General features: G+C 68.9%; 113 protein-coding genes and 4 tRNA genes (2 of these 117 only partly in view). 65 read left to right on the forward strand and 52 right to left on the reverse strand.

Annotation, left to right across the window (positions count from 1 at the left end; translation table 11 throughout):
* A protein-coding gene (locus tag KBO27_RS01305; protein WP_210968162.1) for an adenylosuccinate synthase crosses the window boundary here: on the forward strand, positions 1–9 show its 3' end. 1,278 nt of this gene lie to the left of the window's left edge; only the last 9 of its 1,287 coding nucleotides appear in the window; the start codon falls outside the window, past its left edge; the stop codon is at positions 7–9.
* A gap of 3 nt (positions 10–12) precedes the next feature.
* Here the strand turns inward: KBO27_RS01305 and KBO27_RS01310 are convergent, their stop codons facing one another.
* Together KBO27_RS01310 and KBO27_RS01315 are read right to left on the reverse strand one after the other, a co-directional pair.
* On the reverse strand, positions 13–1,626 hold the full coding sequence (locus KBO27_RS01310) for a Na+/H+ antiporter (RefSeq protein ID WP_210968163.1): 1,614 nt from the start codon (positions 1,624–1,626) through the stop codon (positions 13–15).
* A 187-nt stretch (positions 1,627–1,813) separates the two neighbouring features.
* A complete protein-coding gene (locus tag KBO27_RS01315) occupies positions 1,814–2,914 on the reverse strand; it encodes a glycerophosphodiester phosphodiesterase (protein WP_210968164.1) in 1,101 nt (366 codons plus the stop codon).
* A gap of 185 nt (positions 2,915–3,099) precedes the next feature.
* Here KBO27_RS01315 and purD point away from each other — a divergent pair, with 185 nt between their 5' ends.
* The 3 genes from purD to KBO27_RS01330 all read left to right on the forward strand — a co-directional run bounded on the left by purD (position 3,100) and on the right by KBO27_RS01330 (position 5,870).
* Positions 3,100–4,362 (forward strand): phosphoribosylamine--glycine ligase, encoded by a 1,263-nt coding sequence (purD, locus tag KBO27_RS01320; protein WP_210968165.1) that lies wholly within the window; start codon positions 3,100–3,102, stop codon positions 4,360–4,362.
* Between the two features lie 56 nt (positions 4,363–4,418).
* Positions 4,419–5,582, forward strand: coding sequence for a pyridoxal phosphate-dependent aminotransferase (locus KBO27_RS01325; RefSeq protein WP_210968166.1), 1,164 nt, complete (start codon positions 4,419–4,421; stop codon positions 5,580–5,582).
* Positions 5,583–5,705: 123 nt separating this feature from the next.
* On the forward strand, positions 5,706–5,870 hold the full coding sequence (locus KBO27_RS01330) for a hypothetical protein (protein ID WP_210968167.1): 165 nt from the start codon (positions 5,706–5,708) through the stop codon (positions 5,868–5,870).
* A 241-nt stretch (positions 5,871–6,111) separates the two neighbouring features.
* Here the strand turns inward: KBO27_RS01330 and KBO27_RS01335 are convergent, their stop codons facing one another.
* Both KBO27_RS01335 and KBO27_RS01340 read right to left on the reverse strand, forming a co-directional pair.
* The gene (locus KBO27_RS01335; RefSeq protein WP_210968606.1) at positions 6,112–6,705 is read right to left on the reverse strand and encodes an HAD family hydrolase; all 594 of its coding nucleotides are present in this window, start codon (positions 6,703–6,705) and stop codon (positions 6,112–6,114) included.
* A gap of 17 nt (positions 6,706–6,722) precedes the next feature.
* The gene (locus KBO27_RS01340; RefSeq protein ID WP_210968168.1) at positions 6,723–7,745 is read right to left on the reverse strand and encodes a threonine aldolase family protein; all 1,023 of its coding nucleotides are present in this window, start codon (positions 7,743–7,745) and stop codon (positions 6,723–6,725) included.
* Between the two features lie 167 nt (positions 7,746–7,912).
* On the opposite strand from KBO27_RS01340, the gene KBO27_RS01345 reads away from it, so the two are divergent.
* From KBO27_RS01345 to purB, 6 genes are all read left to right on the forward strand, one after another.
* Positions 7,913–8,428, forward strand: a complete 516-nt coding sequence (locus tag KBO27_RS01345) for a SigE family RNA polymerase sigma factor (protein WP_132671969.1) — start codon at positions 7,913–7,915, stop codon at positions 8,426–8,428.
* Positions 8,429–8,479: 51 nt separating this feature from the next.
* Positions 8,480–9,097 carry a hypothetical protein gene (locus KBO27_RS01350; RefSeq protein ID WP_307870188.1) on the forward strand — a complete coding sequence of 206 codons (618 nt, stop codon included), beginning with the start codon at positions 8,480–8,482 and terminating at the stop codon, positions 9,095–9,097.
* Between the two features lie 90 nt (positions 9,098–9,187).
* On the forward strand, positions 9,188–9,772 hold the full coding sequence (locus KBO27_RS01355; RefSeq protein ID WP_132671967.1) for a TetR/AcrR family transcriptional regulator: 585 nt from the start codon (positions 9,188–9,190) through the stop codon (positions 9,770–9,772).
* A gap of 247 nt (positions 9,773–10,019) precedes the next feature.
* Positions 10,020–10,160, forward strand: a complete 141-nt coding sequence (locus KBO27_RS01360) for a hypothetical protein (RefSeq protein WP_210968170.1) — start codon at positions 10,020–10,022, stop codon at positions 10,158–10,160.
* Positions 10,161–10,279: 119 nt separating this feature from the next.
* Positions 10,280–11,506, forward strand: a complete 1,227-nt coding sequence (locus KBO27_RS01365) for a threonine synthase (RefSeq protein ID WP_210968171.1) — start codon at positions 10,280–10,282, stop codon at positions 11,504–11,506.
* 223 nt (positions 11,507–11,729) lie between these two features.
* Positions 11,730–13,163: an adenylosuccinate lyase gene (purB, locus tag KBO27_RS01370; RefSeq protein WP_210968172.1), complete on the forward strand. Its 1,434-nt coding sequence runs from the start codon at positions 11,730–11,732 to the stop codon at positions 13,161–13,163.
* A gap of 150 nt (positions 13,164–13,313) precedes the next feature.
* Here purB and KBO27_RS01375 read toward each other — a convergent pair whose 3' ends face one another.
* A complete protein-coding gene (locus KBO27_RS01375) occupies positions 13,314–13,961 on the reverse strand; it encodes a TenA family protein (protein ID WP_210968173.1) in 648 nt (215 codons plus the stop codon).
* Positions 13,962–14,033: 72 nt separating this feature from the next.
* Between KBO27_RS01375 and KBO27_RS01380 the strand changes: the two genes are divergently transcribed.
* Both KBO27_RS01380 and KBO27_RS01385 read left to right on the forward strand, forming a co-directional pair.
* Positions 14,034–14,924: a phosphoribosylaminoimidazolesuccinocarboxamide synthase gene (locus KBO27_RS01380; RefSeq protein ID WP_210968174.1), complete on the forward strand. Its 891-nt coding sequence runs from the start codon at positions 14,034–14,036 to the stop codon at positions 14,922–14,924.
* Between the two features lie 223 nt (positions 14,925–15,147).
* A complete protein-coding gene (locus tag KBO27_RS01385; protein WP_210968175.1) occupies positions 15,148–15,891 on the forward strand; it encodes a DUF2334 domain-containing protein in 744 nt (247 codons plus the stop codon).
* A gap of 6 nt (positions 15,892–15,897) precedes the next feature.
* On the opposite strand, the gene KBO27_RS01390 is transcribed toward KBO27_RS01385, so the two are convergent.
* Positions 15,898–16,533, reverse strand: a complete 636-nt coding sequence (locus KBO27_RS01390) for an MBL fold metallo-hydrolase (protein WP_132671960.1) — start codon at positions 16,531–16,533, stop codon at positions 15,898–15,900.
* Positions 16,534–16,638: 105 nt separating this feature from the next.
* On the reverse strand, positions 16,639–17,046 hold the full coding sequence (locus KBO27_RS01395; RefSeq protein WP_210968176.1) for a hypothetical protein: 408 nt from the start codon (positions 17,044–17,046) through the stop codon (positions 16,639–16,641).
* 233 nt (positions 17,047–17,279) lie between these two features.
* Here KBO27_RS01395 and purS point away from each other — a divergent pair, with 233 nt between their 5' ends.
* The 3 genes from purS to purL all read left to right on the forward strand — a co-directional run bounded on the left by purS (position 17,280) and on the right by purL (position 20,630).
* The gene (gene purS / locus KBO27_RS01400) at positions 17,280–17,519 is read left to right on the forward strand and encodes a phosphoribosylformylglycinamidine synthase subunit PurS (RefSeq protein ID WP_132680445.1); all 240 of its coding nucleotides are present in this window, start codon (positions 17,280–17,282) and stop codon (positions 17,517–17,519) included.
* A 133-nt stretch (positions 17,520–17,652) separates the two neighbouring features.
* Positions 17,653–18,324, forward strand: coding sequence for a phosphoribosylformylglycinamidine synthase subunit PurQ (gene purQ, locus KBO27_RS01405; RefSeq protein ID WP_210968177.1), 672 nt, complete (start codon positions 17,653–17,655; stop codon positions 18,322–18,324).
* Positions 18,325–18,359: 35 nt separating this feature from the next.
* Positions 18,360–20,630 carry a phosphoribosylformylglycinamidine synthase subunit PurL gene (gene purL, locus KBO27_RS01410; RefSeq protein WP_210968607.1) on the forward strand — a complete coding sequence of 757 codons (2,271 nt, stop codon included), beginning with the start codon at positions 18,360–18,362 and terminating at the stop codon, positions 20,628–20,630.
* Between the two features lie 6 nt (positions 20,631–20,636).
* Here purL and KBO27_RS01415 read toward each other — a convergent pair whose 3' ends face one another.
* The gene (locus tag KBO27_RS01415; RefSeq protein WP_210968178.1) at positions 20,637–21,620 is read right to left on the reverse strand and encodes a pentapeptide repeat-containing protein; all 984 of its coding nucleotides are present in this window, start codon (positions 21,618–21,620) and stop codon (positions 20,637–20,639) included.
* Positions 21,621–21,762: 142 nt separating this feature from the next.
* Positions 21,763–22,545 (reverse strand): lysozyme, encoded by a 783-nt coding sequence (locus KBO27_RS01420; RefSeq protein ID WP_372448808.1) that lies wholly within the window; start codon positions 22,543–22,545, stop codon positions 21,763–21,765.
* A gap of 418 nt (positions 22,546–22,963) precedes the next feature.
* Here KBO27_RS01420 and KBO27_RS01425 point away from each other — a divergent pair, with 418 nt between their 5' ends.
* On the forward strand, positions 22,964–25,129 hold the full coding sequence (locus KBO27_RS01425) for a putative bifunctional diguanylate cyclase/phosphodiesterase (RefSeq protein ID WP_210968180.1): 2,166 nt from the start codon (positions 22,964–22,966) through the stop codon (positions 25,127–25,129).
* Here the strand turns inward: KBO27_RS01425 and KBO27_RS01430 are convergent.
* Together KBO27_RS01430 and KBO27_RS01435 are read right to left on the reverse strand one after the other, a co-directional pair.
* The gene (locus tag KBO27_RS01430; protein ID WP_210968181.1) at positions 25,105–26,982 is read right to left on the reverse strand and encodes a glycoside hydrolase family 15 protein; all 1,878 of its coding nucleotides are present in this window, start codon (positions 26,980–26,982) and stop codon (positions 25,105–25,107) included. The two genes, KBO27_RS01425 and KBO27_RS01430, sit on opposite strands and share 25 nt — an antisense overlap.
* 110 nt (positions 26,983–27,092) lie before the next feature.
* Positions 27,093–27,668 carry a type VII secretion system-associated protein gene (locus KBO27_RS01435; protein WP_210968182.1) on the reverse strand — a complete coding sequence of 192 codons (576 nt, stop codon included), beginning with the start codon at positions 27,666–27,668 and terminating at the stop codon, positions 27,093–27,095.
* Between the two features lie 184 nt (positions 27,669–27,852).
* Here KBO27_RS01435 and KBO27_RS01440 point away from each other — a divergent pair, with 184 nt between their 5' ends.
* From KBO27_RS01440 to purM, 6 genes are all read left to right on the forward strand, one after another.
* The gene (locus KBO27_RS01440; RefSeq protein WP_210968183.1) at positions 27,853–28,269 is read left to right on the forward strand and encodes a PRC-barrel domain-containing protein; all 417 of its coding nucleotides are present in this window, start codon (positions 27,853–27,855) and stop codon (positions 28,267–28,269) included.
* A 289-nt stretch (positions 28,270–28,558) separates the two neighbouring features.
* Positions 28,559–29,731 (forward strand): S8 family peptidase, encoded by a 1,173-nt coding sequence (locus KBO27_RS01445; RefSeq protein WP_210968184.1) that lies wholly within the window; start codon positions 28,559–28,561, stop codon positions 29,729–29,731.
* Between the two features lie 269 nt (positions 29,732–30,000).
* Positions 30,001–30,789 (forward strand): helix-turn-helix domain-containing protein, encoded by a 789-nt coding sequence (locus tag KBO27_RS01450; protein ID WP_132671950.1) that lies wholly within the window; start codon positions 30,001–30,003, stop codon positions 30,787–30,789.
* Between the two features lie 167 nt (positions 30,790–30,956).
* On the forward strand, positions 30,957–31,346 hold the full coding sequence (locus tag KBO27_RS01455) for a sterol carrier family protein (RefSeq protein ID WP_210968185.1): 390 nt from the start codon (positions 30,957–30,959) through the stop codon (positions 31,344–31,346).
* A gap of 163 nt (positions 31,347–31,509) precedes the next feature.
* Positions 31,510–33,072: an amidophosphoribosyltransferase gene (gene purF / locus KBO27_RS01460; RefSeq protein ID WP_132680614.1), complete on the forward strand. Its 1,563-nt coding sequence runs from the start codon at positions 31,510–31,512 to the stop codon at positions 33,070–33,072.
* An 82-nt stretch (positions 33,073–33,154) separates the two neighbouring features.
* Entirely contained in the window at positions 33,155–34,267 is a 1,113-nt protein-coding gene (purM, locus tag KBO27_RS01465; protein ID WP_210968186.1) for a phosphoribosylformylglycinamidine cyclo-ligase, read from the forward strand.
* A gap of 669 nt (positions 34,268–34,936) precedes the next feature.
* Here purM and KBO27_RS01470 read toward each other — a convergent pair.
* The gene (locus tag KBO27_RS01470) at positions 34,937–35,125 is read right to left on the reverse strand and encodes a DUF3073 domain-containing protein (RefSeq protein WP_093419982.1); all 189 of its coding nucleotides are present in this window, start codon (positions 35,123–35,125) and stop codon (positions 34,937–34,939) included.
* Positions 35,126–35,371: 246 nt separating this feature from the next.
* Between KBO27_RS01470 and KBO27_RS01475 the strand changes: the two genes are divergently transcribed.
* Positions 35,372–36,250 carry a DUF8083 family protein gene (locus KBO27_RS01475; RefSeq protein ID WP_210968187.1) on the forward strand — a complete coding sequence of 293 codons (879 nt, stop codon included), beginning with the start codon at positions 35,372–35,374 and terminating at the stop codon, positions 36,248–36,250.
* A 116-nt stretch (positions 36,251–36,366) separates the two neighbouring features.
* On the opposite strand, the gene KBO27_RS01480 is transcribed toward KBO27_RS01475, so the two are convergent.
* The 5 genes from KBO27_RS01480 to KBO27_RS01500 form a co-directional block, all read right to left on the reverse strand.
* Positions 36,367–37,173, reverse strand: coding sequence for a methyltransferase domain-containing protein (locus KBO27_RS01480; RefSeq protein WP_210968188.1), 807 nt, complete (start codon positions 37,171–37,173; stop codon positions 36,367–36,369).
* Positions 37,174–37,331: 158 nt separating this feature from the next.
* Positions 37,332–38,249 (reverse strand): asparaginase, encoded by a 918-nt coding sequence (locus tag KBO27_RS01485; RefSeq protein ID WP_210968189.1) that lies wholly within the window; start codon positions 38,247–38,249, stop codon positions 37,332–37,334.
* Positions 38,246–38,806: an RsiG family protein gene (locus tag KBO27_RS01490; protein WP_132671944.1), complete on the reverse strand. Its 561-nt coding sequence runs from the start codon at positions 38,804–38,806 to the stop codon at positions 38,246–38,248. The genes KBO27_RS01485 and KBO27_RS01490 overlap by 4 nt, the downstream gene beginning before the upstream one ends.
* Positions 38,807–39,018: 212 nt before the next feature.
* Positions 39,019–40,161 (reverse strand): CAF17-like 4Fe-4S cluster assembly/insertion protein YgfZ, encoded by a 1,143-nt coding sequence (ygfZ, locus tag KBO27_RS01495; RefSeq protein WP_210968190.1) that lies wholly within the window; start codon positions 40,159–40,161, stop codon positions 39,019–39,021.
* Between the two features lie 37 nt (positions 40,162–40,198).
* Positions 40,199–40,627 (reverse strand): Fur family transcriptional regulator, encoded by a 429-nt coding sequence (locus KBO27_RS01500; protein WP_246536093.1) that lies wholly within the window; start codon positions 40,625–40,627, stop codon positions 40,199–40,201.
* A 96-nt stretch (positions 40,628–40,723) separates the two neighbouring features.
* Between KBO27_RS01500 and KBO27_RS01505 the strand changes: the two genes are divergently transcribed.
* Positions 40,724–41,572, forward strand: coding sequence for an aminodeoxychorismate lyase (locus KBO27_RS01505; RefSeq protein WP_210968191.1), 849 nt, complete (start codon positions 40,724–40,726; stop codon positions 41,570–41,572).
* Between the two features lie 193 nt (positions 41,573–41,765).
* Here KBO27_RS01505 and KBO27_RS01510 read toward each other — a convergent pair whose 3' ends face one another.
* The gene (locus KBO27_RS01510; protein WP_210968192.1) at positions 41,766–42,407 is read right to left on the reverse strand and encodes a heme-binding beta-barrel domain-containing protein; all 642 of its coding nucleotides are present in this window, start codon (positions 42,405–42,407) and stop codon (positions 41,766–41,768) included.
* Between the two features lie 257 nt (positions 42,408–42,664).
* Between KBO27_RS01510 and KBO27_RS01515 the strand changes: the two genes are divergently transcribed.
* Positions 42,665–43,408: a class I SAM-dependent methyltransferase gene (locus KBO27_RS01515; protein ID WP_210968193.1), complete on the forward strand. Its 744-nt coding sequence runs from the start codon at positions 42,665–42,667 to the stop codon at positions 43,406–43,408.
* Positions 43,409–43,460: 52 nt separating this feature from the next.
* On the opposite strand, the gene KBO27_RS01520 is transcribed toward KBO27_RS01515, so the two are convergent.
* From KBO27_RS01520 to KBO27_RS01545, 7 genes are all read right to left on the reverse strand, one after another.
* Positions 43,461–43,760: a DUF1416 domain-containing protein gene (locus KBO27_RS01520; RefSeq protein WP_132671939.1), complete on the reverse strand. Its 300-nt coding sequence runs from the start codon at positions 43,758–43,760 to the stop codon at positions 43,461–43,463.
* 34 nt (positions 43,761–43,794) lie between these two features.
* Positions 43,795–44,634, reverse strand: a complete 840-nt coding sequence (locus KBO27_RS01525; protein ID WP_210968194.1) for a sulfurtransferase — start codon at positions 44,632–44,634, stop codon at positions 43,795–43,797.
* Positions 44,635–44,666: 32 nt separating this feature from the next.
* Positions 44,667–45,110 carry a DUF4395 domain-containing protein gene (locus tag KBO27_RS01530; RefSeq protein ID WP_210968195.1) on the reverse strand — a complete coding sequence of 148 codons (444 nt, stop codon included), beginning with the start codon at positions 45,108–45,110 and terminating at the stop codon, positions 44,667–44,669.
* Between the two features lie 130 nt (positions 45,111–45,240).
* Positions 45,241–45,384: a putative leader peptide gene (locus KBO27_RS34745; protein ID WP_372448809.1), complete on the reverse strand. Its 144-nt coding sequence runs from the start codon at positions 45,382–45,384 to the stop codon at positions 45,241–45,243.
* 15 nt (positions 45,385–45,399) lie between these two features.
* On the reverse strand, positions 45,400–45,837 hold the full coding sequence (locus KBO27_RS01535) for a TlpA family protein disulfide reductase (protein ID WP_210968196.1): 438 nt from the start codon (positions 45,835–45,837) through the stop codon (positions 45,400–45,402).
* Positions 45,834–46,637: an LmeA family phospholipid-binding protein gene (locus KBO27_RS01540; RefSeq protein ID WP_210968197.1), complete on the reverse strand. Its 804-nt coding sequence runs from the start codon at positions 46,635–46,637 to the stop codon at positions 45,834–45,836. The genes KBO27_RS01535 and KBO27_RS01540 overlap by 4 nt, the downstream gene beginning before the upstream one ends.
* Positions 46,634–47,428, reverse strand: coding sequence for an alpha/beta hydrolase (locus KBO27_RS01545; RefSeq protein ID WP_307870190.1), 795 nt, complete (start codon positions 47,426–47,428; stop codon positions 46,634–46,636). Before KBO27_RS01545 ends, KBO27_RS01540 begins: the two co-directional genes overlap by 4 nt.
* Before the next feature lie 184 nt (positions 47,429–47,612).
* Between KBO27_RS01545 and KBO27_RS01550 the strand changes: the two genes are divergently transcribed.
* The 6 genes from KBO27_RS01550 (at position 47,613) to pstB (ending at position 53,574) form a co-directional block, all read left to right on the forward strand.
* Positions 47,613–48,377: a winged helix-turn-helix transcriptional regulator gene (locus KBO27_RS01550; RefSeq protein ID WP_210968199.1), complete on the forward strand. Its 765-nt coding sequence runs from the start codon at positions 47,613–47,615 to the stop codon at positions 48,375–48,377.
* An 82-nt stretch (positions 48,378–48,459) separates the two neighbouring features.
* Positions 48,460–49,407: a mycothiol synthase gene (gene mshD, locus KBO27_RS01555; RefSeq protein ID WP_281420618.1), complete on the forward strand. Its 948-nt coding sequence runs from the start codon at positions 48,460–48,462 to the stop codon at positions 49,405–49,407.
* A gap of 221 nt (positions 49,408–49,628) precedes the next feature.
* The gene (pstS, locus tag KBO27_RS01560) at positions 49,629–50,744 is read left to right on the forward strand and encodes a phosphate ABC transporter substrate-binding protein PstS (RefSeq protein ID WP_210968201.1); all 1,116 of its coding nucleotides are present in this window, start codon (positions 49,629–49,631) and stop codon (positions 50,742–50,744) included.
* Between the two features lie 165 nt (positions 50,745–50,909).
* Positions 50,910–51,875: a phosphate ABC transporter permease subunit PstC gene (gene pstC, locus KBO27_RS01565; RefSeq protein ID WP_307870227.1), complete on the forward strand. Its 966-nt coding sequence runs from the start codon at positions 50,910–50,912 to the stop codon at positions 51,873–51,875.
* Complete coding sequence (pstA, locus tag KBO27_RS01570; RefSeq protein ID WP_210968203.1) at positions 51,872–52,786, forward strand: phosphate ABC transporter permease PstA; 915 nt, start codon at positions 51,872–51,874, stop codon at positions 52,784–52,786. Before pstC ends, pstA begins: the two co-directional genes overlap by 4 nt.
* A gap of 11 nt (positions 52,787–52,797) precedes the next feature.
* Positions 52,798–53,574, forward strand: coding sequence for a phosphate ABC transporter ATP-binding protein PstB (gene pstB, locus KBO27_RS01575; RefSeq protein WP_132621701.1), 777 nt, complete (start codon positions 52,798–52,800; stop codon positions 53,572–53,574).
* Positions 53,575–53,715: 141 nt separating this feature from the next.
* On the opposite strand, the gene KBO27_RS01580 is transcribed toward pstB, so the two are convergent.
* The 7 genes from KBO27_RS01580 to KBO27_RS01610 all read right to left on the reverse strand — a co-directional run bounded on the left by KBO27_RS01580 (position 53,716) and on the right by KBO27_RS01610 (position 61,432).
* A complete protein-coding gene (locus tag KBO27_RS01580; RefSeq protein WP_307870191.1) occupies positions 53,716–54,570 on the reverse strand; it encodes a helix-turn-helix domain-containing protein in 855 nt (284 codons plus the stop codon).
* A gap of 133 nt (positions 54,571–54,703) precedes the next feature.
* Positions 54,704–55,351, reverse strand: a complete 648-nt coding sequence (gene phoU / locus KBO27_RS01585) for a phosphate signaling complex protein PhoU (protein WP_210968204.1) — start codon at positions 55,349–55,351, stop codon at positions 54,704–54,706.
* Positions 55,352–55,454: 103 nt separating this feature from the next.
* Entirely contained in the window at positions 55,455–57,746 is a 2,292-nt protein-coding gene (locus KBO27_RS01590) for an LCP family protein (RefSeq protein ID WP_307870192.1), read from the reverse strand.
* 251 nt (positions 57,747–57,997) lie between these two features.
* Complete coding sequence (locus KBO27_RS01595; protein WP_372448810.1) at positions 57,998–58,852, reverse strand: GGDEF domain-containing protein; 855 nt, start codon at positions 58,850–58,852, stop codon at positions 57,998–58,000.
* Positions 58,853–59,120: 268 nt separating this feature from the next.
* The gene (locus tag KBO27_RS01600; RefSeq protein WP_210968205.1) at positions 59,121–59,522 is read right to left on the reverse strand and encodes a hypothetical protein; all 402 of its coding nucleotides are present in this window, start codon (positions 59,520–59,522) and stop codon (positions 59,121–59,123) included.
* A 3-nt stretch (positions 59,523–59,525) separates the two neighbouring features.
* Entirely contained in the window at positions 59,526–60,680 is a 1,155-nt protein-coding gene (gene dusB / locus KBO27_RS01605) for a tRNA dihydrouridine synthase DusB (protein ID WP_210968206.1), read from the reverse strand.
* Positions 60,681–60,805: 125 nt separating this feature from the next.
* Positions 60,806–61,432: a superoxide dismutase family protein gene (locus KBO27_RS01610; RefSeq protein WP_132671926.1), complete on the reverse strand. Its 627-nt coding sequence runs from the start codon at positions 61,430–61,432 to the stop codon at positions 60,806–60,808.
* A 435-nt stretch (positions 61,433–61,867) separates the two neighbouring features.
* On the opposite strand from KBO27_RS01610, the gene KBO27_RS01615 reads away from it, so the two are divergent.
* Complete coding sequence (locus tag KBO27_RS01615; RefSeq protein ID WP_210968207.1) at positions 61,868–62,167, forward strand: hypothetical protein; 300 nt, start codon at positions 61,868–61,870, stop codon at positions 62,165–62,167.
* Positions 62,168–62,188: 21 nt separating this feature from the next.
* On the opposite strand, the gene KBO27_RS01620 is transcribed toward KBO27_RS01615, so the two are convergent.
* Complete coding sequence (locus KBO27_RS01620) at positions 62,189–62,560, reverse strand: ArsC/Spx/MgsR family protein (RefSeq protein WP_210968611.1); 372 nt, start codon at positions 62,558–62,560, stop codon at positions 62,189–62,191.
* Positions 62,561–62,695: 135 nt separating this feature from the next.
* Positions 62,696–63,490: an alpha/beta fold hydrolase gene (locus KBO27_RS01625; protein WP_210968208.1), complete on the reverse strand. Its 795-nt coding sequence runs from the start codon at positions 63,488–63,490 to the stop codon at positions 62,696–62,698.
* 211 nt (positions 63,491–63,701) lie between these two features.
* Between KBO27_RS01625 and folP (KBO27_RS01630) the strand changes: the two genes are divergently transcribed.
* The 3 genes from folP (KBO27_RS01630) to folP (KBO27_RS01640) all read left to right on the forward strand — a co-directional run bounded on the left by folP (KBO27_RS01630) (position 63,702) and on the right by folP (KBO27_RS01640) (position 66,281).
* A complete protein-coding gene (folP, locus tag KBO27_RS01630) occupies positions 63,702–64,568 on the forward strand; it encodes a dihydropteroate synthase (protein ID WP_210968209.1) in 867 nt (288 codons plus the stop codon).
* On the forward strand, positions 64,568–65,314 hold the full coding sequence (locus KBO27_RS01635; RefSeq protein WP_210968210.1) for a dihydrofolate reductase family protein: 747 nt from the start codon (positions 64,568–64,570) through the stop codon (positions 65,312–65,314). The genes folP (KBO27_RS01630) and KBO27_RS01635 overlap by 1 nt, the downstream gene beginning before the upstream one ends.
* 151 nt (positions 65,315–65,465) lie before the next feature.
* Entirely contained in the window at positions 65,466–66,281 is an 816-nt protein-coding gene (gene folP / locus KBO27_RS01640) for a dihydropteroate synthase (protein WP_132672094.1), read from the forward strand.
* 593 nt (positions 66,282–66,874) lie between these two features.
* Here the strand turns inward: folP (KBO27_RS01640) and KBO27_RS33365 are convergent.
* On the reverse strand, positions 66,875–67,306 hold the full coding sequence (locus tag KBO27_RS33365; protein ID WP_246536094.1) for a hypothetical protein: 432 nt from the start codon (positions 67,304–67,306) through the stop codon (positions 66,875–66,877).
* Between the two features lie 317 nt (positions 67,307–67,623).
* On the opposite strand from KBO27_RS33365, the gene KBO27_RS01650 reads away from it, so the two are divergent.
* The 3 genes from KBO27_RS01650 to KBO27_RS01660 all read left to right on the forward strand — a co-directional run bounded on the left by KBO27_RS01650 (position 67,624) and on the right by KBO27_RS01660 (position 70,761).
* A complete protein-coding gene (locus tag KBO27_RS01650) occupies positions 67,624–68,649 on the forward strand; it encodes an LCP family protein (RefSeq protein ID WP_210968211.1) in 1,026 nt (341 codons plus the stop codon).
* Between the two features lie 15 nt (positions 68,650–68,664).
* Complete coding sequence (locus KBO27_RS01655; RefSeq protein WP_210968212.1) at positions 68,665–69,033, forward strand: hypothetical protein; 369 nt, start codon at positions 68,665–68,667, stop codon at positions 69,031–69,033.
* Between the two features lie 183 nt (positions 69,034–69,216).
* Entirely contained in the window at positions 69,217–70,761 is a 1,545-nt protein-coding gene (locus tag KBO27_RS01660; RefSeq protein WP_210968213.1) for a serine/threonine-protein kinase, read from the forward strand.
* 2,413 nt (positions 70,762–73,174) lie between these two features.
* Here KBO27_RS01660 and KBO27_RS01665 read toward each other — a convergent pair.
* A complete protein-coding gene (locus tag KBO27_RS01665) occupies positions 73,175–74,188 on the reverse strand; it encodes a pentapeptide repeat-containing protein (RefSeq protein ID WP_210968214.1) in 1,014 nt (337 codons plus the stop codon).
* 565 nt (positions 74,189–74,753) lie between these two features.
* On the opposite strand from KBO27_RS01665, the gene KBO27_RS33370 reads away from it, so the two are divergent.
* On the forward strand, positions 74,754–74,924 hold the full coding sequence (locus tag KBO27_RS33370) for a MerR family transcriptional regulator (RefSeq protein WP_307870193.1): 171 nt from the start codon (positions 74,754–74,756) through the stop codon (positions 74,922–74,924).
* 27 nt (positions 74,925–74,951) lie between these two features.
* Here KBO27_RS33370 and KBO27_RS01675 read toward each other — a convergent pair whose 3' ends face one another.
* Positions 74,952–75,623, reverse strand: a complete 672-nt coding sequence (locus KBO27_RS01675) for an HAD family hydrolase (RefSeq protein WP_210968216.1) — start codon at positions 75,621–75,623, stop codon at positions 74,952–74,954.
* Complete coding sequence (locus KBO27_RS01680) at positions 75,620–76,465, reverse strand: winged helix-turn-helix domain-containing protein (protein WP_210968217.1); 846 nt, start codon at positions 76,463–76,465, stop codon at positions 75,620–75,622. The genes KBO27_RS01675 and KBO27_RS01680 overlap by 4 nt, the downstream gene beginning before the upstream one ends.
* Positions 76,466–76,604: 139 nt before the next feature.
* Here KBO27_RS01680 and KBO27_RS01685 point away from each other — a divergent pair, with 139 nt between their 5' ends.
* The 11 genes from KBO27_RS01685 (at position 76,605) to KBO27_RS01735 (ending at position 84,175) form a co-directional block, all read left to right on the forward strand.
* Entirely contained in the window at positions 76,605–76,964 is a 360-nt protein-coding gene (locus KBO27_RS01685; protein ID WP_165943703.1) for a hypothetical protein, read from the forward strand.
* Positions 76,965–77,257: 293 nt separating this feature from the next.
* Complete coding sequence (locus KBO27_RS01690) at positions 77,258–77,491, forward strand: hypothetical protein (protein ID WP_210968218.1); 234 nt, start codon at positions 77,258–77,260, stop codon at positions 77,489–77,491.
* A 104-nt stretch (positions 77,492–77,595) separates the two neighbouring features.
* Entirely contained in the window at positions 77,596–77,844 is a 249-nt protein-coding gene (locus KBO27_RS01695; protein ID WP_132680490.1) for a hypothetical protein, read from the forward strand.
* Positions 77,844–78,023: a hypothetical protein gene (locus KBO27_RS01700; protein ID WP_132680491.1), complete on the forward strand. Its 180-nt coding sequence runs from the start codon at positions 77,844–77,846 to the stop codon at positions 78,021–78,023. The genes KBO27_RS01695 and KBO27_RS01700 overlap by 1 nt, the downstream gene beginning before the upstream one ends.
* A gap of 82 nt (positions 78,024–78,105) precedes the next feature.
* Positions 78,106–79,578 carry an FtsK/SpoIIIE domain-containing protein gene (locus KBO27_RS01705; RefSeq protein ID WP_210968219.1) on the forward strand — a complete coding sequence of 491 codons (1,473 nt, stop codon included), beginning with the start codon at positions 78,106–78,108 and terminating at the stop codon, positions 79,576–79,578.
* A gap of 109 nt (positions 79,579–79,687) precedes the next feature.
* A complete protein-coding gene (locus tag KBO27_RS01710; RefSeq protein WP_307870194.1) occupies positions 79,688–80,224 on the forward strand; it encodes a GGDEF domain-containing protein in 537 nt (178 codons plus the stop codon).
* Between the two features lie 12 nt (positions 80,225–80,236).
* Positions 80,237–80,422, forward strand: a complete 186-nt coding sequence (locus KBO27_RS01715; RefSeq protein ID WP_210968221.1) for a hypothetical protein — start codon at positions 80,237–80,239, stop codon at positions 80,420–80,422.
* A 13-nt stretch (positions 80,423–80,435) separates the two neighbouring features.
* On the forward strand, positions 80,436–81,347 hold the full coding sequence (locus KBO27_RS01720) for a hypothetical protein (RefSeq protein WP_210968222.1): 912 nt from the start codon (positions 80,436–80,438) through the stop codon (positions 81,345–81,347).
* Positions 81,348–81,462: 115 nt separating this feature from the next.
* Positions 81,463–82,836 (forward strand): replication initiator, encoded by a 1,374-nt coding sequence (locus KBO27_RS01725; protein WP_210968223.1) that lies wholly within the window; start codon positions 81,463–81,465, stop codon positions 82,834–82,836.
* A gap of 2 nt (positions 82,837–82,838) precedes the next feature.
* On the forward strand, positions 82,839–83,018 hold the full coding sequence (locus KBO27_RS01730; RefSeq protein WP_210968224.1) for a helix-turn-helix domain-containing protein: 180 nt from the start codon (positions 82,839–82,841) through the stop codon (positions 83,016–83,018).
* Positions 83,019–83,248: 230 nt separating this feature from the next.
* On the forward strand, positions 83,249–84,175 hold the full coding sequence (locus KBO27_RS01735; protein WP_307870195.1) for a site-specific integrase: 927 nt from the start codon (positions 83,249–83,251) through the stop codon (positions 84,173–84,175).
* 174 nt (positions 84,176–84,349) lie between these two features.
* Here KBO27_RS01735 and KBO27_RS01740 read toward each other — a convergent pair.
* Positions 84,350–84,425: transfer RNA gene (locus tag KBO27_RS01740), tRNA-Lys, on the reverse strand.
* A gap of 136 nt (positions 84,426–84,561) precedes the next feature.
* Here KBO27_RS01740 and KBO27_RS01745 point away from each other — a divergent pair.
* The 4 genes from KBO27_RS01745 to KBO27_RS01760 all read left to right on the forward strand — a co-directional run bounded on the left by KBO27_RS01745 (position 84,562) and on the right by KBO27_RS01760 (position 88,375).
* Positions 84,562–85,101 (forward strand): GNAT family N-acetyltransferase, encoded by a 540-nt coding sequence (locus KBO27_RS01745; protein WP_210968226.1) that lies wholly within the window; start codon positions 84,562–84,564, stop codon positions 85,099–85,101.
* Positions 85,102–85,260: 159 nt separating this feature from the next.
* Positions 85,261–86,442 carry a cobalamin-independent methionine synthase II family protein gene (locus KBO27_RS01750; protein ID WP_210968227.1) on the forward strand — a complete coding sequence of 394 codons (1,182 nt, stop codon included), beginning with the start codon at positions 85,261–85,263 and terminating at the stop codon, positions 86,440–86,442.
* A gap of 39 nt (positions 86,443–86,481) precedes the next feature.
* Positions 86,482–87,180, forward strand: a complete 699-nt coding sequence (locus KBO27_RS01755; protein ID WP_210968228.1) for a class I SAM-dependent methyltransferase — start codon at positions 86,482–86,484, stop codon at positions 87,178–87,180.
* Positions 87,181–87,232: 52 nt separating this feature from the next.
* Positions 87,233–88,375: a serine hydrolase domain-containing protein gene (locus KBO27_RS01760; protein WP_307870196.1), complete on the forward strand. Its 1,143-nt coding sequence runs from the start codon at positions 87,233–87,235 to the stop codon at positions 88,373–88,375.
* Between the two features lie 7 nt (positions 88,376–88,382).
* Here the strand turns inward: KBO27_RS01760 and KBO27_RS01765 are convergent, their stop codons facing one another.
* Positions 88,383–88,925: a chorismate mutase gene (locus tag KBO27_RS01765; RefSeq protein WP_210968229.1), complete on the reverse strand. Its 543-nt coding sequence runs from the start codon at positions 88,923–88,925 to the stop codon at positions 88,383–88,385.
* A gap of 216 nt (positions 88,926–89,141) precedes the next feature.
* Between KBO27_RS01765 and KBO27_RS01770 the strand changes: the two genes are divergently transcribed.
* A complete protein-coding gene (locus KBO27_RS01770; protein WP_210968230.1) occupies positions 89,142–89,669 on the forward strand; it encodes a phosphatase PAP2 family protein in 528 nt (175 codons plus the stop codon).
* A 1-nt stretch (position 89,670) separates the two neighbouring features.
* Here the strand turns inward: KBO27_RS01770 and KBO27_RS01775 are convergent, their stop codons facing one another.
* Positions 89,671–90,285, reverse strand: coding sequence for a YigZ family protein (locus KBO27_RS01775; RefSeq protein ID WP_132680501.1), 615 nt, complete (start codon positions 90,283–90,285; stop codon positions 89,671–89,673).
* 116 nt (positions 90,286–90,401) lie between these two features.
* Here KBO27_RS01775 and KBO27_RS01780 point away from each other — a divergent pair, with 116 nt between their 5' ends.
* Positions 90,402–90,602, forward strand: a complete 201-nt coding sequence (locus tag KBO27_RS01780) for a hypothetical protein (RefSeq protein ID WP_093414443.1) — start codon at positions 90,402–90,404, stop codon at positions 90,600–90,602.
* A gap of 144 nt (positions 90,603–90,746) precedes the next feature.
* Here the strand turns inward: KBO27_RS01780 and KBO27_RS01785 are convergent, their stop codons facing one another.
* On the reverse strand, positions 90,747–91,868 hold the full coding sequence (locus KBO27_RS01785; RefSeq protein ID WP_210968231.1) for a 5-methyltetrahydropteroyltriglutamate--homocysteine S-methyltransferase: 1,122 nt from the start codon (positions 91,866–91,868) through the stop codon (positions 90,747–90,749).
* Between the two features lie 178 nt (positions 91,869–92,046).
* Here KBO27_RS01785 and KBO27_RS01790 point away from each other — a divergent pair, with 178 nt between their 5' ends.
* Entirely contained in the window at positions 92,047–93,198 is a 1,152-nt protein-coding gene (locus KBO27_RS01790; protein WP_246536211.1) for an FAD-dependent monooxygenase, read from the forward strand.
* Between the two features lie 65 nt (positions 93,199–93,263).
* On the opposite strand, the gene KBO27_RS01795 is transcribed toward KBO27_RS01790, so the two are convergent.
* The 4 genes from KBO27_RS01795 to KBO27_RS01810 all read right to left on the reverse strand — a co-directional run bounded on the left by KBO27_RS01795 (position 93,264) and on the right by KBO27_RS01810 (position 98,050).
* On the reverse strand, positions 93,264–94,088 hold the full coding sequence (locus KBO27_RS01795) for an aldo/keto reductase (RefSeq protein ID WP_210968233.1): 825 nt from the start codon (positions 94,086–94,088) through the stop codon (positions 93,264–93,266).
* 116 nt (positions 94,089–94,204) lie between these two features.
* Positions 94,205–95,413, reverse strand: a complete 1,209-nt coding sequence (locus KBO27_RS01800) for an MFS transporter (RefSeq protein ID WP_210968234.1) — start codon at positions 95,411–95,413, stop codon at positions 94,205–94,207.
* A gap of 199 nt (positions 95,414–95,612) precedes the next feature.
* Entirely contained in the window at positions 95,613–97,325 is a 1,713-nt protein-coding gene (ctaD, locus tag KBO27_RS01805) for an aa3-type cytochrome oxidase subunit I (protein WP_210968235.1), read from the reverse strand.
* 155 nt (positions 97,326–97,480) lie between these two features.
* Entirely contained in the window at positions 97,481–98,050 is a 570-nt protein-coding gene (locus KBO27_RS01810) for an SACE_7040 family transcriptional regulator (protein ID WP_132671877.1), read from the reverse strand.
* Between the two features lie 90 nt (positions 98,051–98,140).
* Between KBO27_RS01810 and KBO27_RS01815 the strand changes: the two genes are divergently transcribed.
* From KBO27_RS01815 to KBO27_RS01825, 3 genes are read left to right on the forward strand one after another with little or no spacing between them, the layout of a single operon-like run.
* Positions 98,141–99,754 carry a carboxyl transferase domain-containing protein gene (locus KBO27_RS01815; RefSeq protein ID WP_210968236.1) on the forward strand — a complete coding sequence of 538 codons (1,614 nt, stop codon included), beginning with the start codon at positions 98,141–98,143 and terminating at the stop codon, positions 99,752–99,754.
* 9 nt (positions 99,755–99,763) lie between these two features.
* The gene (locus KBO27_RS01820; RefSeq protein WP_372448819.1) at positions 99,764–101,773 is read left to right on the forward strand and encodes an acetyl/propionyl/methylcrotonyl-CoA carboxylase subunit alpha; all 2,010 of its coding nucleotides are present in this window, start codon (positions 99,764–99,766) and stop codon (positions 101,771–101,773) included.
* A complete protein-coding gene (locus KBO27_RS01825) occupies positions 101,766–102,923 on the forward strand; it encodes an acyl-CoA dehydrogenase family protein (RefSeq protein WP_210968238.1) in 1,158 nt (385 codons plus the stop codon). Before KBO27_RS01820 ends, KBO27_RS01825 begins: the two co-directional genes overlap by 8 nt.
* Before the next feature lie 64 nt (positions 102,924–102,987).
* Here KBO27_RS01825 and KBO27_RS01830 read toward each other — a convergent pair whose 3' ends face one another.
* Positions 102,988–103,449, reverse strand: coding sequence for a hypothetical protein (locus KBO27_RS01830; RefSeq protein ID WP_132671873.1), 462 nt, complete (start codon positions 103,447–103,449; stop codon positions 102,988–102,990).
* Between the two features lie 528 nt (positions 103,450–103,977).
* Here KBO27_RS01830 and KBO27_RS01835 point away from each other — a divergent pair.
* From KBO27_RS01835 to KBO27_RS01855, 5 genes are all read left to right on the forward strand, one after another.
* A complete protein-coding gene (locus tag KBO27_RS01835; protein WP_132680513.1) occupies positions 103,978–104,217 on the forward strand; it encodes a hypothetical protein in 240 nt (79 codons plus the stop codon).
* 231 nt (positions 104,218–104,448) lie between these two features.
* Positions 104,449–105,039 (forward strand): ScbR family autoregulator-binding transcription factor, encoded by a 591-nt coding sequence (locus tag KBO27_RS01840; protein WP_210968239.1) that lies wholly within the window; start codon positions 104,449–104,451, stop codon positions 105,037–105,039.
* A gap of 312 nt (positions 105,040–105,351) precedes the next feature.
* Positions 105,352–105,424: transfer RNA gene (locus KBO27_RS01845), tRNA-Glu, on the forward strand.
* 23 nt (positions 105,425–105,447) lie between these two features.
* Positions 105,448–105,524, forward strand: a tRNA-Asp gene (locus tag KBO27_RS01850).
* 29 nt (positions 105,525–105,553) lie between these two features.
* Positions 105,554–105,627 (forward strand) — tRNA-Phe (locus KBO27_RS01855).
* 127 nt (positions 105,628–105,754) lie between these two features.
* On the opposite strand, the gene fxsT is transcribed toward KBO27_RS01855, so the two are convergent.
* From fxsT to KBO27_RS01880, 5 genes are all read right to left on the reverse strand, one after another.
* Positions 105,755–108,523 (reverse strand): FxSxx-COOH system tetratricopeptide repeat protein, encoded by a 2,769-nt coding sequence (fxsT, locus tag KBO27_RS01860; RefSeq protein ID WP_210968240.1) that lies wholly within the window; start codon positions 108,521–108,523, stop codon positions 105,755–105,757.
* Positions 108,524–108,632: 109 nt separating this feature from the next.
* Positions 108,633–109,946, reverse strand: a complete 1,314-nt coding sequence (locus KBO27_RS01865; RefSeq protein ID WP_210968241.1) for a tyrosine-type recombinase/integrase — start codon at positions 109,944–109,946, stop codon at positions 108,633–108,635.
* A gap of 11 nt (positions 109,947–109,957) precedes the next feature.
* Positions 109,958–110,251: a helix-turn-helix domain-containing protein gene (locus KBO27_RS01870; protein WP_132621309.1), complete on the reverse strand. Its 294-nt coding sequence runs from the start codon at positions 110,249–110,251 to the stop codon at positions 109,958–109,960.
* Positions 110,248–111,543 carry a DUF3631 domain-containing protein gene (locus tag KBO27_RS01875; RefSeq protein ID WP_210968242.1) on the reverse strand — a complete coding sequence of 432 codons (1,296 nt, stop codon included), beginning with the start codon at positions 111,541–111,543 and terminating at the stop codon, positions 110,248–110,250. The genes KBO27_RS01870 and KBO27_RS01875 overlap by 4 nt, the downstream gene beginning before the upstream one ends.
* A gap of 26 nt (positions 111,544–111,569) precedes the next feature.
* A protein-coding gene (locus KBO27_RS01880) for a bifunctional DNA primase/polymerase (RefSeq protein ID WP_210968243.1) crosses the window boundary here: on the reverse strand, positions 111,570–112,196 show its 3' portion. Its footprint extends 381 nt past the window's final position; 627 of the gene's 1,008 nt are visible here — the last part of the coding sequence; its start codon lies beyond the right edge, outside the window; the stop codon is at positions 111,570–111,572.

Below are 112,196 nucleotides of genomic sequence, written 5' to 3' on the forward strand. Positions count from 1 at the left end.
ATGGCCTGATCCTCACCGGTTCCGCCAGGAACCTTCCAGGGCGGCTTCCTGCAGGTCCAGTTCGCGGAGGACGCGGCGCAGCACCTCGTCGTCGAGGTGGCCCGCGTCGCGTTCGTCCGCGATCGCCGAGCGCTGCACCGCGATGATGTTGCGGCGCAGCTCGGAGAACGTCCGGGTCGAGGTGTCGGCGCGCTCCGCCGGAGTGCGCCCCACCTGCTCGGCGGCCGCCAGGCCCTGGTGCTCGACCATGTCCCGCATCCTGGCGACCATCCGGTCCAGCGCGGAGCGCTCGCACTCCGCCTCCCCCGGCGTGAGGCCGTCCAGGTAGGCCAGGGCCGCGTTCGTGGCGGTCCGGCGGGCCTCCGCCTCGGCCTGGTCGTCGATGCGCGCTTCCTCCGGGTCGGTGATGCCCAGACGCCGGATCAGCGGCGGCAGCGTGGTGCCCTGCAGCAGGATCGTGCCGACCGTGACCACCGCGGCGACGAACTGGATCACCTCGCGGCCGGGCAGCGGAGCTCCGCTGTCGGTGGTGAACGGGATCGCGCCCGCCGCCGCCAGCGTCACCACGCCGCGCATCCCCGCCCAGGACAGCACCGTCGTGCGCCGCCACCGGCTCCCGCGCCGCCTGCCGCTGCCGATCAGGTGCGACACCCCGGGCAGGTAGTTCGAGGCGAACATCCACAGCACCCGGAACGCCATCGCCGACAGCAGGATCAGCAGCGTGGCCAGCAGGATCCCGCCCATCGGCCGCCCCGAGCCCAGCAGTTCGGCGACCACGGACTTCAGCTGCAGACCGATGTAGGCGAACACCAGGCTCTCCAGCAGCAGGTTGATCGAGGCCCACACGGTGTGCTCCTGCAACCGCCCGGCGGCGCGCGCACGCGGCAGGTTGTGGCCGACGTACAGCCCGGCGGTGACCACCGCGAGCACTCCCGACCCGTCGAGCTCCTCGGCCGTCAGGTAGGCGATGAACGGCACCAGCACGCCCAGCAGCGTCGCGACCTGCACGTCCGGGATGTGCTGGCGGGCCAGCTGGGCGAGCATCCCGAATGCCAGGCCCAGCACCACTCCGACCGCCACGGCCAGCGCGAACACCCCGAGACCTTCTCCCAGGGTCGGGGTGGTGCCGACCGCGGCGGTGACCGCCATCCGGTAGATCGTCAGCGCCGCCGCGTCGTTGATCAGGCTCTCGCCGCCGAGCACCGTCATCACCCCGCGCGGCAGCTTCAGCTGGCGGCCGATCGCCGCCGCCGTCACCGCGTCCGGTGGTGCGATCACCGCGCCCAGCACGATCGCCGACGCCAGCGGCAGGTCCGGGATCAGCAGGAACGCGATCCAGCCCAGCACGAACGACGTGGCGACCACCTGCAGCACGCCGTGGTGCGCGATCGGCCGGATCCGCGCCCGGAAGTTGGTGAACGAGCTCTCCAGCGCCGCCGCGTGCAGCAGCGGGGGCAGCACGACCGTGAGCAGCAGTTCGGGTTCGATGTTCAGCTCGTCGAGGCCGGGCACCAGCGACACCGCCAGGCCGACGGCCACCAGCAGCAGCGGCGCCGCGATCTCCCGGCTCCGCGCCAGCGCCGTGACCAGCAGCGCCCCGATCAGGACCAGGATCAGCTGGACCAACTCGCACCTCCGTCCACGATGGACACCCTAGGTGCGCTGCGCGCCGATCACCCGAAACGACGAAACCGCCGCCCCCGAACGGGGACGACGGTCTCATTCGTCTCACTCCACCCCGGGGAACCCGATTTCAGTGGAACTCAGAGCACCGATTTCCACTGAAATCCGGTCATCCCGGTGGGGCAGGGGGTCAGTGCTGGTCTCGGGCGGTGATGGCGAGGTCCGGCATGTCGCTGAAGATGCCGTCGATGCCCTGGTCGAACAGGGCGTGGAAGAAGCCGAGGGCGTCGCCCCACTGCGCTGGGTCCTGCGAGGACTGGAAGTCGGCCGGCAGGAAGGTGTTCTCGGCGCGGACGGTGTAGGGCACGACCTGCAGACCGGCGGCGTGCGCGTCGGCGACGACCGCGGTCGGCTCGGTGAGGTGGTTGCTCTCGTCGACCGGCAGGATCACCTTGGTGTCGGGGCCGATCACGTCCGCGTAGGTCGAGATCTCCTTCAGCCCCTCCGGCGTGACCATGTCGGCGTAGGTGCGCGGGTCACCGGACTCGATGAAGTCCTGCGGCGCGCCGCTGTTGCTGATCAGCTGCACCAGCCGCACCTGGAGCTGTCCGCGCAGCTCCTGGAGGTTGCCGACCTCGAAGGACTGCACGACGACCTTCGCGCCCCGCTTGTTCAGGCCGTTGGCGTCCAGCGCCTCGACCACGCCGGGCTCCAGCGCCAGGTCCAGTTCGCGGAAGTAGCTGGGGTGCTTGGTCTCCGGAGCCACGCCGATGTCGCGGCCGAGCTCCTTCGACAGCCGCGCCCGCAGGTCCAGCACCTCCTGGAAGGTCGGCACCTCGTAGAGGCCGTCGTAGACCGTGTTGTGCTGGCGGATGTCCGGGATGCGCTCCTTGGCCCGCAGCGTCTTGAGCTCGGCGAGCGTGAAGTCCTCGGTGAACCAGCCGGTCATCTCGGTGCCGTCGATGACCTTGGTGGTCTTGCGGGAGGCGAACTCCGGGTGCTCGGCGACGTCGGTGGTGCCGCCGATCTCGTTCTCGTGCCGGGCGACCAGCACGCCGTCCTTGGTGGGAACCAGGTCGGGCTCGATGTAATCGGCGCCCATCCGGGCCGCCAGCTCGTAGGAGGCGAGCGTGTGCTCCGGCCGGTAGCCGGAGGCGCCGCGGTGGCCGAACACCTCGATCTGCGCGGTGTCCGGGGCCGGCTCAGCGGCAGCGGGCCCCACCGAGGTGATCACCCCGAGCGCGGCGGTGCCCGCAACGGACAAAGCGATCAACCGTCCCCGAATCGTCATGCGTTCTCCCCGTTCCGACTGTGGCGACTTCACCCAACTCCCCGCAACCGACGCCCGGGGCACACCAGTGCGACGAGCGGCCGACCGCCGGGTGAACGCCTCGCGACCTGCGATGCGCCATCCGGCGGCAACACTTCCCGGGGGCAACCGCCAAGTGGCCCACCGCACGCTCTACGCTGCGTTTTGTGCGAATCCTCGTGATCGGCGGCGGCGGCCGGGAGCATGCGATCGTGTTGGCGCTGTCCCGTGATCCGTCCGTGACGGCACTGGCCTGCGCGCCCGGCAACGCCGGTACCGCAGCGCTCGCCGAGTCCTACGCCGTCGACGTCGCCAAGCCCGACGAGGTGGCCGCGCTGGCCACCCGCTGGAAGGCCGACCTGGTCGTCTTCGGACCGGAGACACCGCTGGTCGCAGGCGCTTCCGACGCCGTGCGCGCCGCGGGCATCCCGTGCTTCGGCCCGTCCAAGGCGGCGGCCCGCATCGAGGGGTCCAAGGCCTTCGCCAAGGACGTCATGGTCTCCGCCGGCGTGCCGACCGCGCGCAGCGAGATCGTCGACAACCCCGCGAAGCTGGACGCCGCGCTGGCCGGTTTCGGCCCGACCTGGGTGGTCAAGGACGACGGTCTGGCCGCCGGCAAGGGCGTGCTGGTCACCGGTGATTTCGACGCCGCCCGCGCGCACGCCATGAAGCTGCTCGACGGCGGCCACCCGGTGCTGCTGGAGTCCTTCCTCGACGGCCCCGAGGCCTCGCTGTTCTGCCTGGTCGACGGCACCACCGTCGTCCCGCTGCTGCCCGCGCAGGACTTCAAGCGCGTCGGCGACGGCGACGCGGGACCGAACACCGGCGGCATGGGCGCCTACGCGCCGCTGCCGTGGGCCCCGGACGACCTGGTCGACACCGTGGTCCGCACGGTCGTGCAGCCCACCGTCGACGAGCTCGACCGCCGCGGCACCCCGTTCTCCGGTCTGCTCTACGCCGGTCTCGCGCTGACCTCGAACGGCCCGCAGGTCATCGAGTTCAACTGCCGCTTCGGCGACCCCGAGACCCAGGCCGTGCTGGCGCTGCTGCACACCCCGCTGGCGCAGCTGTTCAACGCCGTGGCGCGCGGTGAGCTCGCCGAGCAGCCCGCGCTGGAGTGGGAGCAGGGCTCGGCGGTGACGGTCGTGCTGGCCGCCGAGGGCTACCCGGGCCGTCCGCGCGTCGACGACATCATCCAGGGCTCGGACCTGCAGGGCGTGCTGCACTCCGGCACGCGCCGCCGCGAGGACGGCGCCGTGCTGTCCTCGGGCGGACGGGTCCTGTCGGTCGTGGCCACCGGTCCCGACCTCGGCGCCGCCCGCGACGAGGTCTACGAGCGGGTCGAGCGCGTCCACCTGCCCGGCGCGCACTGGCGCACCGACATCGCCCGTCGCGCCGTCGACGGCGAGATCAGCGTCCCGAAGTCCTGACTCGAAGTGGCTCCCGGTCTTCGGGATCCGCGCCGACATCTGGCACGCTGGCTCGCATGGTGAAGCCCGCCGCGCTGGCCGCAGCTCAACGCGCGAACGTCGACCCGTTCCAGGTCATGGAGGTCCTCACGGCCGCAGCCGCCCGCCAGCGGGCGCGCGGCGACGTCGTGTCGCTGGCCGCCGGTCAGCCCTCCACCCCGGCACCGAAGGCGGTCCGCGAGGCCGCCGCGCGGGCGCTGGAGAGCAACGCGCTCGGCTACACCGAGCAGCTGGGCGTCCTGGAGCTGCGGGAAGCCATCTCCGGGCACTACGAGAAGGCTTACGGCCGCTCGGTACCGGTCGACGAGGTCGTGGTGACCACCGGCGCCTCCGGCGCGTTCCTGCTGGCGTTCCTCGGCGCCTTCGACGCCGGTGACCGGGTCGCGCTGGCCAGCCCCGGATACCCGGCCTACCGCAACATCCTGTCCGCGCTGGGCTGCGAGGTCGTGGAGCTGCCCTGCGACGCGTCCACCCGGTTCCAGCCGACCGTCGAGATGCTCGAAGCCCTCGACGAGCCGGTGCGCGGGCTGATCGTCGCCAGCCCCGCCAACCCGACCGGCACCGTGCTCTCCCGCGACGAGCTCGCCGGGCTCGCCGGCTGGTGCGAGGCCAACGGGGTGCAGCTGATCAGCGACGAGATCTACCACGGCCTCAGCTACGGCGAACCGCTGCACACCGCCCGGGAGTTCTCCGCCGAGGCGATCGTGGTCAACAGCTTCTCCAAGTTCTGGTCGATGACCGGGTGGCGGCTCGGCTGGATGCTCGTGCCACCGCGCCTGCTGCGCGCGGTCGACTCGCTGACCGGCAACTTCACCCTCTGCCCGCCCGCGATCTCGCAGCAGGCGGCCGTCGCGGCGTTCAGCCCGGAGGCCTACGACGAGGTGGAGGCCCACGTCGAGCGCTACCGGCAGAACCGGACGCTGCTGCTCGACGGCCTGGCCGAAGCGGGCATCACCAAGGTCGCCCCGGCCGACGGCGCCTTCTACGCGTGGGTGGACATCAGCGATCACACCGACGACGCGGCGTCGTTCTGCCGGCGTCTCCTCGACGACACCGGCGTGGCGCTGGTCCCCGGCGTCGACTTCGACCCGGACCGCGGCCACCACTACCTGCGCCTGTCCTTCGCGGGCGATCCCCGCGACATCACCGAGGCCGTCCAGCGGCTCGGAGCCTGGCTGTAGGCCCGGCTCCGGGACTCAGGGGCACCCTGATGTTTCCCGGAACCGGGCCTTCGACCTGCCGATTTCCGCGTTCCCTCTGGCACGCTGGACGTGCGGGACGCTCCCGGTGAAGAGGTGGTCGTGATGGTGTGGAAGGTGATCGGCGGTCTGCTGGTCCTGTGGCTGGTGGTCTCCGTCGCCGGAGTGCTGATCAAGGGCCTGTTCTGGCTCGCCGTGATCGGCGGGATCCTGTTCGTCGCCACCGCCGCCCTGGGCTGGGCCAAGGACAAGAAGGAAATAAAGCCCTAAGCCCATCGTTTGACAGTGGTCGGCTTGCGTGGCGGTGCGGGTGGCGGAACCTGACGCGCCGCCTGGCCTCCGGCCGCCACGACTGATGTATGCCAATACGCGGCGTCGCGTCGTCCTCACCCAGGCGACGCGTCAGAACCCGCGGCGTGCGAGCTGAGTCCCGCACCTGGAACAGCGGCTCCGCCGCATCCCTCAACAGCTCCTGGGCACCCCGGTCGGTTGCGGGAGACGTGTTCGGTGCTCAGGCGGCCAGTTGTTGGTGGAGGAGGTCTCGGGCGTGGTCGGCTGAGTGCCAGAGCTCGGCGTTGAGGCCTGCTTGCCGGGCGCCTGCGATGTTCTCCGCGCGGTCGTCGAAGAACAGGCACTCCGCGGGCTCGGCGCCGAGGGTGTCGAGCAGGATCCGCCAGATCTCCGGCGCGGGTTTGGTGACGCGCAGGTCGCCGGAGAACAGCAGGTGGTCGAAGAACCGCGCCCAGGGCTTGCTCTCACCGGCGCGAGCGAACGTCGTGGAGGCGTTGGACAGCAGCGCCAGCGGCACCTCGCGCCGGTGCAGGTCTTCCAGCAGCGCCAGCGAATCCGGGTCCGCGGACATCCAGCCGTCGACGTCGACGCTGGTCAGGCGGTGGATCAGCGAGTCGTCCAGCTCGCGGTCCAGCCGTGCCGCCACCGCGCGCCAGTAGCCGGCGTCGGACAGGCCCGCGTCGTAGTCACGGCGCTCGGCCCAGTAGGCGTCCTCGAAGTCCGCGGGATCGGTGTCCAGCAGCGCGGCCATCTCGGGCAGTGCGCGGGTGCGTCGGCTGATGACCTCGCCGTAGTCGAACACGATCCACCGCAGCACGCGGGCCTCCGCTCCTAGATCCCGGCTTCGCCGATCCGGCGCAACGCCTCTTCCACGTCCGACTTGGACACGTCCCGGTGCGTGACGAACCGGACCTGCCCGTTCATCGGCACCGCCAGCACGCCCACCGAGCGCAGCCGCTGCAACGTCAGCTGCACGTCCGGGACCGCCGCCAGCAGCATGTTCGTCTGCGGCGCGGTCACCTGCCACCCGCGCTCGGTCAGGCCGTCGGCGAGCACCCGCGCGTTGTCGTGATCACCCGCCAGCGCGTCGAGGCGGTCCAGCGCGATCAGCCCGGCCGCGGCCAGCACGCCGCCCTGCCGGACGCCGCCGCCGAGCATCTTGCGAATCCGCCGCCCGGCCTTGATGAACTCCGCTTCTCCGGCCAGCACCGAGCCGACCGGCGCGCCGAGACCCTTGCTCAGGCAGACCTGCACGCTGTCCACGCCCACCGTCAGCGCCGCGGGCGGCACCCCGAGCGCCACCGAGGCGTTCCACAACCGGGCGCCGTCGAGGTGGACCTTGAGGCCGAGCTCCTTGGCCGCGGCCGCCAGCCGTGCGTGCTCGTGCGGCGGCAGGACCGCGCCACCCGCGCCGTTGTGGGTGTTCTCCAGGCACAGCAGCGTGGTGTGCAGGGCGTCGTAGGCCATGGTCAGGTTCGCCTGCGTGCGCACCGCCTCGGCCGTGGGCGCGCCCGGACCGCCGTCCCACTCCAGCGGATCCGGCATCCCGCCCGCCAGCCACGCCGCCGAACCGAGCTCGTGGTTGAGCACGTGCGCACCGCGCGGCGCGAGGAACCGGTCGCCGCGCTTGAGGTGCAGCATCAGCGCGATCAGGTTGCCCATCGTGCCGCTGGGCACCCACAACGCCGAGGCGGTGCCCAGAAGCTGGGCCACCCGTTCCTCGAGCGCGCGCATGGTGGGATCGTGGTCGAGTACGTCATCGCCGACTTCGGCGGCGGCCATCGCGGCAAGCATCTGCTCGTCGGGACGAGTCACCGTGTCGGAGCGGAGGTCGATGGGCGCCGGAGTGGTCACGAACAGATCACATCACACCTGCACGGGGTCGAGGCAATGGCCCTGTGGGACGTGATCTCACCGCTGCGGTATCAATCACAGGTGGATCGGCTCGAAACAGCGTGCAACGGTTCGGGCACGCGATCCCGTCATAGCAGTGCAGGCAACGAACGAGCGGAGAGTTCCGCGTGGACCAGCGCGAAGAGCAGGAGTTCGCGGAGTACTTCGTGGCTCGGCGGGAGGCGGTGCGTCGGATGGCGTACATGATGTGCGGCGACTGGCACCGCGCGGACGATCTCGCCCAGACCGCGTTCATCGCCCTGCACCGCCACTGGCGAAAGGTCCGGGACAAGGGCGCGCTCGACGCGTACGTGCGCCGGACCTTGACCCGGGCGGTGATCGACGAGTCGAGGCGGCCCTGGCGACGGGAGAGGGCTGCCGAGACTCTGCCCGACAGTCCGGTCGACGACCCGGACGTGGACGACTCGGTGTCCACCAGGCAGACCCTCATCGCGGGGTTGCGCAAGGTGCCGCCGAAGCAGCGCGCCGTGCTGGTCCTGCGGTTCCTCGAGGGGCTGGACGTCGCGGGAGTGGCGGCGGTGATGCGATGCAGCGAAGGAACCGTGAAGAGCCAGTGCGCCCGGGGGTTGGCGACGCTGCGAGAGGTGCTGGGAGACGAGCTCGGGGATCTGAGGTCCGCGTGAAGGGGGTGCGGGTTGGACGAGCGCAAGCTCGAAGAGCTTTTCCGTGACTCGGTGCGAGCCGTTCCGCCGGCGTCGTTCGACGAAGGTGACATCTCGACGGCGTCGCGGCGGATCACGGCCCGGCGCCGGATGACCGCGACCGCCGGTGGGACGGCGGTGGCGGCCGCGGTGCTGGTCGGCGGGATCGGTGTGGGAGCCGGTTGGTTCTCGTCGACGACCGAGACGGTGGCGAGCCCGCCGCCGGTGGTACCGCTGACGGTGGCGCCCGGCCCGCAGGTCGAGTCCGGCGGGATCACCCCGCGCTCGGCCGGCTGCCAGCCGGACGCGTCGCTGGTCGAAGCGGTCGAGGCGACGCTGCCCGAAGCCGGGAGCACCACGCCGACATCGGTGCGCACGTGCCCGACCGGCGCGAAGGCCGCGGCGTTCTCGCTGCGCGACGGTGCCGCGGCCGGGCGGGTGACGGTGATGATCAGCCCGGCGGGCGCGGCGCAGGCGGGCCAGTCGGCCCCGGGTGACGTGCAGCGTCCCGACGGTGCGCAGCAGTCGGTGCGCAAGGCGCGCAGCGGCAAGCTCGTGGTGGTGCTCAGCGAGCCCGAGGCCGGTTCGCCGGGGGCTCCGTTCGTCGCGCGGGTCGGCAGCATCGCCGGGGATCTCGCCACCCGGTTCTGATCGGTGAAGCGGTTGGTCGGCCGTGCTGCGGGGGCTTCTCCGCAGCGGCGATCAACCGGACGTTCCGGACACGGCATAGGATCGCGGGTCATGACAGCGGCCAGCACACCGAAGGGCGAGCGGCGGCGGCAGGCGTTGGTGGCGGCTGCGGCGCAGCTGCTCGTCGAGGGCGGGTTCGACGCGGTGCGGCACCGCGCCGTGGCCGAGCGCGCCGCGCTCCCCCTGGCGTCGACCACCTACTACTTCTCCTCGCTGGAAGACCTGATCACCGCAGCGGTGGAGCACAACGCGAGGGAGGAGCTCGCCGCCGGGCGAGCCCGCCTCGCCGATCTGTCCGAGCAGCAGCGCAGCACCGACGCGGTGATCGAACTCCTGCTGGACCTGCTCCTGGGCGTCGACTCCCGGCACGGCGGTGTCGAGCCGGTGCTGCTGCGCTACGAGCGGCTGGTCGGCTCGCCGCGCCGCCCTTACCTGGCCCCGCTGATGCGCGAGATGGCCGTCGAGCTGCAGAAGCTGCTCGCGGAGATCTTCTACCGCAGCGGCGTGGAGGTGGGTGCGGAGCGGCTCACCGAACTGGTCGCGCTGGTCGACGGAGCCGTGGTGAACGCGCTGATCGAGTCCGATCCCGATCCGCGCGGAGTGGCCCGCAGAATGTTGCGAACGCAGCTTTCCTGATTCGCGTGCAAGAACGCCGCTCGGTCATCTGGCGAACCGAGAACGTTTTTTCACATTAAAAGTCCCAACACGTTTCCGCGTAATTCTTGACCTCGGCGATTCCTTCGCACGCTGGGCACTTTCTCGTGACTTTCTTCGTCTGCGGATCGCGTCCGAGCGGGGTTGACTGCGGAATCTTGATCTGAACGTCGCAGAGCGCCGCTACGCATTGCCCGGCATATACCGCTCCTGGTCGCATGGTTGTGGCGTGGCGTTCGGCCTGACCTGTGCCCACGATCCAGAACACGTCCTGCCGATCTTCGGCGAACCTGGTGATGTTCATCCGCTCCCGTTCCTGTGCACAGCCGCGAATGCGTCGGCCAACGATAAGATCGCGCCGTTGTATTAGTCCAGAATCCCACACCTGATCGAGCGCAATTGATGATTTCGCCGAACCAGTGATTGACTGGAAAGTTTCACGACGTGAACACCCTGGACCGGGCGGGTTCGGCGGGTCAGGATTCGCTCATGGTGAACTCCACGGGCAGCACCCTCAGCCACCTCGAGTGCACGGCGTGCGGGCGGACCTTCGACGCCGACGTCCTGCACCGGTTGTGCGAGGAGTGCGGCAAGGTCCTGTACCCGCGCTACGACCTGGCGAACGTCCGCCTGCGGCCGTCGGACCTGCTGACCCGGGAGCCCTCGATGTGGCGGTACCGGGAGGTGCTGCCGATCCGCGACGCCGAGCACATCGTCAGCCTCGGCGAGGGGTTCACGCCGCTGCTGGCCGCGCCGCGGCTGTCCGATCGGCTGGGCATCTCCGACGTGCGGATCAAGGACGAGGGGCAGAACCCGACCGGCAGCTTCAAGGCGCGCGGCATGTCCGCCGCCGTGTCGCGAGCCCGGGAGCTGGGCGCCAAGTCCGTCGCCGCGCCGTCGGCGGGCAACGCCGGTGGGGCGCTCGCCGCCTACGCGGCGCGCGCCGGGCTGGCCGCGGGAGTGGTGATGCCCGAGGACTGCCCGCGCATCAACCAGGTCGAAGCCGTCGTCTCGGGTGCCGACACGTGGCTGGTCGAGGGTCTGATCGACGACGCCGGACGCCTGGTGCGCACCACCTCCGAGGCGCGCGGCTGGTTCGACGTCTCCACGCTCAAGGAGCCCTACCGCGTGGAGGGCAAGAAGACGCTCGGCTACGAGCTGGCCGAGCAGCTCGGCTGGGAGCTGCCGGACGTGGTGATCTACCCGACGGGCGGCGGCACCGGGCTGGTCGGCATGTGGAAGGCGTTCGCCGAGATGACCGAGCTCGGCTGGATCGGCGAGCAGCGCCCGCGCATGGTCGTCGTCCAGGCCGAGGGCTGCGCTCCGATCGTCCGCGCCCACGACCAGGGCGAACGGCACGCGCCGCGCTGGGAGGACGCCACCACCGACGCCAGCGGCCTGCGGGTTCCCGTTGCCGTCGGCGATTACCTGATTCTCGACGCCGTCCGCGATTCCGGCGGCACGGCGGTGTCGGTGAGCGAGGACGAGATGCGCGAGGCCACCAGGGAGCTCGCCGCCGCCGAGGGCATCTACCCGGCGCCCGAAGGGGCCGCGACGCTCGCCGCGCTCCACCGGCTCCGCGACACCGGCGCGGTCACCGACACCGACCGAGTCGTGCTCTTCAACACCGGCGCCGGCCAGAAGTACCCGGACTTCGTCCCGGCCACGCCGGAGGTGGTCCCAGCGAACTCCCCAGCCTGGAAAACCGGACTCTGAACCCAGAACACCCGTCAGGCAAGCACCGAAGGTGCTTTCTCCTTCACCACCTGAGCAGCTGGCACCGCCGGGGGTTCTGAGCGGCTTCGTGGCGAGCACGCCGCGACGCCGCGTATTCACATACTCAAGGAGTGGCGCGCGGAGACCACGGAGCCGCTCAGGTTCCCCCACCCGCACCGCCACGCAAAACGACCACGGAGAACGCGCTGGTTATCCTGGGCGGGTGACGGACAAGCCCAGCATTCCGAATGTTCTCGCCGGTCGCTACGCCTCTCCGGAGCTGGTCGAGCTGTGGTCGCCGCAGCACAAGATCGTTCTCGAGCGGCGCCTCTGGCTGGCCGTGCTGCGCGCCCAGGCCGACCTCGGCATCGAGGTGCCGGAACAGGCCGTGGCCGACTACGAGCGGGTGCTGGAGCAGGTCGACCTCGACTCCATCGCCGCGCGCGAGCGCGTGACGAGGCACGACGTGAAGGCCCGGATCGAGGAGTTCAACGCCCTCGCCGGTCACGAGCAGATCCACAAGGGCATGACCTCGCGGGATCTGACCGAGAACGTCGAGCAGCTGCAGGTCCGCCGCAGCCTGGAGCACGTCCGCGACCGCACGGTCGCCGTGCTCGCCCGGCTGGCCGCGCTCGCGGGGCAGAACTCCGAGCTGGTCATGGCCGGTCGTTCGCACAACGTCGCCGCGCAGGCGACCACGCTGGGCAAGCGCTTCGCCACGGCCGCCGACGAGCTGCTGGTGGCCTTCCGCCGCCTCGAAGAGCTCCTCGACCGCTACCCGCTGCGCGGCATCAAGGGCCCGGTCGGCACCGCTCAAGACATGCTCGACCTGCTCGGCGGCGACACCGACAAGCTCACCGAGCTGGAGCGCCGCGTCGCCGGTCACCTCGGCTTCGCCAGCACGCTCACCAGCGTCGGCCAGGTCTACCCGCGGTCGCTGGACTTCGAGGTGCTGAGCCTGCTCTCGCAGCTGGCCGCCGCGCCCTCCAGCGTCGCCAAGACGATCCGGTTGATGGCCGGGCACGAGCTGGTCACCGAGGGCTTCAAGCCCGGCCAGGTCGGCTCCAGCGCCATGCCGCACAAGATGAACACCCGCTCCTGCGAGCGCGTCAACGGTCTCGCGGTGATCGTGCGCGGGTACGTCTCGATGAGCGCGGAACTGGCCGGTGACCAGTGGAACGAGGGCGACGTGTCGTGCTCGGTGGTCCGCCGGGTGGCGCTGCCGGACGCGTTCTTCGCCTTCGACGGCCTGCTGGAGACGTTCCTGACGGTGCTCGACGAGTTCGGCGCGTTCCCGGCCGTCGTGGCCCGCGAGCTCGACCGCTACTTGCCGTTCCTGGCCACCACCAAGGTGCTCATGGGCGCGGTGCGCGCGGGAGTGGGCCGGGAGGTCGCGCACGAGGCGATCAAGGAGAACGCCGTCGCGGTCGCCCTGGACATGCGCGAGCAGGGCGCCGAGCGCAACGACCTCCTCGACCGGCTCGCCGCCGACGAGCGGCTGCCGCTCGACCGCGAGCAGCTGGAAGCCCTGCTGGCCGACAAGCTGGCCTTCACCGGCGCGGCGTCGTCCCAGGTCAGCGACGTCGTCGCCGCAGTGGAGAAGGTCGCGACCCAGTACCCCCAGGCCGCGGCCTACTCCCCGAGCGACATCCTCTGACCCCACCCCTCACCAGCTCCGACCCTCCCGACCCGTCGGCGAGCTCCGGATTTCAGTGGAAATCAGGTCCCGGACTTCAGTGGAAACCCGTGCGCGGATTTCCACTGAAGTCCGAAACCCGGCCGGTGACGAGCGGATCTCCAGCGACCCTCAGTCCCAGTGGGCGTTGAAGAAGTCGATCTCGCACCGGGTGGCCTGCTGGAAGAGGCGCAGGCAGCGGGCGCGCTCGCGTTCGTCGAGGTCGGCGCCGACGCGGTCGAGCTCGGAGCGCAGCCAGCTCACCCACTCCTGGAAGTCGGGGTTGGCGTGCAGCTCGATCCACTCGGCGTGGACGAAGTTGTCCGGCTTCGCCGGTGCGCGCACCGCCCACTCCAGGTAGGTCCACTCGGCGACGGTGAGCACCGTCAGGATCTCGGCGTAGCCGCCGTTGTCGCGGGTGTCGCGCATCAGGTCGCGGAACGCCACGGTCGCCGGGTCCAGCTCCGGGTTGACCCGGTCGGACTCACCGATGCCCAGCGCGTCGAAGGAGCGCTGGAAGTAGGTGTTCTCCTCGCTGGTGACGACCGCGATGCTGCCCGCCAGCGCGAGCCGCGAGGAGTACCGGTCGGCCCGGGCGACGGCGGCGCCGAGCAGCGCCAGGAAGTCGTCCACGAACTGGTAGTCCTGCACCAGGTAGGAGCTCATGTACTCGTCGGGCATCGACCCGTCGAACAACGCGTCGGTGAACGGGTGCTCCACGACCTGGGTCCAGTCGGGTTCGCTGCGACCGCGCAGCCAGTCGGTGAAATTCTCGGTCACGATCTCCTCCTCCTGATCCCCTCAATCCCACCACGTGCGAGCCGCCAACCTGCGGTGGGAGACAATCGCGTCGTGGTTGCACTCGCCGATTACCCCCAGATCGCGGCAGGCAAGGTTCGCCAGCTGCACGCCGTTGACGACGAACACCTGCTGCTGGTCGCCTCGGACCGCATCTCGGCCTACGACCACGTGCTGGACACGCCGATCCCGGACAAGGGCGCCGTGCTCACCGCGATGAGCGTGTTCTGGTTCGAGCTGCTGGCCGACGAGCTGCCCAACCACCTGGTGGCCTACGACGACCCGCGCATCCCCGCCGAGGTTCGCGGCCGCGCGCTGCTGGTCAAGCGGCTGAGCATGGTGCAGGTCGAGTGCGTGGCCCGCGGCTACCTGACCGGTTCCGGGCTGATCGACTACCAGCGCACGGGTTCGGTGTGCGGCGTGGCGCTGCCGGACGGGCTGGTCGAGTCGTCGCGCCTGCCGGAGCCGATCTTCACCCCGGCGACCAAGGCCGAGCTCGGCGAGCACGACGAGAACGTGAGCTTCGAGGCCGTCGCCGCGAAGGAGGGCGCCGAGCTCGCCGCCGAGCTGCGCGACCTGACGCTGCGCGTCTACGCCCGCGCGGCGGAGCACGCGCGCGAGCGCGGCGTGATCCTGGCGGACACGAAGTTCGAGTTCGGCCGCAACGCCGCCGGTGAGCTGGTGCTCGGCGACGAGGTGCTCACCCCGGACTCGTCCCGCTACTGGCCGGTCGACGGCTACGAGGCGGGCAAGGTGCAGCCGTCCTTCGACAAGCAGTTCGTCCGCAACTGGCTGACCTCGGAGGAGTCCGGCTGGGACCGTCACTCCGACACCCCTCCGCCCGCGCTGCCGGACCACATCGTCGAGGCGACCCGGGCCCGCTACGTCGAGGCGTACGAGCGCATCACGGGCCGCTCCTTCGCGGACTGGCTCCAGGGCTCCTGACCGCGGTCTTTCGAATTTCGCGCGAAATTCGAGTCCGGAAGTTCGGGGTCGAATTTCGCGCGAAATTCGAATGCTTCACCCGGTAGCGGGATTGGGCGGCGTGTCGCGGGGTGGACCTGGCCTGCGCGTTTGATGGTTGCGGGGTGGAGGTTCGCCGGATTTGCGCCGGGGGGACACCTGGCTTTCAGGTAACGGTCACCCGCGCCAGGCCGAATGGGTGTTTGTGAGCACGCCGCTCGTGGTGTCGTTGTCGGGGCTGGAGCACCGGTCGCTGGACAGCTGCGCGGATTTCGCCGCGGAGCTGGACCGCCGGAACGTCCCGCTGTCCTTGTTGATCTCTCCGAGCCCGACCGATCTCGACTCCCGCGACCGCAGGTCGCCGCTGCTCGGCTGGGTGGCCGATCGGCTCCAGCACCGGGACACGGTGAGCCTGCACGGCTTCGCCCGCACCTCACCCGGTCTGCGCTCGCGGCTCGCACCCGCGGCGCGGCTCCCCGCGCACGAAGCGGGTTTGCGGCTGGTGGCGGCTTCGGCGGTGCTGGAGCAGGCCGGGCTGCGCACGCACACGTTCATCCCGCCGCGCTGGCTGGCCTCGCCGGGCACGGTCCTGGCCGCGCAGCGGCGCGGCTTCGCGGTGTGCGCGGACGCCATGGGCGTGCGCGACCTCAGCACCGGCAGCGTGCTGCGGTCCCGCATCCGGATCCTGGGCCCGGGCGAGGTCGCGGAGCCGTGGTGGTGCCGGGCGCTGGTGCTGGGCGCCGGTCGCGCGGCTCGCCGGGGACGCGCCGTCCGCCTCGCGCTGGAGGCGCAGACGCTGGCGAAACCGGCGGTGCGGCACGCGATCCTGGACGCGGTGGACCTGGCGCTGCACCACGGCGCCGAGCCGGTCACCTACGCGTCGTTCGCCACGGTCCGCTCGGAGCTGGACCGGATCCCGAAGCCGCGAATCCCGCACGAGGCCTGGTGACCGGGCCTAGACCTCCGTCGCCGAGGCCCGGGGCAGCACGTCGACGGTGGTCTCCGAGGGGCTGAGCTCTTCGAACCTGCGGTAGTGCATCGCGGGCATCGCCAGGACCGCTTCGTGGATCGGAACGGCGGCGCGCGGCGCGACGGCGCGGAGGAAGTCCACGGCCTCGGAGAGCTTGAGCCAGGGCGCGCCGGTCGGCAGGCCCAGCACGTCGACCCGCTGCTCGGGGACGTGGAACGCGTCGCCGGGGTGGTAGAAGGCGCCGTCGTCGACGAGGTAGCCGATGTTGTCGATGTTCGGGATGTCCGGGTGGATCACGGCGTGCTGCCCACCGACGATGTCGATCGAGGATCCGCCCAGCTCAAGGGCGTCGCCGGGTCGAGCCGTGGTGGCGGTGAGCCCCTTCTCGGCGACGGCGGGAGCGCTGCCCGGGTCGACGACCAGCCGGGCGTCCGGGTTGGCGGCCAGCAGTCCCGGGAGCCGGTCGAAGTCGAGGTGGTCGGGGTGCTGGTGGGTGATCAGCACGGCGTCGAGGTCGCGCAGGTCCTCGAAGTCGGTCGAGAACGAGCCCGGGTCGAGCAGCAGCCTGGCCGAACCGGTCTCCAGCAGCACGCACGCATGTCCGAAGTGGGTGATGTGCACGCGAGTCCTCCTCAGCGGCGGGCGAAATCCGCGCCCCACTCTGCCACCACCCGCGCGAGGGCGAAGACCGGCGGACCCCCGAGCCCCGCCGGTCCTCGCCTCCTGTCACCGGACGGTGATGGTGACGCCCGGAACGGAGCCGCCACCCACGCGCGCGTGCACGACGTACTGGCCCGGCGGGACGTCGCCGATGGTGGCGACCGCGTCGGCGCTGCCGCCGGAGTCGCGGACCACGTGGGCGACGCCCTCGTCAGCGCCCATCGGGTGCTCGGAGTCGCGGACGAACGAACCGGAGGAGATCCAGCTCAGCGCCTCCGACCCGTGGTCGAGGTGGATCTTCAGCTGCTCACCCGGGCGCACCACGGTGTGGTCGACGGTCAGTCCGCCCTGTGCGGTGACCGCGGCCGGCGCGGTGCCGGGGGTGGCTGGAACGGCGGTGGCGATGGGCGCGGCGGCGGTCAGCGCGAGGCCGGCGAGTGCGGCCCCGGCGAGCGCGGTCTTCAAGCTGCGCATCGTGAAATCCCCTCAGTGCGAGCGATGTCGTTGATGTCCTGAAGACGTCCAACCCGCGAACAGGTTCAGACAACTACCGGTTTTCGTGATGCGGGACACAGTCGATGGGTGAGCTGCGACGCACGTCAGACCCCTGCTCGGAGGGGTGAACGCCCAGCTCAGTTACGCTGCGCACGTACTGCTGGCCATCCGCCGGTACCGGCGGATCTGCACGGAAACCGGGAGCAGCACCCGTGGCCCGAGTCGTTGTCGACGTCATGCCGAAGCAGGAGATCCTCGACCCGCAGGGACAGGCGGTGGCCAACGCGCTGCCCCGTCTCGGGTTCGACGGCATCACCGAAGTCCGCCAGGGAAAGCGGTTCGAGCTGGAGGTCGCCGACGACGTCGACGACGCCACGCTCGCCAACATCGCTGAAACGTTGCTGGCCAACCCCGTCATCGAGGACTTCGTCGTGCGCCGGGCGGAAGCATGATCAGCATGTGGCCAACTTCAGCCCTGGTCAACCGCACCTCAGGGGAACGTGACGCGAGCCGGCCACAAGAAACCGCGGGACGCGAGATTCGGCTGGACGCAACCACCAGTGTGAATCGCGGAGAGGCGGACTAGTGAAGATCGGCATCATCACCTTCCCCGGCACGCTGGACGACGTCGACGCCGCGCGGGCGGTCCGCCGCGCCGGTGGCGAGGCCGTCGCCCTCTGGCACGCCGACCACGACCTCAAGGGCGTCGACGCCGTGGTCGTGCCCGGTGGCTTCTCCTACGGCGACTACCTGCGCTGCGGCGCGATCGCCAAGTTCGCGCCGGTGATGACCGAGGTCATCATCGCCGCGGGCAAGGGAATGCCGGTGCTGGGCGTGTGCAACGGCTTCCAGATCTTGTGCGAGTCCGGGCTGCTGCCCGGCGTGCTGACCCGCAACGCGGGCCTGCACTACGTGTGCCGCGACCAGTGGCTGAAGGTGGAGAACAACTCCAGCGCCTGGACCACGCGCTACGACGCCGGCGCCGAGCTGCTCGTCCCGATCAAGCACGGCGAGGGCAACTACGTGGCCGACGAGGCCGTGCTCGACCAGCTCGAAGGCGAAGGTCGCGTGCTGTTCCGCTACGCCGGTGAGAACCCGAACGGGTCGCGGCGCGACATCGCGGGCATCACCGACGCGCGCGGGCGGATCGCGGGCATGATGCCGCACCCCGAGCACGCGATCGACCCGCTGACCGGGCCCACCGACGACGGCCTCGGCATGTTCCTGTCCGTTCTGGATTCTTTGGTGGCAGCGTGACCGACACGATCGACACGGCCGGTGGACCCGGCCACATCGACTCCGTCGACCGGGCGAAGACCTCTCCGGACGTCGACCAGCCGTTCCGCGAGCTGGGCCTGAAGGACGACGAGTACCAGCGGATCCGCGAGATCCTCGGCCGCCGTCCCACCGAGGCCGAGCTGGCGATGTACTCGGTGATGTGGAGCGAGCACTGCTCCTACAAGTCCTCGAAGGTCCACCTCAAGTACTTCGGCGAGACCACCACCGACGAGATGCGCGCCAAGATGCTCGCCGGCATCGGCGAGAACGCCGGTGTGGTCGACATCGGCGACGGCTGGGCGGTCACCTTCAAGCTGGAGAGCCACAACCACCCGTCCTACGTCGAGCCCTACCAGGGCGCGGCCACGGGTGTGGGCGGCATCGTCCGCGACATCATGGCGATGGGCGCCCGCCCGGTCGCCGTCGCCGACCCGCTGCGCTTCGGCCCCGCCGACGCCCCGGACACCAAGCGCGTCCTGCCGGGCATCGTCGCCGGAGTCGGCGGCTACGGGAACTGCCTGGGTCTGCCCAACATCGGCGGCGAGGTCGTCTTCGACGAGTCCTACGCCGGGAACCCGCTGGTCAACGCCATGTGCGTCGGCGTGATGAAGACCGAGGACCTGCACCTCGCGCACGCCTCCGGCAAGGGCAACAAGATCATCCTGTTCGGCGCGCGCACCGGCCTCGACGGCATCGGCGGCGTGTCCGTGCTGGCCTCGGAGACCTTCGACGGCGACGAGAGCGGGGGCGGCCGCAAGAAGCTGCCCAGCGTGCAGGTCGGCGACCCGTTCGCCGAGAAGGTGCTCATCGAGTGCTGCCTGGACCTGTACCACTCCGGCCTGATCGTGGGCATCCAGGACCTCGGCGGCGCCGGGCTGTCCTGCGCGACCTCCGAGCTGGCCGCGGCCGGTGACGGCGGCATGCGCGTCGACCTGGACCAGGTCCCGCTGCGCGCCGCCGGCATGAACGCCGCGGAGATCCTCTCCAGCGAGTCCCAGGAGCGCATGTGCGCCGTCGTGGATCCGTCCAAGGTGGACGAGTTCATGAAGGTCTGCCAGAAGTGGGACGTCACGGCCAACGTCATCGGTGAGGTCACCGACGGCGAGAACCTCGAGATTTACTGGCAGGACGAGCTCGTCGTCGACGTGCCGCCGCGGACCGTGGCCCACCACGGCCCGGTCTACCAGCGTCCCGTCGAGCGGCCGGGCGAGCAGGACCTCATCGCCGCCGACAACGCCAACACCCTGGCCCGTCCGTCCACTCCGGACGAGCTGCGGGAGACCATCCTGACGATGGCCGCCTCGCCGAACCTGTGCTCGCGCGCGTGGGTCACCGACCAGTACGACCGCTACGTGCGGGGCAACACCGTGCTGGCCCAGCCGTCCGACGGCGGCGTGCTGCGCATCGACGAGGAGACCGGTCGCGGCATCGCGATCGCCACCGACTGCAACGCCCGCTACACCCGGCTCGACCCGTACACGGGCGCGCAGCTGGCGCTGGCCGAGGCGTACCGCAACGTGGCCACCACCGGTGCCACGCCGATGGCCGTCACCAACTGCCTGAACTTCGGTTCGCCGGAGGACCCGGGCGTGATGTGGCAGTTCCAGCAGGCGGTGCGCGGCCTGGCCGACGCCTGCGCCGAGCTGGGCATCCCGGTCACCGGCGGCAACGTCAGCTTCTACAACCAGACCGGTCAGCAGGCGATCCTGCCGACTCCGGTCGTCGGCGTGCTCGGCACGATCGACGACGTCACCCGCCGCATCCCCACCGGCATCGGTGGCGAGGAGGGCGAGACGCTGATCCTGCTCGGCGAGACGCGCGAGGAGTTCGGCGGTTCGGAGTGGGCCCGCGTGGCGCACGACCACCTCGGCGGCACGCCGCCGAAGGTCGACCTGGCCCGCGAGAAGCTGCTGGCCGAGATCCTGCTCGCGGGTTCCCGCGACGGCATGATCTCCGCCGCGCACGACCTCTCCGAGGGCGGTCTGGCGCAGGCGCTGGTCGAGACGGCGCTGGTCGGCGAGTGCGGTGCCCGCGTGGTGCTGCCGGAGGGCGCGGACCCGTTCGTCCAGCTGTTCTCCGAGTCGGCCGGTCGCGTCCTCGTCGCGGTCCCGCGTTCCGAGGAGCTGCGCTTCACCGACATGTGCACCGCCCGCGGCCTGCCGTGGGCCAAGGTCGGCGTCGCCGACGCGGGCTCGAACTCCCTGGACATCCAGGACGTCACCGAGATCCCGCTGCCGGAGCTCCGCGAGGCGTGGGAAGGAACCCTGCCGAAGCTGTTCGGCTGAGTCCGCTCACTCAGGAGCCCCGACCGCGATGGTCGGGGCTCCTGTCGTTCCGGTCAGGTCCGGGGTCTGCTCGAAGACGACGCCGTCGAAGTCCGACCGCCCTTCGAACGTCGAACCGGCCAGCGTCACCTCGTCGGCGAAGGTGCTGTCGGAGAACTTCACGGGCCCGTGGAACGTGCTGCGCCGGCAGCGCATCGGCCCGCCGAAGTGCACGCCGCTGAACCAGGCGCGGCGGTGGAACACCGCGTCGTCGCAGCGGAACCTGCCGCTGAGCCTGCCGGTGCCGAAGGCGCTGCCGGTGAAGTAGACGTCGCCGTGGAAGACGCTGCGGCTGAGGTTGTTGCTGCTGAACAGGTGCGCGTAGCGCAGCAGGACGGTGCCGACCTTGCGGTCGGAGAGCTCGAAGTACTCCAGCGTCGCCCCGGTCAGATCGAGGTCGAAGGCGGGTTCGTCGGCGTCGTCCGCACCGGGCAGCAGCTCGGTGATCAGGCGCTGCGCGGTCAGCCGCACCTGCAGCTGGCGCTCGGCGTCGTCGGACTCCTCAGGCGTCCAGCGCTGCGACGACGAGTAGCGCGGGTGCTGGAAGGGGCGTCGCAGGTAGGAGCAGAGCACGTCGAGGACGGTCTGGGTGTAGTCGCGGTTGCTGCGAGCCAGGCCGGCCAGCGCGTGCAGCGCGCCCACCCTGACCTGGTCGGTCTCGTGCCCCAGCAGCTCGACCGCGCGGGCGAAGCGCTCGTCGGCGACGCGGTCGCGGTCCAGTTCGGTGCGGCGGCTCTCCAGGCTCTGCCGCTGCTCCTCGATGCGCCGCCGCCGATCGTTGAGCCACAGCGCGTACAGCGCGACCACCGATCCGGCCGCGAGCCCTCCGGTCCGCAAGGCGTCCGCCCCGGTGATCCGCGGGTCGAACACCAGCAGCCCGGCGCTCACGCCGCACAGCACGAGGATCGCCAACGAGATCGTCAGAACCAACCCGACCTTGCGTTCACCCATGCCGGTGATTGTCCACGAAGACGATCACCGGCACGGTGCCCTTCCGCGCCGGGAGGGACGGATTACTCCAGTTTTCCGTTCCCTGATTACGGCGGTAATCCGTCCCCTGAGAACGGTCGTGATCCGGTTTCCGGCGGCCGGGTCAGCCGTGGGCGAGGGCTTGGAGGCCGGAGAGGGGGCCGTTGAAGGTGTTCTGGTCGAGGGGGTCCGAGGTGTGCTGCCAGAAGGTCCACAGCAGCCAGCCGCGGGGGAGTTCGCCGGGGCTGTCGGCGTAGCGGGCGATCCACAGCGGGTTGGTGGTGCCGAAGGTGCCGGAGACGCACTGGTTCCACCAGTTCGTGCTCGTGTAGATGACCGGGTAGCGGCCGGTGCGCGCGTGGTACGTATCGCTGAAGTCCTTGATCCACGCGGTGAGCGCGTCGCCGCTCATGTCGTAGCAGACCTGGCCGTACGGGTTGTACTCCACGTCGAGCGCGCCGGGCAGCGTCCGGCCGTCGGCCGACCAGCCGCCGCCGTTGTCGACGAAGTAGTTCGCCTGTGCGGCTCCGCTGGAGGCGTTGGGGATCGCGAAGTGGTAGGCGCCCCGGATCATGCCGACGTCGTAGGACCCGTTGTACTGCTGCGCGAAGTACGGGTTGGTGTAGCTGTGGGACTCGGTCGCCTTGACGTAGGCGAACCGCTTGCCCTGCCCGTACCAGGACGCCCAGTCCACGTTGCCCTGGTAGCTGGCGACGTCCATGCCCGGCACGGTTGCCAGCGGGTCGAGGTTCAGCTCCGGCAGCGGGTCGAGGGGCTCGAACTTGCGGATCTGCGATCCCAGCGTCGCGTTGTCCTCGTCGGTGGGACTCGCCTGAGCCGGGGCGGTGAGCACCGAGCACGCCAGTGCGACCATCATGACCAGGGCTGAGCGACCGCGTGCAGTCATCGTGGCCTCGCATTCACGGGGAGTCGTGGAGCATGTCGAGCGGCTACGCATCGTGCCCCGAAAGTGTGGCGAACGCTTTCCGAAAGCTGAAGATGTTGTGTTAGCTTTTGACCGGATCGGCTCAATCCGTACAGCTGCGGGGCACCCGAACAGGGGTTTTGGCGAAGAATTGCCAGCGCAACCTCTAGGGGTGGGTTGAGCGTCTAATAGTGGGGGGTTCGAACTCCGTCGCCGTTCATCGATGAACTGATCGCGGACGGTTGCGGTATTTGTCTCTCGGCCACGCGGATGGCCGCCCGACACAGGTGTCGCGACTGCTCCGGGTGCCGTACATGATGTTCGACCGCCAGGCTCAACCGGTCGTATGCTCCGACGAGATACGGCCCAGGCTAGGACGACGAGTGGAGGGCGCCCAGGCATGACTGGCTGGACCGCGCCGGTGCCCAGCGCTCACGAGGTGGCCGCCAAGGTGAACCGAACGGACCGACGACGCTTCGCCGCGGTCTGGGCGCAGGCGCTGATGGGAACCAGCTACGTGCCGATGACCAGCGCCGAGGTCGAAGGCCGTCTGCACGGCTACACCGACCGCCTGGTCGACGCGCTGGTCGGTGAACCCTTCGACGCCTCGCCCGCCCGCGCGGTGGGCGCCGACCTGATCGGTGTGCACTTCACCAGCTCCGAGTCGCTGGCGCGCACCGTCGAGCTCATCGGTGACGAGATGCTCGACGTGCTGCGGCTCGGCGACGACCCGGTGTGGCGCAAGCGCGTCGCCGCGCTGCAGGCCGCGCTGTGCTCCGGGTTCGTGCAGGCCGCGCGCAAGCGCACGCTCGACGAGCAGGAGGCCATCCGGCAGGCCGTGCTCGACGCGCGCGACGCCGTCGAGCTGGCCCTGCGCACCAGCGAGGCCCGCTTCCGGGCGATCTTCTCCGAAGCCGCCATCGGCATCGGCATCGCCGACATCGAGGGCCGGATCCTGGAGGTCAACGCGTCGCTGGCGCGCATCCTGGGCCGCTCCGCCGACGACATCCGCCGGATGCACGTCCCGGACATGGTGCACCCCGCCGACTCGGAGCGGATCTGGCGGCTCTACGAGGAGCTGATGCGCGGCGAGCGCGAGCAGTTCCGCGTGGAGAAGCAGTTCTCCCGGCCCAGCGGCAAGACGGTGTGGACCGAGCTGTTCGTGTCGCTGATCCGCGACGACGACGGCAAACCGCTCTACCAGGTCGCCCTGATCGAGGACGTCACCGACCGCCGCGAGCTGCAGGAACGGCTCCGCTACCAGGCGATGCACGATCCGCTGACGACGTTGCCGAACCGGGCGCTGTTCCTCGACCGGCTGGAGTCGATCCTCAAGCGCCACGATCCCGACGACCGGATCGCGCTGTGCTACATGGACCTCGACGGCTTCAAGGTCATCAACGACAGCCTCGGCCACCACGTCGGCGACGAACTGCTGGTGACCGTCGCCGAGCGGCTCGCCGCGGCGGTGCAAGGCGACGACCGGCTGGTCGCGCGGATGGGCGGGGACGAGTTCGTCATCCTGCTGCAGAACTCCAACGGAACCGAGCAGGCGGTCGAGATCGCCGAGCAGGTGCTGTCGGCTATCGACGAGCCGATCCGCATCGACGGCCACGAGCTGACCGTCTCGGCCAGCGTCGGCATCGTCGAGCGCAACGTCGACGGGCAGACCGCCGCCGAGCTGATGCGCGACGCCGACGTGACGCTGTACTGGGCGAAGTCCGACGGCAAGGGCCGCTGGGCGCAGTTCGACCCGGAGCGCAACGCCAACGAGGTCGCCCGGCTGCGGCTGGCCGCCTCGATGCCCGCGGCCCTGGAGCGCGACGAGTTCTACGTGGACTACCAGCCGCTGATCGGGCTGCGGGACAGCTCGGTGGTCGGGGTAGAGGCGCTGGTGCGCTGGGCGCATCCGGACCTCGGCAGGCTGGGGCCGGACAAGTTCATCGGGCTCGCCGAGGAGACCGGGCTGATCGTCCCGCTCGGCCGGTGGGTGCTGCACAAGGCGTGCGAGCAGGCCAAGCGGTGGCAGGACCGGTTCGGCGATTCGGCGCCGTTCGTCAGCGTCAACCTCGCGGTCCGGCAGTCGCGCGACCCGAACCTGGTCCGCGACGTCGCCGAGATCCTGGAGGACACGGGACTCGCGCCGCACCGGCTCCAGCTGGAGCTGACCGAGAGCACGATCATGTCCACCGCCGACGAGCCGCTGGACAAGCTGCGCGCGCTGTCGCGGATGGGCGTGCGCATCGCCATCGACGACTTCGGCACCGGCTACTCCAACCTCGCCTACCTGCGGCACCTCCCGGTGCACGAGCTCAAGATCGCCGGCTCGTTCATGGAGGGCCTGCGCGACGCCGAACGCGCCGATCCGGTCGACGCCCGCATCGTCGGCACCCTCGTCGACCTCGCCCACACGCTCGGCCTCACGGTCACCGCCGAGGGAGTGGAGACCCAGGCCCAGGCCCGACGGATGGCCGAGATCGGCTGCGAGACCGGGCAGGGCTACCTCTGGGCCAAACCGGGCGATCCCCAGACGGTCACCGACTACATCTTCTCCCACCTGGACTGAGCGGGTGCCGCCGTCCCGTTGCGGCGGGACTTCTGCTCCCGAGTGCGGCCGCCGTAGAGGACCGACGCCGAGTTGACCAGCGCGAGGTGGCTGAACGCCTGCGGGAAGTTGCCGGTGAAGCAACCGCTCTCGGCGTCGAACTCCTCGGAGTAGAGGCCGACGTCGTTGGCCATCTCGACGAGTTCGGCGAACATCCGCTCCGCCTCGTCGCGCCGACCGCAGTAGACCATCGCGTCGACCATCCAGAACGAGCAGGCCAGGAACGAACCCTCCCGCCCGCTCAGGCCGTCGACCTCGCTCGGCTCGTCGGTGGTGGTGTAGCGGTCGACGAGCACCCCGTGCTGGAGCTCGCGCCGGATCGCCTCGACGGTGCTGCGCATCCGCTCGTCGTCGCCGGAGAGGAAGCCGACCGCGGGCAGCAGCAGGACCGAGGCGTCCAGCGAGGTTCCGCCGTAGAACTGGGTGAACGCGCGGATCTCGGGGTTCCACGCGCGCCGCAGCACCTCCTCGCGAACCTCGTCGCGCAGCTCCCGCCAGTGCTCGACCGGTCCCGGCAGCCCGTCCTCCTCGGCTCCGCGCACCGCGCGGTCGAAGGCGACCCACACCATCACCTGCGAGTGCGTGAAGTGCCGGTCCGGCCCGCGCACCTCCCACAGCCCGCGATCGGGTTCCCGCCAGATCCGCTCCAGGTGGGCGAGCATGCCGCGCTGCACCGCCCACGAGTCCTCGCTCTCCACCAGCCCGCGTTCGCGAGCCAGGTGCAGCGCGTCCATCACCTCGCCGTAGACGTCCAGCTGCCGCTGCCGGTAGGCGGCGTTGCCGACCCGGACGGGGCTGGAGTCCCGGTACCCGCGCAGCCAGTCCGCTTCCCACTCGATCAGGTGTCGCTCGCCGCCGACGCCGTACATGATCTGCAGGTCGGCGGGGTCACCGGCGACGGAGCGGACCAGCCAGCGCCGCCACGCCTCGGCTTCGGAGGTGCAGCCGAGGTCGTCGAGGGCGAGCAGCACCAGCGTGGCGTCGCGGAGCCAGCAGTAGCGGTAGTCCCAATTGCGGTTGCCGGGAACGGCTTCCGGCAGCGAGGTGGTGGGGGCGGCGACGATGCCCCCGGTCGGCGCGTAGATCAGCGCCTTGAGCGTGGCCAGCGAGCGGCGCACGGCCTTCGGGTAGGGCCCGTCGTAGACGATCTTGGCGGACCAGTCCCGCCAGAACCCCTCGCACTCCCGCAGTTCCTGCTCCGGGTCCATCGGCGCGGGCAGCTCGTCGGGGTCCGACGACCACTGCAACACCCAGGACATGCGCTGACCGGCGGAGATCGTCCCGGTGTGGCGGTGGGCGCGTTCGCCGTCGACCCGGGTGGGCAGCTCCTCGCCGCGCAGCACGACGGTGTGCGGACCGGCGATGCCCAGGACGTACTCGTCGAGCACCGGCTCGGTCTCGTTGACCCGCCGCACCCACGGCACCGAATCGCCGTAGTCGAAGCGCAGCACCCAGTCGAGCTGGAAGCCGACCTCGCCGGACACGCCCTCGACGATCCGCACCACGCACGGCTCGTCGTGCTGGTTCACCTCGTGCGGCGGCATGAAGTCGATCAGCTGCAGCACGCCGGAGTCGGTGCGGAACTCGGTTTCCAGCACCAAGGAGTTCTCCCGGTACCGGCGGCGGACTTCGCGCACCGGCTCGGTCGGGGCGATCGACCAGCGGCCCTCACCGCCGAGCAGCCGCGCGAAGCAGGCGGGCGCGTCGAAGCGCGGCAGGCACAACCAGTCGAGAGAACCGTCCTTGCCGACGAGCGCGGCCGTGCGCAGGTCGGACAGCAGCGCGTAGTCCTCGATCAGTCCCGGTCCGGTCACCCCGCCGACCCTAGGTTCGACGCGAGCGACCGGCCATCCGTCGATCGTGGTTCGAGGGCAACCGGTTGCTCAGGTTCCCCGGCCCGAACCGCGAAGCGAGGCGGGTCGCCTCATTCGCCCTGGTCCTCGGCGAACTGGATGAGGACGCCGTTGGGGATCACGGCCTGGACGGCTTCGTGCAGGTTCAGGCCGAGGTCGTAGCCGCCGAGGACGTCGGGCAGCCAGGAGCCGGGAACCGTGCGGTAGCCCGGCCAGTCCTCCGGAACCCGCGAGGCCGAGGTGCAGGCCGGGACCAGCGTGGTGCCGTCGGACATCTCGGCGGTGTAGACGTTGCGGTCGTCGGCCGACGGCGCGTAGAGCATCACCTCGCCGTCCAGCACGGCCTGCGGCAGGTCGTCCTCCGGGCGCTCGCCGTCGGCGATCTCGTCGAGCACGCGCTCCAGGTCGTTGCTCGGCTCCGGCCGGTGCAGCATCAGGTCCGAGGGGACGTACTGCTCGTTGAACTGGAACTCCTCGTCGATCACGCCGTTCTCATCGATCCGGTAAGCACCGACGACGCCCTCCGGCGGCATGTCGCCCTCGTCGTCCTGGGCGTAGCCCGGGTCGGCGATGTACAGCCAGGTGTTCGGGTTCTCCTTGGCGTGCGCCCGCATCTCGTCGGTGATCGGCGGCGTGGGTTCGGTCATGAGGTTCGAGGCTCCGTTAGCTCGGCTGGACAAGAACACGCCCCGCGACTGCCGAGCGTTCCCGTTGAAGGGTCCCATTCTTCGCCCGGCGTGGTCCGAAGAGGTCAGTCCGCCGTTTTGAGGTGCCGCCCCGCGCGACGAAGGGGGAGACTTGGTTCCCGGGCTTTGCGGGGAGGGGTGCTCGATGATCGGTCAGCGGGAAGCGTTGCGCATGTTCGGGTGCGAGGTCTTCGATCCGGCGGGGCAGCGCATCGGCATCGTGGGACAGCTGTTCATCGACGACGACACCGAACAACCCGCGTGGATCACGGTCCAAACCGGTCTGTTCGGCACGAACGAGAGCTTCGTGCCGCTCGACGGCGCCGCTTTCGACGGCGACACGGTCACCGTCTCGGTCGGCAAGGAGGCGGTCCGCCAGGCGCCGCGGGTCGATCTGGACAAGGGCGACCTGCCGCTGGCGACCGAACGGGCGCTGTACCGCTACTACGGGATGACCTACGGCGTGGATCCGGAGTCGGCCGACGGCGATTCCGAGCAGTCCGACGAGTACGTCGAGGAGGTCCGGCTGCGGTTGCGGCGCTGGGTAGCCGCCACCCGCTAGAGCGTCCGCACCCTCCGTTATATTGAGTACGCAGTGTTACCACTACTTGCGGGTAACAACTGGGAAATCCGGCGATCGCCGGGCCGTTCAGCCCCTTGCGCTTTCGAGGGTTTCAGCTGCTCATTCCCGGTAAGTCTGGTCCGATTGGGAACGCGTTAACCCCAACGTCCGATTGTTTGGCGCAAAATCGCCAACGTCGCCCATACGAGTGCACTCGCTGGTTACGTTCCGCTCTGAAACACCTCCGCTCGGCCCCACCCGAGCGGAACCGTTTGAAGGAGGGGAACGCATGAGGAAGCTGCTCTTCGGCACCGGGGCAGGGGTTGCCGCGGCGGCGCTCGTGTTCGCCGGAGCTCCCGCCGGCGCACAGCCGCAGGACGAACTCGCCCCGCTGACCCTGCACCCGCAGGCTCAGTCCAGGGACACAGCGGACGTCTACATCGTCAACCTCAAGGACGGCATCGCCCCGCAGGGCGTCGCCGAGGAACTGGGCGTCCAGGCCCGGCACACCTACACCAAGTCGATCAACGGCTTCTCGGCCAAGCTCAACCCCGAGCAGCTGGAGAAGGTCCGGGCCAACGACAAGGTCCAGAACATCTCGCAGAGCTACCGCATGGCGGTCGAGCCCAACGTCAAGCCGGCGGCCGTCGGCTCGTGGGGCTTGGACCGCATCGACCAGCCGGCCCTGCCGCTGGACGACAGCTACACCCCCACCGGCAAGGGTGAGGGCGTGACCGCCTACATCATCGACACCGGCATCGCGCCCGACCACCCCGACTTCGGCGGTCGCGCCTCGGTCGGCTTCGACGCCACCGGTGGCGACGGCATCGACAAGCAGGGCCACGGCACGCACGTCGCCGGCACCATCGGCTCCAACACCTACGGTGTCGCCCCGGCCGCCAAGCTCGTCGGCGTCCGCGTCCTGGACGACCAGGGCCAGGGCACCACCGAGTCCGTCGTCGGCGGCATCGACTGGGTCGCCCAGAACCACGACGAGAACTCCGTCGCCAACATGTCGCTGGGTGGTCCGAAGGACCCGGCCCTCGACGAGGCGGCCACCAACCTGGTCAACAGCGGCGTGTTCCTCGCCGTCGCCGCCGGCAACGAGTCGCAGGACGCCGAGCAGGTGTCCCCGGCCAGCGCCGAGGGCGTGTTCACCACGGCCGCGTCGGACAACACCGACACCTCCGCCGAGTTCACCAACTTCGGCGCCACCGTCGAGGGCTACGCCCCCGGCGTGGACATCGTCTCCACCGTTCCCGGTGGCAGCACCGAGGCGATGAGCGGCACCTCGATGGCCAGCCCGCACGTGGCCGGCGTCGGCGCGCTGTTCCTGGGCGCCAACCCGGGCACCGCTCCGGCCGACGTCATCAAGGGCCTGCAGGGCCAGGCGTCCGCGGGTGTCGTCCAGGGAGCCCCGCAGGGCACCCTCGCCGACCTCCTGCAGATCGGCGACCTGTGATCGCCTGACGCGATAGAGCGCCGTCGCGGGCCCTTCCTGAGCGCTTCAGGGAGGGCCCGCGCTGCGTGAAGGCGCTGCTTTCGGGGGTATCGGGGCTCCGCTGATCGGGCGTAAACACGTTCGTCGCCCATCTTGTCCGGCGAAAGTCGGTTCCGGCGGTTGTTCCCGGTGGATACGTTGCCAACAACAGGGGGAGCTCAGTGTCCATTGCGGTGCCCGTGCCTGATCGCAGGCGGGCGTCGCCGGGGCACATCGAGGAGGGATGTGCCGTGTTACCCGGATACACCGAGGAACTGACCAAGGCACCGACCGGGGTCGCCGAGCCGGGCGCACCGGAACAGCTCAGCCAGCGGGCCGTGCAGGCGCAGGTCGCATCGGTCACCCGAGCGGCTCGTGCGCAGGCGGGCAGCGGCGGAGTGCTGCAGGTCGTGCACGGGGCCAAGCGGGTCGGCTGGGCTGCTTACGAGCTGCAGGCCAGCGCCACGCACCTGGTGCAGGGCGTCGCCAAGCCGCCCTACGCGCAGACCGGCACGCTGGACTCGCTGGAATCGCGCAAGCTCGCCGAAGGCGTGCGCTACCAGGTGCTCTACGACCGCTCCGCGCTCGCTCGTCCGCCGCAGCTGGACATCACGACCAAGCTCGTCGCGCTGGGCGAGCAGGCGCGGGTGATCCACGTGGCGCCCACCAAGCTGATCATGGTGGACAACGAGATCGCGCTGCTGCCGCTGACCGTCACCGAGACCTCGGTGGAGAGCGCGGTCGTGGTGCGCAGCTCGGCGATGCTGGCGGCGATCGCCCGCATCTTCGAGGACCTGTGGCGCTACGCGGCGCCGTTCACGGCCAACCAGGACCTCGACGGCAACGAGCTGCGGCCCACCGAGGAGGAGCGGTGGATCCTGTCGCTGCTGGCCTCGGGCGCCACTGATGACACCATCGGCCGGCTGATGGGCTTCAGCGCTCGCACCGCGCACCGCAGGGTGCGCGAGCTGATCTCGCGGCTCGGCGTCGAGACGCGGTTCCAGGCCGGTATGCAGGCGGTCAAGCTCGGCTGGCTGTGAACCGATCTGGCGGGTGAATCGATCAGGCGTCTCGGCACCGGTTCTGCACATCTGAGCACCGGCACCGAGGCGCACGATCGGGCGATCCTGGCCCGAACCGTCCATGATCGATCTCTGTTCTGCCCGGTCAGTTCGGGCCGGAACCGCCCCGCACTAGACTCCGCGCCATGCCGAAGCGCGGTGCGGTGGACCCCGGGGAGATGCGCGAGGCGGTCACCGCCGTGCGCGAGTGGCTCGACGACGCCGAACGCCGTCCGACCAGGCCCGAGATGGCCAAGGCCGTGCGGCTGAGCCTGCGGACGCTGGAGCAGATCGCGCCCGGCAACAGCGTCGAGGTGCGCGTCCCGCCGTTCGCGGCCGTGCAGTGCGTCGAAGGGCCCAGGCACACCCGCGGCACCCCGCCGAACGTCGTCGAGACCGATCCGCGCACCTGGCTGCTGCTCGCGACCGGGCGCCTGACCTGGGCGGAGGCCGTCGAAGGCGGCCTGCTGACCGCTTCGGGCTCGCGCTCCGACGTCTCCCAGTGGCTCCCGATCGTGCGCGTGGAGCAGGGCTGAGGGCTTCGGGCCTGCTACGTGTTGTGATGAGATGGCCGACACGCTTCGGGTGGGGTTCGCCCAGGTTTCCCGCGCCTTACACTGAGGTGTAACTCCGGCTCCGTCATCCAGGGAGTTCTCGGTGGTCACCGACCGTCCGGCTAGTGCCAGCACGACAACGGACCTGCCCTTTCCGACCTTCGACACCTCCGCCGACGCGTTAGAGCGGGACATCCCCCGCGAGGAATGCGGCGTGTTCGGCGTCTGGGCCCCTGGCGAAGAAGTCGCCAAGCTCTCGTTCTACGGGCTCTACGCCCTCCAGCACCGAGGCCAGGAAGCCGCCGGCATCGCCGTCGGCGACGGCTCTCAGGTGGTCGTCTACAAGGATCTGGGCTTGGTCAGCCAGGTGTTCACCGAGCAGACGCTCGCTTCGCTGCACGGTCACGTCGCGGTCGGGCACTGCCGGTACTCCACCACCGGTGGAGGTTCGTGGGAGAACGCGCAGCCGACCTTCCGCACCACCGGTGCGGGCAGCGGCCTCGCTCTCGGCCACAACGGCAACCTCGTCAACACCGCCGAGCTGCTGGAACGCGCGCGCGACTTCGGCAAGGTCGACGGCGGCAACCTGTCGTCGCCCGCCAACGGCTGCGAACGCGCCACCAGCGACTCCGACCTGGTCACGGGCATGCTCGCGGCGAAGGCCGCGGACATCGGACTGGAGCAGGCCGCGATGGAGCTGTTCCCGACCGTTTCGGGCGCGTTCTCGATGGTCTTCTGCGACGAGGACACCCTCTACGCGGTCCGCGACCCGCAGGGCGTGCGCCCGCTGGTGCTCGGTCGCCTCGAACGCGGCTGGGTCGTGGCCAGCGAGACCGCCGCGCTGGACATCGTCGGCGCGTCGTTCGTCCGCGAGGTCGAGCCCGGTGAGCTGCTGGCCATCGACGCCGACGGGCTGCGCTCGCAGTCCTTCGCCAACCCCAAGCCCAAGGGCTGCGTGTTCGAGTACGTCTACCTGGCGCGCCCGGACACCACGATCTCCGGCCGCACGGTGCACGGCACCCGCGTGGAGATCGGCCGCAAGCTGGCCAAGGAGCACCCGGTCGACGCCGACCTGGTCATCCCGGTCCCGGAGTCGGGCACCCCGGCCGCGGTCGGCTACGCCCAGGCGTCCGGCATCCCCTACGGCAACGGCCTGGTGAAGAACTCCTACGTGGGCCGGACCTTCATCCAGCCCTCGCAGACGATCCGCCAGCTGGGCATCCGGCTCAAGCTCAACCCGCTGCGCGAGGTCATCCGCGGCAAGCGGCTGGTCGTGGTCGACGACTCCATCGTGCGCGGCAACACCCAGCGCGCGCTGGTGCGGATGCTGCGCGAGGCCGGAGCCGTCGAGGTGCACGTGCGGATCGCCTCGCCGCCGGTGAAGTGGCCGTGCTTCTACGGCATCGACTTCGCCTCCCGCGCTGAACTGGTCGCCAACGGCCTCGACGACGACGGGGTGCGGCGCTCGATCGGCGCCGACAGCCTCGGCTACGTCTCGCTCGACGGCCTGATCGCCGCCACCGAGCAGCCCCGCAACCGGTTGTGCGCGGCGTGCTTCGACGGCGAGTACCCGATCCCGCTGCCGGACGACGCGCGGATCGGCAAGTACCTGCTGGAAGGACTCGGCAACGAGCGCGGCGTGGCCGGACCCGCCGAGCCCGTGCTGCCCAGCGGTTACGGGGCGGAAGACGCGCTGCAACGTCCTTGACCTCACCGTCGCCGCGTAGCGTTGGCCGTGCCAGGATTGCGCGTCCGGCGAATCGCAAATCGCACTAGATGTGGAGCCAGTCGTGTCCGAAGACCTGATCGCAGGGTCTGCCCAATCCGAAACCCCGAAGGCCACCTACGCCGCGGCGGGAGTGAGCATCGAGGCCGGTGACGAGGCGGTGGAGAAGATCCGCCCCTGGGCGGAGCGCGCGACCCGGCCGGAGGTGCTCGGTTCCCTCGGTGGGTTCGCGGGCCTGTTCCAGCTCAAGCTCGACCGCTGGAAGGAGCCGGTGCTGGCGTCCTCCACCGATGGCGTGGGCACGAAGCTGGCCGTGGCGCAGGCCGTGGACAAGCACGACACGGTCGGCATCGACCTGGTCGCCATGGTCGTCGACGACCTGGTGGTCGCCGGTGCCGAGCCGCTGTTCCTGCAGGACTACATCGCCGTCGGCCAGGTCGTCCCGGACCGGATCGCGGACCTGGTCAAGGGCATCTCCGAGGGCTGCGTGCAGGCCGGTTGCGCGCTGCTGGGCGGCGAGACCGCCGAGCACCCGGGGATGATGGCACCCGGCGAGTACGACATCTCCGCCACCGGCGTGGGCGTCGTGGAGGCCGACGGGATGCTGGGGCCGGACAAGGTCCGCCCCGGTGACGTGGTCATCGCGATGGGTTCGTCCGGTCTGCACTCCAACGGCTACTCGCTGGCCCGGCACGTGCTGCTGGAGCTGGCGCGGATGCCGCTGGAAGGCCACGTGGAGGAGTTCGGCCGCACTCTCGGCGAGGAGATGCTGGAGCCGACCCGGATCTACGCCAAGGACTGCCTGGCGCTGGCCGCCGAGGCGGAGGTCCGGACGTTCGCGCACGTCACCGGCGGTGGTCTCGCGGAGAACCTGGCGCGGGTCATCCCGCCGGGCCTGACCGCGACGCTGGACCGCGGCACCTGGACGCCCGCGCCGGTGTTCCGGATGATCGCCCAGCGCGGCCGGGTCGAGGCCGAGGAGATGGAGCGCACCTTCAACATGGGCATCGGCATGGTCGCCGTGGTCACGGCGGAGGACGTCGACCGCGCCCTGGCCGTGCTCACCGCCCGCCACGTGCCCGCCTGGGTCCTCGGCGAGGTCGCCAAGCAGCCCGCGGTCGAGGGCGCCGGAGAGGACGACCGAGTCGTCCTCCGAGGCAACCACCCCCGCTTCTGACACCACGCGAAAAAGCCGCAGCCCCACCAGGGAGCTGCGGCTTTTCGCATACGCACAAAAGAAAACCCCCGTCAGGCAAGCGCCGAAGGTGCTTTCTCCTTCACCACCTGAGCAGCTTGCACCGCCGGGGGTTCTGAGCGGCTTCGTGGCGAGCACGCCGCGACGATGTGTAGTGGCATACATGAGGAGTGGCGCGCGGAGTCCACGGAGCCGCTCAGGTTCCCCCACCCGCACCGCTGAGCAAGGTGATGTACCCAAAGTTGACGCCGGGTCGTGCGGGCCGCCTCTCGGCGGGTGGCACTGATGGGCTCCAGCCGAACGGTATTCCCAGCAGGCGATAGTTGGAGCCCGGGGGCACGCGCACGACGCCGGCACCCGGTACAACGAGCGGACCCCGCCGAGGATTCCCGGGATGGTGACGATCACCCGTTGGAGGGTCCGCACGCGCGCAGCACGAGGGGCGGTGCGGGAGTTGATCCCCGCACCGCCCCTGCGTCCTGCTGTGTCCAGTCCCGTTTCCGGGTGTTTCTCAGACGTGAGTGGCGCCGCCGGTCGTGACCGGCGGCGCCATCCACGTCGTTGTTCCTCTTGTGGGTCCTGCGAGCTAAGCGACGCACTCCGCCGTCGAACGGACAGCGTTCACACCGCCGTTCTCACCGGAGGAGTGCGTCAACGTCGACCGTAGTCGTAGTCGTCGTACCCGTCGTCGTGCGAGTCATCGCGGTCTTCGCTGGACCACTCGCCGGACTCCGAGGTCGACAGCTCTCGCTGCAACGCCTCTATGTCCATGGACGGGGAACTGTACTTAAGCTCGCGGGCCACCTTCGTCTGCTTGGCCTTAGCCCGGCCGCGCCCCATGGCTCGACCCCCTCGCACAGGGTGTGCGGGGCGGACAGGGGAAAGCCGGCCCCGCATGATCTCGACAACTTTTCCTGTAACTACCGTACCGTGTCGAGGCGGTTCAACGCGACGTGGTGCCAGGAGTTGGCCGCCGTGTCTTGGGTGACGTCGCCCTCGCCCGATTCGATCAACGGATCGGCGCGGCTCGCGGAGGGCCGTGAGTCGCGCGAACCGGCTCGTCGGGGGCATGACACCATGCTCGCTGTGCCAGAGCCGTTCGTCGCCTATCTGAGGGTTTACGAGCCCCTGTCGTCGTTCGAATCACCGCTGCGCGAGGAAGTCGACGCCGCGGTGGAGCGCGGGTCCGTGGATCCGTTCGACGCGGGGCTGTGGGAGCAGCACCTGTGGCTGCGCAGCCAGCTCGCCGCGCCTCCTAGGTTGCTGCCGGGCGAGAACGCCGACGGCGAGGTCCAAGGCGTCGGCGGTGTCCTCGTGCTGGACCCCGAGGACGTGCCCACCGCTCCGGCCGCCACGGTCGGCCCGGGACCGCTGGTGTGCCCGCTGGACGTGCACGGGCGCGCTGCGGCGGCCCTGGTGGGGTTCCTGGGCGACGCGGAGATCCCGTTGCGGACGGCGGCTCTGCCGGAGTCGGTGGACAAGGCCCGCACCCGCGCCGGCGCGGTGGTCAGCGAGCTCTCCGGCGGCGCCGTGCACGTGCTGTCGTCGACCTGGACCGTTCCGCTGCCGTGGTTCGTCGTGGTGGATCCGACCGAGCGCTGCGTGTTCAGCGAACCTGATCGCCGCCGCGTCTGCTGGCGGGTCGCGATGGCCGACGCCCGCCGCCGGGTGGCTCGCGCGCACTCGGTGTCGAAGCAGTCGATCGGCGACGACGGTCCGACCCGGATCCTCAAGGAGACCGGGCGCTGGCTGGAGCGCTTCCACCCGCACAGCGCCGTCGAGCTCGACTACGGCGGCCTCGTCCAGCTGATGAGCCAGTCGGACCTCGACGCCGACACCTCGGCCGAGGACGTCCACGCCATCGTCGACGCCATGGAGGCCGACGACGCGGAAGAGGTCGCCACCCGCTACGAGCAGCTCCGGGACTTCTGGTCCGAGTTCGCCGCCCGCGAACACCACAACTGATCCCCGCTCGACCAGTGCTCCCGAGGTCACCCCGCGCGCGTGCTCGTCCCGATTTCAGTGGAGATCCGGGTTCGGACTTCCACTGAAATCGGGTACGCGCGGCGGGGGCGACGGGGTCAGGGGTGGCAGCGGATCTCGCCGTTGAGGACGGCGAACCAGCCGGTCTCGGCGTCACGCCAGGCGTGCCAGGCCTGGGCCAGGGATTCCAGTTCTTCTCGGGTGGTCAGCCCGCGGGTGATGGCCTGGTCGGCGAAGGAGGACTGGCGGATGCGGTCCGCCCAGAGGTCGCCCCACCAGGCGCGTTCCTCGGGCGTGGCGAAGCACCAGGCCGAGGCGGTGCACTCGACATCGCTGAAACCCGCCTGCAGGGCCCAGGTCTTGAGGAACTTGCCGCCGTCGGGGTAGGCGTCGTTGCTGCGGGCGACCGCGCGGTAGAGCTCCAGCCAGCGGTCCATCCCCGGCTGATCGGGCGACCAGCGCATGCCGCCGTAGTCGGCGTCGCGGGCGGCGACGACCCCGCCGGGCTTGCACACGCGACGCATCTCGCGGAGCGCGGCCACCGGGTCGGTGAGGTGCTGCAGGACCTGGTGGGCGTGGACGACGTCGAAGGTGTCGTCGGCGTGGGGCAGGCGGTAGACGTCGGCGACCTCGAACCGGGCGTTGTCCACTCCGCGCTCGGCCGCGGCGGCGCGCGAGATCGCCAGCGGTGCTTCGACGTTGTCGATGCCGAGCACCTCGCCCGGCGCGACCCGTTCGGCGAAGTCGAGGGTGATCGTTCCCGGACCGCATCCGACGTCGAGCACCTGGGCGCCGGGCCGGAGGTCGCCGAGCAGGTAGGCGGCCGAGTTCTCAGCCGTCCGCCACCGGTGCGACCGCAGCACGCTCTCGTGGTGCCCGTGCGTGTAGGTGTCCTGCCCGCTCATGCTCACCGTCCCGACATGTGGGATGTATGTTCCGATATATGAGCATATCGCGTGTGCGGTGCAGGTGAGAAGCGTTCAAGGTCGACAAGATGCGCACGCCGCTGAAGATCAAGGCCCGGAACTCCGCGAAGTCCCGGGACCTGATCCTCAGCGGGTGGTCAGTCCAGGGAGTGGGGGATGAGGCGGACCGAGCCGACGGGGTGGCCCCCGCCGTGGACCGGCTCCTCGGCGAGGTCGTCCAGGCCCGTGATGCCCAGGGACGACAGGATGCCGACCGCGATCGGCAGCCGGGCGCGGTCACCGCCGTCGGCGATCTTGATCGCCGCGGCGCGGCCGTCCGGCAGGGCGAAGGCGAAGACGCCTTCCGCGCCGATCTTGCTGATCAGCCCCGGGACAGCGCTCATCAGCCGGACGTCCTCGCGGCCGGTGCCCGAGACCAGCCACGGGTGCTCGTGCATCGCCTGCCCGACAGGGGTGTTGACCAGCCGCTGGAACACCCGGGCCAGCCCGGTCAGCGAGATCGCGAACAGCGGGGCACCGCAGCCGTCGACCGCGGTGTTGGCCAGCGGCTCGCCGGCCAGGTCCACGACGGTGTCGGCGATCGCGACCTGCAGCGGGTGCTTCGGGTCCAGGTAGTCGGCGGTGGACCAGCCGTTGATCACGCAGGTGGCGAGCATCGCGGCGTGTTTGCCGGAGCAGTTCATGGTGATCCGCCGCTCCTCCGAGACTCCTCGGCGCGCGGCCTGGCCCAGCGGCAGGTCCGGCGGGCAGCGCAGGTCGTCCTCGGTGAGCGAGAACCGCTCCAGCATCTCGGAGACGCCGGCGACGTGGTCCTGCTCGCCGCTGTGCGAAGCGGCGGCGAGCGCCAGGTCGGCGGAGGGGAGTTCGAGCCCGCAGCGCAGCATCCCGGCCGCCTGCGCGGGCTTGAGCGACGAGCGCGGGTACATCGGAGCGGTCGCATCACCCCGCGTCATCAGGGGCGCACCGTCCGGGTCGATCACCACCGCCGAAGCGTGGTGCACACCTTCCCGAAGTCCACTTCGGACGATCTCGACGAGTGGAACAGGTGGGATCAACGCCGGTCTCGCTCCTCTGCCAGAAGGTCATCCACCGACGCGGCGCCCTCCCGGTAGCGGCGGGCGATCTCTGCGTTGAGTCGATCCACGACCTGCTGAACCTCGCGGCGGCGCTGCGAGACCGAGTCCTCCTCGGCGGTGTAGGCGCTCAGCGCCCGGTCCAGTTTCTCATCGGACAGCGACATGACGTCGGAGAGGTCCACGTCCGAGACCAGCGCTTCCACGTGCCTGCGGTGCGCCTCGGCCCGCGAGGGCTCGGTGGTCTGGTAGCGGCCCGAACCGGTGGCCGGGCCGACGGCGTTGTCGGACAGGATGTTCACCAGCTGCTCGACCACGGACCGCGAACCGTCCTCGCGCCGGCGGCGCTGCTCGGCGCGCACGATGTCGATGCGCGCGTGCAGCACCCGGCGCAGGTAGGACAGGTCCGTCTCCTCCTGGGCGGCCTCGTCCCGCAACGCGCGCACATCACCCAGCACGTGTTGTTCGATGCCACTGGTGTAGTCCGGGGACAGGACCCTGTCGATACGGCGCCGTCCACCCGGGCGGACTTCGATCACGTGGCCATCCTCCGGCAATTCGGTCGAGCTCGCCAACAGTTCGGGTGATGTCGTTACGACAACAGTGTGACGCCGAGCGTTCGATCAGCGTTCCTCGGTGTTCGAAACGACCCCTGATCGGGCGACCGGCATGCCTCAAGGCATACCCGCCCTGTCAAACACCGACGTCACTTGGCGCGCAGAACTTGAGGACCGTTACCGAAACTAACCGCTCACCGGCCGCGGAGCCGGTCGGCGGCCACCCGGCCGGGCGGCTCACCGCTGTCCGGCGGCACCGAGTCGGGGTCGACCGCCGCGGCCACCGCGCGGTCCTCCTCCGGATCACCGGCCATCAGCTCACCGTCCACCGGAGCGGTGCGCTTGAGCAGCGCCAGCGCCACCGGCCCGAGCTCGTGGTGCTGCACGACGCTGCCCACCCGGCCGACCTTGCGGTCGCCGTGGAACACCGGGTCGCCGATCTCCGGCGAGACCTCCACCGAACCGTCCAGGTGCAGCAGCACCATCCGGCGCGGGGGCTTGCCGACGTTGTGGACCTTCGCGACCGTCTCCTGGCCGCGGTAGCAGCCCTTGGCCACGTGCGCGGCGAGGTGGATCCAGCCCAGCTCGTGCGGGATCGCGCGCTCGTCGGTGTCCATCCCGACCCGGGGCCGCAGCGCCTCCACGCGCAGCGCCTCGAACGCCATCGTGCCCGACGGCCGGATGCCCGCGTCGGTGAGCTTCAGCCACCAGTCCACCAGCGATTCGCGCGGAACCAGCAGGTCGTAGGTCTGCAGCGAGCGGAACGGCACGTTGCGCACGAACCCGCCGCCCGGCAGTCCGCGCACCTCGTAGGCGTCGGAGGGGACCTCGGTGAACCCGGCGAGGATGCCGCCGGCGTCCGGGCCCATCGCGGTCAGCACCGCGAACTCCGAGGTGGCGTCGCGCGGCTCGACCTTCGACCAGAACCGCATCGCTTCCAGGTAGTCCGGCAGCGACTGCCTGCCGTTCACGCCGATCGTCGGCAGCGCGCTGGTGACCTCCGAGGGCGCGTCGGTGTCCAGGTACACCACGCCCTCGTGGTGGGCGACCAGCACGTGGCTGTCCACGCGGCCGTGGGTGTCGAGCACGAGCGCTTCGGTGCCCTGCCCCTCGGGCAGTTCGGTGAGGTGCTGCGAAAGCACCAGGTGCAACCAGCTCAGCCGCTCCTCGCCCGGGACCGCGATGACCTCGCGGTGCGAGCGGTCCACCAGGACGGCCGAACGCGCCGCCGAGCGCTGCTCGGCGAACGGGTCGCCGAAGTGCCAGGGAACGCCGCGGTCCACCGAGTCCTCCGGCGCGGGCACCGCGCCCGGCAGATCCAGCGTGGGTGAACTCATTCAACGCTCCTTGAGTCGTGCTCGTGCGACACCGGGTTCAGCCGATGTCGGCGGCCTGGCATTCCCGGCAGGTGCCGGACAGCGCCAGGTGCGTCGCGTCGAGGGCGAAGCCGTGCTCGGCGCGCAGCTTGTCGGCCAGCTCGTCCATCGTCTCGATGGCCACCTCGTCGATCCGGCCGCAGCGGTGGCACGCGAGGTGGACGTGCTCGTGCTCCTCGGCGGAGTAGGTCGGCGCACCGTGGCCGAGGTGGGTGTGCCGCACCAGCCCGAGCTGTTCGAGCAGGTCGAGCGCCCGGTAGATGGTGGTGATGTTGATCGTCGGAGCGATCTCCTGCACCTTCTTGCAGGCCTGCTCCGGCGTGGCGTGGCCCAGCTCGCGCACGGCGTCGAGCACAAGCTGGCGCTGCGGCGTCATGCGCATGCCCCGTTGGTGCAGAGTGCTGCGCAGCGATCCCTGGTCGCTCAATGCCCGCTCCCGTGCTCGACGCGCTCGGATGGGGAAACCCACCTCGATCGTAACCTCCGGGCCGACTCCCGGATCTGGACGCTCTACCCTTCCGGCATGCGCGTACTGGCACTTTTGGACGGGACCCTCGCCGATCCCGAAGCTCCGCTGTTCCGGGCCGATGACCTCGGTGTGATGCGAGGTGACGGCTGCTTCGAGACGATCCTGGTCGTCGACCGGAAGCCGCGCGAGCTCGGGCCGCACCTCGACCGCATGGAGAGGTCCGCGCGGCTGCTGCAGATGCCGCTTCCCGAGCGCGCGGCCTGGGAGCGCGCCGGGCAGGCCGTCATCGACGCCTGGCCGTGGGATTCCGAGCCGGAGATGGGCCTGAAGCTCGTCTGCACCCGGGGCATCGACGGCGGGGACGGCACGCCGCACGGGTTCGCGATGGGCATGGACGTCGGTCCCGACACCAAGCGCAAGCGCGACAGCGGGGTCGAGGTCGTGACCCTGGACCGCGGCTACGCGCCGGACCTCATGGACAGGGCCCCGTGGCTGCTGCTGTCGGCCAAGACGCTGTCGTACGCGGTGAACATGGCCGCGCTCCGCGAGGCCGAGGCGCGCGGTGCCGACGACGTCATCTTCACCGCCAGCGAGGGCACCGTGCTGGAGGGCCCGACCTCGACGGTCGTGCTGGCCCAGGGCCGCAAGCTGCTGACCACGCCACCCGCCTCGGGCGTCCTCGCGGGCACCACCCAGGGCGCGCTGTTCCGCGCGGCCGAGCAGGCGGGCTGGGAGACCGAGGTGGTGGACTTCCCCACCTCGGCGCTCTTCGATTCCGACGGCGTCTGGCTGGCCTCCAGCCTCCGCCGCCTGACCCAGGTCCGCGCCATCGACCGCACGTCCGTGAAGGCCGACGACGCGCTGCACAACGAGATCGTCAACCTCTACGAGTCGAACTACTGAACCTCGCTCGACCTGCTCAGCGGTGCGGGTGGCGGAACCTCAGACGTCTTCTGGTTCCGGGAGCCGAGACTGATGTATGACCACTACACGGCGCTTCGGCTGTCCTCGCCAGAAGACGTCTGAGAACCCGCGGCGGTGCGAGTTGCTCAGGTGGGGCACCGAGGAAGCGCCTTCGGCGCTTGCCTGACGTCCGTCAGCCAGCGACTCGGTCGAGCTTGGCCGAGAGGCGCGGCTGGAGTTCGTGCTCCGAGGTGGCTCGCTCCTCGACGTAGGCGAGGGCTCCGTCGACGACGCCGTAGAGGCGGCTGGCGGCGGTGACGTCCTCGCCCGTGGGGGTGCGCAGCACCGCGTCGGTGCCGAACTCCCAGGTCGTGGTGTTGCGCGGCTGCCCGATGAACAGCTCCGAGACGCCCGTCGAGTGCATCAGCATGAGCTCGATGGTGTCGTCGGGCTGCGGGCGCAGGAAGCCGGTCTCGCGGAACGCGGGCGCCACGACGTTGCCGCCCTCGCCGTCCAGCCGCCACGCGCGGCTGGAGTACATGAGGAACGGGCGACCGTCGTGCGAGATCGTCACCTGCTGGATGAACCGGAAGGTCTCCTCCAGCGACGGGTGCGAAGCCTCGCCCTCGCCGCGCCACACGCCGACCAGCGGCAGCAGCGACAGGCAGGCGTCATCGAGCGAGGGGCCCAGCCGCAGGTTCGCGGTGTCGCCCTCGCCCGGGAGGTCGTCGAACTCCGGGAGGTTGAGTTCCCGGGTGATCTTGGCTCGTTCCGCCGCCGCGGCAACTGCGGCATCGCCGCTGCCCGGCTGCGGTTCGTTCGGCGTTGCAGTCATCGCATCGAGGCTACAACGAGGCCGTCATCAGTCGTTGTACAGGCGGTACACGACGTAGAAGGCGAACCAGATGGTCGCGACCGCAGCGAGTCCGACGAGCGTGACGAGGCCGTAGTGCAGAAAGTCGAGGAGTTCCACGGAGGAAGGATAACCACGGCGACGTCCCGGCGGAGTGTGGCGTGCGGCATGATCGGCGTGGTGAGCGGCGGGAACAGGCCGCTGAACACCAGGAACGTCAGAGCCGGGACGAGGATCACATGGACTTCGAGACGCTGCGCGAGCGCGCGCTGGCCTACCGCGAGGAGCTGCTGGCCCGCAAGGACAAGATCGCGCCGGCCGACTTCGGTTGGTACCCGTACGACACGATGGCCAACATCTTCCACCTGGACGCCCTGCTCAGCGGGCCGCAGCGGCAGGTGTTCGACAGCATCGCGGGCACCCGCATCGCCGACATCGGTGCCGCCGACGGCGATTTCGGGTTCTTCCTGGAGGACGAGCTGGGCTGCGAGGTCGACCTGATCGACAACGCGCCCACCAACTTCAACGGCCTGCGCGGCGCCCGGCGCTTGGTCGAGGAGCTGCCGTCGCGCGCGCAGGTGCACGAGATCGACCTGGACGCCCAGTTCCGGCTGCCCGCCGAGCGCTACGGCGCGGTGTTCTTCCTCGGCCTGCTCTACCACCTGAAGAACCCGTTCCTGGTGCTGGAGCGCCTGGCCGAGCGCGCCGAGCTGTGCTTCGTCTCGACCCGCATCGCCCAGGTCACCCCGGACGGCACGCGCATCGCCGACCAGCCCGTCGCCTACCTGCTGGACCCGGCCGAGGCCAACAACGACGCCACCAACTTCTGGATCTTCAGCGAGACCGGTCTCCGCCGGATCTTCGACCGGACGGGCTGGGACGTCGTCGACTTCACCACGGTCGGCTGCCAGGAGGACTCGGACCCCCGGACCCCGGACCGCGACGAGCGGGCCTTCGCGCTGCTGCGCTCCCGCAAGGTCTGAGACAGCAGAAGGGCCGGCACCTCGAGAGGTGCCGGCCCTTCTGCTGCGCAGGTCAGGCGACCGCGATGTCCACGGCGTGGACGCCGGTGCCCGTCGGGGAGACCGTGGACTCGCCCTTGCCGCTGCGGTGCAGCGCGCGGACGGTCCAGTCACCCGGAGCCGCGTAGAACCGGAAGTCGCCCTCCTCGGAGGTGACGACCTCGGCGGTGAACTCGCCGGAGGAGTCCAGCAGGCGGACGAAAGCCCCGCCGACGGGCGACTCCCCGGCTCGCACCTTGCCGGCCACGACGACCTGGTCAGTGGCCTCGTCGACCGCGGTTGCCGACTGCTGCGGCGCTCCGCATCCACTCATGACACAAACTCCTTGCTCGGTGTTACCGGGGTGATCAGGCGCCGGACGGGTTCTCGATCGGCACGCCGATCAGCGAGCCGTACTCGGTCCAGGAACCGTCGTAGTTCTTCACGTTCTGGTGGCCGAGCAGCTCGCGCAGCACGAACCAGGTGTGCGAGGAGCGCTCGCCGATGCGGCAGTAGGCGATGGTGTCCTTGCCGGTGTCCAGCCCGGCCTCGCCGTAGATCTCCTTGAGCTCCTCGTCGGAGCGGAAGGTGCCGTCCTCGTTCGCGGCCTTGCTCCACGGCACGTTGATCGCGCTGGGGATGTGGCCACCGCGCTGCGCGGCCTCCTGCGGCAGGTGCGCCGGGGCCAGCAGCTTGCCGGAGAACTCGTCGGGCGAGCGCACGTCGACGAGGTTCTTGGTGCCGATGGCGTCGACGACCTCGTCCCGGAAGGCGCGGATCGAAGTGTCCGGCTCCTGGGCCTTGTAGGTGGTCGCGGCCTTGGTCGGCTCGTCCTTGGTCAGCTCGCGGCCGTCGAGCTCCCACTTCTTGCGGCCACCGTCGATCAGCTTGACGTCGCTGTGGCCGTAGAGCTTGAAGTACCAGTAGGCGTAGGCGGCGAACCAGTTGTTGTTGCCGCCGTAGAGCACCACGGTGTCGTCGTTGCCGATGCCCTTGGCGGACAGCAGCTTCTCGAAGCCCTCGCGGTCGACGAAGTCACGACGGACCGGGTCCTGCAGGTCGTTCTTCCAGTCCAGCTTGATGGCCCCGGGGATGTGGCCGCCGTCGTAGGCGGTGGTGTCCTCGTCCACCTCGGCGAACACCACCCCGGCGGTGTTCAGGTTCTCTTCGGCCCACTCGGTGGAGACCAGGACCTCTGCGCGGCTCATCGAGCGACTCCTTCGTTGATCTTCGAACTTGGTCAGTCGGTTGTGGACGCCCCGGCCGGCGCGAACCGGCGGAGCACCAGGTACATCTGGCAACCGAGGCAGTAGCCGAACACCGCGTTGAGCAGTGCCGCCACCAGGGCTAAGGCGTTTGCCGCGATGCCGAGAGTGGTCAGGTCCGCCGCGTAGCCGATGGTGGCCACGAGGGTGAAGACGAAGCCCACTCCTTGCGAGAAGCGAACGGGTGCGGGGTCCTCGCGCTCTTCCGGCGCGACCGGTGCGAGCTTGGGCTGCACGGTGGTCCGGTACAGCGCGCCCCACGGGTTGAGCTGCATTCCGATGAACGCGCACAGACCGAACAGAACCATCTGGGCCGCCATGACACGCCAGCTCGTGGTGACCAGGCCCAACGCGAGGATCACGCTGGTCATCGCTGCGGTGAACCTGACCCCGCGTGGGTCGAGCGTCGTGACAGACATCTTTCGAGGGCCTCCTGACGATGTGGACTGGGTCTGCCGAGTCCGTCAGGCGGAGGGCGCGCGCCGGCGAGGGTCATGAGGGCATGACGAGGCCGTGCTTGGAACGCGTACTACCGCCCGGTCAGTGCCATCAACACAGGCTGCTACCCACGCGGCAGAGATCAACCGCGCGCCTTCGGGTCAGCAGTACATGCACGAGTCGGAGGTTACCCGGACAGACCGATCGTCGGGAAGAACGTTCATACAGTGGGACGGGTTGGGCTGTTCCGCCCACGTCGCGCGGGGCGCCTCACAGGTGCGGCTGGATCGCCTCGGAGAGGGCCTGCGGGCGGGGGACGCCGCCGACGCGGAACAGCTCCCGGCCCGCGTGGTCGAGGACCAGGGTCGTCGGGGTGCTGTGGACGCGCAGCGGCGTGGACCACTCGGGGTGGTCGGTGAGGTCGACCTCGACGTGGCGGACGTCGCTGGTCTTGCCCGCGAAGTCGGCCAGCAGGATGCGGGCGTGCCGGCACGGCTGGCAGAAGGTGGTCGACAGCTGCAGCAGCGTCACCTTCGCGTCCGGTTCGGGGGCGTCGGCGAGCCGCTGCCTGAGCCCGTCCGGGAAGTTGTCGGTCACGATCTCCTCGCCGCCGCTCTTGCGCACCTTGCCCTGCCTGGCCTGCCAGATCAGCCCGAGCACGAGGGCCACCGGCACGACGATCAGCAGTGCGATCACACCTGGGCTCATCCCGTGGTCACCCCGTTGCCGTTGATCGTGACGTTCTCCGCGGTGCCCTCGATGACCAGCGCGCCGCGCTCGGCGCGCACCGCCGTGGGCTGCACCTCGAAGGGCAGCATCCCAGGGTCGAGGGTGGTGTTGAACTGCTTGAGCACCGACTGCTCGAAGATCGGCGGCAGGTCGATCGGCCCCAGCGCGCTGTTGTTCAGCTCCAGCTTGCGCGGCTCGATCTCCATCTTGCCGTTGACCAGCGACAGCACCGCGATCACCCGGACCTTGTTGTCCGAGCCCGCGATGTTGACGGTGCCGTCGAGCTGCAGCGGGGCGCGCTGGTCGTCGCCGCCCTCGGCCAGCCGCTTGTCGGACTCGCTGATGTTGCCGTCGTCGTCGGCGAGCGCGTCCGGGGCCGCGGGTTCGATGGTCAGGTCCTGGATGCCGATTAGTCGCGCGACGTCGGAGGCCTTCAGCTTCACCCGGCCCACCAGCTGGTCGACGGTGAACTGCTCGGCGGTGCCCGCGATGACCTCCGAGGTCGCGACCTTCACGCCGTGCAGGTCGGCCTCGATGCCCACCTCGTTGAACGGCTCGACCGGCACCGAGTTGGCCACCAGCTGCACGTCGCGGTAGTTGCCCGCGGCGACCTGGGTCAGGAACGGGAAGCCGTTGATCGCGACTTCGGGCTGCTCCGGCAGCTTGAGCTGCTGGGCGACCTTCTTCGACACCTGGTACTCGGCGAACGCGGCCGAGCCGAAGTCGGCGGCGACCAGGAGGCCGATGACGAGGACGAGGGTGATCGCGAGCTTCTTCACTCCGCGCGGTCCGTTCTGTCGGGGCGCCGGGAGCCCGACCGGGCTCGATCGGGCGGTCCCACTGTATCCACCGCCCACGCCGCGATCTGGTCCACCAGCTCCGGGGTGGTCGAGCTCTCAGCGTGCCGCATGCCCTCGACCAGCCAGAACTCCGCTCCGCCCGCCTCGCTGAGGGCGCGCGCGTCGGCCGGTGGGAAGTAGTGATCCTCGGCACCGTGCACGATCAGCTGCGGCACCTCGATGCGGGTGGCGAGTTCGATCGGCGACACCGGAACCCGGGGCCACGGTCCGGCCAGCCGCACGCCGAGCAGGCGGGCGCTCAACCGCCCGTGGGGTTGTTCGAGCAGCCAGTGGACCCTGCGCATCGCGGGGGTGTCGCGCACGAACCAGCGCGCCGGGCTGCTCACCGAGATCACCGCGTCCGGCGGGGACCCCAGCGCGGCCTGCCGGAGCACGACCGATCCTCCGAGGGAGAAGCCGACCGTGACCACGCGCGCGCACCCGGCCGCGCGCAGGTGCGCGACGGCGACGTCGATGTCCATGGCCTCGTTCGGGCCGACGGTGGTCCGGCCGCCGGAGCGGCCGTGGCCGCGGAAGTCCGTCGCCAGCACCGGCCCGTGCGTGGCGAGCCGTTCCAGGACTCTGCGCACGCCGGGCTTGCGGATGTGGTTGGTGAAGCCGTGACCGACGACGAAACCCAGGGGCGCCGGGAGCCCCGGGCCGGGGTGCAGAACGCCGCGCAGCCGGGTTCCGTCTTCGGCGCGCAACGTGACCGGGCGATCTCGAAACACCCGTGAAACATGCGGTGCGCTGCTGTTCACAAATGTGATGCCCTCGGTTGGACCTGGGTTTTTCCGTCGCATGTCGGTTATTCTCCTTGCCATCCACAGGCAACGACGCCAAGTCATCCGATGACTGCGGGTGATGGCCGGTTCACGGCCGTCGGTCGTTCTCGCCTGGAGATGGAGGCCCCAGATGAGCTCCGAGCTGCTCCTGCTGACCGGTGAATCCGATTGCGACGAGGTCCTTCCGTCGCTGGCGCTGCTGCCGCACCGGGTGCGAGTCCTGCCCGCGGACCCCGGGGCGATCCTGTCGGGTGGCGCGCACGACGTGGTCATCGTCGACGCCCGCACCGACCTCGCCGGCGCCCGCGACCTGTGCCGCCTGCTCGCCGCCGGTGACGCCCCGGTGATCGCCCTGGTCAACGAGGGCGGTCTGGTGACCGTCAACGCCGAGTGGGGGGTCGACGACATCCTGCTGCCGACCACCGGGCCGGCCGAGATCGACGCCCGGCTGCGCCTGCTGGTGTCCCGCCGCACCGAGTCGTCCTCGACCGGCGACGGTTCGCTGAGCGTCGGCGACCTGGTCATCGAGGAGGCCACCTACACCGCCCGGCTGCGCGGCCGGGCGCTCGAACTGACCTACAAGGAGTTCGAGCTGCTGAAGTACCTGGCCGGTCACGCGGGCCGGGTGTTCACCCGCGCCCAGCTGCTGCAGGAGGTCTGGGGCTACGACTTCTTCGGCGGCACCCGCACCGTCGACGTGCACGTCCGGCGGCTGCGCGCCAAGCTCGGCCCGGAGCACGACTCGATGATCGGCACCGTGCGCAACGTGGGCTACAAGTTCGTCCGCCCGAACCGCGGAGGTTCGACCTCCCCGCTGGCCGCCGAGGTCGCGGAAGCCGAGGCCGCCGCTGCCGAGGCCGCGGAAGCGGCGGACTTCCGGAGCATCAACGCGTAACCGCGAGATCAACGACGAAGCCCTCGATCTTGACGATCGGGGGCTTCGTCGCGTGCGCGTGGGTAGGGTCGTGGGTGTGCAGCTGACTTGGCGTAATGGACTGGACGACAGCGAGACGGCCGAGGTGATGGGCCTGCTCGCCGAGACCGAGAAGGCCGACGGTGTCGCTCCGGTCGGCGAGCACGTGATCCTGCGGCTCAAGGCCCACCGCGACGTCGTCCACCAGATCGAGCCGGTGCAGGCCGACGTGCGGTCCGAGCACTTCATCGTCCGCGACTCCGGCGGCGTGCTGACCGGTTACGCGCACCTGGACACCGAGCACGAGGCCGGTTCGGGCCAGCTGGTCGCCGAGCTCGCCGTCCACCCCGAGCACCGGAGGCTCGGCGCGGGCACCCGGCTCGTCGAGGCGCTGCTGGAGCGCGCCGATCTGGGTGCCGAGCCCGACGCCGACACCGGGCGGCTGCGGATCTGGTCGCACGGCGAGCACCCGGGTGCGCTGCGGCTGTCCGAGCGCTACGGCTTCCACCGGCCGCGCGAGCTGTGGCGGATGGGCCGCGAGCTGGGCGAGCCGGAGCTGCCCGAGGCGCAGCCGCCGGAGGGCGTGACCATCCGCACCTTCCGGCCCGGCAAGGACGAGGCCGACGTGGTCCGGGTCAACCACCGCGCGTTCGTCTGGCACCCGGAGCAGGGCGACATGACCGAGGCGGACGTGCGCGCCAAGGCGAAGGAGGACTGGTTCGACCCGGAGGGCTTCTTCCTGGCGGTCGACTCCTCCGGCGAGCTCCTGGGGTTCCACTGGACGAAGGTGCACCCCGACGGGACCGGCGAGGTCTACGTCGTCGGGGTCGATCCGCACGCGCAAGGCGGTGGCCTGGGGAAGTCACTGACCGTGGTCGGCCTTCGTCACCTCCGTGATACCGGGCGTAGTCGAGTCATCCTCTACGTCGAAGCCGACAACGTTCCGGCGGTGAAGGTCTACCAGCGGTTGGGCTTCGCCAAGTGGGACAGCGACGTGCAATTCGGACGCTGAGCCGAGAATGCTGTGAGTCACGGTATGAGCGGAAGTTCTGCCTCCTGCTCGCCCGTTGGGGTGTGTCCCCGCTTACTAAGCGTGCCTTGTTCACTTCGCGTTCACTTGGATGGCGAGGACAGTCCATCCGCGCTGCTTAGCGTCAGCCCCAAGCGGCATGAAGCACGAGCCTGCGTGGCTCCGCCGCGCCCGGCAGTTTGTCCCTTGGGTGGAGGAACGAAGTGAGAATCAAGCGGCACAGCGCTGCGATGGCCGTCGTCGCCGCGGGCGCGCTCGTGCTCGCCGGCTGCGGCTCGGACCAGAACGTCCCGCAGGGCGGTGGCAACCCGGCTCTCGACGGCCTGCAGGTCGAGTGCGGCACCAAGCCGATCTCCGGTGAGGGCTCGTCGGCGCAGAAGAACGCGGTCGACGTCTTCGCGCGCGACTACGGCCTCAAGTGCGCCAACCAGACGGTGAACTACACCAAGTCCGGATCCGGCAAGGGCGTCGCCGCCTTCACCGCCGGCCAGATCGACTTCGGCGGCTCCGACTCCCCGCTGAAGGAGGAGAAGGGCGAGGTCGCCAAGGCCGCCGAGCGCTGCCAGGGCAACCCGGCCTGGAACCTGCCGATGGTGTTCGGTCCCGTCGCGATGTCCTACAACATCCCCGGCGTCTCCGACCTGACCCTCAACCCCGACGTGATCGCCAAGATCTACAAGGGTGAGATCAAGAAGTGGGACGACCCGGCGGTCAAGGCGCTGAACCCCAACGCTCAGCTGCCGTCGATCGACATCGTCCCGTTCTTCCGCTCGGACGAGTCGGGCACCACCGAGAACTTCCAGAAGTACCTCAAGACCGCCACCGGCGGCGCGTTCGCCGGTGAGGGCAAGACCTTCCAGGGCGGGCAGGGCGTCGGTCAGGGCCGCGACGGCTCCGACCAGGTCGCGCAGTCGGTCAAGGCCACCGAGGGCGGCTTCACCTACGTCGAGTGGTCCTTCCCGAAGAACCTGGGCCTGGGCATCGCCAAGATCGACAGCGGCGCCGGCCCGGTCGAGCTCAACACCGCCAACGTCGGCAAGGCCATCGAGGGCGCCAAGATCGAGGGCGAGGGCAACGACCTGAAGGTCGACCTCGAGTCGATCTACGGCAACAAGGCCGCGGGCGTCTACCCGATCGTCCTGAACACCTACGAGATCGTCTGCTCGAAGGGCTACGACCCGGAGACCGCCAAGGCGGTCAAGGCGTTCCTGACCGTGGCGGCCAACGCCAACCCGCAGGAGCTGGAGAAGGCGGGTTACGTCCCGCTGCCCGAGGCTTTCAAGGGCAGGGTCCTCCAGGCCGTCAACGCCATCTCGTGAGAGTGACCGGGCCCGCCCGCACCCCGGGCGGGCCCCTGGTCCAACGGATTAGATGAGAGGCTGCAAACAGCAGTGACCGACTCGACGAGAGCCGCCACGCGCCCCGCGGGCACCACCGGTGCCCAGCGGGGCGTTTCGGCGCCCAGTTCCGGACCGGAGGCCCCCATTTCCGCTCCAGAGAAGACAGCGGGCAAGTCCTCCCGCGTCGGCGACAAGGTGTTCTCCTCGCTCGCCACCGCGTCCGGCGCGTTCGTGGTGGCGGTGATCGCCGCGATCGCGATCTTCCTGCTCATCCGGGCGGTTCCGGCGCTGCAGGTGAACCACGTGAACTTCCTGTTCAGCCGGGAGTGGGACACCCGGGATCCGGCGAACATGAGCTTCGGGATCTTCGACCTCGCGTGGATCACCATCGCCAGCTCCGTGGTCGCGCTGGTCATTGCGATGCCGCTGTCCGGCGGGATCGCCCTGTTCCTCACCCGCTACGCGCCGAAGAACCTGGCCCGCCCGTTCGCCTACATCGTCGACCTGCTGGCCGCGGTGCCCTCGGTCGTCTACGGCCTCTGGGGATTCCTGGTGCTGGGGCCGTTCCTCAAGCCGGTGTCGAACTGGCTGAACGAGACGCTGGGCTGGATCCCGATCTTCGGCCAGGGCAACATCGCCCAGGTCGACTCCGGGGCGAACGTGTTCACCGCCGGGATCGTGCTCGCGGTGATGATCATCCCGACGATCACCGGTGTGACCCGCGAGGTCTTCGCCCGCACCCCGGACGCGCAGATCGAAGGCGCGCTGGCGCTCGGTGCCACCCGCTGGGAGGTCATCAAGACCACGGTGTGGCCCTTCGGCCGCAACGGCTTCGTCGGCGGCTCGATGCTCGGCCTCGGTCGCGCGCTGGGCGAGACGATGGCGCTGACCATCATCCTGAGCGCGACCACCGCGCCCCCCGGGTACAGCATCTTCGACAGCGGGGCGACCTTCGCCTCCAAGATCGCCCTCGGGTCCGCGGAGTTCAACAACAACCTGCAGGTCGGGGCCTACATCTCGGCCGGTCTGGTGCTGTTCGTCATCACCTTCGCAGTCAACGCGATCGCGCGCTGGATCGAGAGTGCGGCCGGCGCTAAGGGGAAGTCATGAGGACCGACGCTGCCGACGTGGAGCAGCTCGCAACCGCGCCGGCCTTCCAGAGCATCGGCTTCGGCCGGAAGTTCAAGGACAACCTGGCCACCGTCCTGTTCGCGGCGGCCTTCGTGATCGCGGTCATCCCGCTGCTGTGGGTGCTGTGGACGCTGCTCGAACGCGGGCTCAAGCCCGTCCTCAGCGGCGACTGGTGGTCGCACTCCTTCAAGGGCCTGCTGCCCACCGACTTCGGTGGCGGCGTTTACCACGCACTGGTCGGCACGGTCTTCGAAGGCCTGGTCTGCCTGGTCTTCGCGGTGCCGCTGGGCGTGATGGTCGCCGTCTACCTGGTCGAGTACGGACAGCGGTCGAAGCTGGCCAAGGCAGCCACCTTCATGGTGGACATCCTCAGCGGCCTGCCCTCGATCGTGGCCGGTCTGTTCATCTACGCGCTGTGGATCACCACCTTCGGCATGACCCGCAGCGGTTTCGCGGTGGCGCTGTCGCTGCTGCTGCTGATGCTGCCGGTCGTCGTCCGGGTCACCGAGACGATGCTGCTGATCGTGCCGAACGAACTGCGCGAGGCGGCCTACGCGCTGGGCCTGCCGAAGTGGAAGACGATCGTGCGGATCGTGCTTCCGACCGCGCTGTCGGGCATCGTCACCGGTGTCATGCTCGGCCTGGCGCGCGTGCTCGGTGAGACCGCGCCACTGCTGATCCTGGTCGGGTACTCCTCGGCGATCAACTTCGACCTCTTCAACGGGGAGATGGCGTCGCTGCCGCTGACCATCTTCATGGAGCGCAGCACCGGAACCATCGCCGGCGAGTACCGGATGTGGGGAGCGGCGCTGACCCTCGTGATCGTCATCATGCTGATCAACCTTGCCGCGACCGGTCTGTCCAAGATCTTCGCGATCAAGACCAAGTAGGGACTTTCGAAATGGCCAAGCGTCTCGACATCAAAGACCTGAACCTGCACTACGGCAAGTTCCACGCGGTGCAGGACGTGACCCTGCAGGTGCCTGCCCGCAGCGTCACCGCGTTCATCGGTCCCTCCGGTTGCGGCAAGTCCACCGTGCTGCGGTCGCTCAACCGGATGCACGAGGTCATCCCGGGTGCCCGCGTCGAGGGCAAGGTGATGCTCGACGGTGAGGACATCTACGCCGACAACGTCGACCCGGTGCAGGTCCGCAAGACCATCGGCATGGTCTTCCAGCGGGCCAACCCGTTCCCCACCATGTCCATCCGGGACAACGTGGTGGCCGGGCTGAAGCTCGCGGGCGAGAAGAACAAGTCGCACCTCGACGAGGTCGCCGAGCAGGCCCTGCGCGGCGCGAACCTGTGGGAAGAGGTCAAGGACCGGCTGAACAAGCCGGGCGGCGGCCTCTCCGGCGGTCAGCAGCAGCGCCTGTGCATCGCCCGCGCCATCGCCGTGCGTCCCGACGTGCTGCTGATGGACGAGCCCTGCTCCGCGCTGGACCCGATCTCGACCCTGGCGATCGAAGACCTGATCTCGCACCTCAAGCAGGACTACACGATCGTCATCGTCACCCACAACATGCAGCAGGCCGCCCGCGTCAGCGACCAGACCGCGTTCTTCAACCTGCGCGCGGTCGGTGAGCCCGGTCAGCTCGTGGAGATCGACGAAACGGGCAAGATCTTCTCCAACCCCACCCAGAAGGCCACGGAAGACTACATCTCCGGCCGCTTCGGCTGAGCCTTCTTCGGTGGCACATGCTCTGTGGTCCCGCTGCTCAGCGGTGCGGGCACGGAGAAAGCGACTCCGTCGCTTGCCTGACGTCTGTCGGTTCCAAAAAAGCGGGGCTTCCCTTGGGAGGCCCCGCTTTTCGTGGTTCCGTCACACCGGCAGCTCGTCGGCAACGGAGGAGATGAAGGCGCTGGAGTCCTTGGGGGTGAGGGCGTTGGTGCAGACCTGCTCGAAGGCCTTGAGGTAGTCGGCCGTGTCCGCGGCCTTGTCCAGGAAGCGGGAGTTGGCGGAGTCGCCGAGGTGCACGACCTGGGGGTCGGCCTCGTTGGTGAACGAGAAGACCGCTGCGCGGTCGCCCATCAGCGGGTGGCCGCCGTTGCTGAACGGCAGGACCTGGATGGTGACGTTGCGGCGGTAGCCCAGCAGCACCAGGTGCTCCAGCTGCTGCCGCATCACGGCGGGACCGCCCACACGGCGCCGCAGAGCCGACTCGTCGAGGACCGCCCACAGCTCCAGGGGGTGTTCGCCCAGCAGCCGCTGCTGGCGCGTGGAGACCACCTTGAGGCGTTCGGCGATCTCGTCGTCGGTGAACACCTGGGAGTCGGAGGTCAGCAGGGCGCGCGTGTAGTCGGTGGTCTGCAGCAGCTCGGGCAGCGGGTCGCTGCCGAAGCAGCTGACGGCCTTCGCCGAGGTCTCCAGCCCGAGGTAGGTCTGCAGGCCGGGACGCAGCGCCGTGCTGGGGTACTGCTGCCACCAGCCGCGCTGCTTGGAGTCCTGGGCCAGGTCGATGAGCGCGTCGAGCTGATCACCCGCGCCGTAGAACTCGGCCATCAGGCGCACGTCGGAGGTGCGCACCGGTACCCGGCCCAGCTCGATCTGGCTGATCTTGCCCTGCGAGCAGTCCAGGTGGGCGGCGACCTCGCGGTGCGTGCGGCCGGCGATCTCGCGGAGGCGCCGCAGTTCACTTCCCAGTCGACGTCGGTGCACGGTCGGACTCTTACCCACCGAGCACCTCATCGGTACGAGTTCGGTCGCTTCTCACTCGAAAGAGGATGGCACACGAAGATCACAACATCGAGTGCTGAGACCGACTATTAATACTTTCCGCGCGAGATCGTCATCTAGCTGCGGAAACCGATCAACGGGACGGCATCTTTCCGGTCACGATGAACTCGACCCGGCGCGCGACTGCGACCGCGTGGTCGGCGAAGCGCTCGTAGAAGCGGCCCAGCAGCGTCACGTCGACGGCCGTGGCCACGCCGTGCTCCCAGTCCGGGCTCATCAGCACGGTGAACAGGTGGCGGTGCAGGTCGTCCATCTCGTCGTCGACCTCGTCCAGCAGACGGGCGGCCTCGACGTCCTGGGTGCGGATCACGGTGCTGACCTGGTGGGCCAGCTTCACGGCGATGCGGCCCATCTCCGCGAAGTAGGCGGCGACGTCGTCCGGCAGCACGGCGTTCGGGTGCCGGCGCCGGGCGGCCTTGGCCACGTGCAGGGCGAGGTCGCCCATCCGCTCCATGTCCTCGGCGGCGTGGATGGTGGCGATGACGCTCCGCAGGTCACCGGCCACCGGGGCCTGCAGGGCAAGCAGCCCGAAGGCGTACTCCTCGGCCCGGGACCGCGCCTCGTCGACCAGCGAGTCCTCGTCGATGACCTGCTCGGCCAGGCTCAGGTCGGTCTCCAGGAGCGACTTGGTGGCGCGCTCCATCGCCGTGCCGACCATCGCCGACATCGAGGCGAGAACGTCGGTGAGCATGCCTAGTTGTTCCTGGTAGACCTCGCGCATGTCACCCAGCGTACTTCCCGGCGGAATCGGACAGAATGACCTGTGGTGAACCGGAGGTGAAATCGCCGTGATCGACCAGCTCGAGGCCGGCGATAACCGCAGGTCAGCCGCAGATCTCGGTGCCGGCGTTCACGGTTGAGTCGCCCGGCAGGGCCGGCTCCGCGGGCTGCTGGTGCAGCACCCGGCCAACGCCGGCCGCGCCACCGGAACCGCCCGAACCGCCGGTCGGCGTGGACTGGGCGGCCTTCTGCGGAGTCCCGTCGGTGGTCACCGGCGCGTCGTCGATCATCGACTGGAACAGCGCCTTCGCGGCGTCCTCGCGCAGGACCTCCATGCCCTCTTCGTTGGCGTAGCCGGTGGTCGGGACCGTCACGAAGGTGACCTTGTTCGGGTCCAGGCCCTGCAGCTGCTGGCCCAGGTCCATCAGCCGGTCGGCGCCGATGTTGTCGCCGAAGGTGTTGGCGCTGACGGCCTTGACGAAGTCGCTGAGCTTGCGCGGGTCCAGCAGCACCTGGCTGGACATGGTCTTGCGCAGCAGCGATGACAGGAACATCTGCTGGCGCTGCATCCGCCCGTAGTCGGAGGTCGGGTCGCCCTTGACGTGCCGGGCGCGGACGTAGGTCAGGGCCTGGTCGCCGGTGAGGTTGTGCCGTCCGGCCTCGGGGATGACCGTGCCGAGCGTGGAGTCCACGACGGGCTTCTCGGTGCAGATCTCGACGCCGTGCACGGCGTCGACCATGGACTTGAAGCCGTTGAAGTCGATGCCGAGGAAGCTGTCCATCCGCAGGCCGGAGACCTGCTGGATGACCTTGGTGGTGCACAGCGGGCCGCCGACCGCGTACGCCTCGTTGAGGCGCGCGCCCTTCTTGCCCGGGACGACCTCGTTGCTGTACTTGCCGGTCTTGGGGTCCCAGCGCTGGCAGTCGGGCCGGTCCACCTGCAGGTCGCGCGGGAAGGACACCAGCTCCACCCGGCTCCGGTCGGCGGGGATGTGGGCGACCATCGTGGTGTCCGAGCGCGCGCCCGGCTCGTCGCTCTCGTCGCCGACGCCGTCGGACGCGCTGGCTCCGGCGCGGGTGTCGGAGCCGATCATGAGGAAGTTCTGGTCGCCAGCCTGCCCGGCGGCGTCCTTGATGTCGGAGGAGTTCGGGTCCAGCGCCAGCACGGCCGAGGGACCGAACAGCGCGGTCGCGCCCCAGGCGAAGCCCAGCGACAGGAACACCGTCAGCGACGCGGCGACCGCCACGGCCATGACGATCAGGTGCGTGCGGCGCTTGCGCTGCTTCTTCTTCCACTCCATCCGCGACCCGCCACCGCGGTCGTCGCGGAAGTCGAAGGGCATGTCGCTGCCGAGCTCGGGCTCCTTCTTGTTGCCGGGGAGCCACGCGTAGCGCTTGCGGCGCTTGGCCTCTTCGGCGGCGATCTCGTCGTGCACCGCGGAGAACCGGGCGAGCGTGAGGTCGATCTGCTCGATGTCGTTCTTGCGATCGTCGTCGTCGCCGAAGTCCTCGGCGATGCCGGCTTCGTCGTCGAACTCGTCGAGCTCGGAGTAGCCGTCGGCGGGCGCCACGATCGCGGTCTTCTCGGCCTGCTGCTCGGCCGGCGGCGTGGGTTTGGCGGGCTGCGCGGGCCGCTCCTGCTGCGCGGGCCGCTCCTGCCGCGGGGCCGCCGGCACCCGCGGGTGCTGCGTGGTGGCGTCCATGTCGGCGGGCGGGCGCGCGGGGTTCGGGCGCGGGTTGCGGCCGGACGGGGGTGAGACGCGCTGCGGGGCGTCGGTGCTCAGCGCCTGGCTGATCCGGGTGGCCTCATCCGCGGGCGGCTCGGGGCTGCGCCGGGCGGGACGCGCGGCGGCGCCACCGGCGAACGCGGCGGCGGCACCCGGAGCGGCGGGCGGTGGCGGGGTGGGTCGCTGAGTGCGACCGGAAGGCGGGGACACCGGGCCTGCCGGCGGCTGCTGCACGGGCCGCGGGCCGGTGCTCGGCGGCGTCCAGCCGGCCGGGGGCGCCGGGTTGTTCGGCGGAGCGGGCGGCGTGGGCATCGGTCGGCTCGGCGGCGCCTGCCGGGGGCGCCGGCCGGTCGGCTCGGGCGAGGTCCACGCCTGCGGAGGTTCCGGCGGTGCCTGCGGAGCGGCCCGACGCGGGCCGGTCTGCGGAGGTTTCTGCTGAGGCTGAGGTGCCGACGGCGGCTGCGGTTCAGCGGCGCGGCGGTGGCCGGAGGTGCCCGGGCCCTTGCCGTGCTTGGACAGCAGGTCGATCACGCGGGTGCCACCCGTGCCGTCCTCGGACAACGCTCGTCGGCGACGCCCGGAACCACTTGCCGAACCGGTGGCATCGGCGTCCTCGTCGGGGCGGGTACGCCGGTGCCCGAAGTCGCCATGCCGGGGGTCTTGCGGCACGCGTGTTCCCTCCCAACCTGCCTCAGTCATCGTTCTGCGGATCTTGACGCGCTCGATACTCCCCGACATGTATCGCGTTGCGCCTCAAAGATAGTACGGCTGATCGCCCGAACTGACGATAGCGCCGACAGTTTCTTCACAATCAGTGCACGATCCTACCGGCTCACTGGTCTGTTCCGACTAACCGTGCTAAGCCAGATGACGGGTATGCGTGAAATCTGAAAGCACCCTGTGTCCTTGATTGATCGCCATCAGTAACCGGCGGCTCTCCTGCCCGCTTCGGTGACGCGCTCGGCCGCGGCCCCGGCCAACCGGACCTCCGCGCCCTTCCGGTACGCGACGGCGTTCCGCCCGGCCCGCTTCGCCGCGTACAGCAGCGCGTCGGCCGAGATGAGCTGCTGCTCGCCCGAGACGTGCCCGCCGGTTCCCTGCTCGTGCACGATTCCGATGCTGATGGTCACGCCGAGGCCGGGCGCCATGGTCTCCCACGGGAAGTGCTCCACCCGCTGCCGGGCCGCTTCGCAGACCTGCACCGCGGAGTTGGGCAGGATGTGCGGCAGCACCAGCACGAACTCCTCGCCGCCGTAGCGGGCGCAGAACGCGCCGTCCGGCAGCGCCTCCTGCAGCAGGTCCACGACGCGCTGCAGCACCCGGTCCCCGAACAGGTGTCCGTAGGTGTCGTTGACCAGCTTGAACCAGTCCAGGTCGATCAGGGCCACGGCCATGCCCTCGCCGGTCATCGAGTTCTCGGTGACCAGGTCCGCGAGCCGTTCGTCGAGGTAGCGACGGTTGTAGCTGGCGGTGAGGCTGTCGCGCAGGCTCTCCTCGCGGGCCTTGGCGTGCTCCTTGCGCAGCAGTTCGACCTCGCTGCGCAGCTGTTCGGGCACGGCGGGCTTGTCCGAGGACATCATGTCCAGCGCGGACCGCAGGTGGTGGTACGCCTGCCGCCACTGGCCCCGGGAGGCCAGCAGGCGCGCTATGGACTCGTGCAGCTCCGCCATGCCCGTGCCGTTGGCGACTTCCTCACGGCTGCGAGGCGTGGGCGGTTGCGGCACGTCACCGCCGCCGGAGTGCGGGTCTTGCCCGGCGTACCTGTTGCGGATCACGTCGACCACCTCCCGTCCGCGCTGTCGTCATCTGACGGAACGATCATGCCGGTTGGACTCGCCCCACGTCTCAATTCGCGCGATCGGGTGACAACGTCGGCGATCGGAGACCGAGCCTTCGGCTCCTAGGTGTGTACCGGGCGGAGGGGCGGATGTGGAAGCGAATCGGTTCGGACCCACCCGCACGGACGAGCAAACCAGTGTCGGTTTCATATCACCGCTCTGCAACCGTATCGAGGTGATCTTGGCCGCATGTCTGGATTTTCGGTTATTGGGGACAGGGTGCGAACCCGAAGGTCCGCCCGTCGAGGACTACGAGGTGTTGTGACCCGATCTGATGACCGGTGGCGCTGCCGTTCACGCGGGTGGTGACTTCGACGCCGATCGCCCAGATCTCGCCGCGCGGGACCACGCCGTCGGCGGTGAACCCGGGGTCCGGCCGCAGCGTGCTCCAGGCGGGGTCCAGCTGCACCGTGAGATCGCCGAGTTCGCACGTGCTGTCGGAGAAATCGGGGTGCTGCGAGCGGTGGAAGAACTCCTGCTGCGCCTGCGGGCCCGCGGTCGCGGCGGCGTTGTTGTCGGCGAAGTAGCCGCGGAAGTCCGGCTGCTGCGGGGCCGTCGCACACCCGGTCGCGCACAGCGCGACCAGGAGCGGCCAGACCACTCGCACGGGTCAGCCGCCGCTGGAGTCGATCTCCGCGCCCGAGGGCACGGTGAGGTCGTCGGGATCGTCGAGCCAGCCCTCCGGCAGCACGACCTTGCCCGCCGATCCCTGACGTCCGCGCGGACCTTCGGCGTCGACCGGGAACGGCACGTCCTGGTCGAGCCGGGCCAGCAGGTCATCGAGCTGCGCGAGGCTGGAGACGAGCCCGAAACCGTGCCGCAGATCCGATCCCACGGGGAATCCCCGCAGGTACTGCGACATGTGCTTGCGCAGGTCCCGAAGGCCCTTCTCCTCGCCCATGTGGTCGGCGAGCAGCTCGGCGTGACGCCGCAGCACGCGCGAGACCTCGCCCAGGTTCGGTCCTTCCGGCACGGGCCGTCCGGTGAACGCGGCCTGCAGGTCGCGGAACAGCCACGGGCGTCCGAGGCAGCCGCGGCCGACGACCACGCCGTCGCAACCGGTTTCGGCCACCATCCGCAGCGCGTCGTCGGCGCTGAAGATGTCGCCGTTGCCGAGCACCGGGATGGAGGTGACGTGCTCCTTGAGGGTGCGGATCGCCGACCAGTCGGCGGTGCCGGAGTAGCGCTGCGAGGCGGTCCGGCCGTGCAGCGCGACGGCGGCGGCACCGTTGTCCTCGGCGATGCGACCGGCGTCGAGGTAGGTGATGTGCTCGTCGTCGATGCCGATGCGGAACTTCACGGTGACCGGGATCCCGGCGGGCTCGGCGGCGTCGACGGCGGCGCGCACGATGTCGGCGAACAGCCGCCGCTTGTACGGCAGCGCCGATCCGCCGCCCTTGCGGGTCACCTTCGGGACCGGGCAGCCGAAGTTCATGTCGACGTGATCGGCGAGGTCCTCCTCGACGATCATGCGCACGGCCTTGCCCATGGTCACCGGGTCGACGCCGTAGAGCTGCATCGAGCGCGGGTGCTCGTCGGCGTCGAAGGTGATCATTTCCAGCGTCTTCGGGTGCCGTTCCACCAGCGCGCGGCTGGTGATCATCTCGCACACGTACAACCCGGCGCCGTACTCCCGGCACAGCCGCCGGAACGCGACGTTGGTGATCCCCGCCATGGGCGCGAGCACCACCGGCGGATCGACCTCGTGGGGCCCGATCCGCAGCGTCTTGGCGCCCGTCGCGGCGGGCAGGTCCAGAGCGGTCATCGCACCCATTGTCCCTGACGCCGAACCTCGATCACCCGTGACCTGCGTCGCGGTCGTTCCCGGGCCGGAAGAGCGGGAAGGGCACCCGCCTGCCGGCGAGTGCCCTTCCCGGTGCTTCAGGCGGCTCAGAAGTCCGCGGAGATGCAGGCCAGGCGCCCGCCCGCCGAGCCGGCCTTGCCGGGCTCGGAGTGGGTGTGGGTCTCGTGGATGACGACCGACTGGGCGTCATCGCGGGTGGCCAGCGCCCAGGTGCCCTCGGCGGTGGCGGTGCCGTTGCCCTGGGCGTCGGTGTGGAAGTCCAGCCAGACCTCGTTCTGCGGGTTGGCGAAGGCCGGGTCGACCGACGGCTTCACCGGGTCGGCCTTCTCCTGGTAGTGCGAGCCGGCGTCCTCGCCGGTCGGGCCGCACGCCTTGACGTGCACGTGCGCACCGTAGGCGCGGTTCGGCTGCAGGCCCTTGACCTCGACGGTCACCTTGCTCTTGCCGTCGGCGTTGGAGGAGGACACGTTGATCTGCCCACCCACCGGCACCTGGTCCGGCTTGTAGGTGATGGCCTTGGCGGCCGGCGAGAAGTTCTCGAACGTCCCGGAGGTCTGCTTGCCCGCAGCGGACTGTCCCTGGGCGGGAGCCTGCGGCGCGGGCTGGTGCTGCGCGTGCTCGGCCGATTCGCCACCGCCGCAGCCGGCGAGCAGTGCGCCGGCGGTGCACAGGCCCGCGATGGAACCGAACAGTCGCGTCCGCTGCTGAAGCATAGGTATCTGTCCTTAGTGGTTGCCGACGTATCGGCGCCGTTTCTGCCCGCATCAACGGTTTTGGCATATTCAGGTTCACGCCTGCTCAGCGGCCGTGCGGGCAATCCCTTCCCTGGGAGTTTGATCCTATGTGCCCGAGGTTGCGGTCCGGCATCACCCGGGCAACGTGGAATCTCAACTTCCGGTTACGGGAAGAAGTAGCCCCTGCTCAGCACGATCAAGCGCCCCTCCGGAGCGACGCTCGTCACGCTCGGCGGCAAAGGATCCACATTGGACTAGACCCGACGTCCCAGCGGGCTCCGGCCAAGGCGCGTCCCACTGCTCCGTTCGGCCCATCGCCGCGGCCTGCTGCGGCGGCGTTGCGGACGGGGTGTGATGTGCCTAATGTGTTACTCGAAGTAACAGGTTCTCTCGGCGTCTCCGGAGGAGGGTGCGATGCCGGTTCCCGAAGCGTTCTCGAAGCTGGTCGACAGCACGGTCGCGCAGGCCGCGAAGTTCTACGAGCAGGTTCGCGAGGACACCGCCGAGCACGTCGCGCGGTTCTCCGGGCGCGCCGCCGGCTGGGCGGATCAGGCCGGTGCCGCGACGGCGGAGTTCACCGAGGACACCGCGATCAAGGCGGCGGCGGTGAGCAGGATCGCGGCCGACCGGGTCGCCCACGCCACCAGCGGTCTCGCCGACAACGTCGGTGAGCGCATCATCCGCGTAGGCGAGCGGCTCAGCCGCCGCGACTGATCCGCCGAAAACCCTTGGCCGTCAGGCGTTCTTCTCGGCGTCGAGGACGCGGCTCACCGATTCCGGGTCGCGTCCGACGACGGTGGTGCCCTCCGACGCGGTGATGATCGGCCGCTGGATCAGCTTCGGGTTCTCGCTCATCAACCGCAGCCAGTCGTCGCGGTGCTCGGCGTCCTTGGGCAGCTCGCGGAGCCCGAGCTCCTTCGCCACGCCCTCACCGGTCCGCGCGATGTCCCACGGTTCCAGACCGAGCCGCCCCAGCACGGCTTCGAGCTCGGCGACGGACGGAGGGTCTTCGAGGTACCGCCGCACGGTGTACCCGGCCCCGGCGGCGTCGAGCTCGCCAACAGCGGAACGGCACTTCGAGCACTGCGGGTTCACCCAGATCTCCATCACGGCCCCACAGTACCCACGCCACCCGCCCACATCGCCCGATGCCCTTTGTAAGCAGCAAGAACGTCCCGAACACTCCCGACCTCGCGGATCGAACGACATCGCGCGGGCCGAACTGCCGCCGTGCGGCTCCCTTCAAGCGCGGGACCAGAGGTTCTGGATCGCGTCGTTGACGGTGTCGGGTTCTTGGACGTGGGGGTAGAAGCCGGGAACCGTCAGGAGATCTGCGCCGATGCGGTCGGCGAGGACCTGGGCGGCGATGGTGAGCGGTTCGCCCGCGAGCCGCCGGTAGGCGTCCGGAGCGCCCGCCCAGTCACCGACGATGACCAGCGACGGCCAGGGCGCGTCGGCGATCGGACCGAGGTCGACCGTCGCGTCCCAGCAGGGCTTTTCGCCCATGCTGGTGCGGGCGGCGCGCAGACGTTGCGGTGTGGCGGGCGGGGTCGGCATGCCGACGCTCTCGGTGGCCAGCCGGAGGTATTGCTCGGCGGTCATGTCCGACGGCAGCGAGCCGGTGGCCGCGCGGTTGCGGGCGAGGCGGTCCGCGATGGCCGGGTGGTCCTCGGCGACGCGCAGCGATCCCGGCTGGATGAGGCACAGCGACCGGACGAGGTCGGGGCGCCGGGAGGCGGCCAGCAGCGCCGCCACGCCTCCGTAGGAGTGGCCGATCAGGTGCGCGCCGTCTCCGAGCGCGTCGACGACGTCGGCGGCATCGACCTCGTAGTCGGTCCGGTGCGGCCCCTCCAGGTCCGGGCTGCCGCCGTGGCCGCGCCGATCGAGCAGCACGATCCGGCGATGCGCGGCGAGCGCCCGCTGATGCCCGAACCCGTACCGGTCGTCGTCACCCCAGGCGAGCACCCCGTGGACGAACACCGCCGGCGGCTCCGCGGCCCCGGGCTCGGCCAGGACGGTCGCGCTCAGCTCCACCACGACGTCGATCGAAGCACGCCCGCGCTCGGTCGGTGGCGGTTTCACTCCGAACCGACCCGGTGAAACCGACATCGATCACAGGCGGTTCGGACCGCAACCGCCCGATGCCAACGGCCGCGGAGGCGGTGGGTGAGCGGACCGCGGAACGGTCGCGGTTCGGTAGGCTCGGCGAGAAGCGGTACGCGCCGAGTTTTCCCAGTTAGGGGGCTGGATGCCTGAGTTGGCCTTCCGGGGTCGAGCGGTGGTCAGCGATCGAGCTCTGATCATGGCGATCGTCAACCGCACGCCGGATTCGTTCTACGACCACGGCGCCACCTTCGAGGAAGGCCGGGCACGGGCAGCCATCGCCGACGCCGTCGCCGAAGGCGCCGACGTCCTGGACATCGGCGGCATCCCGGCGAGCCCGGGGCCGGAGGTGACGGTCGAGGAGGAGATCCGCCGCGTTCTCCCGACCCTGGAGTGGACTCGCGCGGAGTTCCCCGACCTGATCATCAGCATCGACACCTACCGGCACGAGGTCGCCGACCGCGTGTGCCAGGCCGGCGCCGACCTGCTCAACGACACGTGGCAGGGCTACGACCCGCAGATGCTCGACGTGGCCGCCCAGTACGGCGCCGGATACGTCTGCTCCCACACCGGCGGGCTCGAACCGCGCACCGATCCGTCGCGCCCGCACTACGACGACGTCGTCGCCGACGTCATCGACCAGACGACGAAGCTGGCGGAGAAGGCGGTTTCGCTCGGCGTTCCCCGCGAAGGCCTGCTGATCGACCCCGCGATCGACTTCGGCAAGAACACCTACCAGTCGCTGGAGATCCTTCGCCGGCTGCCGGAGCTGATCGACACCGGATGGCCGGTGCTGATGGCGATGAGCAACAAGAACGTCGTGGGCGAAACGCTCGACGTGGAGCTCGGCGACCGGGTGACCGGCACGCTCGCCGCGACCGCGCTCGCCGCGCAGGCCGGGGCGGTCATGTTCCGCGCGCACCAGGTTCGGCAGACCCGGCACACCCTGGAAATGGTCGCGAGCATCGCCGGCGGGCGCGAGCCCTCGAACGTCGTGAGGTATCTGGACTGATGTACCGGTTGTGGCCGCCCGACGAGGCGGGGAACGTCGATCGCGCGGAACTCGAACGCCTCTACGGCTATCCCGAGGGCGAGTCCAAGTGGCTGGCGGTGAACTTCGTGTCGAGCGCGGACGGCGCCGTCGAGGTCGCCGGACGCTCCGGCGGGCTGACGAACGCGGCCGACCGCGAGGTGTACCCGCTGGGGAGCAAGCTGGCCGACGTCATCCTGGTCGGGTCGAACACCGCGGTCGTCGAGGAGTTCCGCGGCATCGAACCCGACGAGGACCAGGCAGAGCTCCGCGAGCGCCACGGTCTGGCGCCGATCCCCCGCATCGCGGTCGTCACCACCGGCCGAACCCTCCCGCCGGACGCGCCGGTGATCACCGACGCCCAGGTCCCGACGATCGTGATCACCAGCGGCTCAGCGCCTCTCGAACTGCGGGAGCAGTGGGAGGCGGCCGGTGCGGAGGTCGTGCTGGCCGGTGAGACCGAGGTCGACCTCGCCGCGGCGACAGCGGCCCTGCAACAGCGGGGCCTCCGGCGGATCCACTGCGACGGCGGGCCGCGGCTCTTCGGCTCGCTGCTCGAAGCGGGCGCCGTCGACGAGCTGCGGCTGACGATCTCGCCGCTGCTGGTGTCCGGGACGGCGGACCGGATCGCCAAGGGCGCCGGCATCGACCCCGCCCGGCTCAGCCTCGCCTCGGTGCTCGCGCAGGACGACACCCTGCTGGTCCGCTACCTGGTCTCGAACAGCTGAGCGCTCCTCGCACCGCGGCCGTTCTGGCAAACTGCCCGTATCGGGCTTCCCAGGCCCTCGCAGGAAGGAACGGGCATTGCGAGATCTTGGCTCCAGCGCGGTCGACCTGGTGTTCCGCGGTCGCCGAGTTGTTCGGGACCGGGCGTTGGTGATGGCGATCGTCAACCGCACGCCGGATTCGTTCTACGACCGAGGCTCCACCTTCGAGGAAGACGCGGCCAAGGCCGCCGTCGAGCGCGCCGTCGCGGAGGGCGCCGATGTGATCGACATCGGCGGTGTGACCGCGAGCCCCGGCGACGAGGTCGACACCGAAGAGGAGATCCGGCGGGTGCTCCCGACGGTGGAGTGGACCCACCAGAACCACCCGGACGTGCTGATCAGCGTCGACACCTGGCGGCACGAGGTGGCCGACGCGGTCTGCCGCGCGGGCGCGGACATCATCAACGACGCCTGGGGCGCCGCCGACCCGCAGATCCTCGACGTGGCGGCCGATCACGGCGCCGGGTACCTGTGCACGCACGCCAACCGCGACCCCCGCGCCGAACCGGTCCGCTCGGACTACGACGACGTCGTCTCCACGGTCGTCGAGGAGACGACGCGCTTGGCCGCGCTCGCCGAGTCCAAGGGCGTTCCCCGCGAAGGCATCCTTATCGACGGCACCGGCTACGGGAAGAACACGGTCGACCACCTGGAACTGGTGGCACGCGTGGAGGAGATCGTCGCGGCGGGATGGCCGGTGCTGATGGCGCTGTCGAACAAGACCTTCGTCCGCGAAAGCCTCGACCTGGACGCCGCCGACAAGGACGAGCTCCTCACCGGCACCCTCGCGGCCACCGCGGTGGCCGCCCACGCCGGAGCCATCATGTTCCGCTCCCACCAGGTCCTCCCCACCCGGCGAACCCTGGAGATGGTGGCCTGCATCCGAGGCATGCGCCCCCCGATCAGAGAACAGCAGTGGATCTCCTGACCCGAAATAGCAAGAACCCCAAGTCGTGTGACCTGGGGTTCTTGGTGGGCCGCCAGGGGATCGTCGAACCCTGAACCCGCGGATTGTCGATCCATGGGGGCAGTGTTTGTCGTTGCCTGACATGACCTTCGATCAGCTGCGTGGACGGCGCCTGGGAAGTTCGCCTTGCTTGGTGCGATTTGCCGTCATCTGCGGCTGATTCTCGGCAATTGATCGGCCACTTCGGCCGTCCCCTGCCGTGGTGTGACGGCCTTCGCGGGGACCACCTGCGTTACTTACCAGGCAGGGCCTGCCGGAGCGGTTCGTCAGCTCGAACGTCGCCAGCGCCCGTTCCGACGTGACGTTTGGTCGGGTCGGCCAGTGAGCGCGAATCCACCCGTTCGGGCGGACCGAGGCGCTGCGCTCCAGGAGGCTGAGGTGGTGGCGCTTCGCGGGGCCGTCCCCGAACTCTGCGAAGGCGGACTGGCGGTGCATTGACCACCAGTCCGCCAACGCGGAGAGTGCAGTTCCAGAATGCCTCTGGCAAACGGAAGCCGATATAAGTGGAAATTCTCCCTGCCACTTTAGGCGTAGGATTTCCAGCTCGTCAGGCGTCAGCGGCGGAGGGCCTTGATGACGAGCTTGCCGCCGACGGCCCAGACGAGGGCGGCGAGGGCGTAGTTGAGGACGACTCCGAGGAGTTCGTCGTCGGGTGTGAAGACATCGCCGAGGCCGAGAACGAAGACCTGCGCCATCGTGTAAATGAAGGAAACGAATCCGTTTCCCTGATTGGCGTCGAAGACCACGAACAGCACGTGCAGCGTGAAGATCGCGATGACTACGCCCACGACGATGCGGATGATGTGGGCGATGCTCTCGCTGCTGTCGTCCCGACGACGGCCGTGCGGTGGTTCGTCGTAGTATCCGCCCTGGTGAGGCGGTTGCTGCGGGTACTGGCCCGGAGGTGGCTGCTGATACGGACCTGGCTGCTGCGGGTGGGGGTACCCCTGCTGGGGCGGCGGGCCGTAGCGCGGGTCGTAGTTCATGGTTGCGGATTGTGTCCGTTTGGACCCGGCTGAAACAACCCGGCCATCAACCGGGTGACGCGAGAGAGGGGTCACCCGAACGCGCAGCAAATCTGAATCCAGGTCAATTTGCTGCCGTGTTCAGCATAAATATCGAATTGATTAATGCAACTAAATTGCATCTTGGGTAGATGGTTATCGCGGTGTGATGACTCTGTGTTCAGACCGTAGGTCACCCGTGTGGGCTAGGCCCTACTTTCGTCGGTGTCGCTCTGCGATGCTTCGCGCCGTGCCGTCGGGGGGCGGATACGTGTCCGGCGATTGTTTCGGAAGGCGATATGACCTACGCACAGCGACAGCATCCCTACGGACCGCCGCAGCATTACCGTCCGCGCCGTCGCCCGGGCCGCAAGATCCTGGCGGTCATCGCGGTCTTCCTGCTGGTCCTGGTGGGGTTCTTGGTCTACGTGGACTTCTCGCTGAAGCGCGAGGACGCCATCCCGACCGACGGTGAACGCCCGGCCGATGGACCGGGGACGAACTGGCTGCTGGTGGGCTCGGACTCGCGCGAGGGCCTGGACTCCGAGCGGCAGGCCGAGCTCGGCACCGGCGACACCGCGGGGCGCCGCACCGACACGATGATGCTGGTGCACGTGCCCGCTGCGGGTGGCAAGCCGACGATGGTCAGCTTGCCGCGCGACTCCTACGTGTCGATCCCGGGGCAGGGCAAGGACAAGCTCAACTCCGCCTTCGCCCATGGCGGGTCGCAGTTGCTGGTCAAGACGATCGAGGCGAACACCGGGCTGCGCGTCGACCACTACGCCGAGGTCGGCCTCGGCGGGTTCGCTGACATGACCGACGCGGTCGGCGGCGTGGACCTGTGCGTGAAGGAACCGATGCAGGACCCGAAGGCCAATCTGGACCTTCAGCCGGGCTGCCAGACGCTGACCGGTCCGCAAGCGCTGGGATACGTGCGCACCCGCGCCACCGCGCGCGGTGACCTCGACCGCGTGGAGCGGCAGCGCGAGTTCCTCAGCGCGCTGTCCGAGAGGGCGTCCAGCCCCGAGGTGTTCCTCAACCCGCTGCGGCTGTTCCCGCTGATCCTCAACACCTCCAGCACGTTCCTGGTCAACCGCGACGACCACGTGTGGCACCTGGGCGGTCTGGCCTTCGCCATGAACGGCATCGCCTCCGGCGACGGCATCACGACGACCGTGCCCTTCGGTGGTTTCGGTGAGACCGACGCCGGTGGGTCGGTGGTCAAGTGGGACAAGCAGAAGGCTCAAACCTTGTTCGAGGCGCTGGCCTCCGACTCCCCGGTTCCGCCCGAGGTCATCACCACCGCCGAGTCGATGGGTGGCTGAGCGGAGGGGGCCGGTATGCGGGAAGCGCGACTGGGCGGTATCGGAGATGACGTGGAGGAGGCGTTGCGCAGCTACGAGGCCGCGCTTCAAGCCGACTCCGGCGGACGCCACGCCGACCCCGAAGACCGCTCTCCGGACCTGGAGGAGCTGCGGGTGCAGGTCATCACACGAGCTGAGGCGCTGCCGAGCCTCTGCCGGCCACGGCCCAAGTGCGAGCACTGCCAGGGGGAGTGCGAGGTCTCCGCGGTGCAAGTGCTCACCGAGGCCGGGCAAGCACCGCAGTTCGTCACCCGCAAGCGGCTATGCCCACGGTGCCGAGGCACCGGCTTCGCCATCGCCTCCGACCTCCAGCTCCCGCACGAACCACCCCGAGAGCCCGAGTGAGTTCGGTCATTAGGGACTATCTTCACTAATCCGACCGGGCTACGTAGGGTCGGCCGGGCCGACGCCCGCTCGCGGATGGCGGTCACACCCATCTCAGCGCGGGCGTCGGCACCAGCCTTCATGCCCCCCGGAACCGGTTGCCACAGGCGCGGTTCGGGCACAGTCAAGCAGGAAAGGCGACGAGTGAGCGAGATCGGCACGCTTCTGGCCGGCCGGTACCGCCTGGAACGGCAGCTGGGCAGCGGTGGCATGGGCGTGGTGTGGCTGGCCACCGACGAACTCCTGCAGCGCCCCGTCGCCGTCAAGCAGCTCCACGCCACGCACGGCATGGACCCACGAGCTGCCGACGAGGCACGGCAACGCGCCATGCGCGAAGGACGGCTGGCCGCCCGCTTGCAGCACCCCAACGCCATCGCCGTGCACGACGTCACCGAGCACGACGGGCTTCCCGTGTTGGTCATGGAATACCTGCCGTCACGCAGCCTCGCCGATGTCCTGGCCGAACAGCACCGCATGGCCCCGGAAACCGTCGCGGTCATCGGCTCTCAGGCCGTCCAAGCCTTGGCCGCCGCGCACCAGGCCGGGATCGTGCATCGCGACATCAAGCCCGGCAACGTGCTGCTCGGTGATGACGGCACGGTCAAGATCACCGATTTCGGGATCTCGCACGCCGCCGATGACATCGCAGTGACCAAGACCGGAATCCTGTCCGGCACCCCGGCCTACCTCGCACCCGAGATCGCCCGAGGAAATGGGCCCAGCCCGGGCTCGGACATCTACTCCCTCGGGGCCACCCTCTACGCCGCCGTGGAAGGCTTCCCGCCCTCCGGTGAGGACGCCGAGAACTCCTTGGCCCTGCTGCACCGCGTCGCCGCCGGTGCGACCCGGCCGGCCGAACACGCCGGGCCGCTCGGCCCCGTGCTCGACCGCATGCTCGACACCAGCCCGAACCAGCGCCCCACGCCCGAGCAACTGCATGCGGCACTGCACGCCGCGGCCTCCGGCCAACCCCTTCCCGGTGAGTTCGCCGTTCCCATGGAGGACCGCACTCAGGTCATCGGCCGAATTTCCGGGCACACCACGACCGTCGTGCCACCCACCGGCGGTCACTACGGCACCCGCCTGGACAACACCCCCATCACCGACTGGAACCAGCACCCCAGCCCGCAGCGCAGCACCCGCCCGACCCGCCGTCCGCTGCTCATCGCCGGGCTCGCTGCCGTCGCAATCCTGCTGATCACCCTGGGGATCGCGCAGCTCTCGTCCGAGGCTCCGAAACCTTCGGCCGACACGCGCATGGCCTCGCCCGCCGACCTCGAACGCGTCGTCTCCGACTACTACGCCCTGCTCCCCCAGCACCCCGACAACGCCTGGACCCGCCTGGGCCCGGCGCTGCAAACACGAGGGCAGCAGAACTACGAGAACGCGTGGTCCCAGATCTCCGACGTCGTCGTCTTCTCAGCTCCGGCCACCACCGGCAACGACACCGTGCACGTCGGTATCGAGCTGACCAAACCCGACGGCACCCGCATCAAGGAGTTCCACCAACTCGGGTTGTTGGTCGAAGACGGTGCGCCCCTGATCAACACCGACACCGTTCTCCACTCTGAAACCGTCACGCCTCCGCCACCCCCGCCGCCGCCTGCTCCGACGAAGACCAAGGAGCAGGAGGGCAAGGGTGAAGAAGAGAAGAAGGGCGAGGAAGACAAGAAGGGCGAAGACGACTGACAGGGTGACCACAAGCCGTCCGGTTCACGGTGGCATGGTGAACCGATTTCCTGATCACCAGCAAGCACGCCAGTCACGGGCTGTGGGGCGTGACATGCTCACCGCCCCGTTCTGTCGCGACCGGGCGTCGCCGAACTCCTCCGGGCAACCAGGTGTCCCGGCCGTTGCTCACGCCGGGCTGCGGTAGCAGAGGATCCGCAGGCATGTTCGACGTGCCACGCGATGCCTGCCGCTGGCCCGAAGCTCGCCGGCTGGCCGCTCGCCAGGTGGCCGACTGCTGGGCCATTCGCGGGTGTCGATGACCCAAGACGTGTACTTCGGTCCGGGGCAGCAGTCCCGCGCCAGTGCCGAAGCCCTGGCCTTCGTGGTACCCATCGAGGGGCCGGGGAAGGTCGGCAACCAATTGGCAACCGGGCCTCGGCAACAAAGAACCCCAGGCCGTATGACCTGGGGTTCTTGGTGGGCCGCCAGGGGATCGAACCCTGAACCCGCGGATTCTAAGGCGACGTATCCGGTTGTTTCCGGACCCATCCGAAGACCTCGTGTACTCAGGCTGTTTCACGTACGCAAATGGCCATTGAGGGCTGTCGCTGTCGGACGTTGACGGTCGTTTCGGAAGGGAAAAGGTTGGGTGCGGACTAGCGTGGTGTGACGGCCTTTGCGGGTACAAGCTGAGTAACAACCAGGCCGGGCTTGCCGCTCCGGTTCGTCAGCTCGAAGGTGGCGAGTGCCCACCAGTCGCCTACGCACGTCTGGTGCCAAGCTAGCAGCACGCCGGGGGCCGTGGCTGAGATGTCGATCCCGCCCGCTCGCACGCGGAGTGGGGTGTTGCCGTAGCCGACGCCGCGCTGTGGCGGTAGCGCCTGGGTCAGGCGGACCCAGATGGGTTGCGGGGTGTCCGGCCGTCGCCGTGTGCCCTGCCAGCAATCGCCACCCTCGTTCGTCACTTGGTGCCCGCTTCGACGTGAAGTTTGATCGGGTCGGCCAGAGAGGTGCAGCGGCCGACCCGCGTCGCGCCTTCTGGATCTTCCCCATCCTCCAGCTCGACACACTCAGGCTAGAACACACGTGCGAATGATCGCCAGTTTTGCGCATGTGCCGGGCGTGGCATCGCTCGATCGGCGGACATCGGTGCGGGGCGCGACGGGCAGCCTGACGACACATCGCCAGTGTGTCGGAGGTCGCAACTCAAAGTGATCGGTATCAGCCCGAAAAGGAGCGCAAGCCGAGGCTTTGAACAGCGAAAATGGTTGTGATCGCCGCCCCTTTCGCCAGTGTTACTGTGCTCAGCTTCACGTCCTGGCAAGGTGCGCGAGCGATTCTCCGCACCGTAACCTCCGGGCATCCGAGATCGACTTGGATAACTTCCGTGGCGGCGACGGGCTGAACGTCGCTTCCTCCGACTCTGTCGAGTCGGGGCGACTCCGGACGTGGGCAACAAAAGAAGTTGCTCCTAGACGGAGGAGGTAGGCCGTATGGCTGCCGCACGTCGCGGAAGGCGTTATCGCAAGGTGTCGCACCCCAACCAAGAAGTAAGCCGGACCCGCAGCTCGCTCAGCTTGGTGGTCCGGCTCCTTCTCTGGCTGGCATGGCAGGAAGTTCGCACTCAGCTTGCCCAGTGGTTCCATGACCACTGGGGCTGGTGGCCCTTCCAGTAGCACCACCCGCAACCCGGTCAGTGTTCGCAGCGCTGGCCGGGTTTCTTAACTGGGCTGCACCTAGCGGCTCAGCCCGGTCGGATCGTAGCTACTGCCCAGTCCATTTGCTACATCGTGGAGATTGAGAGATCTGTTTCATCAGGTGCCCGCAGATGGACCACAGGCGGGCAACCACGTCGAAAAGTCCAGGTTAGCGCTCACCGGCAGTGGTAAGGCGACAAACTCGTCAGCGTGCCCAGCACTGGTCTGTGAGTTCGCCGAGGTGCGCTGTGGCCTGCTGTTGCAGGATTCCGCGGTTGGCTTGCTCAGCTTCTGGCGTGCTCCTTCGGGGCCGCCTGCCGCGACTGGCGTCGGGGTGCGGCTGCCGACCTTTCCGATCGCGCCCGGTCGCGGTCGTCGGCCTGCCGGGACCGGTGAGCGAAGCGAGCCGCACGCCCGGCCGGCCGACGACCGCTTGACCGGGCTCGCATACAGGAAGGTCGGCAGCTCCACCCCGACTTGCATGCAGTGGCAGGCGGCCCCGAAGGGGCCGCCCTTGATGAAGTAGAGAAAGTCTAAACACGCGGAGCGGTGTTGCAACGTCCTACTTCGCTCGATGGATGAGACGCGATGGTCGGTTGATAGGTAGCACTGCTGCCCACGGTCTGACTTCGGCGCCATGGTTGGACGTCAGTTGAATGTCAAGACGGTCGCGAGCTCGTCAGAAGTGAACGCTTTCGCGTGTACCCGGGCAGATTTCACGGGCGCTGTCGTCTTCATCGCGGCGGCGCCAAATCTGGGGACAACCCAGTGACTGCGGTGAGGTTGGTGTTGGTGAGGTTGGTGTTGGCGAGGTCGGCGTGGGTGAGGTTGGTGTTGGCGAGGTCGGCGTGGGTGAGGTTGGTGTTGGCGAGGTCGGCGTGGGTGAGGTTGGCGTTTCTGAGCCAGGCGTCGGTGAGGTTGGCGTAGGCGAGGTAGGCGTGGGTGAGTTCGGCGCCGGGGAGGTTGGCGTTGGTGAGGTTGGTGTTACCGAGGTTGGCGTCGGTGAGGTTGGCGTCGGCGAGGAGGGCGTTGGTGAGGTTGGCGTAGGGGAGGTTGGCGTTGGTGAGGTTGGCCCGGGTGAGGACGGCGCTGGTGAGGTTGGCCCGGGTGAGGACGGCGTTGGTGAGGTTGGCCCGGGTGAGGACGGCGCTGGTGAGGTCGGCGTGGGGGAGGTTGGCGTTGGTGAGGATGGCGTTGGTGAGGTCGGCGTGGGGGAGGTTGGCGTTGGTGAGGTCGGCGCCGGTGAGGTCGGCGCTGGTGAGGTCGGCGTGGGGGAGGTTGGCGCCGGTGAGGTCGGCGCTGGTGAGGTTGGCGCCGGTGAGGTCGGCGCCGGTGAGGCAAGCGCCGGTGAGGTCGAGTTTGGCGCGGTGCCATCCCTGTTGCGGATGGGCGAACACGGTCGTCGCGGCTTGCACATCGGGTGCGGGGGTCGCGAGAGGGCAGCGACCTTCTGCGGTCCGGAGCTTCTTGGTGTTCTCGCGGACGAAGGTGCTCAGGACGTTCATGACGGTGGAGTGGTCGCGCTCGGAGTCGCGGGCGATGCGTTCCAGTGCGTAGATCCCGCCGAGGCGAACTTCGAGATTGTCGGCGGTGCCGAGTTGTTCGATGGCCTTGCTGAACCGGTCGGTGAGCTGCCCCTGCGCGGCAGCCTCGGCCTCTTTGCGGGCTTGCTCAGCCTGCGAGTTCGCCGCGATGTAGCTCGGCACGGCGAGTGCCAAGGTGGCCAGCACGGCGCCAAGCGTCAGCAACTGCGTCAGGTCAAGCTTCTTGCGTGCCGGTGTCCTGCGTGTCTGTACCGGGCGGCGCAATCCGAGTCCGACCGGTCGAGCAGGGTGCCGTTTCCGTTGGCGGCGGGCAGAACGGCGGCGCACTGTGTTCATGGTCAACACAGTGCCAAAGCGCCTAGGGAGGCTTGGGCGCTTCGAGTCAATCAGCCAAGCCGCCGCGGGTGCGGATGACACGCGACGCCCGGCATCGATCTCGTCGGCTCGGAACGTTCGGCCTATTGAGGACGCCGATAAGTGCGTGTCATGAGGTGGGCATGTTCCACGTGCCAGGTCATGCAGTCGAGCCCGATGGATCCGAGCCCGGCCATGACGCGACCGCAACGCTCGCCGCCGATAGGGCATGTCCACCAGGCGCGGCCATCGACGACGGTCACGTCTAGTTCGAACTCCCAGTTCCCAGCGCGAATGTCCACCACGCGGCAATCGTACGCAAACGCGACATTCGCCTGTATAGGTAGGCAGGCGCGGCATTCGGGTGGCTTTGTGTCTAAACGCGGGTGAACGTAGGTGAGTGCCCTCTAGATACGTGTCGACCGGAGAAGCTGCGAAGGCGATCGGTGTTGACCGTCGAACGCTTCAGCGTTGGGCGGTTGAGGGAGTCGTTGAGTCTGCGCTCGTGACTGCCGGCGGGCACCAGCGTTGGGACGTGGAAGACCTCAAGGCGCAGCTCCGGAAGCGGCGTCGAGGCGAGTCCTGACCTGAGGGTTCAGCTTGTTGGAACAGGTCAATGGCTGGGGGGTGCATCACCGATCAGTTCGGCCATGTGCTCAATGATGGCTGTGGGGTTGAACGGCGAGAGTCTGTCGCGCTTCCCGGGCTTGTTCGCGTAGGCGATCACGTCGGTTCCAGCTGCATGGGCGGCTTCGATATCTGTTGTCGAGTCGCCGATCATCACGCAGTCCGCGGCTTCTACCCCTTGAGCTCTCATGGCCTGGTGGAGGAGAAACGGGGAGGGTTTCAGCTGGGCGACCTCGGCACTGACCCGAGCTGAGACTCCGTTGGTGAACGACTCCAGCCTGCTGGCGTGTAGGTATGCCCGAACGGCCGTCTCGGAGTTGTTCGAGACGATCACGACCCGTACGTCGCGGTCTTGAAGGCTCTTCAGAACCTCGGCCGTACCGGGAGTCGGGGGAGCGAGTGAGACGGCACGGACTTCCAGTTCACGAAAGCGCTGTTCGACTTGGGCCGCCAGGTCGGGGAACTGAGTCGCGTACTCAAGCACGTCGAACGGGTCGCGGCTGTCCTCGACGCGTTCGGGTAGGCCCCTGGGGAAGAGCGCGCGGAGTTCGACGGCGACGTCGTGGTCACTGAGGCCGCCGAAGACCGCGCACACCGGGCCGTCGAAGTCGAGCAAGACGACCTTGCTTCGCTCGAGAATTTCGGTCGGCCGACTCATCGGGGCACCTTCCGCGCCACGGTGTTCCAGATGCTGTCGAACCACATCTGGGACTGCTGGATGAACAGGGAGCTCAGAGACTCCTCATCAGGTTCGGCAGCGTGGTGGAACAGGGTGGCGTCCTTGCCCATGAGATCCCAGATCGGTGTATCGGCACCTTCCAGGTTCACGACGTGCTCGCGGACCGGGTAGTAGCCGAAGAACGCTTCGAGCTGGTTGATCAGGTACAGCTTGAACAGCGGCACGGCCGGGTACACGCGAAGCTCTGCCTTGGCGTCTGCGATCAGGCCGATGCGCTCCATCTCGTTGACCGCATCAACGATGGCGAAGGTGTGGCGCTCCATGATGCCGGCCGCGCGCTTGCGGAACTCGGGGCTGTCGCCCATGTCCTCGACGCGGGCGGGAAGCGTCCACGGGACATCCGTGTCCGGGACCAGAAGACGCACGCGGACGAGTTCAGGGCGAACCCGTCCGCTCCGGATCTTGTCGAGCGGTTCCGTCAGGGCGCCATGCAGCGTCTCGCCTGAGAATCCCGCGAAGTCAATCCGCACCTCGGGCTCTTCGAACGCGCGCTCGAGGTGCGGACGCAGACCAACGGGGCGCTCGGTCCGCTCCCGTACGTAGACCCCGCTCCCTTGGCGGGAAACCACGAGACCCTCCTCGCGGAGGATCCGCAGCGCCTGCTGGATCGTCATCCGTGCGACGCCGTACCGCTGAGCCAGCTCGGACTGTGACGACAGCTTGTCGCCCGGCTTGAGCTTCTTCGTGAGTATCGAGGCTCGCAGCGAGTTCGCGACCTGCTGATACGGCGGCCTGGGGTCATCCGGGTCAAGTTCTGTCATTTGCCCAGGTTATCGCAGTGCTCCTTGATCTGACTAGCCAGCCTGGCCAACTTGTTGACATGGCTAGCCAAGCTGGTCTAATCTGTAGATGGCTAGCCAAGCTGGCCAACATTCAAAGAGATCAAGTGGAGGTAAGACAGTGCGAAACATCCCGGTCAACCTGCAGGGGCACAAACTCATGATCACCGAGGCGCCGACGCTGAAGATGTTCGAGAACGACCGAGGCGTTTCGGAGGTCGTGACCGACCGGCAGGGCGTCCAGCAGTTCGTGGTGTCGCTGTTCGCCAAGCGCAAGGCTCAGCCCGGTGAGTTCGCGGGCAAGGGTGAGGAGATCAAGGTGACCCTGACCGCCGACCCCGGCGAGGGATTCGAGGAGGGCGCCTACGTCGAGCTCATCGATGCGACGGTCAGCTACTGGGAGCGCAACGGTCGCTCGGGCCTGTCCTTCCGGGCCCACGGCATGACCCCGGTCGGCGCGCAGGTCTCGGCCGCCGCCTGACCGAGCCGCTGATCCTGACTGTTTCGTTCTGATTCTTTCTAAGCCGATTCCGGCTGCTTGTTGTTTGAGAATTCCATAGTGGGCCGAGCTATGCCCAAAACCGGTAGGAATTGCACCGGTAGGGCTTTATTGACCCCCGGCCGTCTGCGAATGTTCCGGGGGTCTTTATGGCCTTCGGGAAAGGAGATTTTGGAAATGTCGCTCAAGTACTGCCCGGCGTGCCACTGCGACAAGTGGCTCTACCGGCACTCGCACGACCAGTACTGCTCGGATCGAAAGTGGGTGGTGTACCTGTGAACAAGCTTCAGAGGGATCAGGCGCTGGAGGACCTGCGTCGGCTGTCCACAGAGCTCGCAGAGGCCTTCGGGACTGCTGGCGACGTGGCATACGCGGTGGACGTTCCGGGTGGTCCGACCGCGTGCGGCGCTGACATGCACGAGGTCACGAGCCAACTGCTCGCGTCGCTCCAGACCGTTGTGACCGTCATCCGCAGGGTTGAAGAGCAGGAGGGCGAGAGCGATGAGTGAGCTGTTCAATTCGCCGATCGGTTTTCACGGTTCGGGCTGCGTCGGCGGTCGGTAACCAGGTTTTCCCGGGAACGTCCCGGGTGAAAGGAAGAGGGTGATCGCTGGTGGAGATCTCGAAACAGCTGTTCCGGCGCAATTCGCGCGGAATCAAGCGGCTGTCGGCAATCGGTTCGCTGATGGATCAGCTGAACCAGGACGTGAACAAGGTCGAATTCCTCGACGGCGAGTTCGTCGAGGACCGGCACTACGCGGAGGCCCAGGAGTTGGCCGCTGCGGTCGCGAAGGCGGCGGACGCGGTTCGTGAGGGCATCGCTGAACACGGTGGATCGAGTGTTGCGAAGGAGTACAAGTAATGGCCAATGCAGACGGTGTGACCGGCACGGTGCGCGAGATCGACGCGACGATGCTGGAGCTGACCAAGACCGTGACCAGCTTCGGTGTCCCGAAGGGCTTGGGTGGTCCGTTGAACGGGCTCAAGCGAGCCGTGGGCGATCTGGTCGCTCACCTGGAGATGTCGCAGCGCAGAAGCTAACTGAACAACCCCAAGCACGGCAGGGCGTCGGATTCCCATAGCGGGAGTCCGACGCCCTTCTTCATGGAAAGGGCAGGCAGTCATGCGAGACACGCGAGTGGGCACGGAACGGACTCCGGCACGAGTGGTCGGCGGCTGGATGCTGCGGCACCCCCGCACGATGGGCAGCACGACGGCGGTGGGAACGGCGGGCGTGACGCTCGGCTATCAGACGGTGCTGTGGGCCGCTGGGATCGCGGTGCTGGCCGGTGCCTCGTGGCGGTTCCTGGACGCCCCGACCTTCGACCGCTTCGCCGGACGGCTCGTGCGTGCCTGGTGGAGACGATGGGTCATCTACCAGCGTCAGTGGATGCGCGTGGTCGCCTCCTGCGGACTCGTCACCGCTGACCACCGGGGCGATTCGCTGGTGCCGAAGCTGGTCGCGGTGCGTTCGAACTGGGTGTGGGACTCGCTGCACATCCGCATGGCCAAGGGCCAGGAACCCGAAGACTACGGCCAGGCGCTCGACCGTCTGGCGAACTCCTTCAAGGCCCACGCGGCCTCGATGCGCATCCTCCAGCCCGGCAAGATCGCCCTGGACTTCCAGCGCCGCGAGCCCTTCAACGAGATGGTGATCCCGCTTCCCGCCATGCCGGAATCGGTGGACGCGGTGGACCTGCGCAAGCTGGAGATCGGCCGGACTGAATTCGGCCGGCCTTTCCAACTCGACCTGGCCAAGCGGGACATCCACGTCCTGTTGGCGGGTGAGACGGGCGCGGGCAAGGGCTCGTGGCTGTGGGGCATCCAGCGGGCGCTGGCACCGCTGATCCGGGCCGGTCACGTCCGGCTGTGGGTGATCGACCCCAAGGGCGGCATGGAACTCGGTGGCGGCCGGGAGATGTTCCACCGCTTCGCCGACTCCGACCGCGCTGGACTGGCGTTGATGCGGGAGTACGTCGAGGCCCTGGACGAGCGCAAGTTCGAGCTCGGTCGTCAGGGCATCCGCAACGCGACCCCGTCCCGGGAAACGCCCCTAGATGTGCTGATCTGCGACGAGCTGGCCGCGATGACCGCCTACACCGATCGCGACATCCGGGTGGAGTTCCACCAGCTGCTGTCCAAGGGACTCACGCAGTTCCGCGCGGTGGGTGGCCGGATCATCGCCGCGACGCAGGAACCCACTAAGGACGTCGTCCCGATGCGCGGACTGTTCCCCACCAAGATCGCGTTGCGGGTCGATGCCGCCTCGTACGTGGACATGTGCCTCGGTGAAGGGATGCGGGACCTCGGCGCGTTCGCCGACAAGATCCCCACCTACCTCGCCGGTGTCGCCTACGCCAAGAACGACGGCCGCAAGGAGCCACAGCGCGTACGCGCGGCCTTCAGCACCGATGACGACATCGCCGAGCTGGTGGCCTTCTGCACCGAGCTCAACAACGTGACCCCGATCCGCAAGGAGATCGAACTTCCGGACGGCACCGTCACCAACCCCTACGAAGTCGACTTCGAAGACTTCGAAGACGACGAGGTCGAAGAGATCGAGCACTTCGAAGGCGACGACGAAGAGATCGCCTGACCAGGAAATTCAAGCGGCCCGCCCGAGAACTCTTGGCGGAGTCGGGCGGGCCTTACCTCGAATGGAGGCAAGACCCATGCTGGCACGACTCGCTTTGAGTGTCACGACGGTGACCACGGTGGCAGCCACCGGCTGCGCGTGGCGATACCGGCAACGGACCCTCACTGACCCGTTAACCGGACTGGCCAACCGGGCCGCACTGGAGACCGAGTTCCGGCGGCGGCGTCGCTCCGGTCCCGTGGCGGTGGCGATCGGGGACATGAACGGGTTCAAGGCGTTCAACGACACCTACGGTCACCGTTTCGGCGACCAGGTCCTCATCGAGGTCGCTCGAGTTCTGGCCCGGGAGACGAACCGCGGTGAACTCCCGGTCCGGCTGCACGGCGATGAGTTCGCCGTCCTGCTGCCCGGAGTGACCGACCAGGCCACGGCCGAACACCGCGTTCGGCAGCTTCAAGACTCCATCGCCCGGATCACCACCATCGACGGCCAGCCGGTCGAGGTCTCGATGGCCCTGGGCGTGATGACGATGCCGGCCGAATCGGCGGACCTGAGCCGCCTGCTCGGTTCGGCTGACGACCGGATGTACGGCGACAAGCACACCTCTCGATCGAGCACCGAAATTCGGATTCCTCAATCACAGTAAGGAGATTCACGCATGCACATCGTCCACGTTGAACTGTCCGGCAAGGGCGTGTTGATGAGCCTCGGAGTTCTGGCGTTCGTGCTGGCCGTGCTGGCGCTGGTCTGGCTGGTGTTCAGCCCGGCCGTGTCGATCGGCATCGGCGTCGGCCTAGTGCTGCTCGTGCGGGGCCTGATCAAGCTGTTCAGCCCGGCGCAGTAGGGAGGCACAACCGATGGCGCAGCCAGACCAGGACGACGCCGAAGAGGGCAAGACACGGCGGGTCCGCAAGCTCGGGGATCGGATCTCCGAGGCTCGGCATCTGCGGGGGCTGATCCGCGACCCTGACCTTCAGGCCGTGGAGATGGAGCGCAACGGGCGGCGGACCCTCGCCGGGCTGTGGTTCTTCCTGGCGCTGGGGCTGGTGTTCACCACCACGGGTGTGCAGCAGTTCCTCGCCGGGGACTCCACCAGGGATGACCCGCTGTGGTGGGCGGCCTGGACGGTTGAGCCGATGTTCGCGGGGCTGTTGATCGTGCTGCTGAACTTCGAGGCGAGGATCCTCGCCCACGGGGTTTCACCTGATCACCACTGGTGGTCCCGACTCAAGCGCGTCTTGCTGACCTCGACGCTTTTGATGAACGTCATCCCGCAACTGATCCCGCTGCTGCGGGGCCGGTGGGCGGAGTTCAACGCCGGTTCGGCGGTCGTGCACGCGATCATCCCGGTGATCGTCTACGGCATCGCCGAAGTCATCCCGGTCATTCAGGCCCGGCAACGGCAGGTCATCTTGGCCGCCTATGCCGCCGCAGACCCACCCAAACCGGAACAACCGGAGACCCCGGAACCGGGTGACGTGCAGGAACGGCCGGAGGTGCCGGAAAGGCCGGCCACCGAGTCCACCGAACGTCCGCGACCGGTGGAACGACCGGCCATCACCTCGGTCATCGGGAAATCGATGAACCTTCCGGCGGACATCCTCAAGGCGATTACCGACGTCTGGGAGCGCGCGAAGACCGAGGGCCGGGAGTTCACTCCGGCTGATGTCCGCCAGGTTGTCCGGCTGCCGGAACCGATGGCCGCGCAGATCGTCGCTGATCTCAACGCCACCGAACGCCCCGTCACCAACGGCCACGCCGCGGCCTGATGCGACGGCATCGCACAACTGAAGATCGCGAGTTCAACCCCTGCTCGGCGGGCATCCACCGGGCACGGGACCGACCTCCGTGGGTGCTCCGCCGAGCCCTCTTCTGGGAGGTCACATGGCATTGCCCGAAGTACCGGCTGTGGACCGCCTTGCCCGGCGGCTCCAGTCCCCGGACTACCAGCAGTGGCGCTCGATGGTAAAAGCCACAGGCGGATGCGCTCACCCGGTCCGGCTGTCCGGACACTGGATGCTCACCGACAAGACCACCGGCACGGTGCTGTCCAAGCCTGACGGCACCCCGGCGATGAAGTCCGGGCACCTGTTCGCCCCCTGCGGCAATCGCCGCGAGTCCGTCTGCCCAGCGTGCTCGGACCGCTACGCGGCTGATGCGTTCCACCTCGTGCGTGCCGGGATGTCCGGCGGTTCCAAGGGCGTGCCGGTCAGCGTGGCCGACAAACCGCGGTTGTTCGTCACCCTGACCGCCCCGAGCTTCGGGCCGGTTCACAACCGCCGGACCTCGGCCAACGGCAAGACCATCCCGTGCCGCTGCGGGCGCTACCACCACGAGCACGACCCGGCCATCGGTCAGCCCATCGACGCTGGCGTCTACGACTACACCGGGCACGTCCTGTGGCAGGCCCACGCCGGGAAGCTGTGGAACCGCTTCACCATCTACCTCCGGCGGCACATCGCTCGCGCGGCCGGCATCACCGAGAAGCAGCTCAGGGAGCACGCCCGGCTGTCCTACGCCAAGGTCGCCGAGTTCCAGAAGCGCGGCGTCATCCACTTCCACGCGATGATCCGCATCGACGGCCCCGAAGGAGCCGCTGACGCCGCGCCCTCGTGGGCCACGGCTGATCTGCTCACCGATGCCGTCCACGCCGCACACACTGCGACCGGCGTCGAAGCTCCCGAGATCGACCCCAGCACGCGGCTGCTGACCTGGGGCGATCAGATCGACGTCCGGCCGATCCGTGCGGTGGATGCCCACAAGGTCGAAGACGACCAGGGCGCCATCACCGATGACCGGCTGGCCTCCTACGTCGCCAAGTACGCCACCAAGGGCACCGGCAAGTCCGAGGCCGCCGACCGCCCGATCCGCTCCCGCGAGCACATCGAGCTCCTGGACGCCAGCGAGCATCACCGGCAGATCATGCGTACCGCGTGGGACCTCGGGGGCCTGGACGAGCTCGAAGGTCTCAACCTGCGGCGCTGGTGTCACATGCTCGCCTTCCGAGGGCACTTTCTGTCCAAGTCCCAGCGCTACTCGACGACCTTCAAACAGATCCGGGGCGACCGCCAGACCTGGCGGCTGGAGCAGAACCTCGACGAGATCGGCGTCACCGCGGATTCCGTGGCTGTGATCAACCACTGGGAAATGACCAGCATCGGCCACCGAGACCCCGAGGAACAGGAACTCGCCCTCGCCATCGCCGACCGCCAACGCGAAGCCCGAAAACACCGCTACGCCAACGAAAGGAGGGACTAGCCATGCGTAGTCTCTGGGGAACGAAGGATGTCGCTGAGTACCTCGGTGTCCCGCAGCGGACCCTCTACGAATGGCGCGTCAAGGGGTACGGACCTCCGGGGCGTCGAGTCGGGAAGTACGTCCGATACAAGCCTGATGATGTCGAGTCCTGGTTCGAGTCACAGAGTGAGGTGTTGGTCTGATGCCACGCCCACCACTGCCGATCGGTACTCATGGCGAGATCTGGACTCGCGAGCTTGAGGGCGGATGGCTTGCGCTCGTGAAGTTCCGTGACTTCGACGGAGTCACCAGGCCGGTTGAACGGCGGGGCCGGTCAAAGGCGGCTGCGGTTCGATCGCTCAAGGCCGCTCTCAGTGAGCGAGGCAAGCGACGGCCTGGGGCCGAGATCAGTCCGGACAGCAGGTTCGGTGACGTGGCCAAGAAGTGGCTGAATACCGTCGAGCAGCGTGTTGACGCCGGTGACCGGTCCCCGACGACTCTTGATCAGTACCGGAGCGTTCTGAACAAGCACGTGATGCCGGCGTTTGCCGAACTCCGGATCGGGTACGAGGTGACTGTGCCGGTGCTGGAGGCGTTCCTCCAGGCCACGCGCACTCACAAGGGACTCGGGGTGGCTAAGACCGCCAGGTCCGTGCTGTCCGGCGTGCTGGGACACGCTGTTCGGCACCAGGCGTTGGACCGAAATCCGGTTCGGGAGACATCGCGGCTGGAGGGACGGCGCAAGCGCGGGAATTCCGGGCGGCGGGCGTTGACCCGAGACGAACGGATCCAGTGGCTTGCCCAGCTGGAGGCAGACGAGAAAGCCACCAGGTGGGATCTTCCGGATCTCTCCAGGTTCATGCTGGCCACGGGAGTCCGCATCGGTGAGGCTCTGGCGGTGTATTGGGCCGACGTCGACCTCGATGACGGCGTGGTCTGTGTCGACTTCAACGTCGTCAGGGTGAAGGGAAAGGGCCTGATCAGGAAGTCGACCAAGACCGAGTACGGAGAGCGGACGTTGCCGCTTCCCTCGTGGGCTGTCGAGATGCTGCGCAAGCGGTTCATCGAGGCGGAGAAGCCGACCGACGGGCCGGTCTTCCCGGACAGCCTCGGAGGCCTGCGGGACCCATCCAACACACGTCGGGTACTGCGGGAGACACGCGGCAGTGCGGGCTTCGCCTGGGTGACCTCGCACGCGTTCCGCAAGACCGCCGCGACGATCCTGGACGAGGCGGGCCTCACAGCAAGACTGATTGCTGATCAGCTCGGCCACTCGCGTCCATCGATGACACAGGATGTCTACATGGGCCGTAAGGCGGTCAGTCGGGAGACTGCGGATGCCATGGAAGACGTCATCTGACGCGAGACATGCCAGCGACCGGCCTCCTCTGTGATCGAGGGGGCCGGTCGTGTTTATGCCAGCCACTGCCCTTCCGGCGGGCTCGCGAAGGCCGGGGGCTGCGAGTCGTTTCGGTAGGGTTTAGGTAGGGCGTGATCGTGAAAAGAAGAACCCCAGGCCTGTGACCTGGGGTTTTGGTGGGCCGCCAGGGGATCGAACCCTGAACCCGCGGATTAAAAGTCCGCTGCTCTGCCAGTTGAGCTAACGGCCCGCGTGCCCAAGGTTACAAGGTCCGGATGATCTTCGCGGCTCGTGGTAGCGGCAATTCGGACCGAAGTCACACCAGGGCATCCCAGGGCCGCGCGGCCGGGCGCTCCGGGTGCGTGGGCTTCCGCCGAACTCGAAGGGTGAGCGACATCTTGACCTACCAGCACCGACTCGCCGCGCGCGAGGACCTGCCCGCGATCGTGGACATCTACAACTCGGTGATCCCGGAGCGCTCGGCGACCTGCGATCTGGAACCGATCACGGTCGCGTCCCGGGAGGCGTGGTTCGCGGAGTCCGATCCGAGGCGCCATCCGATCTGGGTCGGCCACGAGCCCGGCAGGCCTGAGGCCGTGACCGGGTACGTGTCGTTGGAGCCGTTCCTCAACGGGCGCCGGGGCTACGACGTCACCGCCGATCTGGCGCTGTACCTGCATCCCGACCATCGGGGCAGCGGCCAGGGCGCGCACCTGCTGAGCCACGCCATCGTGCGGGCGGCCGAACTGGGCTTCCGGGCGATCGCGACCACGATCTTCGCCTCCAACGAGCGGAGCATCCGGCTCTTCCGGTCCCACGGCTTCCAGGAGTGGGGACGTCTACCGGCCGTGGCCGACCTCGACGGCCGCCTTGAGGACGTCGTCTTCGTGGGAATTCCCCTGGGGACCAAGACCGTTCTGGTCTGAACCGACCGGGCAAGGCCGTTCGGGCCCACACCGCCCACGAACGCTCCACCAGGTTTCCGGGCCGTGGTGGGGGTGTTGACCGGGGGCTGGGGGTGGAGAAGGGTTCGGAGTGCGGTCTTGGGGGCCGTGTTCGTCAGGGTTGTTGGCAGAAGGAGAGCCGTGAGCAGGATCCTCGCGACGCACACCGGAAGTCTGATCCGTCCGACCGAACTCCTGTCGTTCCTGTCCGCGAAGGCCCGAGGTGCGGCCGTGGACGAGGACGCCTACCAGCTCCGCCTGTCCGAGTCCGTCGACGACGTCGTCCGCAAGCAGGTGGAGGCGGGTGTCGACGTCGTCGACGACGGCGAGATGGGCAAGGCCAGCTGGATCACCTACCTCTACGAACGGGTCGGCGGCCTGGAATCGCGGCCGGTCGAGCTCGAAGGCCCGAGCATGCTCCCGCCGAGCCGCGACCGGCAGGCGTTCCCGGGCGCTTACGCCGAGCTCGACGCGCTCGACGAGGCGGCCGTCCGCAAGAGCAGCGCGCAGGAGCAGGCGCCGTCGGCCTGGTACTGCACCGGTCCGCTGCGCTACGACCGGACCGCGATCGACCGCGACATCGCGAACGTGGAAGCCGCTGTGGCGCAGCACGAAGGGGTCGAGGCCTTCCTGCCGGTGGTCGCTCCGGCGAGCGCCTACTGGCTGACCAACGAGCACTACGACTCCGAGGAGGAGTTCGTCTTCGCGCTCGCCGACGTGCTCAAGCAGGAGTACCGGGCGATCATCGACAGCGGCCTGCTGCTGCAGGTCGACGACGCGGTGCTGATGCACGAGTGCGACACGATCCTGGCCGGGGGCGGCTCCTACGACGATTACCGGCGCTGGGCGGAGCTGCGCGTGCGGGCCCTCAACCACGCGCTGGAGGGATTGCCGGAGGAGCGCGTCCGGTATCACGTGTGCTTCGGCAGCTGGCACGGTCCGCACGCGTTCGACCCACCGCTGCGCGACGTCATCGACCTGATCCTCCAGGTCAACGCGGGTGCTTACGCGATGGAGCAGGCCAACCCGCGGCACGAGCACGAGTGGCGGGTGTGGGAGGACGTGAAGCTGCCGGACGGCAAGAAGCTCATCCCGGGCGTGGTCACGCACCACACCAACGTCGTCGAGCACCCGGAGCTGGTGGCGCAGCGGCTGATCCGTCTCGCGGGTGTCGTCGGGCGGGACAACGTCCTCGCCGGAACGGACTGCGGTTTCGCGCAGGGCGCCTTCGTGAAGCGGGTCCACGAGGAGATCCAGTGGGCGAAGCTCTCGGCCCTGGCGGAGGGCGCGCGACTGGCCTCGCAGCACCTCTGGAGTCGGTAAATGTCCCTGCGCTGCTTGGTTTTTCGGTAGGATGACCGGATGGGAGACGCTGCTCGTCCGGTGCGCGACGTTGACGGTCTGCTGCGGATGCTCGACGAGATCTTCCCGGCGCTGGAACCGTTCTGGGACCGCTTCTACGAGGATCGCGACCGAGACGTCCCGTTCTTCGCCGCCAAACCGGATGAAAGCCTCGTGTCCTACGTGGACGGAGGGGTGCTGAAGCCGGGCCGCGCGTTGGACCTGGGGTGCGGTCCCGGCCGCAACGCCGCGCACCTGGCCGCCTCCGGGTTCGACGTCGACGCGGTGGACCTGTCCGCCGCCGCGATCGCGTGGGCCCGGGAGCGGGCCCCGGAGGTCCGCTTCCACCGGGGCGACGCCTTCACCGCGGACCTCACGGGCCCCTACGACCTCATCTACGACTCGGGCTGCTTCCACCACCTGCCGCCGCACCGGCGGATCAGCTACCTCGATCTGCTCGACCGGCTCCTCGCCCCCGGCGGGCACCTGGCGATCAGCTGCTTCGTCGCCGGAGCCGACAACTCCGGGACCGAACTGCCCGACCTGGAGCTCTACCGCCAGGGCGTCCTGGGAGGTGGACTCGCCTACACCCCCGACGAGCTGCGGGACGTCTTCGCCGATCTCACCCCCGTGGAGGTCCGGCGGATGCGCTCCCAGCCACCGGAGTCGCCGGTCTTCGGCGCGGACTTCCTCCAGGTCGGGCTCTTCCGGCGCCGATGAGTTCTGGGGTGCCGCCGAGTCGACACTCGAAGGATTTTCAAGGAGGACGACGGTGGGATTCGATCAGGCCAGGCTGGCGCGGATGCGCGAGGTCATGGACGGCTACGTCGCCGACGGCACGCTCCCCGGCGCGGTGACCGCGGTCAGCCGCGGCGGTGAAACGCACATCGCCGCGTACGGGAACCTGTCCATCGGCGGTGAGCCCGTGCGGCGCGACACGATCTTCCGCATCGCCTCGATGACCAAGCCCATCACCGCCGCGGCCGTGATGAGCCTGGTGGAGGAGTGCGTGCTGCGGCTCGACGACCCGGTCGACGACCTGCTGCCCGAACTCGCCGACCGGCGCGTGCTGACCAGCCCGGACGTTCCGCTGACGGACACCGTCCCCGCAGCCCGGTCGATCACCGCGCGAGACCTGCTGACCTTCACCTTCGGGCTCGGCGCCGTGCCCGGTGACGTGCCGATCGCGAAGGCGATGCACGAAGCGGGCCTGTCACCGTCCCCGGTCGACCCCGGAGTGACCCCTGACGAGTGGATGCGGCGGCTCGGCGAGCTCCCGCTGGCGTACCAGCCCGGTGACCAGTGGCTCTACCACACCGGATCGGACGTGCTCGGCGTGCTGATCGCCCGCGCGACCGGCCGGGAGCTCGCGGACGTGCTGCGCGAGCGGATCTTCGAACCGCTCGGGATGCGCGACACCGGCTTCCGCACCTCGGCCGAGTCCCGCGTTCCCACCGTCTACATGCCCGACGACGGCGTGCTCGTCCCGTTCCCCGCACCCGCTTCCGAGGAGCCCGCTTTCGGCTCGGGAGCGGGAGGGCTGCTGTCCACGGCGGACGATTTCCTCGCGTTCTACCGGATGCTGCTCAACGGCGGGAAGCACGAGGGGACCCGCATGCTGTCCCGCGCGTCGGTCGAGCTGCTCACCACGGACCGGCTCGTCGCGTCGCAGAAACCCGACCCCGCAGCCACTCTGCCCGGCAACGTCGGCTGGGCGTTCGGGCAGAGCGTGGTGACCCGGCGGGTCGGCCTGGCGGGGGTCGGCCAGTTCGGCTGGAGCGGCGGCTTCGGCACCACCGCTTTCGCCGAACCGGCCGAGGACCTGATCGCCATCCTGCTCACGCAGCGCGCGCTGACCGGCGGCGCCCCGCACTTCCAGGACTTCGAGACCACCACCTACCAGGCCCTCGCCTGAGCGGAGGTCAGGAGCAGATCGAGGGGATCGCCCGGCCCAGCCCCGCCTGGTGCAGGGCGGTGAGGTCGTGCGCGGTGCGGACGTAGGCGCTGAGCAGCCTGCCGTCGCAGGACGGGCCGTCGCGCAGCTCGTCGGTGTCGCGGAGCTGCAGCAGGATCGCCTCCCCCAGTCGGTCCAGCTCGGGGCGGATCTCGCCGAGATCGGGCCGCTCGGTGGGCTGCTCGTCGGGATGGGCGCTCCAGCGCGCGTGCAGCCCCCGCTGCACGAGCTTGCTGGCCTCGATCTGATCGCGGAATATCCGCTTGGCCTCCTCGGCGTCGAGCCCCAGCTCGGCCGCCCGCACGGCGACACCGTCGAGCACCTGCTGCTCGCGCTCGGGGTCCTCGATCGGCGAATCCGTTCCCCACTTGGCCGCCGCGACCTGGTCGGACAGCGTCACGCGCTCAGCGGCCGAACCCACCAGCGGCTCCAGCGCTCCTTCCGCGCTCGCCGGAGCCCCCAACCCCAGAACGGCGATGACAACAGCACTTCCGACGATCAGCGAACGCATCGCAGAACCTCCCCAGAAGATCGGTTTCCCTCCACTCATACACCCGGCTCACGGTGCGGGGTAACGGATTTCCGCTGAATTCGTGATCCGATCCGCGTGGAAAACTTTCGGGAATTCGCCGCCGCGCCGGTGTGCCGGGCGACGCGCGGGAATCCGGTTAGGGTGGGTGTGGTGGATTTCAGCTCCGAGTTGTTCCGTGTCATCGCGGGGTGGGGTGTGGCTTCTCCGGCCTGGGTGCAGGCCGTCGCGGTGGTGCTGACCGATGCCCTCCTGCTCGCGTTCATCCCCCTCGCCGTGTTCGTGTGGTGGAGAGTCGACCGGCGGGTTCGAGCCATGCTGGCGATCCTGCTCTCCGGCGGGTCCGCGTGGGTGCTCAACGGCCTGGTCAAGGAGATCATCGAGCAGCCGAGGCCGTGCTTCACGATGCCCATCCCCACGGTCGAGCACTGCAGCGAGGTCGGGGTCTTCTCGCTGCCCAGCGGGCACTCGGCCACGGCGGCCGCGTTCGCGGTGACCACGGCCGTGCTGTGGCGGCGCGCCGCAGCGGTGGTCGCGGTCGCGGCGCTGCTGGAGGCGTTCCTGCGGGTCTACATCGGCGTGCACTACCCGCACGACGTGGTCCTCGGCCTGCTGTTCGGAACGCTCATCGGCACGATCGCCGCGGTGGCGGGCAAGCCCGGCGACAGGCGGCCTCCCGCGGCCCCCGCCGACACCGCCGCGGCCACCACGTCGGCGGCGTCCTGATCTACATCTCGGCGTGGACGAGCGGGCCTTCGGCGGCCTGAGCGGCTCCGCCGGTGCTCTCGGCCAGCCACGCGTGGAACCCGTCGACGTCCTCCACGGGCACGTGGACGTGGAAGCGGACCGCGGCGTCGTAGGAGGTGTCGGCGACCTGGTAGCCGGCCGACCGCAGATCGTTGTCGAGCCTGCCCGCCAGCACGTAGTCGGCCTCCACCAGCAGCACCCGCACCGGTCGCCGCTGCAGGGTTCCGACGTGCTCCAGCGCCGCCGACACCGCGCCCCCGTAGGCGCGGACCAGGCCGCCCGCGCCCAGCAGCACCCCGCCGAAGTAGCGGGTCACCACGGCCACGGTGTTGGTGATCTCGTTGCGGCGCAGCACTTCCAGCATCGGCACCCCGGCCGTGCCCGCGGGTTCGCCGTCATCGCTGGACTTCTGGATCTCGCCGGAGTCGCCGAGCACGAACGCCGAGCAGTGGTGGCGGGCGTCGTGGTGCGTCTTGCGCTGGAGCTGGATGAACTCCCGCGCCTCGGACTCCTCGGTCACCCGCGCCAGCGAGCAGATGAACCGGGACCTGCGCACCTCGATCTCGTGCTCGCCCGACCGCTTGATCGTCCGCATCAACCCTCCCCCGGCCATCCTCCCACCTGGGGGTTCAACGATCGGCGTGTGGGGATTTTCATGGAAGGGACGGGCGATTTCCGCCTTGTCGGTGCCGCCCCGTACCGTCCACCCTCATGGAGCAATCATCGAGCCCGTTTGAACCAGGCGTGCGGGTGCGTGCCACGTTCGGCCGGTTCCGTGATCAGGAGGGCACGGTGGTGGAGACCGCCACGGGTCTCCCGCAGGTTTTCGAAGGCCCTGTCCTCTGGGTCAGATTCGACGGCGCCGAAGAACCGGGCCTCGTGGCAGGCCGCTTCCTCGAAGAAGCGGCCTGAGATTCGCCTGACGGTGCTCGCCGTGCGTGGCGGTGCCGGTAGCAGAACCTGAGCGGCTCCATGGACTGCGGGTGCCGTCGCCCATGCACGTCCGATGCACGACGCGACGGCCGTCCTCGCCACGAAGCCGCTCAGAACCTGCGATCAGCCCCAGACCTCCTGGGCCGTTTCCACGACCAGGCGGAGCTTGGCGACCTCTTCCTCGTAGGTCAGGGCGTTGCCGTCCTTGGTCGAGGCGAATCCGCACTGCGGTGACAAGCACAGCTGGTCGAGGTCGACGTACTTGGCGGCCTCGTCGATGCGCCGCTTGAGGTCGTCCTTGGACTCCAGCTCGCCGCGCTTGGTCGTCACCAGGCCCAGCACCACGTGCTTGCCCTTGGGGACGTACCGCAGCGGGGCGAAGGTGCCCGAGCGCTCGTCGTCGAACTCCATGAAGAAGCCGTCGACCTCCAGCCGGCCGAACAGCGCCTCGGCGACGAAGTCGTAGCCGCCCTCGGCGACCCACGACGACCGGAAGTTGCCCCGGCACATGTGGGTGGTCACCGTCAGCGTGTCCGGACGGCCGCGCAGCGACTCGTTGATCAGCTCGATGTCCTTGACGTGCGCGTTCTCGCCGTCCTCGCCCCGGGCGTTGAGCATCTCGCGCTGCTTCGGGTCGTTGAGGTAGGCCAGGCTGGTGTCGTCGAGCTGGAGGTAGTGGCAGCCCAGGTCGGCCAGCGCGCGCACCTCCGCCCGGTAGGCGGCGGCCAGGTCGGCGCGGAACTCGGCCATGTCCGGGTAGACGCTGGAGTCGACGGCCGCGGGGCCGCCCCGGTAGGTGAGCATGCCCGGCGACGGGATGGTCAGCTTCGGCGTGTTCCTGGTGGTCTTGGAGGCGAGGAACGTGAAGGCGTCGGCGAAGATCGTGCCCGAGAGCTTGATCTTGTCGGTGACCTTCAGGTCGGGGGTGATGAACTCGATGTCACCCTGGGCGTTGTGGAACTGGACCTTGAGGCTGTTGTCGTCGACGCGCTCGACGCCGTCCAGCTGGTACAGGAAGTCCATGTGCCATGAGCTGCGGCGGAACTCGCCGTCGGTGGCGCTCTGCAGGCCGATGTCCTCCTGCATCGTGACGACCTGGGTGATCGCCTCGTCCTCGATCCCGCGCAGCTCGGCGTCGTCGATTCGGCCGGCCGCGTGCGAGTCTCGGGCTTCCAGCAGGCGCTCGGGGCGGAGGAGGCTGCCGACGTGGTCGGCCCGGAACGGTGGTGCTACACGTGGGCTCATGGCAGGCAACATAGTTCTCGGGTACCCCGGTGCCTAGGCGAGTTTTCATTTTCCGAAAACCTGTCCCGATCGGGCGCGGCATGGTCGTTCACGGCGTGTGACCAAGGACAATTCGGTACATACGGTCGAGTGGATAAAATTGTCGGGGCAGCTACGTCGGGGATGACGGATGGAGACGATGCGAGTTCTCGTGATCGGAGCCGGAGTCGGGGGACTCGCAATCGCCAACGGATTGCTCGGCAAAGGCCATGACGTGCAAGTTTACGAGCACCACGACGCCTTGAGGACGTCCGGCGCGGGCATCACGGTGTGGAGCAACGGCACCGCGGCGCTGCGCGAGCTGGGGGTGGACATCACCGACCGCGGGCATCAGCTCGACAGCCTCCGGTCACTCACCGAATCCGGACGATTGCTCTGGGAAGCCGACCTGGACGAGGTCACCGAGCGGCTCGGGTCGCCGACCGTGCAGATCCCGCGCCGCGAGCTGATCGCGGAGATGGCCGCCGCGCTGCCCCCGGGTGCGCTGCAGTTCGGCCGGCGCTGCGTCTCGGTCAGCGAGCACCCCGATCACGTGCGGGTCGAGTTCGCCGACGGTTCCAGCGCGGTCGGGGACGTGCTCATCGGCGCCGACGGGCAGCGCTCGGTGGTGCGCCAGCAGGTCCTCGGCGGTGATCCCGCCAAGCCCACCGGCTGGGCCAGCTGGCAGGGGCTGACCCGCAGCGACCTGCCGGTCGCCACGGGCAGGCAGACGCTCAACATCGCCGGGCGCAACGCGCACTGCGGGCTCATCCCCACCGGCGACGGGCTGCTGCACTGGTGGTTCGACATGCCGTGGAAGGAGGGAGACCGGGTCCACACGGTCGCCGAGCTGCGCGAGACGTTCCGCGGCTGGCCGGGGCCGGTCGAGGCGCTGCTGGCCTCCGTCACCGACGACGACCTGGGCTTCTTCCCGCACATCCGGCACAAGGTCCCGCACATCTGGGGCGGGCCGCGCAGCACCCTGCTCGGTGACGCCGTGCACGCGATGCCGCCCGCGGTCGCCCAGGCGGCCAACCAGACGCTCGAAGACGCCTGGCTGCTCACCCAGTACATGGCCGACGCCGAGGGCTCCCCGGCCGAGCGGCTGCGCGCCTACGAGTTCGAGCGCCGCCCGCGGGTCCTCAAGGTCTCCCGCACGGCGGCGCTGACCTCGGCGCAGCGGCGGACCCCGATCCAGCGCATCGCCCGCTTCCCGGGCTGGCTGGCCACCCACAGCCAGGTCGTCTCGCTGCGCTCCGGCAGCAACGTCCTGCGCTCCCTGTCCCCGAAGCCCCGCCTCCGCGTCGCCTGACCGCGAAGACGAAAGACCCCCGACCACCAGTGGCGGTCGGGGGTCTTCTCAGCGAGGGCGAGGGCTCACATCTCGTCCGGGTCGGGGCCGACGCGGACGCCGGTCTCCAGGGCGGTGATGGCCTTGACGTCGTCCTGGGCGAGCTCGAAGTCGAAGACCTCGATGTTCTCCTTGATGCGCGACGGCGTGACCGACTTCGGGATGGTCACGTTGCCCAGCTCGATGTGCCAGCGCAGCACGATCTGAGCCGGGGTCTTGCCGTACTTCTCCGCCAGGTTGGCGACCGTGGCGCTGTCCAGCAGGCCGTTGTTGCGGCCCAGCGGGCTCCACGCCTCGGTGGCGATGCCGTGCTCGGCGTGGAAGGCGCGCAGCTCGGCCTGCGGCAGGTTCGGGTGCAGCTCGATCTGGTTGAGCGCGGGCACGATGCTGGTCTCGTCGAAGAGGCGCTGCAGGTGCGGGATCTGGAAGTTCGACACGCCGATGGCCTTGGCGCGGCCGCTGTTGTAGATCTTCTCGAACGCCTTCCAGGTGTCGACGTAGGCGTCCTGGCTCGGAACCGGCCAGTGGATCAGGTAGAGGTCCACGTAGTCGAGGCCCAAGCGGGACAGGCTGTCGTCGAAGGCCTTGAGCGTGCTGTCGTAGCCCTGGTCGTCGTTCCACAGCTTGGTGGTGACGAAGAGGTCCTCACGCTTGACGCCCGAGTCGGCGATGGCCTTGCCCACGCCTTCCTCGTTGCCGTACACCTTCGCGGTGTCGATGCTGCGGTACCCGGCGTCGATCGCTGCGCGGACCGGGGCGATGACCTCGTCGGCCGGAACCAGGAAGACGCCGTAACCCAGCTGAGGCATGGAAGCACCGGTGTTCAGCGTGACGTTCGGAACCTGAGTCATGTGCGTGTTTCCTCCACCGAATTCGGGATTGGTCTGGCCAAGGGGCCCCGGTCGTCTGGAACCGATTCAGGGCCCCTTGCATTCCAGAGCACTCCTGTGAGCTGAGCAACCGCAGATCAGGCGGTGAGCTCGGATTCGGTCGCGGGCGATGCCTGGTGCGAGGCCACGACGCCGCCCCGCTTCGGGCGGCTGTCCAGCCGGCCCGACAGGACCGCGAAGCCCAGTCCGACCAGCGCCAGCAGCGCGCCGATCCAGCTCGGCGAGATCAGCCCGAACCCGGCGGCGATCACCACGCCGCCCAGGTAGGCGCCCAGCGAGTTGGCGATGTTGAAGGTGGACTGGATGCTCGCCGAACCCAGCGCCGGGGCTTCCTTGGCCTCGTCGAGGATGCGGGCCTGGATGCTCGGGATCGCGGTGAACCCGGTCGCGCCGATCAGGAAGACCATGATCGGAGCCATGATCGGGTTCTGCGCGGTCAGCGCGAACACCACCAGCGACACCGCCAGCGCGGAGATGCCCGCGCACAGCGTCTTCAGCGGCGAGCGGTCGGCGAGCCGTCCGCCCACCGCGGTGCCGACGGTCATGCCGACGCCGAACACGGCCAGCAGCGGGGTGACGGCGGTGGCGCTGAAGCCGCTGACGTCGGTGAGCACCGGCTTGATGTAGCTGTAGAACGAGAAGATCGCGGCGAAGCCGAACACGACGACGGCGAACGCGAGCCACACCTGCGGGCGGCGGAAGGCCCGCAGCTCACCGCGCAGGCTGACCTCGGTGGGCTTGGGCTGCTTGGGCACCAGCACCGCCACGGCGGCCAGCGCGATCACGCCGATCACGGCGACCAGGCCGAACGCCCAGCGCCACCCGAGGGCGTGCCCGAGCAGGGTGCCGATCGGCACGCCGACGATGTTGGCGACGGTGAGGCCGATGAACATCATCGAGATCGCTTGCCCGCGCCGGTCGGCGGCGACCAGACCGGCGGCCACGACCGCGCCGATGCCGAAGAACGCGCCGTGAGGCAGGCCGGAGATGAACCGGGCGACCAGCAGCGTCTCGTGGTTCATCGCGAACGCGGAGAACAGGTTTCCGGCCGTGAACAGCACCAGCATGTTCAGCAGCATCGTCTTGCGGCGGGAGCGCAGGCCGAGCATGGTGAGCGCGGGCGCGCCGATGACGACGCCGAGTGCGTACAGCGAGATGTAACCGCCGGCGTCGGGGATCGACACCTGCAGGTCGGTGGCCACTTCAGGCAGCAGCCCCATCATCACGAACTCGGTCGTTCCGATCCCGAATGCGGCGATGGCCAGGGCCAACAGGGCAATGGGCAAGGAAGTCCCCCGTGTGGTGAAGAAGGTGGTGGTCTGTTCCGCGCGCTGCGCTGCACGGCGTTGTCAGGCGGTCATCGCCTTGGTGGGTGCGCGTCGGCGGAAACGATTCAGTCCTGCGCCGACGATGGCGCTCCGCACACGTTCAACAGTACGCAGGCCTGCGCTCTTCCTCGTCCGACTATGAACCGCGCCACGGAGGTCATCGCCCGTTCGGACCAGGATCGCGGCGCAGGGACACGTGCGCCTCGGCCGCCAGGCGATCGGCCATGTGCGGGTAGTGCAGCTCGAAGGCCGGGCGGATCGACCGGATGCGCGGCAGCGCGGTGAAGTTGTGCCGGGGCGGCGGGCACGACGTAGCCCACTCCAGGGAGTTGCCGTGGCCCCACGGGTCGTCCACGTCGACCGGCGTGCCGAAGCGGTAGCTGGTGAGCACGTTGTAGAGGAACGGCAGCATCGAGGCGCCGAGGACGAACGCGCCGATGGTCGAGACGGTGTTCAGAGCCGTGAAACCGTCGGTGACCAGGTAGTCGGCGTAGCGGCGCGGCATGCCCTCGTCGCCGAGCCAGTGCTGCACCAGGAACGTCAGGTGGAACCCCACGAACGTCAGCCAGAAGTGCAGCTTGCCCAGCCGGTCGTCGAGCATCCGGCCGGTCATCTTCGGGAACCAGTAGTAGACGCCGGCGAACACCGCGAACACGATCGTGCCGAACAGCACGTAGTGGAAGTGCGCCACGACGAAGTAGGTGTCGGTGATGTGGAAGTCCAGCGGCGGTGAGGCCAGCAGGACCCCGGTCAGGCCGCCGAGCAGGAACGTCACCAGGAACCCGACCGAGAACAGCATCGGGGACTCGAACGTCACCTGCCCGCGCCACATCGTCCCGATCCAGTTGAAGAACTTGATGCCCGTCGGCACCGCGATCAGGAACGTCGCGAACGAGAAGAACGGCAGCAGCACGGCCCCGGTGGCGAACATGTGGTGCGCCCACACGACCGCGGACAGTCCCATGATCACCATGGTGGCCAGCACCAGCCCGGTGTAGCCGAACAGCGGTTTCCGGCTGAACACGGGCAGGATCTCGGTGACGATCCCGAAGAACGGCAGCGCCACGATGTAGACCTCGGGATGCCCGAAGAACCAGAAGAGGTGCTGGTAGAGGATCGCTCCGCCGTGGGCCGGGTCGAAGACGTGCCCGCCGAGGTGGCGGTCCACCAGCAGCCCGAACAACGCGGCCGTCAGGATCGGGAACGCCATGAGCACCAGGATGCTGGTGGCCAGGATGTTCCAGGTGAAGATCGGCATCCGCCACATCGTCATCCCCGGGCAGCGCAGGCACACCACCGTCGTGATCATGTTGACCGCGCCCAGGATCGTGCCCAGACCGCTGACGATCAGCCCGGCCGCCCACAGGTCACCGCCGGGGCCGACGGAGAACTCGCTGCGCGACAGCGGTGCGTAGGCCGTCCAGCCGAAGTCGGCCGCGCCACCGGGCATCAGCAGGCCGCTGATCACGATCAGCCCGCCGAACAGGAACAGCCAGTAGGAGAAGGCGTTCAGCCGCGGGAACGCCACGTCCGGCGCGCCGATCTGCAGCGGGAGGATCACGTTGGCGAAGCCGAACACGATCGGTGTGGCGAACAGCAGCAGCATGATCGTGCCGTGCATGGTGAACAGCTGGTTGTACTGCTCCTGGGACAGGAACTGCAGGCCGGGGACGGCCAGTTCGCCGCGGATCAGCAGCGCCATCGCGCCGCCGGTGATGAAGAAGGCGAACGAGGTGATCAGGTACAGGATCCCGATGTCCTTGGGGTCGGTGGTCCGCAGCCAGGGCACCAACCGCGCGCCCTTGCGCGGGCGCCTGCCGACCGCGGTCCGGGTGGGCACCGCCGTCGGTTGGATCTGCGTGGTGGCCATGCCAACCTCCGGCCTTCGCGGGAGCGACCTCTCTCGACCGATGCTCCGCTCTTACCCGCGAGTCCGCTCTCGCAATCTTCCTCCCGCGCACGGCGCCGGGCGTTGATCACGGGTCGGTGGAACCGCGGCTCCGCGATCCGGAGTTCGCCGGTGGGTCAGATCGCTGCGATGGCCCCGTGCGCCATGTGGCGGAGGAGGCGCGCCATCGCCGAGGTGTCCAGGTGCGCGCTGAACGGCGTCGAGTTGATCAGGCCGAACACCGCGTGCGCCGCCGCGCGGGCGCGGGGCCGGTCCAGCTCCGGGCGGGCGTCGCGCAGCACCGAGACCCACACTTCGACGTAGAGCCGCTGGGATTCCCGGACCCGGCGGTGGTCGCGGTCGGAGAGGGAGTCCAGGTCGCGCATGTGCACCGTGATCAGCGCCGGGTTGTGCAGCGCGAACTCCACGTGCCAGCGCACCAGGCGGTCCAGGGCGTCCTGCGAGCCGGAGGCGGCGTCGACCCGTTGCTTGCCGCCGAGCAGCAGCCGGTCGCTGATGCCGGTCAGCAGCTCCGCCAGCATCGCGTCCTTGCTGCGGAAGTGCCGGTACAGCGCGGGTCCGGAGATGCCCACGGCGGCTCCGATGTCGTCGATGCCGACGCCGTGGAAGCCGGCGCGCGCGAACTTCTCCGCCGCCGCGGTCAGGATCTGCTCGCGCCGGGTCGGTTTCGCCGCATCGGTCGACATGCTGCTCAATACTAGACGACTCGGTTAGCCGTCGTTAACATGGAGCGGTAGTTAACGATGACTAACCGAGCCAAGCGGAAGGTGTGCCCCATGGATGCGCCCGCTCTGCGCACGTCGGTGGACCCGGACTCGCCGGAGTTCGCGCGCAACGCCGAGCAGCACGCCAAGCTCGTCGACGACCTCAACGCGCAGCTGGACCGAGCCCGTCTGGGCGGGCCGGAGAAGGCGCGCATCAGGCACGTCGAGCGCGGCAAGCTGCTGCCCCGGGACCGCGTGGACGCGCTGCTCGACCGCGGTTCGCCGTTCCTGGAGCTCTCGCCGATGGCCGCCCACGGCCTCTACGAGGACGAGGCTCCGTCGGCGGGGATCATCACCGGGGTCGGCCGGGTGTCCGGTCGCGAGTGCGTGGTGGTGGCCAACGACGCGACGGTCAAGGGCGGCACCTACTACCCGGTGACGGTCAAGAAGCACCTGCGCGCGCAGGAAGTCGCGCTGCACAACAACCTGCCCTGCCTGTACCTGGTCGACTCTGGCGGCGCGTTCCTGCCCAGGCAGGACGACGTGTTCCCCGATCGCGAGCACTTCGGCCGGATCTTCTACAACCAGGCCACGATGTCCGCGCGCGGCATCCCGCAGATCGCCGCCGTCCTCGGCTCCTGCACGGCGGGCGGCGCCTACGTGCCCGCGATGAGCGACGAGGCCGTGATCGTCCGCGAGCAGGGCACGATCTTCCTCGGCGGTCCGCCGCTGGTGAAGGCCGCGACCGGGGCCGAGGTGACCGCCGAGGAGCTGGGCGGCGGGGAGCTGCACTCGCGCACCTCGGGCGTCACCGACCACCTCGCCGCGGACGACGCCGACGCGCTGCGCATCGTCCGCACCATCGTGAGCACGCTCGGTCCGCGCGAGCCGCGCCCGTGGGAGGTCGCGCCGAGCGAGGAGCCCGCGGTGGATCCCGACGAGCTCTACGGCGCGGTGCCCACCGACTCCCGCACCCCCTACGACGTGCGCGAAGTGATCGCGCGGATCGTCGACGGCAGCCGCTTCGCCGAGTTCAAGCACGACTACGGCCAGACCCTGGTGACCGGGTTCGCCCGCATCCACGGTCAGCCGGTCGGCATCATCGCCAACAACGGGATCCTGTTCAGCGAGTCCGCCCAGAAGGGCGCGCACTTCATCGAGCTGTGCGACAAGCGCTCGATCCCGCTGGTGTTCCTGCAGAACATCTCCGGGTTCATGGTCGGCAAGGAGTACGAGGCCGGGGGCATCGCCAAGCACGGCGCGAAGATGGTCACCGCCGTCGCCTGCGCTCGGGTCCCGAAGTTCACCGTGGTCATCGGCGGCTCGTTCGGCGCCGGCAACTACTCGATGTGCGGCCGGGCGTACTCGCCGCGCTTCATGTGGATGTGGCCCAACGCCCGGATCTCGGTGATGGGCGGTGAGCAGGCCGCATCGGTGCTGGCCACCGTCCGGCGCGACCAGCTCGACGCGCGCGGCGAGCAGTGGCCGGCCGAGGACGAGGAAGCGTTCAAGCAGCCGATCCGCGACCAGTACGAGCACCAGGGCCACCCCTACTACGCGACAGCCCGGCTCTGGGACGACGGCGTGATCGACCCGAAGCAGACCCGGGACGTGCTGGGCCTGGCCATCTCCGCGGCGGGCAACGCGCCGTTGGAACCGATCTCCTACGGCGTTTTCCGGATGTGAGGGATGAGCATGTACGACACCGTGCTGGTCGCCAACCGCGGGGAGATCGCGGTTCGGGTCGTCCGCACCCTGCGTGAACTGGGCATCCGCTCGGTCGCGGTGTTCAGCGACGCCGACCGCGATGCCCGCCACGTGGCCGAAGCCGACACGTCGGTCCACATCGGACCCGCACTGGCGACCGAGAGCTACCTCAACGGCAAGCGGATCCTCGACGCGGCCCGGGAAACCGGCGCGCAGGCGATCCACCCCGGCTACGGGTTCCTGGCCGAGAACGGCGACTTCGCGCGCGCCTGCGAGCAGGCCGGCGTGGTGTTCATCGGCCCGCCCGCGAGCGCGATCGAGTCGATGGGCGACAAGATCCGCGCCAAGCAGACCGTCTCGGCAGCGGGTGTTCCGGTGGTGCCGGGTCGCAGCGACGCCGGCATGACCGACGCGGACCTGCACCGGGCCGCGCTCGACGTCGGGTTCCCGGTGCTGCTCAAGCCCTCGGCGGGCGGCGGCGGCAAGGGGATGCGGCTGGTGCACGCCGAAGCCGAGCTGGACGACCAGATCGCCTCCGCGCGCCGCGAGGCGGGTTCGTCCTTCGGCGACGACACCCTGTTCGTCGAGCGGTTCGTCTCGCGCCCCCGGCACATCGAGGTCCAGGTCCTCGCCGACTCGCACGGCAACGTCGTGCACCTCGGCGAACGGGAGTGCAGCCTGCAGCGGCGGCACCAGAAGATCATCGAAGAGGCGCCGTCGCCCCTGCTCGACGCCCAGACGCGCGCCCGGATCGGGGCCTCGGCCGCCGACGCCGCGCGCGCGGTCGGCTACACCGGCGCCGGCACGGTGGAGTTCATCGTCTCCGCCGACCGGCCGGACGAGTTCTTCTTCATGGAGATGAACACCCGCCTGCAGGTCGAGCACCCGGTGACCGAGCTGGTCACGGCGGTGCGCGGCGAGCGCGGCGTGGACCTCGTCGAGCAGCAGGTCCGGGTCGCCTCGGGCCAGCCGCTGACCTGGGCTCAGCAGGACCTGACGCTCGACGGTCACGCCGTCGAGGCCCGCGTCTACGCCGAGGACCCGGCCCGCAACTTCCTGCCCACCGGCGGTGAGCTCCTCGCCGTCCACGAACCCACCGGCCCGGGAATCCGCGTCGACTCCGGAATCCGGCCCGGCGGCAGCGTCGGCTCCGACTACGACCCGATGCTGGCCAAGGTCATCGCCTGGGCTCCCGACCGGGCCGACGCCCTGCGCCGCCTCGACAAGGCCCTCGTCGACACCACGATCCTCGGCCTGAACAGCAACATCGCCTTCCTGCGCGCCTTGCTGCAGCACACCGACGTCCTCGCCGGGAACCTCGACACGGGCCTGGTCGAACGCGACCTGGAGTCGCTGACCGAGAGCGAGGTGCCCGAGCACGCCTACGTCGCGGCAGCGCTGGAACGCCTCATCGCCGCCCAGCCGAGCAGCGGATCCGATCCCTGGGAAGCGCCCCGCGGCTGGCGCCTCGGCCGCCCGGCGTGGAGCACCTGGCGCTTCACCGGCGATCTCAAGGTCCACCTCCGGGGCACCCCGGAGCGCGCGGAGGTCGCGGTCGAGAGCGAGGCCACGACGGCGTCGACGGAAGCCTCCGGGCACCTCCGGGGCGACACCCTCACCGTCACCTACCGGGGGCGGACCCGCCGGTACCGGTGCGCGCACGTCGACGGCACCACCTGGCTGGCCGCGGACGGTCGCACCTGGGCGCTCACCGAGCACCGGTTGCTGGCCGAACGCGGCGACGCCGCCGGCCGCTCCGACGGGGTCGTGACCGCCCCGATGCCGGGAACGGTGCTGGTCACCGACGTCACCCAGGGTCAGCAGGTGCGCAGCGGACAACGGCTGTTCGTCGTCGAGGCGATGAAGATGGAGCACACCGTCACCGCCCCGATCGACGGAACGGTCACCGAAGTTCACGCGAGGAAGGGGCAGTCGGTCGGGCTCGATCAGCCGCTGGCCGTTCTCACCGCCGAAGGGGAGGGAAGACGCGATGGTTGACCACCGGCTCAGCGAGGAGCACGAAGCGCTGCGCGAGAGCGTCCAGGAGTTCTCGCGCAAGGAAGTAGCCCCGGTCATCGCCGACTACTACGAGCGGGAGGAGTTCGCCTACCCGCTGGTGCGCAAGATGGGCGAGATGGGCCTGTTCGGCCTGCCGGTCCCGGAGGAGCACGGCGGCATGGGCGGCGACTACTTCGCGCTGTGCCTGGCGCTGGAGGAGCTCGGGCGCATCGACCAGTCGGTGGCCATCACCCTCGAAGCCGGGGTGTCGCTGGGCATCATGCCGCTCCTGCGCTTCGGCACCGACGAGCAGAAGCGCACCTGGCTGCCGAAGCTGGCCCGGGGCGAGGTGCTGGGGGCGTTCGGCCTCACCGAGCCCGACGGCGGCTCCGACGCGGGCGCCACCCGCACGACGGCGGTGCTCGACGGCGACGAGTGGGTGATCAACGGTTCGAAGGCGTTCATCACCAACTCCGGGACCGACATGACCGGGTTCGTCACGGTCACCGCGGTCACCGGCGAGCGCCCGGACGGCCGCAAGGAGATCTCGACGATCCTGGTGCCCTCCGGCACGCCGGGCTTCACGGTCGCCAAGAAGTACTCGAAGGTCGGCTGGAACGCCTCCGACACCCACGCCCTGTCCTTCGACGACTGCCGGGTCCCGGCGGCCAACCTCGTCGGCGAGCGCGGCCGGGGCTACGCCCAGTTCCTGGCCACGCTCACCGAGGGCCGGGTGGCGATCGCCGCGCTCGGCGTCGGCACGGCCCAGGGCTGCGTCGACGAGTGCCTGCGCTACCTGGGAGAACGCGAGGCGTTCGGGCACAAGATCGGCGAGTACCAGGCGATGCAGTTCAAGGTCGCCCAGATGGAGCTGCGGGCCCACACGGCCCGGCTGGCCTACTACGACGCGGCCTCGCGGATGCTGCGCGGCGAGCCGTACAAGAAGGAGGCCGCGATCGCCAAGCTGGCCTCGTCGAACGCGGCGATGGACAACGCCCGCGACGCCACGCAGATCTTCGGCGGCTACGGCTTCATGAACGAGACACCAGTGGGTCGCTTCTACCGCGACTCCAAGATCCTGGAGATCGGTGAGGGCACCAGCGAGGTGCAGCTCATGCTCATCGCCAGGGAGCTCGGCCTACCGGCCTGAGCACAAGCGAGAGGTCGTGGTCGCGAGCGGGGGGCTCGCGGCCACGACCTCTTCTTCGTCCGTCTCACATGGGTCGATAGCGGTCGACCGGGACGGTCATCTCCTCGGTCTGCTCGACGTCGGGGATTCCGCCGGCGAGTCGTGCTTGCATCGGGTCGGGGGTGTTGTCGGGGTGGGGGCCGTCCTGGCCGGGCCACGCGGGTGCCTGAGCCGTCGGCTGCTGCTGCGCCTGCGGCTGGGCCGCGTGCTCCGCTTCGGCGATCTCGAGGTGCTGCATCACCCAGTCCCGCGCGAGCGAGGCCGGGGATGTTCCCTGCTTGAAGGCGAGCTCGCGGAGACGCTCGTTGGCCAGCAGCGGCAGCCGCAGCTGGTACACCTGAGCGGCACCGAAGCGACGCCCTGATCCGGTGGTTTCGGGGCTTTCCTCCGGGTCAAGCGCAGCCAGGTACGACTCGAATTCGGGGTCCGGTTCGGCTTCTTCGGCGGGCTTGCGCTGCCGATTCGCCTTCGTTCGTCCTAGAGCCACGCGGACACGATAACGGTTGTATTGCGGCCTGCCTATCGTGGCGACCTTGGAGTTCGGCTCGCGGTTCTGGGCGCGGGACCGCCACCAGCGAGTGTTCCGATCGGGTGAGATGTGGCGAAAACCCGCTCTGACGTGGAAGGCCCCCGCGCCAGGGGGAGGAGCACGGGGGCCGGAGGGGATCTCCACAGGTGCTGACCGGGGGTGTGTCAGCGCCGCCGATTGTGGCACGCGCCTCCCTCTTGCGGGGAGCGTTGCGGCCACGATTCGTGCATCCGGCACCGTCCGCCTGCCCCGGTCGGCGGTCTCGCTCGCCCGCTGCGGACCGTGAGATCGCGATGATCCGGAATGCGAGCGGCGTCCGGTTCGTTGTCCGGGGTGGACGCACGGTGTGACGCAGGCAATATCCGAAGTGGATCGACCCACGCACGCGATTACTCTCAGTTGACGGCGAATCACTCTCTGGGGGGCTGCGGCTGTTGACAACCTGTGGATAACCTGCGGCCGGAACCCGAGGGCCTGGGAGGCGTCATGTACGGGTCGCTGGACGTACGAAAGTTCTTGTGGCAGCAGGAAGACGGGCAGTCGCGGCAGCAGTCCGCGGTGCCCGGGCAGCGCGTCGGCGAGCCCTCGCGCATCTCGGAGGAGCAAGTGCACCGAGCCAGAATCGCGGTCGCTCGCAGCGCCGAGAGCGCGGAGGACTGCCGCCTGCTGCTGGACATGCTGGGCCTGGTCCCGGATGAGGACGGGCAGCCACCCGTGGCGCGCTGACCTGGAACGCGTCGTGGGCTGGACCGCGTGCCGGTCTGCGCTGAGGCGCGTTGAGCTCGCTGCCGAACTCACCGTCGGCAGGTGTTCTTCGAACGTGTGACAACCAGGTGTTCCGCTGGGCGAAAGGTGCGCATCCGGGGTAACGTCCGGTGGCATATTTGATCAACCGTTCGGGCGTGGTGTCGCCCGCATGGGCGGTCAGGCATGGCCACCGGGGGTCGGAGTCGATCAATGGCACAGCAGCACCGGGCGCAGCTCACTCGTCACTCGATCATGGTCGCCGCGGCGGAGGAGATCGACGAGGTCGGTTATGAGGCCGCCAAGCTCAGCGCGATCCTGCGCCGCTGTGGAACCACCAAGGGTGCGTTCTACTTCCACTTCAGCGGCAAGCGGGAGGTGGCTCACGCGCTCGTCGAGCGCTACCGCGAGCACCTCGCCGAGCTGAGCAGCCGTTGGTACGAGCGCGGGCAGGACCCGCTGGCGACGATGGTCGGCCTCACCTGCGACACGGCTCGCCGTCTGGAGGAGGACGTGCTGCTGCGCGCGGGCCTGTCCTTGGCCTGCGGCCACGTCGGCACGGACACGGACGGCTGGGAGTTCCTGTTCGATGACCTGATCCGTCGCGCGGCCGACCGCGGACTGCTGCGCCCGGGCGTGGACCCGGCCGCGACGGCCCGCCTCTGCTACGCGGTGGTCGTCGGCACGAACCTGCTCGTGGCGGGCGACCCGAGGCGCCTCGCGGCCCGCTTGGAGGAGTCGTGGCGCGTCCTGCTCCCGGGCCTGGCGGTCGACGGCTCCCGGGTGGCCGCAGCGGTCGGATGATCATGAGTCGTGGATCACAAAACTCCACCTCGACCCGATTTGGCCGTTTCCAAGTCCGCCGAGGCCCCTCGGTCGCCTCGGCGAGGCGCGCAGGGGGCTGCTCCCGATGGTGGCGATTGGGCAGGTCAAGGGACTAGTATCGGCCTCGGGCGCGGAGCGCTGGGGCGGTCCGTGACGGTGCCGCGCGGCTAAAGGGACCCCCGGTTTGGGCGGCCGGAAGCGTGTGTCGTAAGCTTTCATCACTGCCAACGGGGCGCCCCGAAAGGGAAAGCCGGTTGGAGGCGAAGGCCGGACCGGTTTCGGATCGGTCAAGCCCCCATCGTCTAGCGGCCTAGGACGCCGCCCTTTCAAGGCGGTAGCGCGGGTTCGAATCCCGTTGGGGGTACGAACAACTGAAGATTGAAGCATGGCCCAGTGGCGCAGTTGGTTAGCGCGCCGCCCTGTCACGGCGGAGGTCGCGGGTTCGAGTCCCGTCTGGGTCGCCAAGGCGAACGGCAGCACGCCGGACGCTATCGGCCAGGTAGCTCAGTTGGTACGAGCGTCCGCCTGAAAAGCGGAAGGTCGGCGGTTCGACCCCGCCCCTGGCCACCGCTCTTACCTGCGAAGAAGCCCCTCCGGATCCCGGAGGGGCTTTTTTGGGTCTCAGTTTGGGTCTCAGTGGATGACGTGAGCATCTGTTGTTGGGCATGTCATGACCAACAACGTCCAGACACATCTACCCTGCGTCTCCTAGGGTGGCCAGGAGCGTTTTGGTGTGTGTCCTTAGCGGGTGGTCGAGGCCATACGCGGTTTCGACGATGGCGAGTGCACGTTCCAAGCGGTCGCGTGCGGTCGTGAGCTCGCCGAGCTGTTGGTGGGCGAGGCCGAGGTTGATCAGAGTGTTGGCGATGTCGGGGTGGTCGGGGCCGTAGGCCTGCTTTTGGATGGTGAGTGCGCGTTGCTGTAGCTGGAGCGCGGTGGTCAGCTCGCCAAGCTGTTGGTGGACGATGCCGAGGTTGATCAGAGTGTTGGCGATGTCGGGGTGGTCGGGGCCGTAGGCCTGCTTTTGGATGGTGAGTGCGCGTTGCTGTAGCTGGAGCGCGGTGGTCAGCTCGCCAAGCTCTCGATGGACGGTGCCGAGATTGCTCAGGATGGCGCCGGCCTCGGGGTGGTCGGGGCCGTAGGCCTGCTCTTTGATGGTGAGTGCGCGTTGCTGTAGCTCTAGTGCGGTCCCGAGCTCGCCAAGCTGTTGCCGGACCGTGCCGAGGTTGTCCAGGGTGGTGGCGACCTGGGGGTGGTCGGGGCCGTAGATCTGCTCTTTGATGGTGAGTGCGCGTTGCTGTAGCTCGAGTGCGGTAGTCAGGTCGCCAAGCTGTTGGTGGACGAGGCCGAGATTGGTCAGGGTGGTGGCGACCTGGGGGTGGTCGGGGCCGTAGGCCTGCTCTTTGATGGTGAGTGCGCGTTGCTGTAGCTCGAGTGCGGTAGTCAGGTCGCCAAGCTGTTGGTGGACGAGGCCGAGGTTGCTCAGGGTGCTGGCGATGCCGGGATGGTCGGGGCCGTAGGCCTGTTCTTCGATGGTGAGTGCGCGTTCGTAGAGGTCACGTGCAGTAACGGTGTCGCCGAGTAGTTGGTGGACGGTGCCGAGGTTGCTCAGGGTGCTGGCGATGTTGGGGTGGTCGGGGCCGTAGGCCTGTTCTTCGATGGTGAGTGCGCGTTGCTGTAGCTGGAGCGCGGTCCTGAGCTCGCCAAGCTCCCGGTGGACGGTGCCGAGGTTGCTCAGGGTGCTGGCGATGTCGGGATGGGTAGGGCCGTAGATCCGCTCTTCGATGGTGAGAGCGCGTTCGTAGAAGTCACGTGCAGGTGTTAGCTCCGCTCGGGTAAGGCTGTACCCGCCTAGCCAGAAAAGAAGTTTGAAAACGCTTCGAGTATCGGCTGCGTGTTCTGCCGCAATGCGAGCATGAGCGGCCAACCGTGCTGCTCGTGGCCAAGAAATGGGTTGCTCAAGGTCTTCCGGGAGGAGTGAAATGATCTTGTCCGCTATGAAGTTGGCCCATACATGTTGCTCGTCTGCTACTAGGTGGTGGCGTGTGACGGCTTGGACGAGGCGGTGGATGTAAAGACCTTCGGATTCGCCGTCGGTTTTCGTGGCGAGGTGAGTCTTGGTGAGAGCGCCGACTGTTTCGGCGATTCCAGTCGGGGTTGAGCTTGCTTGGGCGAGTTGTTTTGGAAGTTTGTCTACTTGATTCAGTAGTTCGTATACAGGAATATCATCCGGGGCGAGGAAAGCACAGATCCGCAGGAGGTCCAGCGCCGCCTGGTTGTTGCGTTTCAGGTCGTCGAAGTGGAGTAGCCAGGTCGTCGCCACGCTCGCCGGGTATTCGCTGGTGGGGAGCCCGCGGGTGAGTAGCTTGGCGGCTTCCTGGCGATCTTGTACGAGTTTTAGGTAGGTATTGATCGACATGCTGTGGATGTCGATATACGCGGCCGCTTGCGCAAGGGCGAGCGGCAGGTATCCCAGTTCCGCGACCAGCTGTGCTGTGGCTTCGGGCTCGTGTTTGCCGGTGCGTTCACGCATGAACTCGATGGCTTCTTCACGCTTGAACACTTCGAGTTCGAGCGGCTTGGCGAGGCCGGTCCAGCCGCGCTCTCGGCTCGTCACAAGCACGTGGCCACCACCACTACTGGGGAGGCAGGTGCGGAGGAAGTCCGGGTCGGTTGCGTTGTCGAACACCAACAGCCAACCATTGTTCTGATTGAGGGCGGTCATGACCGAAGACACTGTCTCCCTCTGATCTTGCTCGGTAGGCAATCCCAGCTTGGGGGCAAGCGCGGCAAGATCTTCTAGGAGCGTGATCTGGTTTTCTGCGCGGATCCACCAGGCGATGCGGTAGGTCTCGTCGGTGAGTCGTTCATGGGCGTAGTGCAGAGCCAAAGTGGACTTGCCGATACCGCCTAGTCCTCGTAGAGCCACGACGGCCACGGGTCCCTTGCCCAGGAGGGCTGAGATGTCATCCAGCTGCTGACCTCGGCCGGTGAAGGTGGCGTTTCGTGGGGGGAGGTTGCTAATCGGCCTGTTAGTCTGAGCGTGGGCGGTTGGCTTCCGTTCGGTATCGGCCGCGGTACTGAAGTTTATTGTCTCGACAGTGCCAATAAAGGTGCTTGAAGGGGCTGTGACGACGGTCCCTGAGTTGCCACCAGCGACGACGGTTGAATCGGTAACATCTTTGGTTTGGAAATCTGGCGCCGCCGTTTTTCCAGCGTCCTGCTTTGAACCAAGTTTGCGTCTAACGAGCGCGAACGCTACGAGAAGAACGACTAGCCCAACCACCGTCGGCCACATGATGTATGGGTTATGCGCCCAAGGCCAGGCCTTTTCGTCAGAAAGCAAACCGGTTGAGATGTTGGTTGCGAGGCCTAGCGCGGCGAGCCCCACTACGTCCATGGCGATGAGCGTGTCTAACGCCTTTTGAGAACCGCTTCTCCTGCCGCTCTTGCTGCCAGCCATGAGGCTTGATCATGCCAGCATCCGTTAGCGAGTTGGTCCGGGTCTACGTTTTGGCTACTTACAGACGAGGGGAGGCTGCTACGAAAATAGCGGCCTCCCCCAGGATCTGTCAGTTGGTCCCCCAGAAATAGCTGTTGAGGCGGTCGGCGACGTCTCGTCTGAGGGTGTCGGTGACGTGCATGTAGCGCTGCTTCATAGAGATGGTTGACCAGCCCATGAGGTCCATGACGGTTCGGTCTGGGACACCGAGGATGAGTAGGACTGTGGCGGCGGTGTGGCGGGCGTCGTGCAGGCGCGCCTCGCGGACGCCGGCCTCGGTGAGTACGGCTTTCCACTCGTCGAGGTCGCGGCGTGGGTCGAGGGGTTTGCCGTTGGGCTGGGTGAACATCCACCCTCCTTCTTCCCACTCGTTGGCAGCTCGTTCCCGCTCCGCGGCCTGGACCTTCCGGTGGCGAGTGATCAGCTCCAGGAGTTCGTTCGGAACGGGGATGGTGCGGCGGCCGGCGCGCGATTTGACGTCGACCTCGACCAGTCCGCCGTTCCTACGCTGCGGGCACCACCTGGCGTGGTCGGTGCAGTCCGGCGGGCAAGGTGGAGGACAAGCACGGGTGTGGCGTTTGCAGCCGTCTGGGCAGGGCTTGGTCTTGTGGTATTTGGCCCCGCAGGCGTGGGGGTCCTTGCATCCGTGCTGCCAGGTCTGACGCTGGAGTGCCTTGCGAATCCGGATCATGCCGCGGCGTTCGTCGAAGTTCTGCCACTTCAGCGCGAGCGATTCGCCTTGCCTGGTACCGAGGGCCAGGGCGATGACGAACCGGACTCCGTTGCGGCGTTCGAGGCAGACCTTGAGGATTCGCTGCACGTCCTCGGCGTCGAGCGGTTCGATCTCCTCTTCCTCCAGGCGGGGCGCTTTGGCGATCTCCAAGGGATTCCTGTTGATGTAGCCCCGCTTGTACGCCTCACCGAAGGCGGTCCGTGCGGTGCGGTGCACCTGGTGCGCGGTGCCGGGCTTGAGGCCGGAGTCGAGCATTCGGCGGTAGAGCTTTTCGAAGAGCTCCGGGTGCTTCTCGATGTGGTCCAGCCGGTGGGCTCCCAACCCGGGGATCAGGTGTTTGTACACAGCCGTCTGGTAGCCGCGCATCGTCTTGTACCTGGTCGTGAGCGGCGCGATGTCCTCCACCCAGTGAGTGAGCCACCGCTCGACCTTCCAACTACGGCCCTTCTTGCGCACCTTCCCGGAAGATCGCTCGGACTCCAGTTTGCTGACCGCAGCGGCAACCTCGTCCCGGTTCTTCCGCTTGATGTGCCGACGATCCGGCTTCCCGTCGTCTCCGACACCCATCGTCACGCGGCCGTGCCAGAGGCCGTCGTTGCCGAAGTAGATCGACGAGCGTCCGTTGGCGGCCCTTGTGCGCTTCTCTTCCACCTTGGCCCCCTTCAGGCGTTCCGCTGGCTGATGAGTCGGTTGGCGTAGTCCTCGATCGCGGCCTTAGGCACGCGGCGGAGTCGGCCGATCTGGACGGATTCGAGTTCGCCGGCCTTGACCAGTGCGTAGGTCTTGGTCCGGCCGATGCCGAGCTGTTCGGCTGCTTCCTCGACGGTCAGCAGCACTCGGTCGGGCATCTTGCGGGCGGGTGGCGCCGGGGCGGCCGGTTCGGGGATCTCCTGTTCGGCGAGCATTGCCGCGAGTGAGGCGAGGGTGGCGGCGAGCTGTGCGGTGTTCGCTGTCATGCGATCCCCCTGGTGTTGATGGTGCGCGGGGTAGCCGTCCCAGCCGTCCCATCCGTCCCGATGCAGGTCAGGCTGGGACGGCTTGGGTTGCTGGGACGGCTTGTGCCGTCCCAACCGATTGGGCCGGTGATCTGGGTGGGACGGCTTGAGCCGTCCCAGTCGGTGTTGCCGTCCCGCGCTGACCTGGGCTGGGACGCTTGGGACGGCTGGGACGCCTCCTCCGCAGAGGCCTCCGGCGGGCAGTACCGAGCCCAGGCGTCGGCGAAGTCGGCGCGGCGGTAGCCCTTGACTTGGGAGCCGTCGGGGAACCGGACGTTCGCTGACCTGATCTCGAACTCGGCGAGCAGCTTGGATAGCTTCGCCGGGCTCAACCCGCCAGGTCCGTAGTCGCGCCACGGTGCTTCGAGGTCGGAGTTGAGCTGCCGGAGCAGATCAGCAGTGGAGATGACCTGTGTGTCGTTGAACGCCGTGCGGCAGTCGATCAGCAGTCGAGTCCGGATGGTGCCCTGGTCGTTGTCGGTCGCCTCGGCCAGGAGGTCAACCGCGGCTTGGCGTGCGCGGTCTGGCCAGCTGCCGCCGGCGTGGTCTGCCACTGCGATCAGTGGTTCCCAGGTGTCGGCTGCTCGGTCTTCCAGCGGCATTTCCGGTTCGGCGCGTTCGAGGATGTTGAGGTCGCTTCGAAGCCAGGCGGTCATCTGGTCGCCCAGGTGCGTCAGGGCCGGGCGGTCGCGGCGGTGGCGGTAGGGCGAGACCGACTCGCCCGGAGCACGTCGCCGCATCCGGATGACCACGGCGCGGTCCTCGATGGTGTCGGGCATGGCTCCGATGCCGGCCAACGCGGCCATCGCGAACGTGGGGATCGACTCGACCTTGCGTGTGTTGGCGTCGAACCGGATTGCCGGTCGGTTGCGCTGGTGGCCAGCGTTGAGCAGGCCGCGCAGGTCCTCGTTGCTCGCGGCCTCGGCGCCGAAAATCGTGTCGGCTTCGTCAACGAGCATCGTGGGCGGGTCGTCGGTGATGGAGCGGTAGATCGCTGAGGGCGAGGCGTTGACGGTGATCAACGGCTCGTAGCAGACCGCCTCGACCACATCGAGCAGTCGCGATTTCCCGCAGCGCTTCTCCGGTGCGCGGATGACCAGGCGCGGGGCGTGAGCCCATGCCGGCTGGGCGTGGGTCGCGGCGATCCACAGCACGACGGCGTCCACGGCCTGCGGGCTGGGCAGGATGACGTAGCGGGTCAGCGCGGTGTGCAGCTGGTCCAGCAGCCCGGCCCCGTGGGGTTGAGTCGTCATTGAGCTACCTCCTTCCGAGCTCGTGGTCATGCGATGCGGTTTCCGAGGCCGTGCAGGGATTCCGGGCCGTCGTGGGTTCCGCGCTCCCAACCGCGGATTGCGTTGCGGCGGGCGGCGGCGGGTTCGAGCGGCTTGCCGGTGCGCTCTCGTCGGCGGAGCGCGGCGGCGGTCAGGGCGTCGATCGCCTCGGTCGCGGTCCACGGGGCGGTGTCGTGGGTGGCGAGGTTTGCCAGGCGGCGAGCGGCCGCGTAGACCAGGCGCCAACGCTCTCCGGGCTCGGTTTCGACCTTGGTCAGCTGGCCTGTCCAAACCCGCTGCCAGTAGCCCGGAGCGTGATCGCCCGCCCGCGCCGCCCCGAGGTTGGGAGCTGCCGGTGCCGGTGTCGCCGGAGGCATGACCCGGGGTCGCATCCAGGCGGGCAGCTCGGCGATCTCAGCGGTCGCTGAGATCCGCGTGTAGACGCCCGCAACGTCCTCCGGTGGTGTTGCGATGCTGGTTCCGGGAGCGACGACGTAGCCGCCCTGGGCGCGGACGTCGATCTGATGCCCCACACGTCCTGTCGCATCGCTTGGCGCCTCCAGCCCGCTCGGGGCGCGGAAGTACAGATGCCGGCCGCCGCTCGGTGTGGCGACGGTGAGAGTGGTTGGCCAGGA

It is taken from the genome of Saccharopolyspora endophytica (assembly GCF_018070075.1).
GTDB classification, from domain to species: Bacteria; Actinomycetota; Actinomycetes; order Mycobacteriales; family Pseudonocardiaceae; genus Saccharopolyspora; species Saccharopolyspora endophytica.

Bases quoted from the DNA above. Each gene is read 5' to 3' on its own strand.
- KBO27_RS01820 (WP_372448819.1), top strand. From the start codon at position 99,764: ATGTACGACACCGTGCTGGTCGCCAACCGCGGGGAGATCGCGGTTCGG.
- folP (WP_132672094.1), top strand. From the start codon at position 65,466: ATGGCGATCGTCAACCGCACGCCGGATTCGTTCTACGACCGAGGCTCC.
- KBO27_RS01315 (WP_210968164.1), bottom strand. From the start codon at position 2,914: ATGACGATTCGGGGACGGTTGATCGCTTTGTCCGTTGCGGGCACCGCC.
- KBO27_RS01425 (WP_210968180.1), top strand. From the start codon at position 22,964: ATGACTGGCTGGACCGCGCCGGTGCCCAGCGCTCACGAGGTGGCCGCC.
- KBO27_RS01875 (WP_210968242.1), bottom strand. From the start codon at position 111,543: ATGACGACTCAACCCCACGGGGCCGGGCTGCTGGACCAGCTGCACACC.
- KBO27_RS01815 (WP_210968236.1), top strand. From the start codon at position 98,141: ATGGATGCGCCCGCTCTGCGCACGTCGGTGGACCCGGACTCGCCGGAG.
- KBO27_RS01795 (WP_210968233.1), bottom strand. From the start codon at position 94,088: ATGACTCAGGTTCCGAACGTCACGCTGAACACCGGTGCTTCCATGCCT.
- KBO27_RS01810 (WP_132671877.1), bottom strand. From the start codon at position 98,050: ATGTCGACCGATGCGGCGAAACCGACCCGGCGCGAGCAGATCCTGACC.
- KBO27_RS33365 (WP_246536094.1), bottom strand. From the start codon at position 67,306: ATGAACTACGACCCGCGCTACGGCCCGCCGCCCCAGCAGGGGTACCCC.
- KBO27_RS01825 (WP_210968238.1), top strand. From the start codon at position 101,766: ATGGTTGACCACCGGCTCAGCGAGGAGCACGAAGCGCTGCGCGAGAGC.
- KBO27_RS01440 (WP_210968183.1), top strand. From the start codon at position 27,853: ATGATCGGTCAGCGGGAAGCGTTGCGCATGTTCGGGTGCGAGGTCTTC.
- phoU (WP_210968204.1), bottom strand. From the start codon at position 55,351: ATGCGCGAGGTCTACCAGGAACAACTAGGCATGCTCACCGACGTTCTC.
- KBO27_RS01840 (WP_210968239.1), top strand. From the start codon at position 104,449: ATGGCACAGCAGCACCGGGCGCAGCTCACTCGTCACTCGATCATGGTC.
- KBO27_RS01435 (WP_210968182.1), bottom strand. From the start codon at position 27,668: ATGACCGAACCCACGCCGCCGATCACCGACGAGATGCGGGCGCACGCC.
- KBO27_RS01780 (WP_093414443.1), top strand. From the start codon at position 90,402: ATGGAGCAATCATCGAGCCCGTTTGAACCAGGCGTGCGGGTGCGTGCC.
- KBO27_RS01420 (WP_372448808.1), bottom strand. From the start codon at position 22,545: ATGACTGCACGCGGTCGCTCAGCCCTGGTCATGATGGTCGCACTGGCG.
- KBO27_RS01325 (WP_210968166.1), top strand. From the start codon at position 4,419: ATGGTGAAGCCCGCCGCGCTGGCCGCAGCTCAACGCGCGAACGTCGAC.
- KBO27_RS01515 (WP_210968193.1), top strand. From the start codon at position 42,665: ATGGACTTCGAGACGCTGCGCGAGCGCGCGCTGGCCTACCGCGAGGAG.
- pstA (WP_210968203.1), top strand. From the start codon at position 51,872: ATGAGGACCGACGCTGCCGACGTGGAGCAGCTCGCAACCGCGCCGGCC.
- KBO27_RS01330 (WP_210968167.1), top strand. From the start codon at position 5,706: ATGGTGTGGAAGGTGATCGGCGGTCTGCTGGTCCTGTGGCTGGTGGTC.
- KBO27_RS01705 (WP_210968219.1), top strand. From the start codon at position 78,106: ATGCGAGACACGCGAGTGGGCACGGAACGGACTCCGGCACGAGTGGTC.
- KBO27_RS01775 (WP_132680501.1), bottom strand. From the start codon at position 90,285: ATGCGGACGATCAAGCGGTCGGGCGAGCACGAGATCGAGGTGCGCAGG.
- KBO27_RS01720 (WP_210968222.1), top strand. From the start codon at position 80,436: ATGGCGCAGCCAGACCAGGACGACGCCGAAGAGGGCAAGACACGGCGG.
- KBO27_RS01415 (WP_210968178.1), bottom strand. From the start codon at position 21,620: ATGGGTGAACGCAAGGTCGGGTTGGTTCTGACGATCTCGTTGGCGATC.
- KBO27_RS01365 (WP_210968171.1), top strand. From the start codon at position 10,280: ATGGTGAACTCCACGGGCAGCACCCTCAGCCACCTCGAGTGCACGGCG.
- fxsT (WP_210968240.1), bottom strand. From the start codon at position 108,523: ATGGCTGGCAGCAAGAGCGGCAGGAGAAGCGGTTCTCAAAAGGCGTTA.
- KBO27_RS01550 (WP_210968199.1), top strand. From the start codon at position 47,613: ATGAGCTCCGAGCTGCTCCTGCTGACCGGTGAATCCGATTGCGACGAG.
- KBO27_RS01535 (WP_210968196.1), bottom strand. From the start codon at position 45,837: ATGAGCCCAGGTGTGATCGCACTGCTGATCGTCGTGCCGGTGGCCCTC.
- KBO27_RS01505 (WP_210968191.1), top strand. From the start codon at position 40,724: ATGCGCGTACTGGCACTTTTGGACGGGACCCTCGCCGATCCCGAAGCT.
- KBO27_RS01785 (WP_210968231.1), bottom strand. From the start codon at position 91,868: ATGAGCCCACGTGTAGCACCACCGTTCCGGGCCGACCACGTCGGCAGC.
- KBO27_RS01480 (WP_210968188.1), bottom strand. From the start codon at position 37,173: ATGAGCGGGCAGGACACCTACACGCACGGGCACCACGAGAGCGTGCTG.
- KBO27_RS01615 (WP_210968207.1), top strand. From the start codon at position 61,868: ATGCCGGTTCCCGAAGCGTTCTCGAAGCTGGTCGACAGCACGGTCGCG.
- KBO27_RS01635 (WP_210968210.1), top strand. From the start codon at position 64,568: ATGTACCGGTTGTGGCCGCCCGACGAGGCGGGGAACGTCGATCGCGCG.
- KBO27_RS01715 (WP_210968221.1), top strand. From the start codon at position 80,237: ATGCACATCGTCCACGTTGAACTGTCCGGCAAGGGCGTGTTGATGAGC.
- folP (WP_210968209.1), top strand. From the start codon at position 63,702: ATGCCTGAGTTGGCCTTCCGGGGTCGAGCGGTGGTCAGCGATCGAGCT.
- ygfZ (WP_210968190.1), bottom strand. From the start codon at position 40,161: ATGAGTTCACCCACGCTGGATCTGCCGGGCGCGGTGCCCGCGCCGGAG.
- KBO27_RS01620 (WP_210968611.1), bottom strand. From the start codon at position 62,560: ATGGAGATCTGGGTGAACCCGCAGTGCTCGAAGTGCCGTTCCGCTGTT.
- KBO27_RS01655 (WP_210968212.1), top strand. From the start codon at position 68,665: ATGCGGGAAGCGCGACTGGGCGGTATCGGAGATGACGTGGAGGAGGCG.
- KBO27_RS01455 (WP_210968185.1), top strand. From the start codon at position 30,957: ATGCCGAAGCGCGGTGCGGTGGACCCCGGGGAGATGCGCGAGGCGGTC.
- KBO27_RS01355 (WP_132671967.1), top strand. From the start codon at position 9,188: ATGACAGCGGCCAGCACACCGAAGGGCGAGCGGCGGCGGCAGGCGTTG.
- KBO27_RS01530 (WP_210968195.1), bottom strand. From the start codon at position 45,110: ATGTCTGTCACGACGCTCGACCCACGCGGGGTCAGGTTCACCGCAGCG.
- KBO27_RS01680 (WP_210968217.1), bottom strand. From the start codon at position 76,465: ATGACAGAACTTGACCCGGATGACCCCAGGCCGCCGTATCAGCAGGTC.
- KBO27_RS01700 (WP_132680491.1), top strand. From the start codon at position 77,844: ATGGCCAATGCAGACGGTGTGACCGGCACGGTGCGCGAGATCGACGCG.
- KBO27_RS01510 (WP_210968192.1), bottom strand. From the start codon at position 42,407: ATGACTGCAACGCCGAACGAACCGCAGCCGGGCAGCGGCGATGCCGCA.
- KBO27_RS01610 (WP_132671926.1), bottom strand. From the start codon at position 61,432: ATGCTTCAGCAGCGGACGCGACTGTTCGGTTCCATCGCGGGCCTGTGC.
- KBO27_RS01730 (WP_210968224.1), top strand. From the start codon at position 82,839: ATGCGTAGTCTCTGGGGAACGAAGGATGTCGCTGAGTACCTCGGTGTC.
- KBO27_RS01870 (WP_132621309.1), bottom strand. From the start codon at position 110,251: ATGACAGCGAACACCGCACAGCTCGCCGCCACCCTCGCCTCACTCGCG.
- KBO27_RS01835 (WP_132680513.1), top strand. From the start codon at position 103,978: ATGTACGGGTCGCTGGACGTACGAAAGTTCTTGTGGCAGCAGGAAGAC.
- KBO27_RS01470 (WP_093419982.1), bottom strand. From the start codon at position 35,125: ATGGGGCGCGGCCGGGCTAAGGCCAAGCAGACGAAGGTGGCCCGCGAG.
- KBO27_RS01765 (WP_210968229.1), bottom strand. From the start codon at position 88,925: ATGCGTTCGCTGATCGTCGGAAGTGCTGTTGTCATCGCCGTTCTGGGG.
- KBO27_RS01525 (WP_210968194.1), bottom strand. From the start codon at position 44,634: ATGAGCCGCGCAGAGGTCCTGGTCTCCACCGAGTGGGCCGAAGAGAAC.
- KBO27_RS01445 (WP_210968184.1), top strand. From the start codon at position 28,559: ATGAGGAAGCTGCTCTTCGGCACCGGGGCAGGGGTTGCCGCGGCGGCG.
- KBO27_RS01725 (WP_210968223.1), top strand. From the start codon at position 81,463: ATGGCATTGCCCGAAGTACCGGCTGTGGACCGCCTTGCCCGGCGGCTC.
- dusB (WP_210968206.1), bottom strand. From the start codon at position 60,680: ATGACCGCTCTGGACCTGCCCGCCGCGACGGGCGCCAAGACGCTGCGG.
- KBO27_RS01755 (WP_210968228.1), top strand. From the start codon at position 86,482: ATGGGAGACGCTGCTCGTCCGGTGCGCGACGTTGACGGTCTGCTGCGG.
- KBO27_RS01790 (WP_246536211.1), top strand. From the start codon at position 92,047: ATGCGAGTTCTCGTGATCGGAGCCGGAGTCGGGGGACTCGCAATCGCC.
- ctaD (WP_210968235.1), bottom strand. From the start codon at position 97,325: ATGGCCACCACGCAGATCCAACCGACGGCGGTGCCCACCCGGACCGCG.
- KBO27_RS01675 (WP_210968216.1), bottom strand. From the start codon at position 75,623: ATGAGTCGGCCGACCGAAATTCTCGAGCGAAGCAAGGTCGTCTTGCTC.
- KBO27_RS01395 (WP_210968176.1), bottom strand. From the start codon at position 17,046: ATGCGCAGCTTGAAGACCGCGCTCGCCGGGGCCGCACTCGCCGGCCTC.
- pstB (WP_132621701.1), top strand. From the start codon at position 52,798: ATGGCCAAGCGTCTCGACATCAAAGACCTGAACCTGCACTACGGCAAG.
- KBO27_RS01650 (WP_210968211.1), top strand. From the start codon at position 67,624: ATGACCTACGCACAGCGACAGCATCCCTACGGACCGCCGCAGCATTAC.
- KBO27_RS01520 (WP_132671939.1), bottom strand. From the start codon at position 43,760: ATGAGTGGATGCGGAGCGCCGCAGCAGTCGGCAACCGCGGTCGACGAG.